The organism is Bacillus sp. BF2-3, assembly GCF_008368795.1.
Classification (GTDB): Bacteria; Bacillota; Bacilli; order Bacillales; family Bacillaceae_G; genus Bacillus_A; species Bacillus_A cereus.
Map to the genome: position 1 here is coordinate 1 of NZ_QOSA01000025.1, position 115,343 is coordinate 115,343.

The window sequence follows — 115,343 nt, forward strand, 5'->3', positions numbered from 1 at the left end:
ATAATTACTCTATATTAGTTCGTTGAATAGTATATAAATTAAGAGAATTCTATCTAGAATTCTCTTAATGGCCTTTATTAATTTTAGCATGTGTTTTAAAGAAGACAGGGAAATGCACATTATATATTACAGTGACGACACGAATAACGAATGTTACTAATAAACAAACATAGAAAGCTAATACGTGCGCCCCCATAGCGTGTGTAATTAGGAAGCTAATTGCTCCTAAGATAGAAGCGATTGCGTAAATCTCTTTTCGGAATACGTAAGGGATATCTTGAGCACAAATGTCACGCAAAATACCGCCTCCAATACCTGTAATGACTCCCATTGAAACAACTAGAAATGAGGCGTCAACATGATGTGACATTGCCGCATTTGCACCAATAGCTGTAAAAACGCCTAAGCCAACAGCATCAGAAAGCATAATAACGACTTGAAGTTTATTGATACGCTCAAAAAACATACAAGTAAATAATGCTGATAATACACTTACGAAAAAGTAAATGGGTTTTACAAATGCGACAGGGGGCAGGTTACCAATCATGATATCACGAATAATACCGCCGCCGAGCGCAGTGGCTACAGCTAAACAAAGGACACCAAATAAATCTAAATCTTTTTTTAAACCAACTAATGTACCAGAAATGGCAGCGGCGATAATGCCAAGAAACGTAAATATATCGATTAATAACATGGCCTTAATCCCTTCCTCTTAAAGATGTTCCAGAGAAAAAATATACACTAAAGTATTGGAAATAACAATTACTTTTCGCTACATGTAGAAAAACGGATAAAATTCATAAAGAAAGCGTTTGAAAATGTTTGGAAAATAACCATAAAGTAATCTGAAAAAGATATGAAAAGATTAATTTTACATTTTTTGATGTTGTTAATTTGGTAAAATATTACAATTAGAGGTGAGATATTTATATTTGTATAAAATGATAAAAAAATATGTATATACTGACAAAAATAAGGGGATGGTTGTTAGATAGATTTTGTAAAAATAGGGGAGTATAGCTAAAGGACGATGATTTTTATTACTTATTAATACTTGTCCTGGCTAGTTTTAGCTGGAAAAATAGTTCTCGATTTGAATATGAGTTATGTTATAATTGCTAGGTGTGTTTGAATGATAAAAAATTATGATTAAAAGATAATGTTAAGATTTTGTATGGAGGTCTTGGAATGTTAGCAAATCAAGCTAGGGTTAGATTTGAGCATTTTTTGCTCTTTTTTATTATTTTACAGCCTGTTTTAGATTTATTAACGTCTCTTAGCATCACTTTATTAAAGTCAAATGCTACCGTTGGAATTTTAGTAAGATTCCTTATTATGGCTGTTGGTGGTATTTACATTTTAATTCAGGCAAAAGAGAAGGAAAATAGAAAGTTTTTAATTTATCTTATATTATTAGCCGGAGTTTTAGGGATAGGGTTTATTAATAACAAACTAGTTAAAAATCCTATTGTACTTGGTGAAGAGGTTAAATTCGTTGCGAAAGCATTATATATATATATCATGCTGGGATCATACATTTTAGCTTTAAAATCATTGAAAAAGACAGTTAATATTAGTGATAAGGTTCGAAATAGTATTGTATATTCTACATTAATCATTAACGCAATTATGGTTATTTCTATTTCAACATCTACTGACTTTGGTAGTTATGAATGGATGAAGGTTGGTTCTCGAGGTTGGTTCTATGCAGGGAATGAACTAGGTTCAATCTTAGCTATTATTTTCCCTATTGTGGTACTATATTCTATTCAAAAAACAAAGAGCTGGAAACACATTTTATATTGGATTCCATCACTTTTAATGATTTATTCGCTAATTCAAGTCGGTACAAAAGTTGGAATGGGCTCAATTGGTGCTACGTTAGGGGCAGCAATCGGAATCATTGTACTACAATTATTATTTGATAGAAAAAATCCGAACAAAAAATCCCTTGCGCTTAATGCAGTAATTGCTATGGTCCTATTAGCTGGTGTAGTTGGGACGTTTAAACAAACACCATTAGCACAAAATATGGGTATTCACAATAATTATTTATCAGAGCAAAATGTGGCACAGCAAGGTCAAAAAGAAAAAGAAATTAAAGAGAAGCTGAAAAAAGAGCAAGAACTTAAAGCAAAAGAAGAAAATCATCATAAAGTTGAAAAGCCAGAAGAAAAGGCGAAGATAGAAGAGGAAGTTAAGAAAGAGCTTGAGAAAGAGCAAAAGAAAGAAAATCAAGAAAATCTTATTTTCAGTGGACGTCAAGTATATGAAGAAAGACATAAGCAGTTCTTTAAAGAAGCGCCAATGTCACAAAAGTTATTAGGAATGGGTTATGCAGGTAACTTTAAATACAATGAACAAAAGCAGCCAGATCCAAAACTAATTGAAATGGACTTCCATGATTGGTTTTATGATTTCGGGATTATTGGCTTTGTATTACTAATGATTCCATTTATTTATTACGGGCTAAGAATTTTACTAGCATTTGCTACGAGATTTAAGGACATATTCAATATAAAATATGGAATGATTTCAGCAAGCTTATTGTTAGCGTTAGGTATTGCTTATATTGCAGGACATATTTTAACAGCACCAGGAGTTGGGATTTACTTTGTAGTGGTGTTAGCTTATCTAATAGTAGACCTAGAAATTGAATGATAAAAATAAAAGCTAACTTTTGTTAGCTTTTATTTTTTAGTACAGTAAAATAAAAATAGATGGAAACGTAGCGAGGATTTAAAGGAGGAAAAAATATGAGAATATTGCATATGAATGCAGGAGCAGAAGATGGGGGAGGGAAAACACATATTATTTCACTTCTCGATCAGTTTCCAACTGGTGAAGTAGAATTAGCAGTATTTGAAGATGGAATTGTTGCGAAGGAAGCAAGGGAGTTAGGGATAAAAGTCCATGTGTTTTCACAAAAATCGCGCTATGATTTATCCATTTTAAAGAATATAAGTGAATTTATTAATAAAGAAAAATTTGATGTAGTTCATACACATGGCCCTAGGGCTAATTTCTATGTTTCTTTAATGAAAAAGAGAATAAAGGCAAAATGGGTAACGACTATTCATAGTGATCCATTTCAAGACTTTACTAAACAGGGCTTAAAAGGTTGGATTTTTACGAAATTAAATTTGAAAGCCTTAAAAAATATAGACTTATTTTTCGTTGTAACAAATAGATTAAAAAAAAGCCTGGCAGCATTAGGTATTTCAAATGAAAAGATGCATGTTATTTATAATGGAATTGAATACGATAAGGAAAAAGCAGAAGGCTATAATAAAAAAGAAATGTTCAATATTGATGAAGATGTATTTACAGCAATCCAAGTAGCACGATTACATCCTGTCAAAGGACATGAAGTTTTATTCGATGCGTTACAACAAACAAAATTAGAGAAAATTAAAGTATTATTAGTTGGCGATGGCCCATTAGAAGAAAATCTAAAGTCATTAGCTACTGAAAAAGGGATTAACGATAAAGTAGAGTTTTTAGGACATCGTCAAGATGTAAAACAATTATTTGCGTCGTCACATGTAAATTTATTAACTTCCCATAGTGAAGGGTTCCCACTAGTTTTATTAGAAGCGGCAAATCAACGCGTACCATCAATTGTGACTAGGGCTGGAGAAATTGAACCATTAATCGTAGATGAAACTTACGGATGGATTGTGCCAACAGGTGATGGAAAGGCATTAGCATTAGCTTTAGAAGAAGTATATGATAAGTGGAAAACTGGAGAGTTAGCAGCAATGGGTAAACATATTTATGAGCATGCTACTATGAACTTCTCACTTCAAAAACTATATGAAGATACAAAGGAAACATATAAGCAATTAATAGCGAAAAACTTGTAATGATAGAGAGGATAGTTAACTATGGCAGTACAAACAGTTGATATTCTAGGCGTTCCTTTTTCTACAATGACAATGGATGAAACGGTCCAATATTTAAAAGAACAACTAGAAGCGGAGCGAACTCATACGTTTCAGGTAGTAACAGCAAACCCTGAAATTGTTATGTGCGCAAAAAAGGATGAAAAGTTCTATCAAACATTATTGAATACAGATTTAATTACACCTGATGGTATTGGGGTTGTAAAGGCAAGCGGGATGCTTGGTACACCTTTAAAAGAACGTGTAGCAGGTTTTGATTTAATGTGTAATTTACTTGCGAAGTTATCAGAAGATAGTAAGCCGTTATCTGTTTTCTTATTAGGTGCAAAGCCGCATGTTGTACAAGCTGCAGCAGATCATTTAACAAAGACATATTCAGCTGTATCCATCGCCGGTATACAAGATGGTTATTTTAAACAAGAAGACGAAGAGAATATTATTTCTCGCATTCAAGAAGCAAAACCAGATTTATTACTTGTTGCACTTGGTTTCCCGAGACAAGAGAACTTTATCCAAAACAATAAGCATCGTTTAGAAACGAAAATGGCTGTTGGAGTGGGTGGAAGTTTAGATGTATGGGCTGGAGAGGTAAAACGTGCACCAAAATGGATTCAAGCGATTCATTTAGAGTGGTTTTATAGATTATGCAGTAATCCAACACGCTGGCGTCGTCAGTTAGTATTAGCGGAATTTTTAAAAGAAGTAATGCGTTCGAAAAAGTAGCGAAATATCGCTGCTTTTTTTATTTGTTCATTTTTAATAAATTGAAACTTTAATCAGTGAGGCATCCCCACTGATTATTAGCTCTCACCAATCGGGATAGACGTTTTACTTTTTGGGAATGATGAAGGAGAATTTTTTACACAAAAGTATTTTACTTATACAATTCACACATGTAAAATGATGTGTAAAGACACCTGTGTGAGGAGGACTTCTAGTGGGCAAGGTAAAAGAAATTTCGAAGCGCAAACTACTTGGTATAGCTGGGCTTGGATGGCTATTTGATGCAATGGATGTTGGAATGCTTTCATTTGTAATGGTAGCCTTGCAAAAGGATTGGGGATTAAGTACGCAAGAAATGGGCTGGATAGGCAGTATTAACTCAATCGGTATGGCAGTAGGAGCGCTTATTTTTGGGATACTATCAGATAAAATAGGGCGGAAATCAGTCTTTATTATTACATTATTGTTATTTTCTATCGGTAGTGGTTTAACTGCATTAACAACAACACTTGCAATGTTTCTCGTTTTACGCTTTTTAATTGGTATGGGGCTTGGCGGAGAGCTTCCAGTTGCCTCTACACTAGTATCAGAGAGTGTTGAAGCGCATGAGCGTGGGAGAATTGTTGTGTTATTAGAAAGTTTTTGGGCAGGTGGATGGCTAATTGCAGCTCTTATCTCGTATTTTGTTATTCCTAAATATGGTTGGGAAGTTGCGATGGTATTGAGTGCAATTCCAGCACTATATGCTTTATATTTAAGATGGAATTTATCGGATTCCCCAAGGTTCCAAAAAGTTGAAAAAAGGCCATCTGTTATTGAAAATATAAAATCAGTTTGGTCTGGGGAATATCGTAAAGCAACAATTATGCTATGGATTCTATGGTTTTGTGTTGTCTTTTCCTATTATGGAATGTTCCTTTGGTTACCGAGTGTAATGGTGCTAAAAGGATTTAGTTTAATAAAAAGTTTCCAATACGTACTTATTATGACGTTAGCTCAACTTCCAGGATATTTCACCGCTGCTTGGTTTATTGAACGTCTCGGTCGTAAATTTGTTTTGGTTACGTATTTAATTGGGACAGCTTGCAGTGCTTATTTGTTTGGGGTTGCGGATTCATTAACAGTATTAATCGTGGCAGGTATGTTACTATCCTTCTTTAACTTAGGTGCTTGGGGAGCATTATACGCCTATACACCTGAGCAGTATCCAACGGTTATTCGTGGTACAGGTGCAGGAATGGCAGCAGCGTTTGGGCGTATTGGTGGTATTCTTGGGCCACTATTAGTGGGATATTTAGTTGCCTCAGAAGCTTCACTATCATTAATATTTACGATTTTTTGTGGATCAATTTTAATTGGTGTATTCGCTGTAATAATACTTGGACAGGAAACGAAGCAACGAGAATTAGTATAAAGTGAAAATTTAAACGTATCCCTGACCGTTTATTATCCTACACTACTCGGATCTTTATAGGCAGTTAGTGCGGGATAAAAGGGGAGAGGAAACCGAAGTGGTTTCCTTTTTTCTGTTTTTTTAGATAAATAATGGTATAGTAAGAAAAAGGGATTATTTCTTATAAAAGCGAATGTATACAACAGGACATATGGACAAAGAATTAGGTGGTTGAAGAAATGAAAATTTTACTGATTATGGAAGAGGCAGAAGAGAGAAGAGAGTTAGCTGAAAATTTCACTGAAAATATGAGAAATGTAGAATGTTTTGAAGCAAAGACAGGAACAGAATCTTTATTTATGATGAAAAAACATATACCAGACTTTGTTTTTTTAAGTTCCAAATTACTAGATGGTACTGGTTTTGAATATGCAAGTTTATTACGAGAAATAAATTGCTATACAAAATTTATTTTTGTAGGTGAAAACATAGAAGAATCTATTACAGCTTTTCGTTTCCAAGCATTTTATTATTTATTGCGACCATTTCGTGAAGAAGATTTACAATTTCTTTTATATAAAATAGGTAAAGAACAAGGTGAGAAAGCAAAGAGTTATTTGCGAAAACTACCGATAGAAAGTCAAGAGGGCATACGATATATTCTTCCAGAAGATATCGTATATGTAAGTAAAAATAAAGAAAATAAAACTGTTTCAATTTACACAACGAATAATCAGTATATTTCAACATATACACTTCAGGAATTAGAAAATAAGCTAAATGCATATGATTTTTTACGTGTACATAAAAGCTATTTAATTAATATGTCATATGTAAAAGAACTGAAACCTTATTATAATGGCACGTATAATTTGTATTTAGATAGGTATGATGAGCAACCGATTCCAGTCAGTCGTAATTATGTAAAACGCCTTCGAAATAACATTGAATTATAGTAGATAATGAGAGTATTTTAACATGATAAACTGAAAATCCTTCATGATAGGGAGGATTCAAGTTAAATATTCAGAAAATTTAGTACAATCTCCACTAAGAAATAGTATTGGGGGAATTGTATGTGAAGACATTGAAATCGATCTTACTTTGGGGCGTTATTACAGCAGTAGGAGCAGGTGCTTTTGGGGTAATAGCTTTATCACAAGGTGAAACCATTAATGCTGTATGGCTCTTAGTAGCTGCCGTATGTGTATATGCAGTTGCTTATCGCTTTTATAGTAGATTTATAGCGAGAAAGGTTTTTAATTTAGATGATAATCGGCAAACACCAGCCCATACATTAAATGATGGGAAAGACTATGTTCCAACAAATAAGTGGGTATTGTTTGGACATCACTTTGCAGCGATTGCTGGAGCGGGACCTTTAGTAGGACCGATTTTAGCGGCACAAATGGGGTATTTACCAGGGACCATTTGGATTATTGTTGGGGTAGTTGTTGCGGGGGCTGTCCAAGATTTTGTTATTTTATTTGCTTCAATGAGACGTAATGGTAAATCGTTAGGAGAAATGATTAAAGATGAGATTGGACCTGTTACAGGACTAATTGCAATGATAGGTATTTTAGGAATTATGATTATTTTATTAGCAGTATTAGCGTTGGTCGTAGTAAAGGCACTAATCGGAAGTCCTTGGGGAATGTTTACGATAGCAGCAACGATTCCTATCGCTATTTTAATGGGAGTTTATATGCGCTATATTAGGCCTGGTCGTGTTGGAGAAGGATCAGTAATCGGTATTATCCTACTTATTTTATCTCTTGTTGGAGGACAGTATGTAGCAGAAAATCCAACACTTGCAAGTATGTTCACATTTAGTGGTGAAACAATTGCTATTATGCTTATTGTATATGGATTTATTGCATCTGCATTACCAGTTTGGATGCTTTTAGCACCACGTGATTATTTAAGTACATTTTTAAAAGTTGGAACAATTGTAGGGTTAGCAATCGGTATCTTAATTGTAGCACCAGATTTACAAATGCCAGCAGTTTCGAAATTTATTGATGGAACTGGTCCTGTGTTCTCTGGAAACCTATTCCCTTTCTTATTTATTACTATTGCTTGTGGTGCAGTGTCTGGATTCCATGCTCTTGTTTCATCAGGTACGACGCCGAAGATGATTGAGCAAGAGGGACACGCACAGCCAATCGGTTATGGAGCAATGTTAATGGAGTCGTTTGTAGCAGCGATGGCGATGATTGCAGCTTGTGTATTAACACCGGGAACGTATTTTGCAATTAATAGTCCCGCAGCACTTATCGGTACAGATGTCTCGCAGGCAGCTCAAGTTATTTCCTCATGGGGATTTGCTATTACACCAAATGAACTAAAAGATCTTGCTGTAAATGTTGGAGAGCAAACGATTTTATCACGTACAGGTGGTGCGCCAACATTAGCGATAGGCATGGCATATATTTTCTCACAAGTAATAGGTGGAACGGCCATGATGGCATTTTGGTATCATTTTGCGATTCTCTTTGAAGCCCTATTTATTTTAACAACGATTGATGCCGGAACGCGTGTCGGCCGATTTATGATTCAAGATATTTTAGGGCATGTATATAAGCCATTTGGGAAAACGGATTCTACATTAGCGAATGTAATCGCTACAACATTATGTGTATTAGGGTGGGGATATTTCTTATACCAAGGGGTAATAGATCCGCTCGGTGGAATTAATACATTATGGCCACTTTTCGGTATTGCAAATCAAATGCTAGCAGGTATTGCATTATTACTTGGAACGACAATTTTGTTCAAAATGGGGAAAAAGGCGTACGTTTGGGTAACACTTATTCCAACTGTGGGATTGCTTATTGTAACAATGACAGCTGGTTATCAAAAGCTATTTCATGAAAATCCTAAAATCGGATTTCTATCTCACGCGAAGGTGTTTCAGGGAGCGTTAGATGAAGGGAAAGTGTTAGCACCAGCTAAAAATGTTACTCAAATGAAGCAAATTATTTTTAATGATTATATCGATGCAGCGCTTTGTGGGATTTTTATGATAGTTGTAATCGCTGTGTTAATTTCAGCACTTCGAATTTGGATACAAGTATTAAGAAATAAGCCAATGCCGTTAAAAGAGGCACCATATATTCCTAGAGATGAAAGTGAGTCGAGGAACTATGCTTAAAAAGCTGTGGCAAGTATGGGGAGAAAGGAAGCGCTTTATTAGTTTGCTCGTTGGGGTACCAAGTTATGAAGTATATGTGGAGCATATGAAAAAGCATCATCCTGAAGAAGAGGTTTTATGTCAAAAGCAATTTTTTGCTGAGGCACAAGAAGCAAGATTTAACGCAAAGGGTGGAAAAATATCACGCTGTTGTTAATGAAAAAGGGCGAGTTTTCGCCCTTTTTATTTTTTGCTGTTTCACGTGGAACAGCAAAAAATAAATAAAAACTTTGGGAATTATAGGGATTTCGTATACAATAAAGTAAGGAAAGGGATAGATAGAAAAGTAAGGAGATCATTTTATGTTAAGGGACTTATTTGTAAATACAACAATTATTCTTTCCTTTATTTTTGTTGGAGGTCAGCTTTTAAGAGATAAGCCGTTAAAAGAGGGATTCTCTTTTGGGCAGAAATGTGTAGTAGGCATTTTTACTGGGATACTAGGTATATTACTAATGTATTTCGGTGTTCGTGTTGGTACCATCCTATTGGATTTACGCTACTTAGCTGTTATTCTAGCTGTTATTATTGGAGGGCCGATAGCGAGTACCATAACAATTATTATGATTTTAGTAACTAGACTGTTGTTTATGGATTATTCATTAGCTTCTCAAGTGGCCTTTTATACAATCATTGCGATAGGAATAGGGAGTATCTTTATTTCGCGTATGAAGCTTTCTTTAGGGGAAAAGTGGGTATGGTTACACGCATATATTTTATCTATTCTAATCCCAGCGTTATATATATGGTTAATTAAAGAGATCCACATAGTGGGATTATATTTAATTTCTAGTATTATTACAGGTTACATAACATTCATAAGTGCAAATTATGTTTTACAATCCAATGAGCTATTTCAAACGATGAAGCAATACGCAACGATAGATGCATTGACAGGTCTAGGAAACGTAAGGCAGTTTGATTTAGAGATGAATCGTCATATTAGTAATAAACACTTGAAAAACGATTCACTTTGTTTACTACTTATAGATATTGACCATTTTAAGCATGTAAATGATACGTATGGGCACCCAGCGGGAGACGAAGTGTTAAAACAAGTAGGGCATATTTTGCGAGAAATGTCAGCATTTCCGGATTTGGTTTTTCGAAAGGGTGGAGAGGAGTTTGCGCTTTTGATACCAAGGAAAGGAATAGCTTATGGAATTCATGTTGGGGAACAAACTCGTATAGCTGTTGAAAAACATTCATTTGAATTGTTAGATGGAACAAAAATAAAAATTACAGTTTCGGTAGGGGTTTCAGAGTATGAAGGGGCATCAGAGCAATTTATTCAAGCGGCGGATGATGCGTTATACTACTCGAAACGAAATGGTAGAAATAAGGTCAGCTCTGCATCTTAAAGATAAGATGACCGGAAGACATAAAGCTTATAAAAAACACTCACAGAGACAATGTATGAACCTTGTGAGTGTTTTTATTTATATATTAGACAAGTTCTTTTGATACAACGAATTTACGATATGCACCATGGTGAGTTGGACCTACGTATTCGTTAATTTTGAATGAGTAACGAATAGCAGCTGTGATGAATTCTTTAGCAGTTTTTACTGCTTCTTTCACAGGTTTTCCTTTTGCAAGTTCTGCTGTAATTGCAGCAGAATATGTGCAACCTGCGCCGTGTGTATTTGTAGTATCAATTTTTTCTGATTCTAAAAGATCGAATGTTTCTCCATCATATAGGACGTCGATTGCAGTTTCCGTACCAAGTTTGCTTCCGCCTTTAATTAGTACGTATTTGGCACCTAAAGCGTGGATTTTCTTCGCTGCTTCTTTCATGTCCTCAAGAGAATTAATTTTCACACCGCTTAATTGGTAAGCTTCAAATAAGTTTGGCGTTACAACTAATGCCTTTGGCACAAGAACGTCACGTAAGCAATCGTTCGTTTCAGGGTGTAATGCTTCATCTGCACCTTTACATACCATAACAGGGTCAACTACTACATTTTTGAAATTGTGCTTTTCGATTGTTTCTGCAACCATTTCAATAATTTCTACTGATCCAAGCATACCTGTTTTTAAAGCGTCTACGCCAACACCTTCAATTGTTGTTTCTAATTGTGGTTTTAATGTAGAAGCTGGGATTGGAAATACGTTATGTGCCCAACTGTTATGTGGATCCATCGTTACGATTGTTGTAAGAGATGTCATTCCGTATACGCCCAGTTCTTGGAATGTTTTTAAATCTGCTTGTATACCAGCACCGCCACTTGTGTCAGAACCAGCGATAGTAAGTGCTTTATTTAATGTCATTATGAAAGCCCCCTCGAGTGATATAATGAAAACTATGTTTTCACCATTATATCAATGTTACGAATAAGTACAAAGTGAAAAGTAGATGATTTATTTTAAGAGCTATTTAAAATCTTGTATGCAGGAGACTGAGTATGTTTCGAGATAATCGTACGAATGAATTAGTTATATTAAAGGAAATTGCAGAAACATTAAATACATCAAATGATACATATCATGTATTGCAAGCTGTCCTCGAGAAATTGCTAAGTGTAACAGGTTTAACGACAGGATGGATTTTTCTTGCGGATGAAAATGGTAAGTATACGAAGTTAATTGATTATCAATTACCAGAGGCACTTACATATGAAAATAAACGCCCGATGTGCGAAGGTGAATGTTGGTGTTTACGAGGTTTTGTAGATGGAAAATTGGAGAGAGCCGTTAATATTATTGAATGTAAAAGAATTAATAATGCAATTGAATATAATTGGGGGGATACGGAGGGCATTCTTCATCATGCTACGGTTCCTTTAAAAGCTGGGGGAGAAAAATTTGGGGTGTTAAATGTTGCAAGTCCGGGTAAAACACATTTTTCAGAAGAAGAATTAGTATTACTCCAATCGGTTGCCTTCCAAATTGGTACGGCTTTAAAGCGAACAAAATTATATGAAAATGAAAAGAGAAGAGCACATTATTATGTGAAATTAGAGCGTTTCATTCAAGATTTAAAAATGATTCATAAGTTTAATGTACTACCTGAAAAGGTGGTAAATCACGTAGGTGAAGTATTTCAATGGAATCAAGTAGCGCTTTTTATTAGGGAGGAAAAAGAATTATCTCTGCGAGCGTCTTACGTTCAGGAAGAGTTACAAGAGGATGTAAAAGAGGCGGCCAAGAAGGCGTTAGAACAAGATGAACCAGTTCTAATAAAACATCAAATAGGACATAATGTACATCTAAATCGAGCTGTTATTGCTACACCAATACATATTCAAAACCATATATTTGGTGTTTTATGTGTTAGTTTGAATAATGGAGAGTTTGATGCTAATACAATAGATGTAATTCAAGCATTATCGAACCATGTTTCGTTAATAATAGAGAATTTGAGGTTAAACGAGCAGCGCCGTGAACTTGTACGAATGGAAGAAAGAAATCGGTTAGCAAGAGATTTACATGATTCTGTTTCGCAAAAATTATTTTCATTAACCTTCATGACAAAAGGCGCCGAGGCAGTTTTAAAAGGTAAAAATGAAAAGGTAGATCAATCTTTGCATGAGATGCGTGAACTTGCGCAAGGAGCTTTGAAAGAAATGAGGACATTAATTTGGCAGCTTCGTCCGGCAGGATTAGAAAAAGGATTATTGCCAGCTCTAAAGCAGTACGGTGAAAATTTGGGACTGAAAATTAGGGAGCAAGTTACGGGTGTTCGTGATTTACCTCGTGTAGTAGAAGAAGCTTTGTGGCGCATAGGCCAAGAAGCACTGAACAATGTAAGTAAGCATGCAGGTGTAAAAGAAGCGACGATTTATTTTACAGTGAATGAGAAAAATGTATCATTAGAAATAGTTGATCAAGGAAAGGGCTTTGTGGAAAAGAATATAAAAGAAAAGAAATCACTAGGTATGACTACGATGCGTGAAAGAGTAGAATTAGTTGGTGGAACAATTAAAATTGTAAGTAGTAATAAACGAACGAGCGTAAAAGTAAATGTACCATTATGATGTGAAAATGAGGGAAGTTTGTGAAAATAAAAGTATTGTTAGTTGATGATCATACAGTCGTTTTAAAAGGATTAGCATTTTTCTTAAGTACACAGGAAGATTTAGAGTTAGTTGGAGAAGCGAATAATGGGAAAGAAGCGTTAGTGAAAGTAGGAGAAACAAATCCCGATGTTATATTAATGGATTTATATATGCCTGAAATGGATGGTGTTGAGGCGACGGCATATATAAAAAAAGAGTATCCAAATGTGAAAGTAATTGTATTAACTAGCTTTTCTGATCAGGCGCATGTGTTACCTGCATTAAGGGCTGGAGCAAGTGGGTATATTTTAAAAGATGTAGAACCAGATCAGCTTGTTGAGGCTATTCGAAGCGCATATAAAGGTAATATTCAATTACATCCGGATATAGCAAATGCTCTTCTCTCTCAAACATTACCTGTAGAAGAAAAGGAAGAAGAATCTTCTATTCAAGTGGATGTGCTAACAGCGAGAGAAAATGAAGTATTGCAGCTATTAGCGAAAGGGATGAGCAATAAGGAAATTGCATCTGTTTTAGTTATTACAGAAAAGACGGTTAAGGCGCATGTAAGTAGTATTTTGAGTAAGTTGAATTTATCTGATCGTACGCAAGCGGCATTATATGCAGTTAAAAATGGAATTGTATAAGACGAAAGTCGTAAGACCAAGTTCGCCTTTAGAAGGTGGACTTTTTTTATGGAAAAATACGTCTATGTGAGGACGAAATTGTCTTTATATAAAGATAAAATATGTTTGTAAGCAACAAAACAACAATTACAAGGGATACCTTTTTTGAAAGCATATAACAACATAAGAGTGAGTACTAGGAGGAATAAATAATGGCAACAGTTTTATTCGTTAAAGCAAATAACCGTCCAGCGGAACAAGCAGTTAGTGTAAAATTATATGAGGCATTTTTAGCAAACTATAAAGAAGCACACCCAAATGATACAGTAGTAGAACTTGATTTATATAAAGAAGAATTACCATACGTAGGCGTAGACATGATCAATGGTACATTCAAGGTAGGTAAAGGATTTGATTTAACAGAAGAAGAAGCAAAAGCAGTAGCAGTTGCTGATAAGTATTTAAATCAATTCCTAGAAGCTGATAAAGTTGTTTTCGGCTTCCCATTATGGAACTTAACGATTCCAGCAGTATTGCACACATATATTGATTATTTAAACCGTGCTGGTAAAACGTTCAAATATACGCCAGAGGGTCCAGTTGGCCTAATTGGAGATAAGAAGATTGCATTATTAAATGCAAGAGGCGGCGTATATTCAGAAGGTCCAGCAGCTGAGGTAGAAATGGCTGTTAAATATGTAGCAAGTATGATGGGCTTCTTCGGCGCAACAAACATGGAAACAGTAATTATTGAAGGACATAACCAATTCCCAGATAAAGCAGAAGAAATCATTGCTACAGGTCTTGAAGAAGCAGCTAAAGTAGCAAGTAAATTTTAATTAAAATTATAATCGTCACTCGAAAAAGCAGCATTAACATGTAAACGTTAATGCTGCTTTTTTTATATTTTTAGTTCATCAGCAAGTTTTTTTAATTGAATTCGATCTCGTATGTAATAGGTTCTTCCGTCTTTTTTTAAGTAATTTTGTTGGCAAAACTGATTTAATACATATAAAAGATGACGGTAGCTGACATTTAAATATTCCGAGGCCTCAGTATGCTTTTCTATATAACAATTATTTTGTTCTGTTAATAAAATAAAAGCAGCTAATCGATTTTCAAAAGGATAACTATAGTTTTTTGCGTAATTTTCAGTGCGAGTAATTGTCTTTTCTCCAATAAATTTGCATAAGTGCTGTAAAAATGTTGCATCTTGTAATAAAAGTTGCTGACAATCTTTAAGAGGAAGTGCCAAACAAACACAATCTTCTAGTACTTCAACGGACTTAGTAATATTTTCTACTCCTATTAATCCTAATTCCCCGATAAAAGATGGTGCTTGAATAAAATTAATTAATGAAACCTTCCCGTTTTTATGACTCATATATATTTTTGCCTTCCCAGAAATTAAGTAATAGAGATAAGGGAGAGTATTTCCTTCGCTACATATCATCTCTTTCGTTTGAAAAGAATGTAGCTCTACATATGGCAAGACATGAAATGAAAATAGGGTATGGAATTGATGGATTTGCATGTATTGATAAATTTCTTCCTCATTTTTGCTGATTTTCATATTTTCACCTCTATTTATAGTATGAGATATCTCCTATTATCTTTACAAGAAGGAATGATACGATTTATGTAAATTTGTTTTTGTAGAAAAGAGAGTGTGATGAGTTTATGAAAAAATATAAAACATTGCTATTTGATGTAGATGATACATTATTAGATTTCCAAAAGGCTGAAAAAGTGGCTTTACGAGTGCTTTTTGAAGAGAAGGGAATCCCTTTAACAGACGAGATAGAGGCTCGTTATAAAAAAATAAATAAAGGTCTTTGGGATGCTTTTGAAAAAGGTGAACTATCACGCAATGAAGTTGTAAATACACGATTCTCTCTGTTGTTTAAAGAGTATGGAGAAGAAGTAAATGGAATATTATTCGAAAATAATTATCGTAACTACTTAGAAGAAGGAAATCAACTCATGCAAGGTGCATTTGAATTTATAAATCAAATTCAAGGGGAGTATGAATTGTATATAGTGACAAATGGTGTTTCTAAGACGCAAGATAAACGTTTGCGCAATGCAGGGTTACATTCATTATTTAAAGATGTCTTTGTTTCGGAAGATACAGGTTTTCAAAAACCGATGAAAGAGTATTTTGATTATGTTTTTGAACGGATTCCTAACTTTGCACCTGAAGAAGGGCTGATTATTGGGGATTCATTAAGCGCTGATATTAAAGGTGGATATGTAGCGGGAATTGATACTTGTTGGTTTAATCCAGAAAGGAAATTAAATGATAGTGGGATTATACCGACATATGAAGTGCATAATTTTGAGGAGTTAGAAGCGTTATTGAAGCAGCATGTGTAATAAAAAAATAGACAGTGGAGCTTTCGTCCCCACTGCCTATTTTTATTAATTTTTATTTTCGTTATGTTTTGGGAGTGGAAAGGCATTCCCGATAGCAGCTGCACCAAGCATGGGCAATAGTAAATTAAGCGGGAAAAACATAAGTAATAGTAATGTTATAGCTATTGGCTTTCGTAACGCATAGCTTGAAATTGCTGTTGTTACGATGGCAACAGATGCTACTGGATCTATAGGAAGAATAGATGCTACAGCGTATCCGATACTTGACCCAGAAAATATAATTGGGAAGATATGTCCACCTCGCCACCCTGTGTTCAAACAAACGGCAGTAATGCACAACTTTAAAATCCCTGAAAGAAGTAGTATCCAAAAAGATAAATGGCTCCATTCAACAACTAATTCTTTTAATTGATGTTCCCCTGAAAATAATGTGTACGGAAGAAAGGTTCCCGCAATTCCTAATAAAATACCACCGATAATTCCGAGTGTCAGCTTGTATTCTCTAAAAGGGTGAATTAACTTTTCTAATGTGAATTCTAACTTGAAATAAAAGAAACCAACTATAGCACCGATACTAGCAAGTGGAAGAAATGCAATCCATTCATTGAAAGAAAGTGTACCTTCTCCGAAATCAACAATAAAGGATCCACGATTATCAAGTTTACTCAGTAGTAAATAAACAGAAAAACCTGCGAAAGTAGTAGCTAAGTATACAATCGCTTTTTTTCCTTTAGAAAAAGCAGCAATTTCTTCCCCCTCATTTTCATTTGGTGCTAAATAACCGAATAATGGTGCGTTAAAAATGACACTTAAAGTAGCGCCAATTCCGATCTCGGTTAGCTCATTCATACCCTTTAAGGCAAATTTAAAGCGATCCCCTACCCATGTGCACAGTCCGCCTATAATTCCAACTAGTGCGGCTTCTGGACCAAGACTAGCACCGAAAATTAAAACAATAATCGCTGTTAAAGTAGCCCGATGGACAAAGCGATATTCGATTCGACCAGTTTTTTTATATTCAGCCATTACTTCAGGCATAAGGCGTGGGTATGTACCAAAATGTTTTTGTGATAGACCAACAAGGACCCCGCCAATTATTGTTACGCAAAGGGTGTAATAAGAGGGAAAAGAGAGAACTTCAGGCAAGTATCCCCAAATAAAGTGGATTCCAATATTTATTGTGACTAAAAATAACCAGACTGTAGCTCCTACTATAGATCCTAGAAGAATGCCATATAGAGCAAGTATGTAATGCATATCTTTTTTATTTGTCATGTTATACCTCCGTTATGTAAATCTTAGTAGGGAAAAAAGTGAAATATACTAGTGAAAAATGGATTGAATATATATAGTATCTTTTTGAGAAGATGGCCTATTCAACATATAGGCTAACTTTTGGGGAATTTGAATTTATAGGTTAAATTACTTATTTAATTTTATAGACTGATTTGAGGTTTTTAAAGGTCTTTTTTGAAATAGACTAGAATATATTTCTTTTGTTGCTTTATATGAAACTGTTAACATTTATTTTAGAACATTCAGAAAAACTGTTTGACATTAGGAAATTATTGCTATAAAATCAACGGTAATTGCATAGTCTTATCAAGAAAAGGTGGAGGGACAGGCCCGATGAAACCTTGGCAACAGCCGTATAACGGAATTGTGCCAAATCCTGCAGGTAGTAATCCTGAGAGATAAGAAAGAGCCTTTAGAGCGTGTTTTCAAACTGCTCCTTTCTTGTTTTCAGGAAAGGGGCAGTTTTTTATTTTGTATAAAAGAAAGGAGAATGAGAGATGGGAGAATCATGGGGAAAAGGAACAATTTGTGTGCAAGGTGGCTATACGCCAAAGAATGGTGAACCACGTGTTTTACCACTTTATCAAAGCACAACGTATAAATACGATACTTCGGATGATTTAGCAGCTCTATTTAACTTAGAGGCAGAAGGATATATTTATACACGTATTGGAAACCCTACTCTAGCAGCATTTGAGCAGAAATTATCAGATTTAGAAGGCGGTGTAGGAGCTGTTGCAACGGCTTCTGGGCAAGCAGCTATTATGCTCGCAGTTTTAAATATTTGTAGTAGTGGAGACCATTTACTTTGCTCTTCAACTGTTTACGGGGGAACGTTTAATTTATTTGGGGTGAGTTTACGTAAGCTTGGCATTGATGTTACGTTCTTTAATCCAAATTTAACGGCAGATGAAATTACGGCGCTTGCTAATGACAAGACGAAACTTATCTATGCAGAATCGTTAGGAAATCCAGCGATGAATGTTTTAAATTTTAAAGAATTTTCAGCTGCCGCTAAAGAATTAGAGGTACCTTTTATCGTTGATAATACATTAGCAACTCCTTATTTATGCCAGGCATTTGAACATGGGGCAAATATTATTGTTCATTCTACGACGAAGTATATCGATGGGCATGCGAGCTCCTTAGGCGGTATTGTAATTGACGGTGGAAACTTTGATTGGACAAATGGAAAGTATCCTGAGCTTGTTGAACCAGATCCAAGTTATCACGGTGTAAGTTACGTTCAAAACTTTGGTGCAGCAGCGTATATTGTGAAAGCACGTGTTCAGCTATTAAGAGATTATGGAAATTGTATGAGCCCATTCAATGCATATATTAGCAATATTGGCTTAGAAACATTGCATTTACGAATGGAGCGTCATAGCGAAAATGCTCTGGCAGTTGCTAAGTGGCTTGCTAATCATGAACGTATTGAATGGGTGAATTATCCGGGATTAGATAGTAATGAAAATTACTCGTTAGCACAACAGTACTTGAAAAAAGGTGCTAGTGGTGTTTTAACTTTCGGTATTAAAGGCGGATTAGAAGCAGCAAAAGAATTTATCGCAAATGTAAAACTAGCAACTCTTGTAACGCACGTAGCTGATGCACGAACTTGCGTTATACATCCCGCTAGTACGACGCATAGACAATTAAATGCTGAAGATCAGCGTTTAGCTGGTGTTACATCTGATTTAATTCGTTTATCGGTTGGTATAGAAGATGTTTCTGATATTATTGCAGATTTGGAAGCAGCTCTAGTTGGAGGCAAAACACATGCCGATCATAATTGATAAAGATTTACCGGCTCGCAAAGTGTTGCAAAAAGAAAATATTTTTGTAATGACGAAGGAGCGGGCAGAAACACAAGATATACGTGCTTTAAAAATTGCTATATTAAATTTAATGCCAACGAAGCAAGACACAGAGGCGCAATTACTTCGCTTAATTGGAAACACACCGTTACAATTAGATGTTCATTTGCTTCATATGGAATCACATCTATCGCGTAATGTAACGCAAGAACATTTAACAAGCTTTTATAAAACGTTTCGTGATATTGAAAATGAAAAGTTTGATGGGCTCATTATTACAGGAGCGCCAGTGGAGACCCTTGCTTTTGAAGAGGTAGATTATTGGGAAGAGCTTAAACATATTATGGAGTATTCAAAAACGAATGTAACATCTACGCTCCATATTTGCTGGGGGGCACAGGCTGGCTTGTACTATCATTATGGTGTTCCAAAGTATCCCCTTAAGGAAAAAATGTTTGGTGTATTTGAACATGAAGTTTGCGAGCAACATGTGAAATTATTACAAGGATTTGATGAATTGTTTTTTGCTCCGCATTCTCGTCATACAGAAGTACGAGAGAATGATATTAGAGAAGTGAAAGAATTAACATTGTTAGCAAACTCTGAAGAAGCAGGTGTTCACCTTGTTATTGGGCCAGAAGGAAGGCAAGTGTTTGCCCTTGGACATAGCGAATATAGTTGTGAGACGTTAAAACAAGAATATGAACGAGATCGTGACAAGGGATTAAATATTGATGTGCCAAAAAACTATTTTAAACATAATAATCCAGATGAAAAGCCGCTTGTTAGGTGGAGGAGTCATGGTAATTTATTGTTTTCTAATTGGTTGAATTATTACGTGTATCAAGAAACCCCTTATATATTGTAAAGAAAGATTGTGTAACACGTGGTAACGTTTTCTTTGTAAAGATTAACCTTTATTTTTCCGAATGTTCAAAATACATTGTTTTTCGGATTTTTTACTCATATAATTTCATCTAAACACAATTTTTGAGGGGTGGACAGTACTATGAAAGAAATTCAAGTTGGGTTATTAGGTCTTGGGACAGTTGGCAGTGGTGTGGTTCGTATTATTACGGATCATCAAGAACGACTCATACACCAAGTAGGTTGTCCAGTGAAGGTAACGAAAGTATTAGTGCAAAACATTGAGAAAGAGAGAGAGGTAGAGGTACCTTCTACTCTATTAACACAAGATGCAAATGAAATTTTAGATAATCCAAATATTGATGTTGTCATTGAAGTGATGGGTGGCATTGATGATGCAAAATCATATATTTTACAAGCTTTAAAAAGCGGAAAGCATGTTGTAACTGCAAATAAAGACTTAATGGCATTACATGGAGCTGAATTATTAGCGACAGCAAAAGATAATAAGGCTGATTTATTCTATGAGGCGAGTGTGGCAGGGGGAATTCCAATTTTACGCAGTATCGTAGAAGGACTTTCTTCAGATCTTATTACGAAAGTAATGGGAATTGTAAATGGAACAACAAATTTTATTTTGACGAAAATGTCAGACGAAGGGAGAGCATATAACGACGTGTTAAAAGAAGCCCAACAACTTGGATTTGCAGAAGCAGATCCAACATCAGATGTAGAAGGTTTAGATGCAGCAAGAAAAATGACGATTTTAGCTACCCTCGGTTTCTCTACAAATGTAGAGCTTGGAGATGTGAAAGTAAAAGGGATTACCTCTATTACAGAGGAAGATATTGAATACAGTAAGAGCTTAGGCTATACAATTAAATTAATCGGTCTTGCAAAACGAGATGGTGAAAAATTGGAGGTTACAGTTGAACCAACTTTACTTCCAAATACACATCCTCTTGCGGCAGTACAAAATGAATATAACGCTGTGTATGTGTACGGTGAAGCAGTTGGAGAAACGATGTTTTATGGACCAGGCGCAGGAAGTTTACCGACAGCGACAGCTGTTGTTTCGGATTTAGTTGCTGTAATGCAAAATATTAGATTAGGGGTAACAGGAAATAGTGCTGTAGTCCCACAATATCAAAAAGTATTAAAAGAGCCAGACGAAATTGTCGTGAAAAAGTTTTTAAGACTGCATGTAAAAGACGAAATTGGTGTATTTGCAAAAATTACTTCATTGTTCTCTGAGCGCGGAGTTAGCTTTGAGAAAATTATTCAAATGCCGCTTGAAGAGAAAGGAAAGGCTGAAATTGTAATTGTAACGCATCGTGCGTCTCTTGCTGATTATGATTATATTCTACATACGTTGCAAGGGTATGAAGAAATAGATTGTTTGAAAGCGAACTATCGAATTGAAGGGGATGCTAAGTAGTATCTCTTACCATAAAACAGAAAGAGCCTATTAAGCAGCTTGCTTAATAGGCTCTTTTCTATTTAAAATCTGCGTACCAACTTGAATAAATGCTTGGATAATCCAGCCTGTTGTAAAGGATAAGATGATTGTTCCAAAATAGATAGGTCCATCTAATAAAAAGCTTAACGTTAAAAATAAAAAGGCTAATGAAATCTCTGTTCTTCTAAACGTCCATTTTTTCTTCTCGGCAACCGTTAAAACGAAAGCTTCTTGAGGCGCTGCACAAAGGTTTGTAGAGACGTAAAGACCAATTCCAGCTCCAACGAATAGATTTCCGCAAATAAGTGTTATATATTTTGGAAGAGAGCGGATAGCGTCCATAATAGTTGTAATGGAACCAATCCAATCAACAAAAAGAGAAATAAGAACCATCGTTACAATTGTACCGATTGTAATTTGTTTTCTATTCCAAAAGAGTACGATAAGTGTAAAGGCAAAGTTAATCATGAAAATCCAAAAACCAATACTTATCCCAAAATTTTGATATAGTGCAATAAAGAAGGAATCATAAGGGCTAAGTCCAAAGGAAGTAATTGTCGTCATCATATTAATACCGATGGCAAGAATGAGTAAACCGCCAATGAAAAATATATATTCTAATTTGAATCGAAGCATAGTTGTATATCCTTTCTAAATGTATTTGCTAGGAAAGGATATATTGTGGAAAGCTTACCAGGTCAAGGAAGAATTTTTGTGAGAAGGGGAAAATGAGATGACAAATATAAGAAAGATTGCTGAACTTGCTGGAGTATCTGTTTCAACTGTTTCACGTGTACTAAATAATCATCCGTACGTAAATGAACAGAAACGAAAAGAAATTTTAGCGATTATAGAAGAATTAAATTACACGCAAAACGTGAATGCAATTCATTTAGTGAAAGGAAAAACGAATGTAATTGGCGTTTTATTGCCACACGTAAATGATCAATATTATAGCGCTATTATCGAGGGGATATCAAAAGAGACAGCAAAGAATAATTATAATATGATGCTTTGCCAGACGAATTATAGTGAAGAAAGAGAACTAGAAATTTTGAATATGTTAAAAATGAAAAAGCTTGATGGGGTTATTATTTGTTCTCGGACAAATAGTAAGGAGAAGCTTGAAGAATATACGAAATTCGGCCCGATTGTTATGTGTGAAGAAATAGATTCGAAGTATATTTCAAGTGTCCATATCGATTACTACAAAGTATTTTCACGTGGGATGAAAAGCTTAATAGATGCCGGTCATACACGTATTGGATATTGTATTGGAAGAAGTAATAGCGTTAATAGCCAAAGACGAAAGAAGGCGTACGAAGATTCGCTTCAACAGAGTATCGTAACACCGTTAGAGACCTGGAAATTTGAGGGATGTTTTACAGTGGAAGATGGACGCAATGTAATTAGAGAATGGGCTCATATGTCAGTAAAACCGACGGCGTTCCTTGTATCTTGTAACCATATTGCAGCGGGGATGGTTACAGAAGCAAAAAAACAAGGAGTTCGTATTCCAGAGGATATTACGATTATCGGGTGTGATGATCAAGAGGTGGCAGATATATTGGGTATAACGACGATTTCGCATTCTAGTAAAAACGTTGGAGTGAAAGCGTTTGAATTATTATATGAAAAGATTAATGAAGAGAAATTAGATGTGAAGCATATAGAGTTATTACCAGAGTTAGTAGATAGAGAAACGACATAATTGAGAAGGTGTGAAAATCGCTTTTCAAAATTTCGTTTGGTATAATTATGGACAATCTATGAGGGCTAAAAGGGGTTTTGATATGAGATCAAAAGTAGTAAAAGTAATTCTACTCATTACAATTGCATCTTTCTGTTTATTTGCATATGGCTTTGTTTCAGGTGTAAATGATGTATTAAATCCGAAAGCTTCAAATTTAATTAAAAAGACCGATGTAGTGGCAAAAGAGAAAAAGAAAACGGGAACGTTACAAATCGTTAGTTTAGGTGATTCATTAACGCGTGGCGTTGGTGATAAAGAAGGAATTGGCTATGTTGGGCGAATGAAAGAGGATTTACAAAAAGATTATAAGCAAAAAATTGCATTAACAAATTTAGCAGTTAGTGGTGCAAAAATGCCCGATTTATTAAAACAAATTGAAAGTAATGGCGCTCAATATTCAATTAAGCAAGCAGATGTAATTGTGTTAACGATTGGTGGAAATGATTTGTTCCCAGGCTGGGAATCACTTGGGAAAATAGATTTAGAGACGTATCGTCCTGACACAGAGACGTTTCAAAATGAAGCAAAGAAAATTATAGAAGAAATTCGTAAATTAAATACAGATAGTCCGATTTTTTGGCTTGGTTTATACAATCCTTTTGAAGATGTAGAAGATTTAAAAGGGTCTTCAAACATTGTTGTGGACTGGAATGCATCTTTAGAGAAATTAGCGCTAAACGATAAAAATGTGTATATTACACCGACATTTGATTTATTCCAAAACCGCGGGAAAGATTTATTATACTCTGATCATTTTCATCCGAACGAAGTAGGTTATACGTATATGGCAGAACGTTTAGTTCAAAATGTTGTAAGTAAATTAAAACTAGAACAAGGAGGGGTAAAATGACGACGATACTTTCTGTAAGAGACTTGAAGAAGGTAATTGGAAAGAAGACTCTTGTAGAGAATATTTCCTTTGATGTAAAGCAAGGAGAAGTGTTCGGGTTCTTAGGACCAAATGGTGCTGGAAAGACGACTACCATTCGAATGTTAGTCGGATTGATTAAGGCGACAGAAGGTACGATTTCTATCGGTGGTTATTCGATTAAGGAAAATTTCAGAGAAGCGATGCGTCAAATTGGGAGTATCGTTGAAAACCCAGAGTTGTATACATATTTAACGGGATGGGAAAATTTAAAGCAATTTGCTCGTATGTTAGGTGATATATCAGATGAACGTATTATTGAAATTGCTGAAATGGTTCATTTAGATGAAAGAATTCATGACAAGGTAAAAACGTACTCACTTGGTATGAAACAACGCCTTGGAATTGCGCAGGCGCTCCTTGGAAATCCGAAATTGCTCATATTAGATGAACCAACGAATGGTTTAGATCCAGCAGGGATTAGAGAACTTAGGGAATTTATACATAAGCTTGTGAAAGAAGAAAATATGAGCGTGTTTATTTCAAGTCACTTGCTAAGTGAAGTGCAAATGATATGCGATCGCGTTGCTATTATTCATAAAGGAAAGATGATAACAGTTGCCAAGGTTGAAGAATTAATTAAAACAGCAAGTGATCGTGTAGAATGGATTGTTACACCGATTTCTAAGGCGAAAGATATGCTAGAAGTGGCCGAAGAAGTAAGGGAAGTGAGTGTAGAAGGCGATCGATTACTATGCCGCATGGATATTGCATCTATAAGTAGTTGGAATAAACACTTTGTCGCAAATGAAATAGATGTACATAGCGTTAAGGAGCTTGTATTTACGCTAGAAGATTTATTTATTGAACTCACAAGGGGTGAGCAGCATGCGTGAATTTGCGAATCTAGTTTTAAATGAATCAGAAAAGATTTACCGCAAGAAACGTATTTTTGTTGTCATGCTTATTTTAGCAATCTTGATACCGCTTTTTGTGTATGCGCAGTATCGTGAAATAGAAACGACACAAAAAAGACTCGGTACAACTGATTGGAAGGTTTCATTGCAACAGCAAATTGTTGATTCTCAGAACCGGTTGAACAATTCTAGGTTGCCAGAAGAATGGCGTGATTGGTTAAAGGTAAGAGTTGAGCAACAACAATATTATTTAGATCATAATATTAATCCGATGGCACCGGGTGCACCGACTTTTGTCAGAGCATTTATTGAACAAGGAATTACATTATTTATTCCGCTTCTCGTAATGATTGTCGCCATTGATATCGTTTCAGGAGAACGAAGTGATGGGACGATGAAGATGTTACTTACGCGGCCGATTCGGCGCTGGAAAATACTCCTTAGTAAATACGTGACGATGTTATTTTTCATTTCGCTCATACTGTTTCTTGTAGGTTTGTTTGCTTACATATTATCAGGGCTTGTATTTGGGTACTCGGGATGGAATTTACCTGTTTTAACAGGATTCGTCATTGATAAGGAAACGTTAAATACGAACTTTGTACATCTTATTCCGCAGTGGCAATACATCTTAATGGCGTATGGACTAGCCTGGTTTGTTGCTATCGTTGTCGGAACTATATCATTTATGGTCTCTGTTTTAATTCGTAATACACCAGCTGGTATGGGCGTTATGCTAGCTGCATTAATTGCAGGCGGTATTTTAAGCTCGTTCGCAACATCTTGGGAAGGCGCCAAATATATTTTTAGTGTGAATTTATCATTAACGGATTATTTATCAGGAAAATTACCTGCATTACAAAGTTTATCGATGGGATTTTCTTTGATGAATTTAACTGTTTGGGCAGTTGTTTCTCTTGTTATTTCGTTCGTAGTATTTACAAGACAGGATATGGTGAATTAATTAGACAGGAAGTGACAGTATGGAAAATGTTTTAAAGAATGATTGGGAGCCACTATTGGCAACAGAATTCGAGAAAGAGTATTATCTTACTCTATCCAGTTTTTTGACAGAAGAATACAGCACGCATGTTGTTTATCCGAAGGTAGAAGATATTTTTAACGCTCTTCAGTATACAAGTTATGAAAATACAAAGGTTGTCATTTTAGGGCAAGATCCATATCATGGACCGAATCAAGCGCATGGTTTAAGCTTTTCTGTGCAACCTGGTGTTAAAACACCACCGTCATTGTTAAATATGTATAAAGAACTTCGAGATGAATATGGTTATGAAATCCCGAATAACGGTTATTTAGTAAAATGGGCGGAACAAGGAGTATTATTACTAAATACCGTATTAACAGTTCGTCAAGGCGAAGCAAATTCTCATAAGGGAAAAGGATGGGAGCACTTCACAGATCGTGTAATTGAACTATTGAACGAACGTGAAAAGCCAGTTATTTTCATATTGTGGGGGCGCCATGCGCAGGCGAAGAAGAAATTAATTACGAATCCGAATCATCATATTATCGAATCTGTACATCCAAGCCCATTATCGGCAAGACGTGGTTTCTTTGGTAGTAAGCCATATTCTAAAATAAATACAATTTTAGCTAATATGGGCGAAAGAGAAATTGATTGGGAAATTCCAAATTTATAAATAGAAAAGGTAGTTAACAGTTGTTAACTACCTTTTTATTATCATTGTTGCTCGTTCTTTAATTTTGCATCTAGTACAAAAGTACCAAATGGGATAACTGATGAAACGAATGCTCCAAGTGCCCATAAAATTGATTTACGGTGTACGATTGTTACTTGAATTACTGCAAAGATGAATAGAATAAATAGAACACCATGAGCCATGCCTGTAATTTTAACAGCTGTTGCAAATCCTGCAAAATATTTCAATGGCATTGCTACAAATAATAGTAATAGGAAAGAAATACCCTCAACTAGTCCAATTGCTCTTAATCGTCCGATTGGTGTAGATAACATAAAGTAGCCTCCTTTAACGTATGCTTGTATATAGTAAATTTGTATTCTTTTTCAAAATAAAATAGTCTATTTTGTTTCATTATATACAAAAAGAAAGTTTACACTACGAGAATAGTGCAAAGTTCAAAATATAGTCACAAAAGCATGAGAATTTAAATAAAAACCTATTTGAAGTATTTGACTTCAAATAGGTTTTGTGAATGAAAATATTAAACAAGTACATCCGTTTTTAAAACGAATTTCTCTACAACTTTTGCAACACCATCGTTCATATTTGTATCTGTTACGTAGTTCGCAATTTCTTTAATATCATCAGGTGCATTGCCCATTGCAACGCCAAGACCAGCAAATTCAATCATTGCTTGGTCGTTATAGCTATCGCCCATTGCGATAACTTCTTCACGCTTAATGCCAAGCTTTTGAATCAGTTTGTTTAAGCTCGTTCCTTTTGTAACACCGGCTTCAGTAAATTCTAAGAAGAATGGTTTCGAACGCATCACGCTTAATTGGCCTTCTAGTTGTTGTTGAAGTTTCTTTTCAACTTCAACAAGGCGTTCAGCTTCTTTATTCATTAATACTTTTACTACAGGCTCTTTAACTGCGGCTTTAAAGTCATCTACTACAACAATTGGCATACCAGTAATATCGCCCTCAATTTCAGTATAAGGATTATTTTCTTCCGTTACGATATCATCGCCCATATAAGTATGAATCCATACATCTTCAGTTTTACTAATTTCAAATAGGTTGTGAACGATTTCAGGAGATAGTGTACTACTAAAGATTTCTTCGTTTGTTTTACAGTTAATAATTTTTGCGCCATTAAAAGATAGAATGAAACTGCCGTATTCTTCTAAGCGAAGTTCTTTGGCTACATTGCGCATACCAAATGTTGGACGTCCAGAAGCAAGTACAACCTTTACCCCTTGCTCTTGTGCAGTCATTAACGCTTCTTTCGTACGAGGTGAAATAGTATGGTCATCACGTAATAAAGTATCATCTAAATCTAAAACAATCATTTTATAAGTCATATAGAAAATTCCTTTCTTTAATTGAAATCAAAATACATGTTCATGAAGATGTTGAGGAATAATAGTAAGACATCAAACCTCTTTGAAAAGAAGTAGATAAATTATTATGAGTTGTTGCTCATAATATTGGTTAATAATCATTGGGGAAGAATAAAACCCCAATGATTAAAGTTTGATTTTATCGTAACAACTCTAAAGGTAGAGTGCAATAATGGAAGTTTTCCAATTTACGATATTTGTTTTGCAGCGGAACGAGAAAATAGTATTTCTAGCAAGATTGCCATTACAGATCCAAGAACGAGACCATTACTTAAAAACGATGCTAGAAATGGTGGAAGTGTGGAATATGCTCCTGCTGGAACAAACATAACTCCGACTCCTGTAAAGATTGAAAGACCGGCTACTTTAAATAATCGTTCTTTATCCTGGACAGTTTCGTATTCTCGAAAGGCGAGACCAATCATGCTTGCGAATACAGGATAAATAGCGGCATAACCAACTGCAACAGGGATTGCTGCAAAGAATGAAGTAATCTTTGGAAATATACTAACGACAATAATAAAGCTTGACCCTAATATAAACGGGAGACGTTTATAAATATTAGTCGTTGCAATAAAACCTGCTGATCCAGAAATAGCGACAGGCCCAATAGCTGAAAATAGGCCGCCTAGCAATTGGTTGATTCCTGTTATAATGCCAGCTTGTTTAAAACGATCTGATGCAGCGTTTTCTTCATATTTAGAGACAACCTTTTGTACAACGCGAATACTTGCTAACATATTTGTTAGAAGTAAGAGTGTAACGAAAATGACCGTAATTACCATGTTCCATTCAACACGAGGCATTCCGAAAACAAATAAGGATGGAAAACGGATTATGTCTGTCACTGGTGTTATTGGATTAGATAATCCGAAACATGCGAATAATATCCAGCCGCATACGATACTGAAAAGAACGGAATATTGTCCAATAATAGGTAGCTTCATGATGAAAAAGGATAGTAAAATAACAATGAGTGAAAGAATAAATACGTTAGGTTGTACTTCTGTATGTTTTCCATCAAGGCCAAACATTCCCTTTAAGAAGGAGCCACTAAGCTGCGTGACAAGAAGAAATAAATACGTTCCAATGACTGTCGGTGTAAAATAGCGAACGAGTTTATCAATAAGTCCAAAAACGCTAAGAATAATACAAATAATACCGCTTAATAAGAAAGCATATTGAAGAACTTTAAGTGTCTCATTGCTTGATCCAAATAATACGACGCCTAAACTCGTATAAAGGGAGAAAATTCCCCACCAAAGGCCAGCAGGACCTTCTTGAATAGGAAGTTTATGCCCAAATATAGCTTGCAAGAGACCAGCAAAGCCTAGAACAAATAATGTTCTTTGTACGAATGCAATGGCTTCAGCGCCATCAAGACCATAACTAGTTGCGACACTAATTGGTACAATAAGGCTTCCAGCTAAAATAAATAGTGCCCATTGTAAGGCGGAAAGAAATGTCTTCATTATATCAACCTCTTTCATAGATTCCGTATCTAGTATATACGTATTTTATTTCCACTGGCAAAGATTGTAGATAGAGAAAAGAGTTGAAACACGGTATGAATGCACGTAAGCAATTATGGATAGCAGTTATATGTATGACTTTTGTTGTAATTCTAGGAACGATAGGATTTATGACGATTGAAGAGATTAGTTTGTTTCAAGCATTTTGGATGACAATGATTACTGTATTGACTGTTGGATACGGAGATGCTGTTCCTGTAACGCAAGCGGGGAAAGTATTTGCGCTTCTTATTATTCCTGTTGGCGTAGGTATTGTTACGTATGCAATTGGGGTAGTGGCAGCTATGATTATTGAAGGGAATTTATTTCATGCAGTACGGAGGAAGAAGATGGATAAACAAATAGCGCAGTTGAAAAATCATATTATAGTATGTGGTTGCGGTAGAGTGGGGCTTCAAGTTGTACATGAATTGCAAGAAAAGAATATTCCATTTGTCGTTGTTGATAAAGATGAAAGTATATTGGAGCAGGAAAAGCTTTTATTTGTACATGGAGATGCAACGGAAGATCAAGTATTACATAATGCCGGAATTTTAAAAGCAGCTGGTTTAGTTGCTATTGTTGCAAATGATGCCGAAAATGTATTTATTACATTAACAGCAAGAGGGTTAAACGATACGATTAAAATTGTGGCGAGATCTGAAAAGCCAGAAACTGAAGAGAAATTAAGGCGTGCCGGTGCAAATAAGGTTATTAATCCATCTAGTATGGCGGGTATTCATATCGCAAAAGGTATTGCAAATCCATTAACCGTTCATTATATTGATACAGTGTTGTATGGAATAGAACAGTCATTTGTCATTGAAGAAATTCTAGTTGGCAAAGATTCAATATTAGTTGGTAAATCGTTACTAGAGAGTAATGTAAGGAATCAGTTTGATGTAACAATATTAGCGATTTCAAGAAATGGGGATATTATACATAATCCAGCAGGGCAGGAAAAATTGAAAGAACGTGATATGATAATAGTATTTGGTTCAGTAGAGAAATTGGGGCAATTCGAGAAAGAATTACAAAGTACGAGGTGAGAAGGAATGCAAATATCTAGCGACAAGATTTTAAATAAAATGGCGAATGAAATTGCGAAGGCAAAAAGTAGTGAAGGACAAAAGTCAAAAGAACATTTATTAGTTGTGCGTGCTTTATGTGACTTATTATTAGATGAACAAGTTGAAACATCTACATATAGAGAACCGCAAATTCCATCGCAAGTAATTGGATCACAACCAGTAACAACTATGCAACCAATTGCACCTGTTTCTGGGGAGCCAGTATATATAAAAGAAAGTGATGCAAACGGTAATTCTTTATTTGATTTTTAGAAGATAAATCGTTTGGCTTATATGCAAAAATTGCTTATGATAAAGGTAAAAAAGGGGAATTAAGATGAAAATTTTCTTTTTACTAGGTTGTATTGCAGCGGGGCTATCTGTTGCATTAGGGGCCTTTGGAGCACACGGTTTAGAAAATAAAATTTCTGCAAAAATGTTAGAAGTGTGGAAAACAGGCGTTACATATCAAATGTTTCATGCAGGTGGACTATTCGTAGTTGCTTTATTGATGAATAAGGTTCAATCATCACTTTTAACTACTGCTGGTTGGCTAATGGTAGCTGGAATTATTATGTTCTCAGGTAGTTTGTATGCATTAAGTACGACAGGTATTAAGTTCTTTGGTCCAATTACACCTCTTGGTGGTGTAGCGTTTATTGTGGCGTGGATCCTAGTAGGGACTGCAGTTGTAAAAGGATTATAAAAAAACAAAAGCTGGCATTTGCCAGCTTTTTTTATGGTCTTGGAGTATAAGTTGCTTGTTGACTAGGTAAATACGTAATTTCTTCTGGAAATTCTACGTAATCTAAGTAGATCATTAGTAGTAAATAGCGTTTTCCTGATTGCGGTTCACTAATAACGATATGGTCACGGCCAGCTGCTTCAATAATACCTGTATAAGATTGTGTGCCAAGGGAACTGCCACGTTCATAGGTCATTACAACCGTAGCTTGCTTACCTTTGTTTAAACGAAGGATATTTTCAATATAGGATTGCTCTAGAGGTAACATGCCTTGAGAAATTGCATATTGAGCTTGCGCAGCTTGAGCTGTTTGTTGTTGCATCGCTTGCTGCTGTTGTTGAGTCATTTGTTGCGGTTGTACATAAGTTCCAGATGGTTGATAAAAACCTGTTCCATAGTATGGATTTTGTTGCTGTGCCATTCAAAAATCCCTCCTCATTTTTATTCCTTAATATACGCTAGGGCAGTCTCCAGCAGATGGCTGGAAGAAGCAGTGCTTTTTAAAGCGACCAGAGTTTTGTTGGTTATACCAAGTTGGTGGACAAGGACCTTCAGGTCTAAAGAACCATAAGGCAAAGTTGGCAGGCCAAAAACGTTGCCCTTGAATGGTCCGTCTCGCTAGGGCAATATCTTGTTCGCGTGCCCGTTGATAAAAATATCCTTTTTGCGTTGCTTCAAAACCGCCGGGGTTTTGATAAACCATTTGACGTAAATTACGAATGCTTTTAAAGTCTAAACAATTTCCGCGGACACGATTTACCCCAACGTTTCCGACCATTAACATTCCTTGTTGCCCTTCTCCTTCGGCTTCAGCACGCATCAGTCTAGCCAACAACTTTACATCTTCTTCGTTATAAGCAATAACGCCCATTATGTGTCACCTCTCTTTTTGTAATACCTTTTGGAAAGAGGTTTATTTCTAGATGAAGTGTGGAACAATTACTAGTTCATACGTATGAGGAAAAGGACTCAGATATGACAACCAAACGAAGTTTTACATTGAGAGTGGAAAATAAAAAAAGCTAGCGTGAGCCAGCTTTTTTATTAAAAAACTCTAGACCATAAGTTTGAGAAGAAATCACCAATAGAGCGCATTGTTAACACAAACCAATTTGCTTTTTCAACTTCCTCTGTCGTTTTTGCAGTAACTTTCATACTTTTACTACCGTCTAAGAAACCATATTTATCAGTTGATTCTAAAGTAATTGAGCCTACTTTGGTATCTTTCTTAATAGGTGCAACTAAATGTCCATCTTCAGAAAGAGATTTATCTAATTCAGTTCCAATTTTATAAGGCTCTTTGCTACCTTTTTTCGCAATTACTGTTATTTCTTTTTCGGGTGCAACAGTTACTTGGTCTTCTTTCCCTTTTACTACAGAGATTGTATTGTTTTTATTAACTTTTAGTTTTTGTTTTTCAAAGTTATTAAATCCATATTCGATTAATTCACGAGATTCCGTGAAACGTTCATCCATTGATTTTGTTTTAATAATAACCGAGATAAGACGTACATCACCACGTTTAGCAGTAATGGTAAATCCGTATCCAGCTGTATCAGAACTTCCGGTTTTTAAACCATCAGTACCTTCATAAGCGAAAGCAGCTCCTGGTAACATCCAATTCCAGTTTTCCATACGAATTGGTTTGGGGTGATTGTCTGGGAAGTTTCTAAATCTTTGTTTTGTATCCTCTAGCATTTCTGGATACTTTGTAATCATTGCTTTTGAAAGCATACCCATATCACGAGCTGACATAGAGTTTTCTGCATTTGGATCAGTACCCTCAGGATGTTTTCCTTTTAAGTCAGCGTTATTTAAGCCAGTAGCGTTTACAAATTTATATTTCTTTAATCCTAGCTTTTTAGCATGTTCATTTGCAAGATTTAAGAAGTTTTTCTCACTTCCTGCAAGAAGTTCTGCTAAAGCAATACTAGATCCATTTGCAGAGAATATAACAATAGAATGATATAATTCTTTTACAGTATATTGACGTCCTTTTTCGAACGGTACATTAGAGAATTCATTATTACGAGAGACTTCATAAGCGTAATCAGAAATATTTACTTTCGTATCCCATGTGATTTTTCCTTCTTTAATTGCTTCTAAAACAGCGTAAACAACAATTAATTTTGACATACTAGCAATAGCTAGCAATTCATCTGGATTTTGCTCGTGAAGTATTTTTCCTGTATCTGCATCAAATAAAAGTGCAGCCGCCGCCTCAATATGTATTTTTTCTTCCGCATGGGATGTTGTTACTCCTAAGGAAGAAATTGACAATACAAGCAATAGTAAAATAGACAAGATTTTTTTCATATAGATTATCACCTTCGCATCGTTATTTAGCATATAGCTCGTATCATTTTAGCATATCTTTACATATAAAAAGGTTACAATTTTACAAGAAATTTGAAAAAATGTTGGTTTTTCTTCAAAAGTGTAGAAAAAAGGAGATTTTTGAGGATAAATATAGAGAAGAATAAAAAAAGGAACGAATTTCGTTCCTTTTCACCATTTATATGTGTAAAAATTTCTCTACTTTTTCGTCTGGTAAAATGTTTCCAACGAAGAATGTTCCAAATTCACCATAACGAGCACTTACTTCATCGAAGCGCATTTCGTATATAAGTTTCTTAAATTGAAGAACATCGTCAGCGAATAATGTTACGCCCCATTCGAAATCGTCGAATCCAACAGATCCTGAAATCACTTGGCGTACTTTACCTGCGTATTGACGACCAATTTTACTATGGCTGTACATCATTTTTTTACGTTCTTCCATAGGAAGCATGTACCAGTTGTCATCACCTTGGCGACGCTTATCCATTGGATAGAAGCAAATATGATTTGCTTTCGGTAATTCAGGATATAAACGAGCTAAAATTTGCGGGTTTTGGTATGGATCCTCATCAGCTGGAAGGTAGTTGCTTAATTCAACAACAGATACGTAAGAATATGCAGGAACCATATATTCAGCTAAAGTTGTTTTATTCAATTCTGTCTCAATTTCATTTAACTCTTCCATTGTTGGACGTAAAATCATAAGCATAATATCAGCTTTTTGGCCAACAACTGTATACATTGCGTGACTACCTTTTTTCGCAGTAGCTACTTCGTTCCATTTTTCAACGACATTTAAAAATTCAGACACTGCTTGTCCGCGTTCGTCGCTAGATAATGTTTTCCATGCAGCCCAATCAATAGAACGTAAATCATGTAAACAATACCAGCCATCTAACGTTGTTGTTGCTTCACTCATTCTATTCACCTCAGTTAATGATAGTTTTACACGTTAACTATAGCATATATAGTTTTAAAATCATCTATATAAAACCTTGGCGCATAAAATTGTCACATTTAAGTGTTTAAGCAAGGTGAATTTAACGGCTGAATTTTATGAAAATATAATCATTTTTATTTTATCTATTTTTTGGGAGCTATAAGTTTAAAATATAGAAGAAAAGCAGTATTCTTAAAGATAGAGTTTTTTTAACATATGTAGGAGGGTTTATTCGTGAGCAACTTATTTACAACAGTAAAAGAAAAAGTTCAAGGAAAAGGCATTTCTATCGTACTTCCTGAAGGAACTGATGAAAGAATTTTAGGCGCTGCAGAGCGTTTAGCAAAAGAAGAGTTAGTAAAACCAATCTTAGTTGGTAATAAGGAAGAAATTAGCGCAAAAGCTGCTAGCATGAATTTAACATTAGCAGGCGTTGATATTTACGACCCAGCTACATACGAAGAAATGGATGCAATGGTAGCATCTTTCGTTGAACGCCGTAAAGGTAAAGCAACTGAAGAAGACGCTCGCAAAATCCTTAAAGACGAAAACTACTTCGGTACAATGCTTGTATACATGGGCAAAGCACACGGTTTAGTAAGTGGTGCAGCTCACTCTACAGCTGATACAGTTCGTCCAGCACTTCAAATTATTAAAACAAAACCAGGCGTTACAAAAACTTCTGGCGTATTCATCATGGTACGTGAAGAAGAGAAATATGTATTCGCTGATTGCGCAATTAACATTGCACCAAACAGCCAAGATTTAGCTGAAATCGGTATCGAAAGTGCGAAAACAGCTGAGTTATTCGGCATTGATCCACGCGTTGCTATGTTAAGCTTCTCTACAAAAGGTTCTGCGAAATCTCCAGAAACAGAAAAAGTTGTAGAAGCAACTCGCATTGCAAAAGAAATGGCTCCTGAGTTAACTTTAGATGGAGAATTCCAATTCGATGCTGCATTCGTACCATCTGTAGCTGAGAAAAAAGCTCCAGGTTCTACAATTAAAGGTGATGCTAACGTATTCGTATTCCCAAGCTTAGAAGCTGGTAATATTGGCTACAAAATCGCTCAACGTTTAGGTAACTTCGAAGCAGTAGGACCAATCTTACAAGGCTTAAACATGCCTGTAAATGATCTGTCTCGTGGATGTAACGAAGAAGAAGTGTACAAGTTAGCTTTAATTACAGCAGCTCAAGCACTTTAATTCTATAATGAATTGAAATAAAGACCGTCGCTATAATAGCGACGGTCTTTATTTTTCTAAGCCAAGTGCTTTATTATTACGATCAATAATACGTTGTAAATTCGTCTCATATAAAGGAATCTCATCTATTGTTAATTGAGATGGTGTTAACTTTGGAGCGAATTGCTGCAATGTTTTTAAAAGACGCATCATTAAATCTTGTACTGTAATGGTTTCGCCAAGTAATTCTGAGAGTGAGGCCATCGTACTTGGTACAATTTCAGGGTACGTAAAGCGTGTTTCTTCTCCTTGAATTGCTAGGTTGTAGAAATCACGAACGAGTGCGGCACGCTCAGAGCCACTTCCGGTAGCACAGAGATAAATTTGGACAGCGACCCCCCCGCGAATACGACGTTGTGAAATACCAGCGAATTTTTGATCGCGAATACTTAAGTCATAACTACCAGGACAGTAAGAGCCAACAATTTCTTTTGCCTCGATAGTAACGTCGTAATCCTTTAACATCTCCTTAATCAAATGCCACATTGTATCGTATCCAAGATCAATATCGATACCTTTTTCTGTTTCTTGGAATAAAAGTGATACGTTTAAAACACCTTCATCAAGCACGACTGCAAGCCCGCCAGAATTACGAACAATAACATTGAAGTTGTGTTGTTTTAAAAAAGAAATACCTTCTTCTAAATGCGGAAGGCGTGAATCTTGAATGCCAAGGACAATTGTATTGTGATGAACCCAAGAACGCATTGTTGCGGCTGACTTGCCATTTCCAATGCTTGTGCATAATGTGTCATCCATTGCGAATGACTGAAGTGCATGGAATGTTGGTCCCAAACTAGACTGATCTACAATGCGCCACTCTGGCTGAGATAAAATGGAACGGGAATTGCTCATATAACTAACCCCTTATCTTTAAAATGACAATCTCTATTATAGCAAAAAATGAAGAATGGAGTTTTCTCACATATAAAGGGGGAGCTTAAAGGTGAAATAATAAAAAGGATGCATTGCATGCATCCTTCTTATTCTGCAATTTTTTCTAAATTACCGTTTCGGTCCATTCGGAAAGATGTTTGAGAACGTTCTTCGTCATCCATGACTGCCAATTTACGAGCACGGTTCATAATGTTCATAAGTGTTTCGTAATCTTCTTGTACAGTATGAGATTGCTTTTCTAATTTTTCTAGTTTCTTTTCTAGTTCCTCATTCCGAAGGATTTGTGCTTTAATTTCTTGTTTCAATCTCGTATTCTCGTTTTCAAGAGCTGTCACTTTTATATTTGAAGATCCGACTGTTTGTAAAAAATAAATAACATCTTGCATTGTCATAGAGCTTCTTGCAGCAGGAGCAGTAGATTCTTGATATGGAATAGCTTCTTTATATTGTACGATTGATTCTTCTTGTACTAATTCTTCATAATCAGTTATCGAATCTGAAGCTGGTGGTGTATAAAGTAAACGTTTTTTCGCTTGTTCACCGCTTGCAGCACGCATTTTATCTTTACGATGTTTTTTTGCTAGTTGAAGAGCTTGTTCATAGCTATAGCGAACAACAGCATTCCAGCGGAAACCACAAGCAGCAGATGTACGATTTAACTGATCCCCTACTTCCTCAAATGCATTTAATTGCGTACTTCCTTCTCTAACATGACGAAGTACCGTTTCAGCAAGTAATAAATCATCCTCATCTGTCCAAGCATCTTGTCTTACTTTCATAGATTCAACTCCCTTTCTTTTTATGAACTTCCTATTTTTATAATGGGCAAAAAAATAAACTTTTATACAAAGCTTTTAAAAATATGGTAGATTTCGATGAAAGGTAAAAATTTTCCCATGAATGGTGAGCGCTTCTGTAGGAGAGCATATAAATATGTATCATTATGTAGAGAATAGGCTTTGTAGGGAAACTTGCAACGAGCTTCAAAGAGCGGTAAAATACCATTTAGTGTTTATTTTTAAATGTACTTGAGAAAAGTTTAAAATAGAGGAAGTGTTATGTAATGGGAAACGAGTTTCGCGTGTGCGATGACTGTCAGGCAACGAACATTAAAACGTTAGTTCCGAAGTTAAAAAAAGTAGATTCATGTGCAACGATTGAAGTTGGATGTCAGTCTTACTGTGGTCCTGGTCGTAAAAAATCATTCGCATTTGTAAATAACCGTCCAGTTGCGGCTCCAACAGAAGATGAGTTAATCGTGAAAATTGAAGCGAAGTTAAATAAGTAAGAAAAAGAAGAGTGAAAAGATTACTCTTCTTTTTTTATGCCCATAAGAGGAATGATTTATTCTGCGAAAGTACTCTTGTGTGGACGAACATTTTCTAAAGGATGAACATAACTTTTGTATTAAAATACCAATTTGTATAAATTTATATTTCAAAATAATGGTTGACAGTCTTTTAAAGCGATAGGTAGAATAGAAGTGTCTGATTCTGATAATCATTATCAGGGAAATAACAATTCACCTAATTTTTTTATTACTATTTGAGAATAAATTTCATTTCAATAAATATATGTTGTTGGTTAGGATGGTTGAGGGATGGAAGCGAGCGCAAGCAGTATAGAACAGCAAGAAGAGAATGTTAAAGAGATTAAGAGCAGACCGCTCATCGCTTCTATTATTTTAGTAGCGGGTACAATTTTGTTAGCTTTAAGCATGGCAGTTTCTATTTCTTTTGGGGCTGCAGATATTAGTTTAAAGACTGTATGGCAAGCTGTATTTCAGTTTGATGGATCTATTACACATCATAACGTAATTCAAGAGCTTCGCATGCCTAGAGCAATAGGGGGCGTAGTTGCAGGTGCCTTTTTAGCGGTATCAGGAGCAATTATGCAAGGTATGACGCGAAATCCACTTGCTTCACCATCGTTAATGGGGATTACAGATGGAGCTGTATTTGGAATTGCAATTATGTATGCATTTTTCCCTAATTCACCTTATTTAATGTTTGTTATCGCATCTTTTATTGGAGCTGCGTTTGGTGCAAGCATTGTATATGGAATTGGATCTTCTTCACCAGGTGGATTAACACCTGTGAAATTAGCTTTAGCAGGTGCAGCTATTAGTGCTTTATTAGGGGCAATTTCATCTGGAATCGCATTGTATTTCAATCTTGCCCAAGAGGTGAGTATGTGGAATGCAGGCGGAGTCGCTGGAGTGAAATGGCAAAGTATTAATATGTTAGTGCCAATTGGCCTTATTTGTCTTTTTATCGCAATTATGATGTCGAGATATATTACAATTTTGAGCTTCGGTGAAGAAATTGCGATTGGACTTGGTCAAAATACGACATTGATTAAATTTATCGGAACAGTACTTGTTCTTGTTTTAACGGGTTCCGCAGTTTCCATGGCAGGATCAGTTGGATTTGTTGGTCTTGTAATTCCGCATATGACTCGTTTCCTCGTAGGCTCGGACTATAGATGGGTTATTCCATGTTCTGCGGTCTTAGGTGGGCTGTTAATTGAATGTGCAGATATGTTATCTCGCGTTATTAACCCGCCATTTGAAACGCCAATTGGAGCAATTACAGCGCTAATTGGGGTTCCATTCTTCCTCTACTTAGCACGTAATGAAGGGAGAGGAAAGATGTGAGGACGAGTGTCTTAACAAAAAAGAACATTTCTATATTAACGATTTTAGTAGGACTAATCGTTTCTATATTTCTTATTAGTTTAAATACAGGAACTTTTAAAATCCCGCCAATGGACGTATTAAAGTCATTGGTTGGACTAGGGGCTGAAGATCAGTCTGTTATTTTATTTGAATTCCGTATGCCGCGTATGGTAATTGCTATACTAGTCGGATCTGCTTTAGCTATGTCAGGCGCGATTTTGCAAGGTTTATCACGAAATCCTCTTGCTGATCCAGGTATTATAGGTATTAATGCTGGAGCGGGATTAACAGTTGTTATATTCGTCTACTTCTTCTTCGGGAAAGTAGGGACTGGTACATTTTTATCTGTATTCATTCTCCCATTCTTCGCACTAGTTGGAGCGATATTAGCAGCGGTAATTATTTATTTACTAGCATGGAAAGACGGCGTTTCATCGACTCGATTAATACTAGTCGGTATTGCCGTTGCAGCTGGATTTGGAGCTGTTAGTTTAATTTTCTCTATGAAGATGACATCTAACGATTTTCGTTTTGCTACGATTTGGCTGGCGGGAAGTCTATGGGGTACAGATTGGAAATTCGTATTAAGTGTACTTCCATGGATGGTTATTTTCTTACCGCTTGCTATAAGTAAAGCACACATATTAAATGTAATGAACCTAGGCGATTCTACAGCAGTTGGCCTTGGTGTAAACGTAGAAAAAGAAAGACGTAAATTATTATTTATTGCAGTTTGTTTAGCAGGGGCATCTGTTGCTGTTGCCGGCGGAATTGGCTTTATCGGTTTAATGGCCCCGCATTTAGCAAGGCGCCTTGTTGGTGGTAAACATCAAATTATGTTGCCCACAGCTGCGCTAATAGGAACGTTTTTACTTTTATTCGCAGACGTAATTTCAAGAAGTGTACTAACAACTTCAGAAATACCAGTCGGTCTTGTTATTTCTGTAATTGGTGCACCGTATTTTATTTATTTACTTATGAGGACAAAATAAAGGGAGGCTTTTCGTATGGCAACTTTAGCGGTGGATGCGGTATCGGTTGGCTATAATGAAGGTTTAATTATTGATGGATTAACAGTTGAAATTCCGGAAGGGAAAATTACAACAATTATTGGACCAAATGGTTGTGGGAAGTCCACATTATTAAAAACGGCGTCTCGTATTTTGAAGGCAAAGCAAGGTACTGTTTATCTTGACGGAAAAGCAATTGAGAAACAGCCAACGAAAGAAATTGCAAAGAAAATGGCGATTTTACCACAAACTGCAGAAGTGCCAACGGGTCTTACTGTATTTGAGCTTGTGTCATATGGAAGATTCCCTCATCAAAAAGGGTATGGCACGTTGAAAGAAGAGGATTATCGCTACATTAACTGGGCACTTGAAGTGACAGGAATGAAAGAATTTGCGAATCGTCCAGCAGAAGCGCTATCAGGCGGTCAACGTCAACGTGTTTGGATTGCAATGGCTCTTGCACAAGGAACAGAATTACTTGTATTGGATGAACCAACGACGTACTTAGATATGGCTCATCAATTAGAAGTATTAAACTTATTGAAAAAGTTAAATGAAGAAGAAGGTAGAACGATTGTTATGGTTATCCATGACTTAAATCACGCTTCTCGTTTCTCCGATCATATGATTGCATTAAAAGCAGGTAAGTTAATGAAACAAGGAACGCCAGATGAAGTTATGACAAGTGAAACACTTCGTAACGTATTTGAGATTGAAGCTCAAATCGTTCCATGTCCAGTAAACTGTAAGCCAATTTGTTTAACATATGATTTAGCGATGATTAGTAATCAATTGCGTAAAAAAGCATAAGTAGAACCCCCTCGTGAAGAGGGGGACTTCTAATGGACGTTGAGCTTCTTATATAAGAATGGGAAGTTGAACGCCCGTTAGAATGGGTTATTAACAACAATTAATAAATATATATTAATTAATTGTTATCTTTGTTTCTTATAGTTCGTTGTAACTTATAAGATAAATACAGCTAGAAGGAGTGGGAACATGAAGAATTTTAAAATGGCACTATTAGCAATGGTACTAGTTGTGACTTCTGTACTATTTGCAGCTTGTTCTAACAAAGAAGAAGAAAAGAAAGCAGATGCAAAGACTGAAGAGCGCACTGTAAAACATGCAAAAGGGGAAATTAAAATTCCTGCAAACCCAAAGAAAATTGCTGACCTTAGTGGTTCAACAGAAGAATTATTAATTTTCGGTATGAAACCGGTTATTACTGCTAATACATCTCAAGAAAAAATTGATGCACATATTGAAAAGAAACTAAAAGACGTTAAACCAGTTGGTTCTGCTTGGGGCGATAAAATTAACATCGAAGCAGTAGCTGCTGCAAAACCAGATTTAATTCTTGTAAATAATCGTCAAGAAAAGATTTATGATCAATTATCTAAAATTGCACCAACAGTTATGTTAAACACTCCATTAGATCAATGGCGTCCAAAATTTGAAGAAGTAGGTCAAATCTTCGGTAAAGAAAAAGAAACAAAAGAATGGTTCAAAAAGTATGATGAAAAAGCAAGCAAATTACATGACAAAATCGTCGCTAAAACTGGTGAAGCAACATTTATGAAAATGGCTGCATATCCAAATGCTTTCCGCGTATACGGTGACTACGGTTACGGTAGCGTAATCTTTAATGACTTAAAACTACCAGCAGTTAAAGGTACACCAACTGATAAACCACTAGTACAAGTACAAAAAGAAGCTTTAATCGATTACAACCCAGATTACTTATTCGTATTTACAACTGGTGACGGTTCTCAGCGCTTGAAAGAATTCCAAGAAGAATCAATTTGGAAAAACATGAACGCTGTTAAAAACAACCACGTATTCACAATTAAAAATGAAGACTTAAACAAAGGTTACTTCCCATTAGGGAAAGATATGATCTTAGACGAAGTTGCTGAATTCGTTTTAGGTAAATAATGTATAAAGGAAATCACTTTTACTTCGGTAAAGGTGATTTTTTCTTTTTATAAAGGGAATTAATACAGTCTTTCATTTCTTTCTGTTTCTCATTTCGTTTATAATATAAAGTAAGAATGTAGTAAAGAAAGGGGGATGTCGGAAAGTGGTATATTTAAACGACAAACTCAGCGAAACAAAAGTGTTTAAAGACCCAGTACATAAATATGTGCACGTGCGTGATCGTGTTATTTGGGATTTAATCGGAACGAAAGAATTTCAACGCTTGCGCCGTATTAAGCAGCTTGGAACGACATTTTTTACATTTCACGGTGCAGAGCATAGTCGCTTTACTCATTCGTTAGGTGTATACGAAATTATTCGTCGTATGATTGATGATGTGTTTGATGGCAGACCAAATTGGAATGCTGAAGATAGATTGTTATGTTTATGTGCGGCATTACTTCATGATGTCGGTCACGGCCCATTTTCTCACTCGTTTGAAAAAGTATTTTCATTAGATCATGAGAAATTTACGCAAAAGATTATTGTTGGCAATACGGAGATTAATGGTGTATTAAGTCGTGTTGATAAGGAGTTTCCACAAAAGGTAGCAGATGTAATTGCAAAAACGTCTACTAATAAATTAGCAATTAGTATGATTTCGAGCCAAATTGATGCGGATCGTATGGATTATTTATTAAGAGATGCTTATTTTACAGGCGTAAAGTACGGAAACTTCGATATGGAACGTATACTGCGTGTAATGCGCCCGTATGGGGATCAAGTAGTCATTAAAAATAGTGGTATGCATGCTGTTGAGCATTACATTATGAGTCGTTATCAAATGTATTGGCAAGTATATTTCCACCCAGTAACGCGAAGTGCAGAAGTTATTTTAACGAAGATTTTACACCGTGCGAAATCACTGCACGAGAAGTATTATACATTCAAAAATCATCCTGTTCATTTCTATTCTTTATTTGAAGAAGAAGTAACAGTAGAGGATTATTTAAAGTTAGACGAGAACGTTATGTATTACTACTTCCAAGTATGGCAGGAAGAAGAAGATACAATTTTAAGCGATTTATGCCGCCGTTTTATGAATCGAAATCTATTTAAATATGTAGAGTTTACAGATAAACACGGTTTAGATAATTGGATGGAATTAAGTAGTTTATTTAAAAAGATTGGACTTGATCCGGAGTATTATTTAGTAGTTGATTCAACATCAGACTTACCGTATGACTTTTATCGTGCAGGAGAAGAAGAAGAGCGTCTACCAATCCTACTTCTTATGCCAAACGGAGAGCTTAGAGAGCTTTCACGTGAGTCGGATATTGTTGAGGCGATTACAGGTAAGAAAAGAACGGATCAAAAGCTATTCTATCCACATGATTTAATCTATGAAGATGGAAGAAAAGGAAAATATAAAGAGAGAATTATTGAGTTGTTAGAAGGAAAGAAATAAGAAGCAGCTAATGGCTGCTTCTTATGAAAAAACTTGAAATTATTTGTCGCTTAAGCGTTTTCCGCCAACTGCATAATGGTTTTTAGACATTTCTTCGATGAAAACAACGATGTTTTCTTCAGGAGCACCAGTTGTTTCGCTTACTGCTGCTGTTACTTTCTCAGCAAGAGCTTTCTTTTGTTCTTCTGTGCGTCCTTCTAGCATTTTCACTGTTACGTATGGCATGTACAATCGCTCCTTTTATGTAAGTTACACTCTTATTATAGCGGATTATGGGGAAGAACAATCGAAAAAACAAATAATTTCTTTTTTTGACATATGGAAGAGGAGATGAAGTATGGATCAGTTATTTAGATATCCATTGCACGAAATTCCGTTAGTAGCAATGGCAATTATTATTGCACTATCCGTTCATGAATTTGCACATGCATATGTTGCATATAAATTTGGGGACGATACAGCAAAGAGACAAGGGCGTTTAACGTTATCACCGATGGCCCATTTAGACCCTATCGGTTTGATTGCAGTATTAATTCTTGGATTCGGTTGGGCAAGACCAGTTCCTGTTAATCCATATAACTTTAAAAGACCGCGTCTGGCAGGTATATTAGTGTCAATTGCAGGGCCGATTAGTAACTTAATTTTAAGTGCAATTGGTTTAATTATTTGGTATAGCTTATTAAAATTTGGTGTATTATACTCAATTCCATCTGCAGTGGCAGATACGTTAGCTCAATTTTTCCAGATTTTTATTATGCTGAATATCGTTTTACTTGTATTTAACTTATTACCGATCCCGCCACTTGATGGATATCGAGTTGTGGAAGATTTAGCGCCAGCAAATATTCGCGCGAAAATGACACAGTATGAAAAATACGGGGCAATTGCGTTATTAATTCTCGTTATTACACCGCTTAGTAATTACACAATTCAACCTATTTTCCAGGTAGTTATTCCGCATGTATTTGTATTTTTAGACAGCATCATTGCGCCTATTTTTGGCCTTTTATAATTTTTAAGTGAGGAGGATTTTACATATGACAGAGAAAAAGAAAAAAATCGGTTTTAATATCGTGAAAAATGATTCAACAGATGGACATGGTGGATTTGGTGTTGGAGCATTAAGCTTAGAAAACATTTCACCTGTATTTGTTGATGTACTAGAGAAGACTGCATTCGTTGATATCGGTGCGATGCATGCGCGTAGTACAGTAGAAAAAGGTATTAAGTTTTTAACAAATAAAGATGAAGTTCCAAATGGAAAACCATTTTGGCTTGTTTGGGTAACAATTGAAAGAACTGCGACAGGTGCGTATTACGCAGGTGTAACAGCTTGTGAAATGACAGTTGACCGTGAGATTCGCCGCGGATATAAATCACTTCCAGAACACGTAAATAAAATGGATAAATCATTGAAGCGTCACATTATGGTTGACCATATGGATGAATCATCTAAAAAGGTACTTGGTACGTTCTTGAAAGAACATAATGAAGCGATTTGGAACGAATCTAGTGAAGAATTGCGCCGTGCATTATTAAGTGAATAAAAAATAGCTGACGGATGCCCGTCAGCTATTTTTTTACCAAGGAAGATATTTTTTCCACCAACTTGTTTTTTTCTTTTCTTCAGTTGTTTTTTCAAATTCTTCTTTATCATCGACGTGATCCATACAATATTCAGTCGGTTCGGTACCTTTAGCGAAATACATTTTCACAGAAATAGGACAATTTTTTGTAGCAATTTTACCGTTCTCTGGATTGATATTAACCGCTACGACGTCACTTGGTTGTTTAAATTCTTTTTTAGGCTGTCCATCTAAGCCCTTCTCCATCGTATCAGTCCATATTTTCTTCGCATACCCCTGTTCTGCTACGTTTGAAATAGATTTAGGTTGATCATATCCGACCCATACACCTGTTACGATTTGCGGAGTAAATCCGATCATCCAACTATCCGTTTCAGTAGAACCAGATTTGCCGGCATATGTTCTTGATAATTTTGATAACATCGATTGGCCAGTTACAGCAGCATAACTGCTTAGTTTCTTATTAAACATACCAGTCATCATTTCTTCCATTACAAACGCTTTGCTCTTGTCGAGAACTTGTTTACTCTCTAAATGAGCATCGTATAATATATTTCCTTCATGATCCATAATGCGGCGAATGAAAGTAGGTTTTACTTCTTTTCCACCGTTTGCGAACATGCTATAAGCGTTAACCATTTCAATTGGTTTTACTGGTGATGTACCGAGAGCTAGAGAAGGCACATCTTTTAATGCACTTTTAATTCCAAATTGTTTCGCTGTTTTTGCTAGCGTGTCATCTCCTAAAAACAAATTCGTTTTCACAGCATAAATGTTATCAGAGACTGCGAGAGCTTGTGCCATCGTTACGAAATCATCTGCATAATAATCTTTATAGTTCTTCGGTTTATACTTTGAAACGCCGTCACCTAGGGTGAATACAGTATATTCGCTTTTTAAGCGCGTAGCAGGCGTGAATCCTCGTTCTAATGCCGCATAATATAGAAATGGCTTAAATGTAGAACCAGGCTGACGAACGGCTTGTGTAGCCCTGTTAAATTGACTCATATTATAATCAGTTCCACCAACAAGAGCAGCCACTTCACCTGTCGTTGGATTCATAGAGACGAGAGCAGTTTGTATGTTTGTTGTGTCAGGTATATGATCTTTTACAGCTTGTTCTGCTACAGCTTGTAGTTTAGGGTCTAGCGTTGTATAAATTCGTAAGCCACCTCGTTGTAAAGCTTGTTCGTCTAATCCAACATCACGAAGAAGCGAAGCTTGTACAGCATCTTGGAAATATGGTGCGACCTCTGCTACTTTTTTCGTATCTAATGAGGCAAAAGTTAGTGTCTCTTTCTTCGCTAAGGTTGCTTGTTGCTTCGTAATATATCCTTGCTTCACCATTTCATCTAATATGAGAGCTTGTCGTCCTTTAGCGCGATCCTCTTTCAAAAAGGGAGAATAGACACTTGGCCCTTTCGGGATACCTGCCAGCATACTAGCTTCTGCTAATGTTAACTCTTTTGCCGTTTTATCGAAATATAGACGGGACGCAGCTTCGATGCCATAAGCGCCATGTCCGTAATAAATTGTATTTAAATATCCTTCTAAAATATGATTTTTATTATAGTTTACTTCAAGGCGGATAGTGTACATTGCCTCTAATAATTTTCGTTTCCACGTTTTATCATGATCTAAATACAGATTACGCGCGTATTGTTGTGTAATTGTACTAGCTCCTTGTACCTTTGCCATCGCTTTTAAATCAGCAACAATTGCACCTGCAATCCGTTTCACATCGAAGCCGTGATGTTTATAAAATCTTTGATCTTCAATAGAAAGGGTCGCTTCTTTTACATAAGGTGAAATTTCATTAAGAGAGACATTGTAACGTTTTTGAATTTCGTTACTTTGTCCAATAACAGTATCATCGTTTGCGTAAAAGACGCTTGTTTGCGGGACCGCAACAGGAGGAGGTCCCATAATTTTTGCAACTATAATAATAACAAAAAAAGAAAAAACGAAGAAAAGGACGCACGAAAACATTGCGGTGAAGAAAAGACGTTTATATTTTTTAAGTTTTGGATTCATAGTTTGATCCATCTTTTTTCAGCCCCTCATTAATACAAGCGTTATTGTATTAGTATTGAGGGTTTTCGTTTATTTTAAACAATGAAATTTCGAAAATAAAAAGCTCCTTCCATTAAGAAAGGAGCTCAAAGGCACGTGCTGGCCAATCGGTAATGATGACATCTACACCATAATCAATCATAGTTTGTAAATCTTTGTATTCGTTAATTGTATATGGACGGAAAACATATCCTTGCTCTTGTGCTAACTGCACAAATTCTTTCGTTAATAACTGGAAGTTTGGATGTAATCCACTTGCTTCTCTATGTTTTGCTTCGGAAATTGGATCAGTAAGTGGTGTATCATATAAAATTGCTCTTGGGATTTCAGGAGCAATTTCTGCTAATAATGAAACAGAGTCATGGTTAAATGATGAAAATACAATTTGATTAGAAAGATGATATTCACGCACAAGTGCAACAGCTTTTTCCTCAATATTTGGGTAATGAATAACATCTGTCTTTAATTCAATATTTAGTTGTAAGTTCGTTGTGGAAAGCCAAATGAAAACCTCACGCAACGTTGGGATTTTTGCTTCATGGAAAGAAGGGTCTTTATAGCTACCAGCGTCCAATAATTGTAGTTCCTCTACCGTTTTTTCAGAAACAAGTCCAACGCCATTTGTTGTACGATCGACGGTTTCATCGTGAATTACGACAAGTTCACCATCTTTTGATAAGTGGACATCGAGTTCAATTCCGTGAGCACCAATGCGTTCTGCTTCTTGGAAGGCAATCATCGTATTTTCGGGATGTGTTCCTTTTACTCCGCGGTGAGCGAAAATAAGTGGTTTACTCATGTGAAATTCTCCTTATTATCTCTTTTCTTTTATTATGAAACTGCTTTAGGGAAAATACAATTGAATATGACAAACATTTACAAAAGTCTAACAGTTGCAGAAAAGTTAACGTTAACGTAAAATGTAATAATCAAGTGAAGGGAGGAATAAACATGTATAAAATTGATGAAGTAACAAAGCAAGTCGGTTTAACAAAACGTACACTTCGTTATTATGAGGAAATTGGTTTAATTCATCCCCCAGAACGTAGTGAGGGAAATATCCGTCTGTATACGGATGAGGATATTGCCAGAATTAAAAGAATTGTAGAATCGAAAGAAGTGCTAGGAATCACACTTCAAGAAATGCAGCATTTCTTATCACTAAAAGAAAGAATGGAGCAAAGAAGAAATAGCGAAAATCCTCGTGATCGTGAAGTGATTCAAGAAATTAAAGATATGCTTGAAAAACAAGTGCAAACGTTAGACGAAAAAATGGAGCAAATGCAACGTGTAAAGGCAGAACTAGAAGATAGTTTACATCGTGCAGTAACATTTTTAGAGAGCACAAAAGGAGAGTAATCAAAATGGAGAGCAAACAAAAACTAGGGAGATTGATTACAGTGGTGGCTACCTTCCTTGCCTTTTCGGGTATAGGAGTAGTCGACCCAATTTTGCCGATTATTGCAGAGAAAATTGGTGCATCGCATTGGCAAGTTGAAATGTTATTTACCGCTTATATTTTAACGATGGCAATTATGATGTTACCAGCTGGTATATTTGCATCGAGATTTGGTGATAAACGGATGATGACAATCGGTCTTGCGATTGTGACTGTATTTGCGTTTATATGTGGTATGTCACAAACGATTGCTCAATTATCTCTTTTCCGCGCTGGATGGGGATTAGGGAATGCGATGTTCTTCGCGACGGCGATGACTTTATTGATTGCATTAAGTAAAGAAGTTCATGAAGCAGTAGGATTATACGAAGCAGCTATCGGCTTAGGTATGGCTGGCGGACCGTTATTAGGCGGGATATTAGGTGGTCATTCTTGGCGTTATCCGTTTTTCGCGACGAGTATTTTAATTTTCTTAGCATTTATTTTAGTATTCTTTTTTGTAAAAGAACCAGAACGAAAAGTGAAGCGTAAGGCTGCTGGCGTAGGGGAATTACTTAACCTGGTGAAGTATAAACCATTTATGCAAGGTGCCATTTCAGGGATGCTATACTACTACGGATTTTTTGTCGTGTTAGCATATTCACCACTTATTATGCATTTATCAGCTATTCAATTAGGCTTTGTATTTTGCGGATGGGGACTCGCGTTAGCTTACGGTTCTGCAATTTTAGCACATAAGCTAGAAGGGAAATATGAACCAAAAACATTATTGAAGGGTAGTTTACTCGTATTTGCGATTTTCTTAATTGCACTATTCTTTGTGAAAATTATGTGGTTACAAATTACTCTTATCGTTTTATCAGGATTGGCGTCTGGCTTAAACAATGCATTATACACAAGTTATGTAATGGATATTTCACCTTATGAAAGATCTGTTACGTCAGGTGTTTATAACTTTGTTCGTTGGTTAGGTGGTGCGATTGCTCCGATTTTATCAGGAATTATCGGTCATACTGTTTCACCACAAAGTCCGTTTTTAGTAGGTGGAATTGTGGTGTTAGTTGGTTGTATTATGATCCTAATTCCAATTCGTAAACCAGTAGAAATAGAGACAAAAGCCCTTTCTTAAGAAAGGGTTTTCTTTCCTTTTACGGTGCAAACCCTTTCCGCACATATGTTAGAACCCTCTGACTAAAATATATTTTCGGTATTTTTGTACTTTTAACTATACATTTTGGATGTTTTGTTTTATTTTTGTTAGGGGACATTAATGATGTCCCTATTATAAATTTGCATTGAAAGGCGTGATTGTACGATGGAACTATGGTTCACTGAAAAACAAACAAAACATTTTGGGATTACGGCGCGTATTAACCGCACATTACATACGGAGCAAACAGAATTCCAAAAACTTGATATGGTTGAAACGGAAGAGTTCGGAAACATGCTTATTTTAGATGGCATGGTTATGACAACAGAAAAGGACGAGTTCGTTTATCACGAAATGGTAGCGCACGTACCTTTATTTACACATCCAAACCCTGAAAACGTATTAGTTGTTGGTGGCGGTGATGGTGGTGTTATTCGTGAAGTGTTAAAACACCCAAGTGTAAAGAAAGCAACTCTTGTTGAAATCGATGGAAAAGTAATTGAGTACTCTAAACAATACTTACCATCAATTGCAGGCGCATTAGATAATGAGCGTGTAGAAGTAAAAGTAGGAGACGGTTTCCTACATATCGCAGAAAGCGAAAATGAATACGATGTAATTATGGTAGATTCTACTGAGCCAGTAGGACCAGCAGTAAACCTATTTACAAAAGGCTTCTACGCTGGAATTTCAAAAGCGTTAAAAGAAGATGGTATTTTCGTTGCACAAACGGACAACCCTTGGTTCACACCAGAGTTAATTACAACTGTGTTTAAAGACGTAAAAGAGATCTTCCCAATCACTCGTTTATACACAGCAAACATTCCAACTTACCCAAGTGGTCTTTGGACGTTCACAATTGGATCTAAAAAACATGATCCATTAGAAGTAAGTGAAGAGCGTTTCCACGAAATCGAAACGAAATACTACACAAAAGAATTACACAATGCAGCATTCGCATTACCGAAATTTGTTGGCGATTTAATTAAGTAAGAGAATTGTATCAAACAAATAAAGTGTAAGTAGCTCATTTAAGGTGTTTGTCCAGAAGACTTGAACATGCTAGCTACTTACACTTCTGTAGAGAAAATCGTCTTCTTGTTGTTAAAAAGAAGACCCGGTAAATCGAGAAAGAGGAGCAATTCGCTCCAAATTTGAGAAATAGTGAAAGGTTGGGATACCTTAAGTTCCACATAAGGAGGAAAAGAATATGCGTTTTGATGAAGCTTATTCAGGTAAAGTATTTATTAAAAGTCATCCAAGTTTTGAAGAGTCAAAGGTAGTTATTTATGGGATGCCTATGGATTGGACAGTAAGTTACCGTCCGGGATCTCGTTTTGGCCCTGCACGTATTCGTGAAGTATCAATCGGTCTTGAAGAATATAGCCCGTATTTAGATCGTGAACTAGAAGAGGTAAAATATTTTGATGCGGGTGATATCCCATTACCATTCGGAAACGCACAACGCAGCTTAGACATGATTGAAGAGTATGTATCAAAACTTTTAGATGCCGATAAGTTTCCACTAGGTCTCGGCGGTGAGCACCTAGTGTCTTGGCCAATTTTTAAGGCAATGGCAAAAAAATATCCGGATTTAGCAATCATCCACATGGATGCTCATACTGATTTACGTGAATCGTATGAAGGGGAGCCTTTATCCCACTCTACACCAATTCGTAAAGTGTGTGATTTAATTGGTCCGGAAAACGTATATTCTTTCGGAATTCGTTCTGGAATGAAGGAAGAATTTGAATGGGCGAAAGAAGTAGGTATGAACTTATACAAATTTGACGTATTAGAACCGTTAAAAGAAGTATTACCGAAACTTGCTGGCCGCCCAGTCTATGTCACAATCGACATTGATGTATTAGACCCAGCTCACGCTCCAGGAACAGGAACGTTAGAAGCTGGCGGTATCACATCTAAAGAATTATTAGATTCCATCGTAGCAATTGCAAATTCAAATATAAATGTAGTTGGAGCAGACTTGGTAGAAGTAGCTCCAGTCTACGACCATAGTGATCAAACACCAGTCGCAGCAAGCAAATTCGTGCGGGAAATGCTGCTCGGTTGGGTGAAATAAAAGTGAAGCCGACTGTTTAGGCCCGGTGGCTAAGGTTCTTTCCTGCAAAAGGCGTTTTTTGCCTCGAAGGAAGAAGCGAAGCCACCGATCATTCTAGCCACTGCAGCTAGATAAAATAAAAGCCCTCTATATGATTAGAGGGCTCTTATTTTTTCGTTATGTGTCGGTAAGTCGATATATTAAAAAAACCGCCGATATAATTTCATTTACTGTTACGCAACACAAAAAAGAGCTATTCCTAAACGATGGGAATAGCTCTTTTTCTTATGCAACCTTCTCTTCCGAAGTAACTCCGCGAATTTCATCAGCAGAGCGGATCGGATATTTACGGAACACAATAGATCCGATGTATCCGACAATAGTGGTAACGATCCCACATAATATAGCAGCAATTGTTACTTTTACAACGTCATTAAATCCGAATAAGACAAGAAGTCCTGGGATTGGTGATGCTGTTCCTGGTGCATTATTAACGAGCTGGAACAGAGAGGTAATAATACCAGCAAGTGCACCGCCAACGAAGTTTGTCGCATAAATTGGAATCGGATTTGCTGAAACAACATCGGCTTGTGTTAAAGGCTCGATTGCTACAGCAATTGTATCTTTCTTTGAACAAATTTTTAAGCGTTTAAAGAAAATAAAGTTCATTGGGGCTGAAGCTGCTACAGCCAGACTACCAATTGCCATTGGTAAACCTGTTAATCCAAGCATTGCAGTTAGTGCCATAGAACTCAGTGGAGAGGTAGAAATAACTGTTATTAATCCACCAAGCATAATACCCATAATGATAGGACTTTCTGTAGTTGCAACTGAAATCATAGAACCGATTTTACCAAGTGTGGCGTTAACGAGCGGATCCATAAGCATTGCCATTCCGCGTGAGATTGGTGCAGCGATAAATAGGATTGCTAAAAATTCCACACCAGCTGGTAATTTCTTTTCGAGAAATTTCACGACGAAGGCACAAACGTATCCAGCGAAAAATCCTGGTAAAATACCAAATCCACTAGTAGCGATACCAATTAAAACAGCATATACGGGGGAAACACCGATTGCTAATGCGACTAAAATCGCTGCTGCGACACCGCTCATACTACCGGAAGCTTCTCCTACTGATTGTAAAAAGTCATTATGAAACATTTCTCCACCTATATAACGGTGAAATGCTTCAATAAGAAAACTTGCAATTGCTGCATTAGCTAAAGCGCCCATCGCCTTCATTCCGTAAGGCGCACGGTAACTGAAAAGTGTAAATAGACAAAGTACAACAAGTAATAGTGCTAAACCTTGCAAGATAGCCATTTGAAAACTGTCTCCTTTGATTTTTGTAATAAAAATTCGTATCATTCAATAATAATATAAAAGTGTATGAAACGGAAAAATTTTTTCTTGGGAACTGGTTGTAAGAAAAAATCCCTTACAATAATGTAAGGAAAGTGTAAGACTTTTAGATAGAGTATAGTATGCTCTTTTCCGTATAATACAAGTATAGATATAATACTAGCGAGAAAGAAGTGCAAACAGGAGGTTCATGTATGAAATTGGTAATTAAAGTTTTAGCTGTATTCGCCATTATTCTAGGTGGAACAGCGTATTATTTGAACACAAAAACAGAAGGTGTACATGCTTTTGTAGACAACTTCTTTTCAAATAAAGAAATACAAGATTATTATGCGGTTATAGATAAAGGTGAGAAAAAAGACGGAGAATACTTGTATACTTTTAAAGGGTATACAGAAGATGGAAAGTTACAGGTTATTAAAAGAATGATGAACCGTGAATTGCATACGGGGGCGTTTATAAAAATTTATGCAAAAGGTATGCAAGGAAAAGGATGGGCTGAAATCCCGAAAGAATCCATTCCGCAAAAAGCGTTGAAAAAAATAGAAAAACCATAAAAGGAGCGACTCATTCGCTCCTTTTTTAGTACGTTAAAATAGTGATAGATGTCTTCTCTTTGTGAGAAATAATTTTTGCATGTCCACCAATTGGAAAAGTGAAAATCGGGGTTGTATGCCCGAAACTTGCGTTTGCAATGATAGGGATATGTGCAAGTTCAGGTTTTGAACCAATCATTTCTTGAATGTCTTCTATCGTACATTCTGCACCTTTTTGCATCTTTCCTATAACGATTCCCTTTATGTATTCAAAACCTTGCTGCTGCATAAGGGAATGTAAATAACGATCAAAAGTTTTAAGAGTAGATGTTCCAGTTAAACTATCTTCTTCAATAAATAAAATTTTCTCCTTTAAATTTGGCATATATGGTGTACCTTGCAGTAAGTTAAATGTGCTCATATTGCCACCGATAATATCTCCCGTAGCTTCTCCTTCTTGAATTGAAACATATCCTTCATTTTTAATAAATTCTCGATTTTCCTGATCTATATACCAAGAATCATCGCTCCATGTTTCAGATGGAAGGACTTCAATAGGCTCATTAGAAGTTAAGCACTTTAAAAAGTAATCGGTTGTATACCCGAGCCCTTTCTCCATTCCAAACGAAGAGAAATGGGGTCCTGAATATGTAACAAGCCCTGTTTTTGCGTAAATTGCATTATTTAAGGCAGTAATATCAGAATAACCACAGAAAAATTTCGGGTTTTCACGAATTAAATCATAATCGAGATGTTTCAATAAACCATTTGAGTTGTATCCGCCAAGTGTAGTCAAAATAGCTTTTACATTAGAGTCTCGAAATGCTTCATGGAGGTCTTGAATGCGGGAAGAAATAGAGGAGGAAGCAAATCGATCTATCTCATCAGCATATTTTGAGAATGTAACTTGAAAGCCCATGTCAGTTAATCTTTTTATAGCAAGTTTTCTATTTTCATTTGAAACAATACTTAAACTACACGATGGTGAAATCACTCGTATTTCAGCACCCTTTTTTAACTTTGTTGGTATCACTACATTCACCTCTTTAATTGAAAGAATATTTAGATTTAAAAAATATTTTATCATATGAAATAAAGTAGAAGTGAATTATTTTTTGAAATGGAGTTTTCCTGATTTTTCAGCAGACAGACAGAGTCTTTTTTTGATATGATAGGAAAAGTGATTTATTATAAGTAGTATTTAATATCTATAACATTTGAAAGGTGTGCAAGACGTGGAGAAACAACTTGCAGGCTTGCCGGTACACGTTCATTTCGTAACAGAAATCCGTGAAGGGGCGAGGAAGGAAACCGTTGCTTTTGAAGCAAATGGTCAATACTATGTAAAAGGTCAAGGTACATATGTAACATTCCAGGAGCCGAACGAACAAGGCGAAGTGAAAACAATTATTAAAATTCAAGATGAACAAGTTCTCATTATGCGTTCAGGTGCTGTTTCTATGCGTCAGACGCATGTGAAAGGTGAATGGACAACTGGTACGTATACGAGTGAACTTGGTACGTTTGCATTGCAAACAAAGACTGATAACGTTCTTTTTAAATGGTCGGATGAAAAGAAAAAAGGACAACTCTTCTTAACGTACGCATTGCTTCTAAGTGAACAAGAAGCTGGCAGATATACTATTACAATTAATTTGAAGGAGGCAAAATAATGAATTCCTTAGAACAGGTAAAAGGATTGATTAAAGAAGAAATTCAGGCTGCTGTATTAAAGGCAGAATTAGCGACAGAAGAACAAATTCCAAACGTTGTATTAGAATCTCCAAAAGATAAAACAAATGGTGACTTCTCTACAAATATGGCAATGCAACTTGCACGCGTTGCGAAAAAAGCACCTCGTATGATTGCAGAAGAACTAGTTGCAAACTTCGATAAAGCAAAAGCTTCTATTGAAAAAATCGAAATCGCTGGTCCTGGTTTTATTAACTTCTATATGGATAATAGCTACTTAACAGATTTAATTCCAACAATCGTAAACGCTGGTGAAGCTTACGGTGAAACGAATACTGGTAAAGGTGAAAAAGTACAAGTTGAGTTCGTATCTGCGAATCCAACAGGTGACCTTCACTTAGGACATGCACGCGGTGCGGCAGTAGGTGACACTTTATGTAACCTATTAGCAAAAGCAGGATACGATGTATCTCGTGAGTACTACATTAATGACGCTGGTAACCAAATTCATAACTTAGCTCTTTCTGTTGAAGCTCGTTACATGCAAGCTTTAGGCTTAGAAAAAGAAATGCCAGAAGACGGATACCATGGTGCGGATATCATTGGAATTGGTAAACGTTTAGCAGAAGAATTCGGTGATCGTTATGCGAAAGCTGATGAAAAAGAAAGCTATGAATTCTACCGTGAGTACGGTTTAAAATATGAATTAGCAAAACTTCAAAAAGACTTAGAAAGCTTCCGCGTTAAATTTGATGTATGGTTCTCAGAAACATCATTATACAAAAACGGGAAAATTGATCAAGCACTTGCTGTATTAAAAGAGCGCGACGAGATCTTTGAAGAAGACGGTGCAACTTGGTTCCGTTCAATGACTTACGGTGACGATAAAAACCGTGTATTAATTAAAAATGACGGTTCTTACACATACTTAACGCCAGATATCGCGTATCATCGTGATAAATTAGAGCGTGGTTTCGATAAGTTAATTAACATTTGGGGTGCTGACCATCACGGTTATATTCCACGTATGAAAGCTGCTATTCAAGCACTTGGTTACGATAAAGACACGCTTGAAGTAGAAATCATCCAAATGGTACAACTATACCAAAATGGTGAAAAAATGAAGATGAGTAAGCGTACGGGTAAAGCAGTTACACTTCGTGAGCTTATGGAAGAAGTAGGCGTGGACGCAATGCGTTACTTCTTCGCAATGCGTAGCGGTGACTCTCATTTAGACTTCGATATGGACTTAGCTGTATCAAAATCTAATGAAAACCCAGTATACTATGCACAATACGCTCACGCTCGCGTATGCAGCATCCTTCGCCAAGGTGAAGAATTAGGATTAGCTACAGGCGGAGACGTTAACTACAAACTTGTTACTTCTGAAAAAGAAGTAGAGTTACTGAAAAAACTTGGTGAATTCCCAGCGGTAGTTGCGGATGCAGCACAAAAACGTCTACCACACCGTATTACAAACTATGCATTTGAATTAGCAGCAACATTACACAGCTTCTACAATGCAGAAAAAGTATTAAACCAAGATAATTTAGAATTAAGTAAAGCTCGTTACGATTTAATGAAAGCAGTACGCACTACACTTCAAAATGCATTAGCAATCGTAGGAGTATCTGCACCAGAAAAAATGTAATAAAGAAAAGCGGAAGCGGCTCGTTTAGAATAGGAGGGGGATGGAGCTCCTGACAGAGAGGCGTACTTTGCCTCGGAGGAAGGCGCGAAGCCACCGAGTATTCTAGCCGCTGGAGCTGGACAATAAAGAAAAGCGGAGCCGACTGTTTAGTCCCGAAGGCTAAGGTTCTTTCCCACAGAAGATGCATTTTATCTTCTAGTGGGGAAGGTTCTTAGACAGAAGGGGCTAGGAGGCAGAGCTGGACATAAAGAAAAGCGGAAGCGGACTTTCGTTTTTAAATAAAAGGCAATCACACGATGTTGTGATTGCCTTTTTATGTGGAGATAATAAAAAATAAAATTTTATCAAACAAAAAGGGAATTTGCGTCGTCTTATATAAATGATAGGAGGCTTATGATGGAAGAAAAGGTAGAAGAATTAATTGATATATATAAGAAGCAAATATATTCCTTATGCTATAAGTTAGCAAAGACGAAAGAAGACGCGGAAGATATTTTTCAAGAGACATGGATAAAAGTTTTTTCATCGCGGCACCAACTTTCTTACGTGGAGAATTATAAAAAATGGATTACTACAATTTGTGTTCGTACGTTTTATGATTTTTATCGTAAGAAAAAAAGGTGGAAAGATCGAATATTGGATTTGTTTCATAAAGAGGATGGTGGAGAAATAGATTTCGCAGATGATGTGAATATATCAGAAGAATTTATTCAAAAAGTGGAAGCGGAAATGATACGGGAAGTTATACAGCTATTGAATGAAAAATATAAAACCGTGCTCGTACTCTACTATTATGAACAATACTCTTATAAAGAAATGAGCGAAATATTAAATATACCGATTGGTACGGTAAAGTATCGGCTTAATTATGGGAAAAAGAAAATGCGAGAACATTTGGAGGAGTCCGTTCATGAAGGAAGATAAATTTGAACAGAAAATAAAGAGCAGTTTAGCAGAAGAGATAACTCCAAGCGAAGAGCTAATAAATAACACGAAGCAGGGCGTGCGAAAGGCTCAGAAGTTAGAGAGGAAATGGATGATTTGTATTCATACCATTTGGATTGTTTTGCTAACAATTGTTATAGAACAATTTGTCACTCATTTGGATTATAAAATTCCTATGTTAATAGCCATTGTGATTATGATGCATGTATACATTCCGATATATGTTGTAATACAGTCATTTTTAAAGAAGGAGTATAAATTACATGAATGAGTTCGCTAATCCGTTTGTACTATTTGAAGTAGCTGGAGTGACGATGTTTTTAGCTTTTATAGCACTTTTAATATGTGTTGCATCATGGGTATATACAGATGCTAAAGCACATCAAATGAGTAAAGGATGGAGTGTCTTAGCGGTTATATTTCCATTTTTTATCGGTTTTTTGTTATATATGGTAAGAAGAAGTAAAAAGAAAGTTGAAGGAGAATATAAGATGAACTTTGTTAAAAAACAGAAAGTAACATTAGTTGCGATATTGGCAAGTACAATGTTTGTATTACTTAGTGGTTTTGCTTTTGCACAAACGTTAAATGACGCGTGGAAAGCAGGAGATATATATTTAGAAAATGAGAAGCAAGGGGAGACAAGTTACGAGGCGAAATTCTCATCATGGGATATTGCCGGTAAAGATATTGAACTTCAGTATGAGAAGGACACAGAAGTGACATTTTCTTATGAGACAGATGCAAAACGAGGGAACTTATGCTTTAGCGTGTATGAAAGACGAGGAGAAGGTATAAAAGAGTTAAAGGAAATCTGTGAATCGAAAAAAGGTAGTTTTACAGTTACTTTAAAAGCAAATGAAGAGTATGTATTGAATATAAGTGGATTAAAAGTGAAAGATGGATTCGTAAAAGTGAATTGGCAAGAGAAATAAAAGGGGCCCTATAAAGGACCTCTTTTTTATTGAATAGTATAAGTAACAGAAAAACTAACAGGACTATAGTAAACGTAAGGTGCATGAAATTGAACATACATATTTCCATCTGTTTTTGCAGTGAAAATTCGGCCGTAACCATCAGAATAACGTCCAATTAGGTTATGATTTGAGTCATAAACACTGTAACTAGGAGTTTTGCTGTTAGGATGAATTGTTAGTTCTTGTCCTTTTTGAAGGAAAATAGGTTCTTGTTCAGAACTACCTCCAGTTTGCAAAGAATAAAATTTTGTAAAGCTTTGTTCTTGAGCGGCAGCAGCGACTTTTGTTTCAGGAATAAACGCAGTAGCTCCAGTAATTCCTGCTAAAGTTAATGCACCTGCTAAAATCATTTTTTTCATAATAGAAAAAGCCTCCTTATTAGTTGTAATCGGTGTTGTTACAGTTAATATTGTATACGATAATGGGTAGGATAAAATATGCTTTTATGCATATATATTTTTTCTCAATAAAAGACCACTGATAAAATCAGTGATCTTTTAAATGATTAAGCAGCTTTCTGTTCAGTTTGAGGAACAGGTTTTTGAAGCGAGTTATAAACTCCTGTTCCGATAACGTCTAATGCTATTCTCATTCGTTCAGGTGAAATGTTTTCTAATACGTTATCTTGAGGTGTATGGTATACCTTCTCAATATGATAGATTAATGGATTCCAACTATCGACACCCATCCAAATGAATAGAGCAGCAGGAATACCAGCTTCAGCAAATGGAACATGATCACTAGAACCGAATTTACCTTGTAGGACGAGGTCATTATTTAGTTGTTTACCTGCTTGCAAGGCAGCATCTGTTACAAAGTTTGTAGAGCCATCAGGTGTCATAGCGTATAAATTCTTTGCTTTATCATAATTTGTTGCAACCATGTCGGCGTTAAAGACACCTAAAATACGGTCGCGTTCTTTCTGGGATAGACTATTCACGTAATAATCCGAACCAAGTAATCCAGTTTCTTCAGAACCAAAGGTAATAAAGCGAATTTCTTTATCAGTTTCTACATTTTGAAAAGCACGAGCTAGTTCTAATACTAATCCAGTTCCAGAAGCATTATCATTTGCGCCAGGTGCTCCGACAACACTATCATAGTGCGAGCTTACAACGACTGCTTTCTCATTACCTGTACTCTTTTTTGGTTTCTTTTTGGCGATAACATTTAGAGATGTTAATTTAGATTCATGTCTCGCTTTTAGGGAAAGAATTGTTGTCCCTTTTTTAGCGATTTCTTCTTTAAATGCATTTCCTTGCGCATAAGCAAGACCAAAGACAGGGATAGACTGCTTTTTCGTTAGGCGGGGATTGAAGGTTTGTCCATAATTTCCGCGTCCGCCAATTAAACTGTATAAAAGAACACCTTTTGCACCTTTGCTAACAGCATTTTCAACTTGCTTATTATAGTCTGTAACTGTCGTTCCTCTTTCAAATAAAACAATTTTACCGTTTACTTCATTTGGAATATCTTCTAATTTTGTCCCACCTTGAACAAAGATAAGGGGAGCTGTAACAGCTTCTGTAGAAATGAGTGCATTAGGAGCAGCACCAGCTTGCCAATTACGTTTTGTTGATAGTGGTGATTCAATGAATCCAACGTATTGATCGGGCACCTGAAATGGTTGATATTCTACGTCATAGCCCATTGATTTAAGCTGCATACCAATGTAACGAGAAGCCCATTCTTCGGATTTTGTTCCACCGGGGCGAGGACCAATTGTTTCAGATAAGAAACGAACATGTTCAATCGCGCGGTTTGGATCAATCTGTTTTGTAATAGATGGAGTTTGTGTAACCTCTGACGTGGAATCCGCTTTTGCTTGCCCAATTGGAGCTAAGCTAACAGCGAGTGATACAGCAAGCAAAGAGCTTACTATTTTTTGTTTCAATGATTTTCTCATTTTTTCCTCTCCTATTCTTCTATTCTCTGTGACTGACAAAAGAAGACGGATAATGACTTTATTTTACCTTCGAGTCTTTTGTTTTTCAATATTCTGACATTGAGAAATAAAAACAATATATGCATATTTGCATATTTTTGAGGAAGATATGTATGCTATCATTTTAAACGAAGGTTCGCTTTCTACTCTGAAAGCTCCTACATTGCATGAATCTAGTGTACCCAAACTTTAGATTATGTAGAGAAATGGAACCACTGTAGGGTTTCATTTCTCATGTTTGAATCAGTTGATGGTAATTATGTTTCCGCATTTCATAATTATTATCAGTGATATATGTAAGGCATCCATATGAAAATAAGAGGCTGTTCAAAGGTTTTCCGTACTTTTGGGCAGCCTCACCCCGTTAAAAGGACGATACTTTATGTATCGTCCTTTTTGTATAAAAAAACATCCAATCAATTGAGAGATTGATTGGATGTGAAAAAATTATTAATAATTTTTTTTGCGTTTTGTAGCCAAAATACTTAATAATCCAGCTAGTAGAAGAAGGATACCTACTGTTTGTGTAGGGTCTTCTTTATGACCTGTATTTGGAAGGTGTTTATCCGTATTTCGATCATCTTGCTGTTTGTTATCTGTTTTATTCGATGTTTCTTCGGAAGTTCCGTTTTCGTGTTTCTCAGATGTTTCATTGCCTTTGTTTTCTTCTTTATTTGGAGGAGTAACTGGCTTGTCATCTCCACCTGACGAAGATTCAATCTTTTTATTTGAAACTGTAATTTGTAGTGGTGTAGCTTGGGCTTTATCAATTGTAAAGTTTATTGGTGATGCATCTAATTGATAGCCTTTAGGAGCCTGTGTTTCTACTAATTGATAATTACCAGGTTTCAAATCATTTACGATTACTTTTCCGTGTTGGTCTGTTTTTAAACCTTCTCGGATGATTTTTCCATCTTGGTCTAAAATATTGAAAATGGCACCTTCAAGTGTTCCATGGTGATCAATATCAACTTTAGTTAACTCAATTGAACCTGTTGTTAAACTATTTAAAGCTGTAACAGAGGTAATCTGAGATTGTCCTTTCGTAATTGTGAAAGGAATTGGTTTAATGTTTAAATCATAGCCAGTTGGAGCTTTCGTTTCAATGAACTGATAATCTCCCGGACGTAAATCAGAAACAGAAATCTTCCCATCTTTATCAGTAGTTAAATCAGAACGAACATCCTTGCCGTCCATATCTACAATTTTAAAGATTGCTCCTTCAAGAGTAGTACCATCGATGTCATCAACTTTAGTTAATTCAACTGCGCCTTTAGTTAAGCTGTTAGTAGCAGTAACAGAGGCGATTTTTTCTTGTCCTTTTTTAACTGTGAACTTAATAGGTGTTTTGTTTAAGTCATAGTGTTCAGGAGCTTTCGTTTCGATAAACTCATAGTCTCCTGGCGGTAATTCATCCACAACTAAACGGCCGTTTTTATCAGTAGTTAAATCGGTACGAACATCGTGTCCATCCTTATTAACAATTTTAAATACTGCACCTTCAAGTGTTGTGTTTTGCTTGGCATCATCAACTTTAATTAACTCAACACTACCTTCCGTTAAGCTATTAATAGCTGTAACGAAGACATGCTTTGTTTGACTTCTTTCGATTGTGAACTTAATTGGTTCTTCATTTAAGTCGTAATGTTTAGGAGCTTTTGTTTCAATAAATTGATAGTCTCCTGGTTGTAAGTCTTTAGCGATGATTTTTCCGTCTTTATTGGTAACTAAATTCGTACGAATGTCGTTACCGTTCAGATCAGTAATTTTAAATACCGCACCTTCTAGCATTTCTTTCTTATCTATAGAGTCAACTTTCTTTAATTCCACGCCACCTTTTGTTAGGCCATTCTTAGCAGTAACAGAAGCGTGAGTTAGTTGACTTCTTTCGATAGTGAAGCTAATAGGTGTTTTATTTAAATCGTAATCTTTCGGAGCTTTCGTTTCAATGAATTGATAGTCTCCTGGGCGTAAGTTCGTAGCAGTAATCTTACCATCTTTATCAGTAGTTAAATCAGTGCGAACAATTTTACCTTTCGCATCGATGATGTTAAACACTGCATCAGAAAGTTTTGTATCTGGATTTATATCATCCACTTTTACTAATTCTACAGCACCCTCAGTTAAGCTATTTGTAGCAGTAACTTGGAGCTTTTCTTTTTGGCTTTTCTTAATTGTAAACTTAATAGGTGTACTATCTAATTTATAGTGTTCAGGAGCTTTCGTTTCAACAAACTGATAGTCCCCAGGACGTAAATCAGAAACAGAAATTTTTCCGTGTACATCTGTTGTAAGCTCAGTACGAATGTCTTTACCATTCAGATCAGTAATTTTAAATACCGCATCTTTAAGAGCAGTACCATCTACATCATCCACTTTAGAAAGTTCCACAGCGCCTTTCGTTAAGCTATTTGTAGCTGTAACGGAGATAGCATCAGCTTGGCTCTTTGTAATTGTGAATGGAATTGGCTCTTTGTTTAAATCGTAGTGTTTCGGAGCCGTTGTCTCGATGAATTGATAATCACCAGGACGTAGGTCAGAAACGCTAATTTTACCTTGTTGATTCGTAACAAGATTTTTGCGAATTACAGTACCATTCATATCCACAATTTTAAATACTGCGCCTTCAAGAGTAGTGCCATCGACGTCATCCACTTTAGAAAGTTCCACGCCGCCTTTTGTTAAACTATTTTTCATAGTAACGGTAGCAATATCTTTTTGGCTTTTTTCAATTGTAAATATAATTGGTTTTTTGTCTAAATCATAGTGTTCAGGAGCCGTTATTTCAACGAATTGGTACGTACCAGGACGTAAGTTTTCGATAACGATTTTACCTTCACTGTTTGTTTTTAAATCTGTTTTAAGTACTTTGCCATCTGGATCTAGTAAATTAAATACCGCATCGGCAAGTTTTGTTTGAGTGTTTAAATCATCAACTTTAAGTAATTCGATACTACCTTGTTTTAAGCTATTTGTAGCAGTTAAAGAAATAGCTTTCTTCTGTCCTTTTTCAATAGTGAATTTGATTGGTGTTTCATCTAAAACGTAATGCTTCGGAGCTTTCGTTTCGATAAATTGGTAATCACCAGGACGTAGGTCGTTAATTTCGATTATTCCTTGTTCATTTGTAACAAGGTCTTTATGAACTACATCACCATTCATATTAACAATTTTAAATACTGCATCTTTAAGAACAGTGCCATCAACATCATCAACTTTAGCAAGTTTAACTGCACCCTTTGTTAAAGCATTTGTAGCAGTGACATGAAGAGTTTCAGTTTGGCTCTTTTTAATTGTAAATACGATAGGTTTTTTATCTAAATCGTAATGTTCAGGAGCAATTGTTTCAACGAATTTATACGTACCAGGACGTAGGTTTTCAACAACAATTTTACCTTCATCATTTGTTTTTAAGCCTTCTTTAACTAGCTCTCCGTCTGCATCTAATAAATTAAATACGGTGTTAGCAAGTTTTGTATTTATATCAATATCGTCAATCTTTGTTAGTTCAACGCTACCGTTTTTCAAAGCATTTTTGCCTGTAACATTGATCTCTTTCGTTTGACTTCTTTCAATTGTAAATGGAATCGTTGTTTCATCTAATACATAGTGCTCAGGAGCTTTTGTTTCAATGAACTGATAGTCTCCAGGGCGTAAATCAGAAACAGAAATTTTACCGTTTTTATCTGTAACAAGATTCGTATGAACTTCCTTACCATTCATATCAACAATCTTAAAGATTGCACCTTCGAGCATCGTACGATCGATGTCGTCAATTTTTGTTAATGTTACTGCACCTTTCTTTAAACTGTTAGTAGCAGTAACAGTAATATTCTCTTTTTGACTTTTTTCGATAGTGAATGGAATAGGGTCTTTGCTTAAGGTATAGTCTTTTGGAGCTTTTACTTCAATAAATTGATAGTCTCCAGGACGTAAATCAGAAGCAGAAATTTTACCGTTTTTATCAGTCGTTAAACCTTTGCGAATTACCTTTTTAGTATCATGAGCGTCAACGATTATAAATTCTGCACCTTCAAGAATAGTGCCATCAACATCATCAACTTTTGTTAAAGTGACGCCACCTGTAAGTAAACTGTTTTTTACAGTAACAGGGATAGGAAGATCTTCCTTACTACCTTTTTTAATTGTGAACTTAATAGGTGTTTTGTCTAATTTATAATGTTCAGGGGCTTTTGTTTCGATAAATTGATAATCCCCTGGTGCTAAATCAGGAATAACTAATACTCCGTAATCATCTGTTGTTAAATCTTTCATAATTTCTTTGCCAGTTGCATCTTGCAATGTGAATACAGCGCCGGCAAGAGCTTTACTACTTTCCACATCATCTTCTTTAATAAGTTTAACTTTTCCTTTCGTTAAACTATTTTTAAATGTAAGTGGAAGGAGTTTTTGTTGTCCTTTTTCGATTGTAAATTCAATTGGTTCTACATTTACATCGTAATAAGTTGGAGCCTTTGTTTCGATAAGCTTATAGTTACCAGGACGTAAGTCATCTACAACTAGCATTCCTTTACTATTCGTAACAAGGTCCGTACGAACATCTTCATTAGTATCTCTATTAACGATTTTAAATACTGCACCTTCAAGTGTTTCTTTTTCATCTGCAGCATTCACTTTTGTTAACTCAATACCGCCTTTTGTTAAGCTGTTTTTAGCGGTAACAGTAGCCTGAGTTGTTTGACTTTCTGTAATCGTAAATTTAATTGGTTTTTTATTTTTGTCGTAATACTTCGGTGCTGTTACTTCGATAAATTTATAATCACCAGGGCGTAAGCCAGTAGCGATAGCTTTACCATCCGCACCAGTTTTTACATTTTCGCGAATAACTTTCTTTTCATCATTTGCATCAACAATTTTAAATACAGCACCTTCAAGAGCTGTACCATCGATATCATCAACTTTTGTTAATTCAACATCTCCTGGTTTTAAAGCATTTTCAGCTTTCACAAGTAGAGTTTCTTTCTGACTTCTATCGATTGTAAATTCAATAGGTTCTGCTCGTAAAACGTAATGTTCAGGAGCAGCTATTTCAATAAATTTATACGTACCAGGACGTAGGTTACTAACTTTAACTTTACCGTGTTTATCAGTAGTTAAGTTAGTGTGAGGGGAAACGTCATTATTATTTGTATCGACAAGTTTGAATACAGCACCTTCTAGTGGTTTTTTCTCACCAAACTCATCAACTTTTAATAATTCAACCTCGCCCGTTTTTAAGCTGTTATTTGCCGTAACAGTAGCAAGAGCTTGTTGGCTTTTATCAATTGTAAACTCGATAGGGTTTGTACTTAACGTATAATCCTTAGGAGCTTCTGTTTCGATAAATTTATAAGCACCAGGCTCTAAATCTTTAACGGTAACTTTTCCATCTGAACCTGTTTTTATATTTTCACGAATTACTTGTTTCTCGTCATTCGCATCGACAATTTTAAATACAGCACCTTCAAGGGCAGTGCCATCGACATCATCGACTTTCGTTAAAGTGACACCACCTTTAATGAGGTGATTTGTCGCTGTAACAGTAAGTGCTTTCTTTTGACTTTTTATAATTGTAAACTCAATTGGTTTTTTATCTATGTCGTAATCTTTAGGTGCTTTTTCTTCGACAAATTGATAGTCTCCAGGGCGTAAATCTTTTGCTTCGATTTGTCCTTGATCATTTGTCGTTAATTTTTCATATCCACGAATTACTTTGTTATATCGATCGCGTACACTGAACTCCGCACCTGCTAAAGTTTTTCCATCTTTATCGAATTTTGTTAAAATGGCCGATCCTGGAATCAAACTGTTTGTTGCAGTTCGGTTTATTACTGTTGTTTGATCTTCTTTGATTGTGAATTGTATAGGTGTACTGTCTAATTTATAATGCTCAGGAGCAGTTGTTTCTTGTAAGTAGTAAGTTCCTGGTTTTAAATTATCTACAGTAATTTGTCCTTGATTATTTGTTGTTAATTTTTCGTGTTCTGAAATTATTTTTTTGTCTTTATCAAGTAGTGTGAAAACGGCACCTTGCAGTGTGACGTTTTTATTCAGGTCATCAGACTTTGTTAAAACTACTTTACCGACAAACTTCTTATTTGCAAGTTTATATGTTGTAGTCTCTTGTGTACCAAGTTCAACAATTTTCCCTTGTTTTAAATCCCAGCTAATTACATAGCCTTCAGGAGCCTTTGTTTCTTTTAATAAATATTTATCGCGTTTTAAATTATTAAATTTAGCGATACCGTCTTTGTCTGTTGTAATTTTACGTATAACAGTTTTACCTGTACGATCGTATAAAGTAAATTCTGCCCCAGCTAATAGTGCGTTCTTATTGTCGTTATCTACCTTTATAATTTCAAGGTTTCCACGGCCTTTAGTAGCAGATCCTCCGCCTGAACCAGAAGACATTCTCACTTCAATCGTTTCAGTAGTTTCTGTGTTTTTAACTGTCAACTTATTGCCTGTGATTTTCGCTTTATTACTTACTTTTTCTTTATCGTCTGCATTAATAAGTGAGCGATATTCTAAAATATAAGCTCGATCAATTTTTTTCAAGAAGGCAATTTCGAAATGTTGCTTTCCGGTATTATTGTCTGTTGTTATTTTGAGTTTATAGTCTGTTCCTTCTTTTAATTCGTTTACTGTATCTTTTGTTAAATTTCCATATGGATCAACAGTTGTAGGATATAAGTGGAATGAATCTTCCACAATTACCTGATTTTCGGTTGGATCATCTGTTACAACGGCATCTGCAATGGTTGATTGGCTTTCGTTAATTGCGATACTCCAATTAATATAGTTGTCGTCTTGCACAGCTTTTTTAGTAACGAAGCTGCCACCTTTATTTACTTGAGTGTCACCTGTAAGGGTGTTTACGATTTTAGAGCCATCTTTTAAATCTGCCTCGTTTTTGTAGGTGCCTTGGATAAGTTCACCATCAAGGCTGGTTTTAAAGATAATATAGTAAGGTGAATTAATTGATTGTTTGAAATGAACCTTTAGGGTGTTTTTATTTTTCTCTGTAGGTTCTTCAAGTTCATATTTCTCAGTTGGTACAGCATTACCAGGTTGTGCATTATCAGGATTTCCATTTAGAATCATATCGCGCACTTCAATGGATCCAGGCACTAATTTTTGTTTATCTTGTATTACGTCTATAACATAAGGATCTTTAATCTCAACATTATTATAGTTAAAGCCTATTATCCAAGTAATTTCCTTCGTTTGGGCGTTATAAGAACCGTATTTATAACCATTTGCCTTTGTGAAAGTATCAGGATCGAAATTAGCTTCAACTTTATTTGATTGTGGATTAGAATCCGTATCTATCCAAGAAAGGTTACCTGTATTTTTAAATGAAGTTTTACCACTTTCTAGCTTTGTATAATCAAAGTCTGTCGTATATTTTACGACTAATGTCTTTGTCATATTAGACTGATACGTACCTATAAGAGTAATTTTGAAGCCTTTATCTGTTACATCTAAAACATAGTCAGTCCCAGCTTGAAGGGTATAATTTCCGTCTTTAATTTCTAGTTTCTTATCTTTTAATTGTAATCCACCATGATCAAAGGTGTCCGTAATAATCGCGTTGCTTAATGGGTAGTTGTTATTATTTACTATAATTGTCCAAGTTGTTGTTTTGTCTTTATAATTTGTTTCAGCTTTATTATTAGATTTAATAATATTTTGCTGCTTGAAGCTAGCTTCATTTTCTTTACTTGAATCATTATCAGCTGTAACTTTATTTTTTACTTTTCCATCTTCTATAACTTTATTAGTTGGCTTGGTTTTATAGGTAATCACATAAGCACTATTAATATCATCATTAAACTGTAAATCGAATCCATTCTTCTTGTTATTTACAGTGTAATTATTAACAGCGTCTCCTGTTACAAGCGTTCCTTTTTCATTATATGAAGCGTTTTTTACAACAATAGAATTTGCATCTAGTTCGTGTGTATCGTCAAAAATATCTTTTAAAATCGCATCAGCTTTTTTGATCTCTCTTTGATCACCATTGTAAGTAATTGTCCACTCAATTGTTTGCGTCTTTGGATCATATTTACTTGTTTTATTTAAGTGTGTACCACGAGAAACCGTTACAGTAGAACTTGCGTTTTGTTGCTTTTGATTATCACTCGTTATCGTAACGTTATTTCGGAAACTTTTAATATTTTCATCAGTAATTTTTGTGGCATATTCGATTTGATATGCTTTATTGATAGAATCTTTGAAAGCAATCTCCAATTTTGAGCCATCTGATGAAATAATATTGTAATCTGTTGGCTCAGCTTCTGCACCACGCGTTACATTCCCATTAACATCAACTTCTAAATAATAAACTTTAATAGAATCTTTATTTAAGCTTGTACCTTGTGGAATGTTATCTTTAAAAACAGCGTTTTTAAGGGGGTCTTTCGTTTTGTTCATCTCTACTTTCCAATTAATTTCATTTGTATTAATTGGTCTATCAGGTAAACCCTTTTTATTCGTAGCTGTTTGTACATTAGGCTTAAAGTCAACTGTAATAGAAACATCCTTATCTTTAATCGGGAAAGGAATTTCTTGTGTTGTTGTACCTTTAATTTCAGCTTTATTAAATTCTGTCTTTAATTGTAGGTTACCAGCAACATCTGGATGCTCTTCAACATAATCGTTGAATGTCATCGTGACTTTTCCATCTTTTGTAACAGTAAAATTACCAATTTGATGGTTTTCACTATCATATAAAGGACTGTTAATTGTATTGTAAATCTTAAAATGTTTAGGAAGATCAAAAATATAGTAATCTCCATTTTTCACATTCATTGATTTTAAAAGTTCCCATGTAAACTCAATATTGGCAGGGGAATCTGTACTTGGACGGTTATCCTCTGTAAATGGTTTTCCGTCTTTATCCGTCAACTTTACACTGGTTAAAATGTTTGTTGTTATTTGCTTTGGACCTGAATTTGTATTCTCAGCAGGGTCGCTTGCTAGCTTTTGTTCTGGATTGTCAGTAGCAATTTTAGCTGCTGGGTTTCGTTCCGGATTATCAGTGGCAGTTTTAGCTGCTGGGTTTTGTTCCGGATTATCAGTGGCAGTTTTAGCTGCTGGGTTTTGTTCCGGATTATCGGTAACAGTTTTAGTTGTTGGGTTTTGTTCCGGATTATCAGTAACAGTTTTAGTTGTTGGGTTTTGTTCCGGATTATCAGTAACAGGTTTAGTTGCTGGATCTTGCTCCGGATTGTCAGTAACAGGTTTAGCTACTGGATCTTGCGCTTGTTTATTAGTATCCTGTTTGGTGCTATCTTCTTTAGAGTTTTCTACTTGAACAGGAACTGATATAGGCTGAACCATTGTTCCTAAAGGAAAAGCGATTTGAACTGATTTTTCTCCAGTTTTTAAAGTTGAGTTAAACACGGTATCAACTTTAATTTTTCCTTTAGCGTCTTTCAAATTTTCTACTTGATTATTAAATATTAATTTTAATTTATTATCTTTAGCTGTTATAAAATATTGACCAATATTTTTTTGATCTGTTACTAAATCTCCTTGCAAATCTTTAGATACTTTTAATGCAAGTGGTATTTGAACTACTGCTGTATCATTTGCGTGTGCAGCTTGTTGATCCTTTATTGACCAAGCGTATTCTACTTGAATGATTGATCCTATCTTTATTAAATTGTTAGGATTTTTTGCTTCGTCAATAATATGATTCGTTGCATCTTTCATTTCAACAGTGTCAAATAAGGAATCTCCTGTTAAGGTTTCCGCTTTTACTTGATTGTATGGAAAACTAGCAAGTTGCGAAAATAGTAGGAATACAATTAAACATACATTGAAAAGTTTTTTCATTTTTCCTCCTCTGAACATTCATTTGTCCATTGGGGACTTATTCCACATGAACAAATGGAATATTAAAAGTATTTGTTATAAGCTATTTATTTTTGCTATCCCTCCGTTTCTATACGCGTTCTCAGACAAACAGGATTATGTTCAAAGTAAAATTGTTTAACGTAAAACAAAATGTATATTTACACAGTTCTATGGAAATATACACAATTCGACAAAAAATGTCGAAAAAAATACTGATATAAAGAATGATATCAGACCTTTATATGTGAGATAGTTTTCATGTATATCTAGTAAAAAAGAATGGTTATAAAGGTAAGTTTTACGATACATACTAACCAATGTAGTGTATCCCTTTGTGAAGGCTTATTTTTGCCTTAAAGTTATGTGGAGATAAAAAGCTAGATAGGGTTGGTTTTGGTCAGAATGAAGACAATACGTACTTTGAAAATAGTCATTTATTTTGTCTAAAGAGAGTTGTGCGATTAGTGGACCGAAGTTGAAAGATGATAGTTTCTTACATTGTTAGAGGAATATAAGAATTACAGAATATTCGACTAACACGTTACTACGGTCATTTTTGAGACTGTTTAAACAATAAGAAAGAAGGTGTTTTTAGTTACAATATCTTTTTAGTAAAGATAAGCTTAAGTAACCTCCGCTAAAGATTATATACTTAAATGATAAAGAGTTCAACAGTAGTTCACATATTTTCCCAAAAATAAAAACGGCTGTTTTATGTGGAATAAATCTACAAAACAGCCGTTTTTGGTATTAGATTTCTGTTAAAATTATTGGTTCGCCGCGCGTTACGACAACCGTATGTTCACATTGTGCAACAAGACTTTTATCAGGTGTAACGAATGTCCAGCCGTCGTCACCACGTTCAATAATATGATCAGCTTTCATAGAGATGAACGGTTCTACAGCGATAACAAGACCGTCTTTTAGAAGCGCATTATCCATTGGATCATAGTAACTTAAAATGTGATTTGGTGCTTCATGTAAGCTAAGACCAATGCCGTGACCAGTTAAGTTTTGAATAACATTGTATCCACTTTTATGTGCGAAGTTTGAAACAGCACGACCAATTTGATTTTGTTTTGAGCCAGCTCTAACCTTTTTCATTGCTGCCCAAAATGCATCAACCGCTGCTTGGCAAAGTTTTTCTTTTGCTTCGTCTTCTCCAAGAACAAATGAGATACCTGTATCTGCATAATAGCCATCAAGTGCAGCAGATACATCGACGTTTACTAAGTCGCCTTCTTTTAATACGCGATCTCCTGGAATACCATGAGCAACTTCCTCATTTACACTAATGCAAGTTACACCTGGGAAATCATATTCTTTTTCAGGTGCAGAAATAGCACCATGCTCATCTAATACTTTTTTACCGATCAAATCAAGCTCTTTCGTTGTCATACCTGGCTTCGCTTGTTTTTTCATTTCTTCACGTGCAAGCGCAACGATGCGGCCGATTTTTCGTAAGCCTTCTAACTCTTGTTCATTACGAATAATCATGAAAACCACTGTCCTTCCTCGAATATATATCTTATCCGATTGTATCATGTTTATTTTCGTCCTGCTACTCGCTTGCGGTATGCGGGTTGATTCCTCTCATAAAGAATACATGACAATTGTCATATCGATGTCATGACGCATCATACTGTTTCCTAAGTTTTCCAAGTAATACAATGTAAATATAAGAAACAGCGGGGGTGGAGAGATGGAAAAGATTATTGAAGTAAATGGTGTTTCTAAAACATTTAAACATAAAAACGCAGTAAATAATGTTTCATTTCATGTAAATAAAGGGGAAATAGTAGCGTTACTTGGTCCGAATGGTGCGGGGAAAACAACGACGATGTCGATGATGCTTGGATTAAAGGACCCGACAGAAGGTAAGGTCTTTATATTTGGAAAGAGTCCAAAGCATAGAGATGTTCGTAATAGCCTCGGTGCGATGCTGCAAGAAGTAAGTGTCATTGATAGTATTACGGTGGAAGAGGCAATTGAGTTATTCCGTAGTTATTATACGAATCCTATAGCGAAAGAAACGTTACTGCAGTTATCAAATTTAGAATCAGAGCGAAAGCAAAGATGTGAGAAGTTATCAGGTGGGCAAAAAAGAAGGTTGAATTTTGCGCTTGCACTTGCGGGAAATCCAGATTTGTTATTTTTAGATGAGCCGACAGTCGGAATGGATATTACGTCTCGAAGAATGTTTTGGGAAACGATTCGAAAGTTAGCAAGTGAAGGGAAAACAATTATTTTAACGACGCATTATTTAGAAGAAGCAGATGCTTTAGCAAATCGTATCTTATTATTTGCGAGCGGAAAGATTATCGTAGATGGTACACCAGACGAAATGAAAGCGACGATTTCGCGAAAAACAATCACATTTTACTCGAAGGAAAGCATTCCTACAAAATTACTAAAGGAATTACCAAATGTAACAGAAGTAAAGTCAAGCGAAGGACGCTTCATTTTAACAACGGAGGATACGGATGCAACTTTAAAAGCCATTTATCAAAAGAGTTTACCTGTAACAGATGTTTCAGTTGAACGTGGAAGTCTTGATGAAGCATTCGAACAGTTTGTCGCAAATCAGAAGGAGGAAATCGCATGAGAGCATTATGGATGCAATGCAAAATAGAAATTTTACGTACATTCCGCAATAAATTATTTATCTTTTTCTCATTATTAATGCCTGTTATGTTTTACTACATTTTTACAAATGTTGTTCAAGTACCACAAAACGGAGATGCGTGGAAAGCACATTATTTAATTTCGATGGCAACTTTCAGTATTGTAGGGACTGCACTCTTTAGTTTCGGTGTGAGACTTTCTCAGGAAAGAGGGCAAGGATGGACACATCTTCTAAAAATTACACCGCTTCCAGAGGGAGCATATTTAACAGCAAAAATTATCGCTCAAACAGTAGTAAATGCTTTTTCAATATTAGTTATCTTTATTGCAGGGATACTAATTAATCATGTTGAGTTAACGGTAGGGCAATGGATTGGTGCGGGATTATGGTTATTGTTAGGGGTAACACCATTTTTAGCGTTAGGAACAGTAATAGGTTCCATTAAGAAGGCGGACGCAGCTGCTGGCTTAGCAAATATTTTAAATATGAGTTTAGCTATAGTTGGCGGGTTATGGATGCCGATTGAAGTATTCCCCAAAATATTAAGAACGATTGGTGAATGGACACCGACATACCATTTCGGAAGTGGTGCGTGGGATATTGTAGCTGGAAAATCAATTGGATGGGAAAATATCGCGGTATTAGGAGGTTATTTCCTTATATTTGTTGTAGTATCAATATATATAAGAAAAAGACAGGAAGCGGTATAAATGATAGAGAAGAAGAGGATTGAGATTTTTCCGAAACATATGGGATTCTTCCCGTATATGTGGTTTGTTTATCTATTATTTCCAATTTATCACTTAGCGCAGGCATCAGGATGGAAGCTTGTAATAGGAAGCGGTATGTTGATAATTTTTATCGTCACATACCGTCAGCTTTATTTTGTTCAGAGGACGTTTGTTTTTTGGGCGTGTATTCAAATGGTACTCATCTTTTTATTTGCTTTATTTTATAATCCTTTTATGATATTTTTTGGCTTTTTCACAGCAAGTGCGATGGGATTTGCGCCAAATAAGAAAGTATTTCGAGTGCTGTTATGTTCGTTAGTTATCATGCTTGGAGCATTTTTATTTGTAAATATGAATCAACTAACAACTACAAGTTTAGTAAATATCGTTCCAATGTTTATTTTAATGCTTCTTACGCCATTTGGTATGCGCAATTTTAATCAGAAAAAGATGTTAAGAAATCAATTGGATCAGGCGAACGAGCAAATTAAAGACTTAGTAAAACGTGAAGAACGGCAGCGGATTGCAAGAGATCTTCATGACACATTAGGGCATACGTTATCTCTTATTACTTTGAAAAGCCAGCTTGTAGAGAAGTTAATTGTGAAAAATCCAGAGCGTGCAAGTGCGGAAGCGAAGGAAATTACACAAACGTCTCGTACAGCCTTAAAACAGCTGAGAGAATTAATTTCTGATATGCGTATGATTACGGTAGAAGAAGAGCTAGAGCAAATAAAAGCGATCTTACAAGCAGCTAATATTGAATTAGAAGTGAGGCAAGAAGCAAGATCGAGCTCGTTATCACCAATTGAACAAAATATTGTCGGGATGTGTTTACGTGAGGCCGTTACAAATGTTGTAAAACATAGTAAGGCAACGCGGTGCGCAGTTTCTGTATTAGAATCACAAGGTGAACTGATTTTGAAAGTAGAAGATAACGGAATCGGTTTAACAGATCAAAATCATGATGGAAATGGTATTCGCGGCATGAAAGAACGAATTGCTCTTATTGATGGATTTGTTGAACTAGGTACAATCAATCCAGGGACGTTATTAACGGTAAAAGTTCCAGTTGTTATTAGAACAGGAAAAGATGAGGTGAGGGCATGATTCGAATTATTATTGCAGAAGACCAGCGGATGCTTCGTGGTGCATTAGGGGCCCTGCTTGATCTAGAAGATGATATCGAAGTAATTGGGCAAGCTGCGAACGGGGAAGAGGCGTTAGAATTAATTGAATCGTTAAAGCCAGATGTAAGTATTATGGATATTGAAATGCCGATTCAAAGTGGATTGGATGTCGCTGAGACTTTAAAGAAAGAAAAATCATCATGCAAAGTAATGATTTTAACAACATTTGCACGGCCGGGATATTTTGAAAGAGCAATGAAAGCTGGTGTGCACGGCTATTTATTAAAGGATAGCCCAAGTGAAGATTTAGCGGCAGCAATTCGTAATGTAATGAAGGGGAAACGAGAGGTCTCCCAAGATTTAATGTTTGGCTTATGGCAGGAGCAAAATCCGTTGTCAGATCGCGAAAAGGAAGTACTGTTACTTGCGAAAGAAGGAAAGACGGCAAACGAAATTGCGAAGGCACTTTATCTTTCGCCGGGTACAGTACGTAATTATATTTCTGAAGTATTAGCGAAGCTTGATGCGAAAAATAGAATTGAGGCAATTACAATTGCGGAAGAAAAGGGTTGGATATAAAAAGAAGGTTACCTATGAGAGGTAACCTTCTTTTTATAATTATTGTACTTCTATTACTTGATTTACTTTTTGTAACGGTTTGTAACCGTGTGCTTCAAATGCCTTTGCAAATTCATTTGATACGGCAGTGCCATATAAATCTTTTGCAGCTTGTACGATATGAGATTGAAGTGATTCAAAGTCTTCAGCGGAAGTTGCATAATTTTGCAATGCACGCATAACAACTTTACTTACTTTTTCATTTCCTTGTTTTTGAACAGCAACACCGTTATATGTTTTACCTTCAGCTAATTGATATAATACGTGACTGATAATACCAGAATTCACGTGTGATTCTTGATTATTACCATCGTTATAGAAATCTTGTAAATTTGTATATAGTTTATGACCGCCGTCACCAATTTCCCTTGGGATATCACGAATTGTTAGGCCACCTAATGTATCGCCCATAATCCAGTTTCCTTTATCTTTCTTTACGTAATATTCGATTTGTGTACCCCAGAAATCCGCTAATCCCTCGTTTAGTGCAGATGTTTCAGCGCTTGGATATCTCACGACTTTATTTTTCGTCGTGCCACTGAATACAGCATGTCCAAATTCATGAGCTGTTACATCAAGAGCGGATGTTAGTTTTCCGTCTAAACCATCACCAAATACCATTTGGTTCCAAGCGGGATGCCAAAATGCATTTACATAGTCTTCTTTTACACCATCACTAACTTCAGTAGAATCAAAACCGTGTACACTAGCAACAACTTTTGAATCTTTATTGTCGTAACTTTTTAGATTATGTTCTTTCTTAAAGTAATCGTAAATATCACTCATGTTCTTCATAGCGCCCGCGGCTTCTTTATCTGCAAAATTAGGAGTACTACTTGAAATTAGTGTCCCTGGATAACCAGCTTGACTATATCCTCCAAGGGAATCGGCGTAGTTTGCATTATAAATATAAATACCATTTCCGCGTGATAAATCCGCTAAATAAAATTTTCCATCAGTTCCTTTGGCAATTTTGAAAGAGATGTTTTCTTGAAGTGCATTTTTCCCAGTTCCTTGCTCACTTGCAGGGGATAATCTAGGTGATGTTACTTGATTTATAGTCTTATTCTCTTTGTTTTTAATGAACTTTTCTTGGAAAAGTACTTCTCCAGTTTTTAAATCAACGATAGCATTGCCGTTTATAATTTGTTCATTGTTTTCATAAGTAAATGTAATAACAGTTGCGAATGTATAATAGCCATCTTTTTTCTTATAAACAACGGTTTCGCTAGAGAATTCTGTCTCAACTGCATCACTTGGAATTTGAACTATATCGCGTAATTTAGATTTTACTTCATTTTTCGACAAAAAATTTGTTATAGTAAGATTAGGTTGTTGATTTAAATTTTGAACAACTTTACCACTAACAGTTGTGATTACTCCATTTTTATCTACTTTTACAATGAGATCTTGGCCATATATTTTATAGTTTTTATATGTTTGTGCAAGGCGAACTTCGGTTTGATTTTCTTTGGTTTCTTTATTTGTAGGTTGGAAATCTACATTTTTTTCAGTAGTGACTTGTTCTTGTTGAGCTTTCGCCCCATTTACCTCACCTTTTAAATACTTTTTAGCAATATTTTCTTTCGTATCATTTTGAGGTTGTGTTAATTTCCCGATTGTTAAACCAGGCTGAGCAATTTCAACTTTGACTGCACTTTTGTCTAATTCTTGAGCATGAATAGCTTCTGTTGATAAAGGGCAAAGAAGACCGAATGTAACGAAAGCACTAGCAAGTTTTCTATAATTCATCTATAACACTCCTAATCTATTATTGTATGTGAGATGAATTGTATGAAAAATTTGCCGAATTTTATATATATTATGCATTATTTCATATCAAAAATTGTCGAATTCACATTATTGTAGTGGTATGACAACTCAAAAAATTAGATTGTTCTAATGGGATGGTGAGTAAGTATGCACGCAGAAAAATTAGGAAGTGAAATTAAGAAAATTAGGGTGATGAGAGGATTAACACAGAAACAGTTATCCGATAATATATGTCATCAATCGGAAGTGAGTAGAATTGAATCGGGTGCGGTATACCCAAGTATGGATATATTGCAAGGTATCGCAGCAAAATTACAAGTTCCTATTATTCATTTTTATGAGGTACTCATTTATTCCGATATTGAAAGAAAAAAACAGTTTAAAGATCAAATCATTATGCTTTGTAAGCAAAAGAAATATAAAGAAATTTATAATAAAGTATGGAATGAGCTGAAAAAGGAAGAATATCATCCTGAATTCCAGCAATTTCTTCAATGGCAATATCATGTAGCAGCTTACATATTAAAGAAAATCGATTACGAATATTGTATTTTAGAATTAAAAAAATTGTTAAATCAACAGTTAGCTGGAATAGACGTATACCAAAATCTTTATATAGAAAATGCGATTGCAAATATTTATGCTGAAAATAGCTATTTTAAGAAGAGTATTGAGTTATTTGAAGATATATTAAAACAATTAGAGGTATTGCATGATAATGAAGAATTTGAAGTGAAGGTAAGATATAATCATGCGAAAGCATTATATTTAGATAATCAATATGAAGAGTCACTTTATCAAGTAAATAAAGCGATTGAAATATCATGCCGAATTAATAGTATGGCATTAATTGGACAGCTATATTATCAAAAAGGTGAATGCCTAGGGAAGTTGGAGTACGATGGGGCAGAGGTTGAAGATGCATATAAAAAGGCAAGTTTCTTTTTTGATATATTAGAAATGCATGCATATAAAGAAGCGCTCGTAAATAAGATCAGCAGATAAATATCCTAAAAAATGGGTATGCATAATTGCATATAATAGATATAAATTTTCATGATATATTAAAATAAAAAATGTGGGTGATGGAATATGAAGAAATTACTTATTGGTAGTTTATTAACGTTAGCGATGGCATGGGGTATTTCATTAGGCGATACGGCATTAGAGAAAAGCCATATAATTTCTCATAACGATCAAGAGGTACAATTAGCTAAAGATTTACCTTTTGAATATTAAAAAACAACCGTCTTACTTAGGCGGTTGTTTTTTTATGGAGTAACATCCAAACGTCTTTACTAGAAACAGGTTTGCTAATAAAGAATCCTTGAATGTGATCACAATTTTGTTTATGTAAAAATTCCCATTCTTCTTCCGTTTCTACACCTTCTGCAATCACTTCTAAATTTAGTTGTTTTGATAGTGTAATAATGGAAGAGACAATTGCTTCTTCTAAAGGGCTAGTTGTAATTCCACAAATAAACTCTCGAGCGATTTTTAATGTGTTGATTGGATATTTTGTTAAATAAGCTAAAGAACTATAACCAGTTCCAAAGTCGTCGATTGAAATTTGAATACCGAGATTTTGAAGTTGTTCTAGTTTTGCAACTACAGATTGATTTTGATTAATTGCGATGCTTTCCGTAATTTCAATATCTAGTGCTTCTGGTTTCAGTTCTGTTTCTTCCAATACCTTTGAAATAGTTGGGATTAAATCTGCATGGTTAAATTGAACAACAGATAAATTTACACCAACTTTTAAATGAGAGAAACCTTGATTATGCCATCTTTTTGCCTCTAAACAAGCAGTACGTAAAATCCAATTGCCAAGTTCAATAATAAAACCAGTTTCCTCTGCTAGAGGGATAAATTGGGCAGGAGATACGATACCGAGTTTTGGATGCTTCCAACGTATTAATGCTTCAAAACCGATAATTTGTTTTGTTTTTGTGCTTACTTGTGGCTGGTATTCAAGGAAAAATTCATTTTGTTGTAATGCTTTTGAAAGTTCACCTTCTAAGAATTGAATTTCATTTTGAGAGATACTCATTTCTTTTGAGAAGAAAACAAATCTGTTTTTTCCATTTGCTTTCGCACGATACATAGCCATATCAGCATTTTTCATTAACTCATTTACATCAGTTCCATAATCAGGGTACATCGCAATTCCGATACTTGGTGTAATAGAAAGTTCTTCGCCTTGAATGAAGAATGGTTTGTTTAAAATAGTTAAAATCTGTTCAGCTATAAAAATTGCACTTTTTTCTGAGTACATTTCTGGTAATAGAATTGTAAACTCATCTCCACCTTGGCGAGCGACGATATCTTTTGAACGCAAGCAACCGCGTAATCTTTTTGCTACTTCAATTAATAATAAATCTCCAACGTCATGGCCAAGTCTATCGTTAATTTTTTTAAATCGATCTAAATCAAGGAATATGACGGCGACATCATTTGCGTTAGTTTGGGCTGTATTTAAAATGGCTTTTAAATCTTTTTCGAACTTTCGACGATTTGGTAATCCAGTAAGTGCATCGTGAAAGGCTAAATGTTCTACTTGTTTTTGTTTTTCATATAAGGTGGTAATATCACGTGCTATCCCAAACATTCCGACCACTTCTTTGTTTATAAAAGTAGGGATAAGTGTAATATGGAGATAATAATAATAGCCTTCTTGTTCTTTTGTACGAACTTCTAACGTTTGTGGCCTACCTTCCTTTGTAATTTGTAAAGCCTTCTTTAGTAGTTCGTGGTCTTTTGAATCAATGAAGTGTACCAGAGAATAGCTTGCCACTTCGCAATAATAGGCAGTAAATAAGCTTTCGCACGCCTTATTAGATTGTTGAAAAATGCCATTCATATTTAAAGAGAAAACGGCATCGGGATGGTCCTCGAATAAAGATTTATAACGTTGTTCACTTTTTGATAATGCAAATGCACCTTCTTCAACTTCGTCCTCTAGTTGTGTAGTCAACTGTTCATATGTATGAATTAGTGCTTGATTATCTTTCCACATGTAAAGTTGCCGCAAGAATAATAAAATAAGTGATAATACGAGACCGATTAACATGAATTTATCATCCCAAGGTTGAATGATAATAAAAGAAAAAGTAATAATTATACTAAAATAAGGTAGTATAAAACGTACATAATCGAATCGATAATATTTTGTTTTCGTTTCATGCTGCATTGGTTTATCTAAAATATATAGTATGGAAGAAAGTCCAATTAATAAGATAGAAGCAGTGTGTATTAAATAATTAATTTCAGCAGAAGTTTTCATCCCAAAATTCAATTGAAACAGATGAATATAACCGTATACGAGTATAATAGTGAAACCGATAATTAATGCAATTCTACTAGAAGAATATTGTTCTCTTCTATATAGGCTAATAACGGCGTAAATTACTAATGATTGTGCAATGAAATACCCAATTAAAATCCAAGTATCCTTTGTTAACATGCGGAAGCTTGAAAGGTCTAAGATAAAAGTTAAGGTGAAATAAATGTTCATAATAATAATAAAGATGCTATCGAATGAAAATTGAGAAAGCCCCTTAATAGAATAATTTTTTATAAACTTTATAGCAAATCCAACAAAGAGCAAAATATATTGTATGATAAAAAAAGGTAATGCTTTATATGAAAATATAGATTGATCATGTATAGAAAGTGAACTAAGAAATAGGGTTATCTCCATAACTAACCCACATAGGCAAGTACATAGTAATAAAATCCAAAATAGTTTATCACTTCGTTTCATTCTCTTAATAGCTTTATATAAACAGTGACAAGAAAAAAGTGCAGCGAAACAGAATAAGAAAAGAATTCCAATCTCCTTTATATGCGACTCATTTGGAATAAAGAGTATCCAAAGAGCAAATATAGATATGTATATTATGACAAATTGTACATATTTTTTTTGATTAATCATATTATGACTCCGTTTCAATAAAGTTGAATCTCGAGGGAATGCTAATTTAAATAATAGCATATAAAATAGGATGTTTTTTACTATAAAAATTACTTTTTTGAAAAAATGGTGCAAAGTTACAATTTACCACTGTAACATTGCACCACCTATTCTTTTAATTCCTCTTATAGCAGAAAGTTCATCTATTAATTGGAATAATGCTAAGTCTTTTTGTTTACTTTCAATCATAATATCGAAATTATGATTGTGTTTTTTTGCAATGTGTAAGAAAGGCTTAATAAACTCTAAATCGATATATTCAGCATGAGCCCTAAATTCTTTTTCCGATCTCGGGGAGGAAATGTGAACTTTAGGAGAAATATTTGTATGTGACCAAGTTTCAAAAATTGCAGGAAGCAACTCTTCTAGTGGTTCCTCGCAAAGATTGGCCATATGATGATGATAATCAAATACAAATGGAATATTTTCTTTTTGGCAAATTGATAAAGTTTCAGCGGTTGTATAGGTTTTATCATCATTTTCAAGAGTCATTTGTTTTTTTATATGTGTAGGAAGTTTTTTTATGTTTTCATGGAAGCGATCAATTGCCTTTTCTTTATTTCCATAGGCTCCACCTACATGAATATTAATGTAAGAAGAATCTGCAATGCCTATAGCATCCAATATTTTATAATGATAAGTCATATCCGTAATAGCGTTAGTAGTAATATGTGGCTTGTCGCTTGTAAATAGCGTAAATTGATTTGGATGAAAACTTATTCGTAAATTGTGTTCTTTAATTAAAGCCCCTATTTTACGCCAAAGTGGTGTGAATACCCCAATATAGTCAAACTCGACTTCGGGATGTGTTGCAAGTGGGACGATGGAAGACGATAGGCGATATAGTGGGATTTCATGCGCTATATTGTAATGAAGGATACGTATTGTGTGCTCTAAATTTTGCCTTATAACATGGTACAGTTTGTCTTCTCGCTCTTGCTTGCTGAGTTTCTTAAAGCTTGTAAACGTCATTGTTTTGGCAGGAGAACAGTCCCAGAGTGCCATTGCATGTGAGACATATCCAAACCGTATAAGCATATGAGATACACCTCTTTTATTCATTGTCTTTCCTATAAAAAGAAAGCAAACATTGTTCCAATCCATTCCTTTCCTCTATCGATAAGAGAAGGCGGGTTTACATCGCTATAGGAAAGTACAGATGCATTCTCTAGATCTTCATGGAATTTCTTTTTTACTGTTTGAATGAAATGTTTATTATATAACAGGCAGTTTATTTCATGGTTAATATATAAACTTCTCATATCAAAGTTTGCTGTTCCGATATCGCAAATATCATCGTCTACTATAATAATTTTGGCGTGAAAAAAACCTTGTTGAAATGCATAAATATTGCAACCAGCCTGTATTAATTTTCGGCAGTACGGAAATTTGGCTTCTCGAACAAGAGGGTGATCAGCTTTTTCTGGAACAAGAATTGTGATTTGAACCCCTCTTTCTTTTGCTTTTAATAAGGCATTCATAATTTTTTTTCCAGGAATGAAATATGGTGTACCGATACAGATTTCTTTTTTTGCCGCGTTAATTAAATGTAAAAAAGTATGCTGTAAATAAGCCCCATCAGTCGGAATAAATTGATGCAGGATGGTACCTGGGTTTTGTTTTGGAAAATAAAGAGAAGCATCTAATAAATTTTGTTTCGTATCATCAAACCAGTCATGCAAAAATTGCTTTTGTAAATCTTGAACCCCTTCTCCTGTAAGACGTAAATGGTAGTCTCGCCATAATCCTAAATATTCATTATGCCCTAGATACTCTTCACCGATATTAAATCCCCCGATATAGCCGGTTTTCCCATCAATCACTGTAATTTTCCTATGATTTCGTTGATTGGCAGAAAAGAAAGGCAGAGGAAATTTTACCTTATGACAAAATGAAAAAGATACACCATGTTTTTGCAGGGAGCGAATAGCTTCGTTTGATAAAGAATGGCTGCCAAATCGATCAAGTAAAAGTCGTACTTCAATTCCTTCCTGAGCCTTATCAATCAGCAATTTTAAAAATTCACGACTGATTTTATCGTTTTTTACAATGAAGAATAAAATATGAATGTGATGCTGTGCTTGTTTTATATCAGTAAATAAAGCGTCATACAAATCTTTCCCGTATGTATAAAGGTGAAAATCACTTTGACGTAAAGGGAAAGTGCGAGAGCTTACTCGTTTTAAATGAAGAAGTCTCCCGTATGAAAGGTCAATTGTAATCCAAAGAGCAACGGATATTAACAAAAGAGATAAGTAGAGCATTAGTGAATTCCCTCCTTCGCATTCTTTTCACCTTCAGTGTGTTACAAATGATACGGGTAGCACGGCTGTTATTATAAATTTCTTTAGAGGATAGATCTTGTACTGTTTAAAGTTTCACTTTATCCCGCTTTAACGGGCAGTAAGCCTTTCGACTCAAAAACTGTTGAATAAGTAGAAGTTAGCTTGAAAATCAACTGCCCGTAAAAGCCCGATTGGTTCAACTAATAATTAGAGGGGGATGAACCACCCCTGCTGATTAAAGTTTCACTTTATAGTTTCACCGAAATAAACAGCTTTATGAAAAAATGTGTTGTTCTATAACAAAAAACTGTTGACTGAATGCTCACTCATTATATAATGGGGATAGGGGATATAATTCAGAAAATTATATATTTTTGAAGATTCAAAAAAGAAAGAGGGCTTACAAAGAGAGGGGTAGCATAAAAATGAATAGCTTACTGATCATTAATTGGCTGGCTGCCATTGCTGTTATTGCTTATGCAGGATATTTGTTTGTATATCTTATACGGACGAGAATGGCCTACATACAATTAGGAAAAAAAATTGAATTTGACCGTCGTTTTAAAGAGCGTTGGGATCTCCTTAAGGTCAATGTTTTCGGTCAAAAAAAGCTGCTGAAAGATAAGAAAAGCGGCATCATTCACGTTATGTTCTTTTACGGATTTATTCTTGTCCAATTTGGAGCAATTGACTTCGTTTGGAAAGGACTCGCACCAGGATCACATCTTCCACTTGGACCACTATACCCTGCATTTACATTCTTCCAGGAAATTGTCACACTTGTTATTTTAATTGCAGTATTTTGGGCTTTTCATAGACGTTATGTAGAAAAGCTTGTTCGTTTAAAACGTAACTTCAAATCAGGTCTTGTTCTTATCTTTATCGGTGGCTTAATGATTTCTGTGCTACTTGGTAACGGTATGGGACTTATATGGCATGGCGAGGAGCTTTCATGGAGTGAACCAATTGCTTCTGCAATCGCTTACGTTTTTAGCGGGATAAATGAAACCGTAGCCATTTCAGTGTTCTATTTTTCTTGGTGGGTGCATTTACTAATTTTGTTAACGTTTTTAGTGTATGTTCCACAATCAAAACATGCGCATTTAATTGCAGGACCAGCTAATGTATTCTTCGGTCGTCTTTCAAACCCAGGGAAGCTTGAAAAGATTGATTTTGAAGATGAAACGCAAGAAACATTTGGTGTTGGTAAAATTGAAGACTTTAGACAAAATCAACTTATTGACTTATACGCTTGTGTAGAGTGTGGCCGTTGTACAAATATGTGTCCGGCAACAGGAACAGGAAAAATGTTATCGCCGATGGACTTAATTTTAAAACTTCGCGATCATTTAACTGATAAAGGAGCTGCGGTAACATCAAAAGCACCGTGGGTTCCAGTAGTTGCCTTCAATAATACACAAGGAAATCAGTTAGCGATGATGGCAGCTGGAAAAGGACAACAAGAATCAGCGTCTACAACGCTCGCTTACGATCCGAGTTTAATCGGAGATGTTATTACAGAAGAAGAGATTTGGGCATGTACAACGTGTCGTAACTGTGAAGATCAATGCCCAGTTATGAATGAGCATGTTGACAAAATTATTGATTTACGTCGATATCTCGTTTTAACAGAAGGAAAAATGGACGCGGAAGCACAACGCGCGATGACAAATATCGAGCGTCAAGGGAATCCGTGGGGTCTGAACCGTAAAGAGCGTGAAACATGGCGCCAAGGTGATGACGAAGTAACAGTTCCAACTGTAAAAGAAAAATCAAAAGCTGGGGAGGAATTCGAGTATTTATTCTGGGTTGGTTCAATGGGATCATACGACAATCGTAGTCAGAAGATTGCGATATCGTTTGCGAAGTTAATGAACGAAGCAGGTATTTCATTCGCAATTCTCGGTAATAAAGAAAAGAATTCCGGAGATACACCACGCCGCCTCGGAAATGAATTTGTATTCCAAGAGATGGCGACAAAGAATATCGAAGAATTTGAAAAGGCAGGAGTGAAGAAAATCGTTACGATTGATCCTCATGCTTATAACACATTTAAAAATGAGTATCCGGACTTTGGCTTGCAAGCAGAAGTCTATCATCATACAGAATTGTTAGCTCAGTGGGTGAAAGAAGGGCGCTTAAAGCCTGTTCACGCTATTGAAGAAACAGTTACGTACCATGATTCCTGTTATTTAGGAAGATACAACGAAGTGTACGAAGCGCCACGTGACATTTTGAAAGCGATTCCTGGAGTGAATCTTGTAGAAATGGCACGTAACCGTGAAACTGGAATGTGCTGTGGCGCAGGTGGTGGCTTAATGTGGATGGAAGAAACAACAGGTTCTCGTATTAACGTTGCTCGTACAGAACAAGCATTAGCTGTACAGCCATCCATTATCGGTACAGGTTGTCCATATTGCTTAACGATGATCAGTGATGGAACGAAAGCGAAAGAGGTAGAAGAGAAAGTTCAAACTCTTGATGTGACAGAGATTTTAGAACGATCTGTTATCGGACAGAAAAAAGAAGCAATGTAGTTTGTAAGAATGTATACAACTTTAGAAAGAGGTGCAATGATTGCACCTCTTCTCAACGTAGGGATACCGAGCGAGCGCTCAGTGTTAAAAAATGAAATGGGGGAAAGAAACATGAGTAAAACAGTTATTTTAAGTGCCGCAAGAACACCAGTTGGAAAATTTGGAGGATCTTTAAAGGATGTAAAAGCGACGGAACTTGGAGGAATTGCAATTAAAGCAGCACTTGAAAGAGCAAATGTTGCGGCTAGTGATGTTGAAGAAGTTATATTTGGAACGGTTATTCAAGGTGGGCAGGGACAAATTCCATCGCGCCAAGCTGCGAGGGCTGCTGGAATCCCTTGGGAAGTGCAGACGGAAACAGTGAATAAAGTTTGTGCATCAGGGCTTCGTGCGGTTACGTTAGCGGATCAGATTATTCGTACTGGCGATCAATCACTGATTGTAGCTGGCGGTATGGAGTCGATGAGTAACAGTCCTTACATTTTACGTGGAGCAAGATGGGGATACAGAATGGGCAACAACGAAGTTATTGATTTAAACGTTGCTGACGGTTTAACATGCGCATTTTCAGGTACACACATGGGCGTTTATGGCGGAGAAGTTGCAAAGGAAGATGGAATTTCTCGTGAAGCGCAAGATGAATGGGCATATCGTAGCCATCAGCGTGCGGTTTCAGCGCATAAAGAAGGGCGTTTTGAAGAGGAAATCGTGCCAGTAACGATTCCGCAAAGAAAAGGCGATCCTATTGTCGTTGCAAAGGATGAGGCGCCACGTGAAGATACAACGATTGAAAAGTTAGCAAAGTTAAAACCTGTATTTGATAAGACAGCGACGGTGACAGCTGGTAATGCGCCGGGACTAAACGATGGTGGTGCCGCACTTGTATTAATGAGCGAAGACAGAGCGAAGCAAGAAGGAAGAAAGCCATTAGCGACAATTTTGGCGCATACAGCAATTGCAGTGGAATCTAAAGATTTCCCAAGAACTCCAGGTTATGCAATTAACGCATTGCTTGAAAAAACAGGAAAGACAATTGAAGACATTGATTTATTCGAGATTAATGAAGCCTTTGCAGCGGTAGCAATTGCAAGTACAGAAATCGCAGGAATTGATCCGGAAAAATTGAATGTAAATGGCGGCGCGGTAGCGATGGGACATCCAATTGGAGCAAGCGGAGCGCGCATTATCGTTACACTAATCCATGCACTTAAGCAGCGCGGCGGCGGAATTGGAATTGCTTCGATTTGTAGCGGTGGCGGTCAAGGGGACGCAGTGATGATTGAAGTTCACTAATTAAAGTTCGAGGGTATAAAATTTATTAACAATTAAGGGGGAAGAAAAAATGGGTGTACAAAACATTGTTGTAATTGGTGCAGGGCAAATGGGATCAGGAATTGCACAAGTATGTGCAATGGCAGGATATGACGTGAAGGTACAAGATTTAAAGCAAGAGCAATTAGATAGAGGATTGGCTATCATTACGAAAAACTTAGCACGGCAAGTAGAAAAAGGACGTATGAAGGAAGAAGAGAAGGAAGCCACATTAAATCGTCTTACAGTAACGCTTGATTTAGATTGTGTGAAAGAAGCGGATCTTATTATTGAAGCCGCTGTTGAGAAAATGGATATTAAAAAGAAAATCTTTGCGAATCTAGATGAAATTGCTCCAGAACACGCAATTTTAGCAACGAATACGTCATCTCTGCCAATTACAGAAATTGCAGCGGTAACGAAGCGTCCGGAAAAAGTAATCGGTATGCACTTTATGAATCCAGTTCCAGTTATGAAGCTTGTTGAGATTATTCGTGGTTTGGCTACCGATGATGCGGTATATGAAGCAATTGAAGATATTACGAAAAAAATTGGGAAAGTACCAGTTGAAGTGAATGATTTCCCAGGTTTTGTATCAAATCGTATTTTGCTACCGATGATTAACGAAGCAATTTATACGTTATATGAAGGTGTAGCGACGAAAGAAGCAATTGATGAAGTCATGAAGCTTGGTATGAACCATCCGATGGGGCCTTTGACACTCGCCGATTTTATCGGTTTAGATACGTGTTTATACATTATGGAAGTGTTGCATGAAGGATTAGGAGATAGTAAATATCGCCCATGTCCGTTATTACGTAAGTATGTGAATGCAGGATGGTTAGGGCGTAAAACAGGTCGTGGATTCTACGTTTACGAATAAATGCCCCCTTTGTTACAACATAGTGGTCTTACCAAATTATTTAAAGGATATATAGCAAATGGAGGCGGAATATATGAACTTTCGTTTTAATGAAGAGCAGCAAATGATGAGGAAAATGGTTCGGGATTTTGCACAGAAGGAAATAGCTCCCTTTGTTCCTAGTATGGAACAAGGGGTGTTCCCGAAAGAGATTTTGCAAAAGATGGGTGAGCTTGGATTAATGGGTATTCCAGCGCCTGCAAAATACGGTGGGGCAGAAATGGACTTTATATCTTACATTCTAGCAATTGAGGAAATCTCAAAGGTAAGTGCAACAGTTGGTGTAATTTTAGCTGTACATACGTCAGTTGGAATGAATCCGATTTTATATTTCGGAACAGAAGAACAGAAGAAAAAATATGTTTCTAAACTTGCAACTGGGGAATATTTAGGTGCATTTGCTTTAACAGAGCCAAATGCAGGATCAGATGCAGGGAGTTTGAAATCAAGAGCTGTGAAAAAAGGTGATCATTATATTATTAATGGATCGAAAGTGTTTATTACAAATGGTGGTGAAGCAAGTACATACATTGTATTCGCTTCTACAAATCCAGAGGCAGGAAAAAGTGGTATTTCTGCATTTATAGTAGAGAAAGATACACCTGGTTTAATCATTGGAAAAGATGAACATAAGATGGGACTTCTCGGTTCTCGTACAGTACAACTTACTTTTGAAGATATGAAAGTGCCAGCTGAGAATTTACTTGGGGAAGAAGGACAAGGATTTAAGGTGGCAATGGCGAATTTAGATGTTGGGCGAATTGGAATCGGTGCGCAGGCGTTAGGAATTGCTGAAGCGGCGCTTGGCTGTGCAATTGATTATGCAAAAGAAAGAGAGCAATTCGGGAAGCCAATTGCGGCGCAGCAAGGGATTGGCTTCAAGCTTGCAGATATGGCAACAAGTGTCGAAGCAGCAAGGTTACTCGTATATAGAGCGGCATCTCTTAGGGCACAGGGCTTACCATGCGGTAAAGAAGCATCTATTGCGAAATTATTTGCTTCTAAGACAGCGGTTGAAGTCGCGATTGAGGCGGTGCAAGTGTTTGGTGGTTACGGTTATACGAAAGACTATCCAGTAGAACGATTTTTCCGTGATGCGAAAATCACGCAAATATATGAAGGAACAAGTGAAATACAGAAACTTGTTATTAGCCGTGCTTTATAAAAGGGCGAGGGGGAGACGGAGATGCATTTTAAACTATCAGAAGAACATGAAATGATAAGAAAAATGGTTCGAGATTTTGCTAAAAATGAAGTGGCACCAACAGCAGCTGAGCGTGATGAGGAAGAGCGATTTGATCGAGAATTATTTGATCAAATGGCAGAGCTTGGTTTAACCGGTATTCCGTGGCCTGAAGAGTACGGTGGAATTGGAAGCGATTACTTAGCGTACGTAATCGCTATTGAAGAATTATCCCGCGTTTGTGCTTCAACAGGCGTAACACTGTCCGCGCATACTTCACTTGCAGGATGGCCAATTTTTAAATTTGGGACGGAAGAGCAAAAGCAAAAGTTTTTACGACCGATGGCTGAAGGAAAGAAAATTGGTGCATACGGCTTAACGGAGCCAGGATCTGGATCGGATGCTGGTGGAATGAAGACAATCGCAAAGAGAGATGGAGACCATTATATTTTAAATGGATCAAAAATTTTCATTACAAATGGCGGTATTGCTGATATTTACGTTGTTTTTGCGCTAACTGATCCTGAATCAAAGCAGCGCGGTACGAGTGCATTTATTGTAGAAAGTGATACACCGGGATTTTCAGTTGGGAAGAAGGAGAGCAAGCTAGGGATTCGCTCTTCACCAACGACTGAAATTATGTTTGAAGATTGCCGTATTCCTGTAGAGAATCTACTTGGAGAAGAGGGGCAAGGGTTTAAAGTTGCGATGCAAACATTAGATGGAGGTCGTAACGGTATTGCGGCGCAAGCTGTTGGTATTGCACAAGGGGCTTTAGATGCTTCTGTAGAATATGCAAGGGAGCGCCATCAATTTGGAAAACCAATTGCGGCGCAGCAAGGGATTGGCTTTAAACTTGCGGATATGGCAACAGATGTAGAAGCGGCACGCCTTTTAACATATCAAGCGGCTTGGCTTGAATCAGAAGGGCTTCCGTATGGAAAAGAGTCAGCGATGTCAAAAGTATTTGCAGGAGATACAGCGATGAGGGTGACGACTGAAGCGGTGCAAGTATTTGGTGGTTACGGTTATACGAAAGATTATCCAGTAGAGCGTTATATGCGAGATGCAAAAATTACACAAATATATGAAGGAACACAAGAGATTCAGAGGCTTGTAATTTCTCGTATGTTAACGAAGTAGGAACGAAAGCGTAGGTATTTTCCTACGCTTTTTCCTTCCAAAAAATAATAGAGAGAGGTGAAGGGAATGGTTAAACATAATGTACATGCATCGGTGAAAGATGAAAAATTAGTTGCGTTAAGACGTGAGCAAATGATTAAAGGTGCGGTGCAACTGTTTAAACAAAAAGGATTTCCGCGTACAACAACGAGAGAAATTGCAAAAGCGGCTGGATTTAGTATAGGGACACTTTATGAGTATATTCGTACAAAAGATGATGTTTTGTATTTAGTTTGTGATAGTATTTATGAACATGTAAAAGAAAGATTAGAGGAAGTAGTTTGTACAGAAAAAGGGAGTGTAGAAAGTTTAAAGATAGCAATAACGAATTATTTTAAAGTGATGGATGAATTACAGGAAGAAGTATTGATAATGTATCAAGAGGTACGCTTTTTACCGAAAGAATCACTTCCGTATGTATTAGAAAAGGAGTTTCAAATGGTAGGAATGTTCGAGAATATTTTAGAACAGTGTACGGAAAATGGAACATTTACATTAAATAAAAAAGAAATACAGCTTCTTGCCCATAATATTTTTATACAAGGACAGATGTGGGGATTTAGACGCTGGGCGCTGCAAAAACTGTATACGCTCGAAGAATATACAGAAATGCAAATTAGGTATGTATTGCAAGGGGCCCATATGCTTCCGAAATAAGGAACAGACAAATTATAATTTTACTACCCTATAAAAGTTTCCCGTTTTTTTTGTAGCATATTTGTGCGACTTTTGTTTATAATGAATAGTATGGATTTTTTTAAGCAGGCCGTTATATATAAGGTTATATTTGATGAAAGGAAGTGCCGCATAAGTGGATTTTAAGCAATATTCACCAGAAGAGCTAAAAGAATGTTCAATGATTGAAGTTGTACATAGCGTTTTAGGGGATAAAAAACAAGCAACGACATTCAACGAGTTGGTTCAAGAAATCGCTCAAGTGCTGGGACTATCTCAAGAGCAAGTTAATGCGAAAATCGCACAATTTTATACAGACTTAAACATTGATGGACGTTTCATTAATTTAGGAGAAAATCGTTGGGGGCTACGCAGCTGGTACCCATACGAGCAAATTGATGAAGAAATCTTGCCTCAACCAAAACCGAAGAAGAAACGTAAAGTTGAAGAAGACGGTTTTGACGACTACATTGAAGAAGATGAAGATGACTTCGACGATGCAGACGTAAGTGAAGACGAAGATGATGATGTAGAAGATTTGGACAAGGTTCTTGAAGAAGAAGACGGAGATGACGACGATCTTGATGATTTAGACGAAGATGACGACGACTTCGCTGAAGAAGAACTTGAGTATGACGAAACTGAAGAAGAAGAAGAGGAAGAACTGTAGTTCTTGACTTTTCATTATCGTCCATGTAGAATCATTTTTGGGCTCTTTAAAAAAGGACGATAATACTTTTAAAGTGTAAATATAAAAGAAAATTGCTCCCTACTTATTACTTTTTGTGATGAGGGGAGCAATTTTCTTTTTTGTTTTTTGTTTAGAAAATAAAAAGAGTCTAACAATAAGATGGATACAGTGTTATCTACATACGTTGCGCTTTGCAACGGTGATTATATAACAGCAAAATAGAAGGGAGCTTTTTCATGACTAAGTATATTTTTGTAACAGGCGGTGTAGTATCGTCTTTAGGAAAAGGTATTACAGCAGCATCTCTTGGAAGACTTTTAAAAAATCGTGGTTTAAACGTAACGATTCAAAAGTTTGATCCATACATTAACGTAGACCCAGGGACTATGAGCCCATATCAACACGGTGAGGTATTCGTAACAGATGATGGCGCAGAAACTGACTTAGACCTTGGTCACTATGAGCGTTTCATCGACATTAACTTAAACAAATACAGCAACGTAACAACAGGTAAAATTTACTCTTCAGTTCTTCAAAAAGAGCGTCGCGGTGAATATTTAGGAGGAACCGTTCAAGTTATTCCTCACATTACTAACGAAATTAAAGAACGCGTATATCGTTCTGGTCGTGAAACAAATGCGGATGTTGTTATTACAGAAATCGGTGGAACTGTTGGTGACATCGAGTCTCTACCATTCTTAGAAGCAATCCGTCAAATTAAGAGCGACATCGGTCGTGACAATGTAATGTACATTCACTGTACGTTAATCCCGTACTTAAAAGCAGCGGGTGAAATGAAGACAAAACCAACACAACATAGTGTTAAAGAACTTCGTAGCTTAGGTATTCAACCAAACATTATCGTTGTTCGTACAGAAATGCCTGTTTCTCAAGATATGAAAGACAAGCTTGCATTATTCTGTGACATCGATACAAAAGCGGTTATCGAAGCTCGCGATGCAGATACTTTATATGCGGTCCCATTATCTCTTCAAGAACAAAACATGGACCAAATCGTTTGTGACCACTTAAAATTAGACAATCCAGCTGCAGATATGACAGAGTGGACTGCTCTAGTTAACAAAGTGCGTAATCTTTCTAAGAAAACAAAAATCGCTCTTGTTGGTAAATATGTAGAACTTCAAGATGCTTATATTTCTGTTGTAGAAGCACTTCGTCATGCTGGTTACTCATTCGACACAGATGTAGAAGTAAAATGGGTAAATGCTGAGCACGTAACAGCAGAAAACGTAAAAGAATTAGTTGGCGATACAGATGGTATCCTTGTACCAGGTGGCTTCGGTGATCGTGGTGTAGAAGGTAAAATCGTTGCGATTCAATATGCTCGTGAAAACAAAGTTCCATTCTTAGGAATTTGCTTAGGTATGCAACTTGCATCAATCGAATTTGCACGTAATGTATTAGGTTTAGAAGGTGCTAACTCTTCTGAAATCAACCCTGACACACCATATGCAATCATCGACTTATTACCAGAACAAAAAGATGTAGAGGACCTAGGTGGTACACTTCGTCTTGGTCTATACCCATGTAAGCTTGCTGAAGAAACAAATGCTTACAATGCTTATAATGAGCCGGTTGTATATGAACGTCATCGTCATCGTTATGAGTTCAACAACCAGTTCCGTCCGGATATGGAAAAAGAAGGATTTGTATTCTCTGGTACAAGCCCAGACGGTCGTCTAGTTGAAATCATTGAATTAAAAGATCATCCTTGGTTCGTGGCAGCACAGTTCCACCCAGAACTTGTTTCTCGTCCAAACCGTCCACAACCATTGTTCCATGACTTCGTAAGAGCTTCTATTACGAATAAAGAGAGCAAGTAATAAAAAAAGCGCCTGAAATAAGGCGCTTTTTTTAATATTCATTTAACATTTCATCGATTGTGAATTTGATCCCGTGATAAGCAAATAAGGCTACTATTAAACTTGGGAATCCGTAGCGATTACCTTCATCGTCTGGAATAAGACCTTGTAACAGTTTTGTATCAATATGTACGTCTGTATATCGTTCGAGTGATTCCGTACCTTCTTGAAGAGCAGAAATGCCGACAATAGAGTGTCCCTCTTCTTGTAGTTTTTTTGCAATTTCTACAACCGCTTCATCTGTTGAAAAACGGCTAATAAGAAGTACACGATCCGCAGAGGTTACTTCTGCTTCTTTACCATTTTCAAATAAGCGTTTTGCTTGCTTCATTGGTTCAGCACCGAATAGTGCCTCGGCAACAACGCCCTCCATTTCATTTGTACCATGTAAATAAATGAAACCATCGCCAACTAATGCTTGAGCAAGTAAACGAGCGCTATCTTCTATATTCATTTCTTCTTTTTGAGAAACTCTGGAGAAATAACCACTTAATTGAGTTGAAAAAATTTTTAACATAATGTTACTCCCTTCGTACGTGTTTGCCGGCTTTCATTATAATTTATTTTTTTAGAAAGGTGAAATCGTAGGGTAGCATAACAAAATAGGAAACGGTAAAATAAGAAAGAATAGGAAGGAATTTGCCAAAGAATAGCGAAATTAAATCGTTAAGATATAAGAAGCTTTAAATCTTGTACTTACACAGAAAGGTTGGGAATTATGGAAGGTAAAATTTTAATCGTTGATGATCAATATGGGATTCGTGTGTTATTACATGAAGTGTTCCAAAAAGAAGGTTATCAGACATTCCAAGCAGCGAATGGATTTCAAGCTTTAGATATCGTGAAAAAAGATAATCCAGATTTAGTAGTGTTAGATATGAAAATTCCAGGCATGGATGGTATAGAGATTTTAAAGCATGTAAAAGAAATTGATGAGAGTATTAAAGTAATTTTAATGACTGCTTATGGAGAGCTTGATATGATCCAAGAAGCAAAAGATTTAGGAGCTTTAATGCATTTTGCTAAACCATTTGATATTGATGAAATTCGTCAAGCTGTGAGAAATGAGCTCGCTGTAGAGGCATAAAAATGAATTTTTTATAAAAAATATGGAAAAAAGCGTTTACATGGACTATTGTGCAGGTGAATACGGTTGAGTTTTTGAGTACAAGTTGTTATCCTATTGAGTGTAGAAAAAAGTCCGGTATGTAGATATACATATTTTACCTTATTCTGGTCATACTACCAGCGATAAGAACTTATCGGATACAAAAAACGTTTTTTAGGAGGATTCACCATGCCTTTAGTTTCTATGAAAGAAATGCTAAACAAAGCACTAGAAGGAAAATACGCAGTTGGTCAATTCAACATGAACAACTTAGAGTGGACTCAAGCTATCTTAGCTGCTGCGGAAGAAGAAAAATCTCCTGTAATCCTAGGTGTATCTGAGGGTGCAGCTCGTCATATGACTGGTTTCAAAACAGTTGTAGCTATGGTTAAAGCTTTAATCGAAGAAATGAACATCACTGTTCCTGTAGCGATTCACCTTGACCATGGTTCAAGCTTCGAAAAATGTAAAGAAGCAATCGATGCAGGTTTCACATCTGTAATGATCGACGCTTCTCACCACCCATTCGAAGAAAACGTTGAAACTACTAAACAAGTAGTAGAATACGCACACGCTCGTAACGTATCTGTTGAAGCTGAGCTTGGAACAGTTGGCGGACAAGAAGACGACGTAATCGCTGAAGGCGTAATTTACGCTGACCCAGCAGAGTGTAAGCACCTTGTTGAAGCAACAGGTATCGATTGCCTAGCTCCAGCTTTAGGTTCTGTACACGGTCCTTACAAAGGTGAGCCTAACTTAGGATTCGCTGAAATGGAACAAGTTCGTGACTTCACTGGCGTACCTTTAGTATTACATGGTGGTACTGGTATCCCAACTGCTGATATCGAAAAAGCTATCTCTTTAGGTACTTCAAAAATCAACGTAAACACTGAGAACCAAATCGAGTTTACAAAAGCTGTTCGTGAAGTATTAAATAAAGACCAAGAAGTTTACGATCCTCGTAAATTTATCGGACCTGGCCGCGACGCTATCAAAGCAACTGTTATTGGTAAAATTCGCGAATTCGGTTCTAACGGTAAAGCGTAAGAATAAAATTCCGTTTTGGAAACCGTCTAGTCTTTTAGACGGTTTCCTTTCGTTGTATAATGAAAGCGTGAACAAGTCTAAAGATTTTATCATTTTTGGTTTTTAAATAGAAAATAATGTGCATAGTCCTATTAATAAATGTGATAACGTATCTAAATTGATAAAGTAAATTCGATGAATAGTTGATCTTTATCTATTCGTGCTACAGGAGAAATGAAGATAATGGTTTCCTATTTATTGAGTTTTGGGATGGAAAGAGTAATTGAGATTCTTAAGGGGAGCTTTCTATAAAAAGATAGAAAGTAAATACATTCACAAGAAGGGAGCTCAATATGGAAAAATTGCTAATTGAAGGCGGAAGAGCTTTAAATGGAACAATTCGAGTAAGTGGTGCAAAGAACAGTGCCGTTGCATTAATTCCAGCGACAATTTTAGCAGATACTCCAGTAACTATTGGTGGTGTCCCTAATATTTCGGACGTGAAAATGTTAGGAGACTTACTAGAGGAAATTGGAGGGAAAGTAACTTATGGACAGGAGGAAGAGATGGTAGTCGATCCTTCTAACATGGTTGCAATGCCTTTGCCAAATGGAAAAGTGAAAAAATTGCGCGCTTCTTATTATTTAATGGGTGCAATGCTTGGCCGTTTTAAAAAAGCTGTTATTGGGCTTCCGGGTGGATGTCATTTAGGACCGAGGCCGATTGATCAGCATATTAAAGGGTTTGAAGCGCTAGGTGCACATGTTACGAATGAACAAGGTGCCATCTATTTAAGAGCAGATGAGCTACGCGGGGCACGTATTTATTTAGATGTTGTTAGTGTAGGAGCTACGATTAATATTATGCTAGCAGCTGTACGAGCGAAAGGTAGAACTGTTATTGAAAATGCAGCGAAAGAGCCTGAGATCATTGATGTAGCTACATTGTTAACAAGCATGGGAGCACGTATTAAAGGTGCTGGTACTGACGTAATCCGAATAGATGGTGTTGACTCTTTACATGGTTGTCACCATACTATCATCCCAGATCGTATTGAAGCTGGTACGTATATGATTCTAGGAGCTGCATCAGGAGGAGAAGTAACGGTTGATAACGTTATTCCTCAGCATTTAGAATCAGTTACTGCAAAGCTAAGAGAAGCTGGTGTTCAAGTTGAAACGAACGATGATCAAATTACGGTGAACGGTAATAGAAAGTTAAAAGTAGTTGATATCAAAACGCTTGTATATCCAGGTTTTCCAACGGATTTACAACAGCCGTTTACGACGCTTTTAACAAAGGCACACGGGACGGGAGTTGTAACAGATACAATTTACGGTGCCCGTTTCAAACACATTGATGAATTACGTCGTATGAATGCTCAAATTAAAGTAGAGGGTCGTTCGGCAATTGTAACTGGTCCTGTGTTACTGCAAGGTGCAAAAGTGAAGGCGAGTGATTTACGAGCAGGAGCGGCACTTGTTATTGCAGGGTTAATGGCAGATGGAATTACAGAAGTAACAGGACTTGAGCATATTGATCGAGGTTATGAGAATATAGTGGACAAGCTTAAAGGGCTTGGTGCAAACATTTGGCGAGAACAAATGACAAAGCAAGAAATTGAAGAAATGAAGAACGCATAAGTGATACTTCCGCAAGGGGGAAGCGAAGCATCACTACTTGCGGAAGTACACTTTATAGAAAAACACGGTTCACAAAATACGGCAGAAATATAAAGGCTTAAAGGAGAGGGATTATCGTGGAAAGAAGTTTATCTATGGAGTTAGTACGTGTAACAGAGGCTGCAGCTTTATCATCAGCGCGTTGGATGGGGCGCGGGAAAAAGGATGAGGCAGACGGTGCAGCAACATCAGCTATGCGTGATGTATTTGATACAATTCCGATGAAAGGTACAGTTGTAATTGGTGAAGGTGAGATGGATGAAGCACCAATGCTATATATCGGAGAGAAATTAGGTACAGGATATGGACCACGTGTAGACGTTGCGGTTGATCCTTTAGAAGGGACAAACATCGTAGCAGCTGGTGGCTGGAATGCTCTTGCTGTCATTGCAATTGCAGACCACGGTAATTTGTTACATGCCCCTGACATGTACATGGATAAAATCGCGGTTGGCCCAGAAGCAGTTGGGGCGGTCGACATTGATGCGCCTATTATTGATAACTTACGTGCAGTTGCGAAAGCGAAAAATAAAGATATTGAAGATGTTGTAGCGACAGTTTTAAATCGTCCACGTCATCAAGAAATTATTGAAGAAATTCGTAAAGCTGGTGCGCGCATTAAATTGATTAATGATGGAGATGTAGCTGGAGCGATTAATACAGCGTTTGATCGTACAGGTGTAGATATTTTATTTGGATCTGGTGGAGCACCTGAAGGTGTATTAGCAGCAGTTGCTTTAAAATGTTTAGGTGGAGAAATTCACGGAAAACTATTGCCACAAAACGAAGCTGAATTAGCACGTTGTAAAAAAATGGGCATAGAAGACATTAATCGTATCCTTCGCATGGAGGACTTAGTAAAAGGTGACGATGCAATCTTTGCAGCAACAGGCGTAACAGATGGAGAACTATTACGCGGTGTTCAATTTAAAGGTAGCGTAGGAACAACGCAATCCCTTGTTATGCGCGCAAAATCAGGCACAGTTCGCTTCGTAGATGGTCGTCATAGCTTAAATAAAAAACCAAACTTGGTTATTAAATAAAAAGCGTAAGCAGCTCCTTCAGAAAGGTTAAAATGGTCGATCTTTCTAACTATCGGAGCTGGAACTAAATTAAATAAGAAGCGAAGACAAATTTTCTTGTCTTCGCTTCTTGTATTTGTGTTCCAACGTATTGATTAAAACTAGATAAAAGGGTTACAATAGTGAATATTACCCTACTTGAACTTATTGCCTTTCATTATTAATTATTTGCCTTCCGTATTTTTTCCCTTTACCCATGAAAAAAGAGAATAACGTTAAAGTGTGGTGTCTGAATGAATTTGTCAATTGCAGCATTAGAAAACATGAAATTAAAAGAGTTATACGAGCTTGCGAAAGAATTTAAGATTTCGTATTATAGCAAGTTAACGAAAAAAGAGCTGATTTTTTCTATTTTGAAAGCTCGAGCAGAAAAAGAAGGTTTCTTTTTCATGGAAGGCGTATTAGAAATTATTCAATCAGAAGGATTTGGATTCCTACGTCCTATCAACTATTCTCCAAGCTCAGAAGATATTTATATCTCAGCTTCGCAAATTCGTCGTTTCGATTTACGTAATGGAGATAAGGTTTCTGGTAAAGTACGACCTCCGAAAGAAAATGAACGCTATTTTGGGTTATTACAAGTTGAAGCTGTAAACGGAGATGATCCAGATTCAGCAAAAGAGCGTGTGCATTTCCCTGCATTAACACCATTATACCCAGATCGCCAAATGAAATTGGAAACGGAACCGAAAAAGTTACCGACACGCATCATGGATTTAATCGCACCAGTTGGATTTGGACAACGTGGTTTAATTGTTGCGCCTCCAAAGGCTGGTAAAACAAGTCTATTAAAAGAAATCGCGCACAGTGTTACAACAAATCATCCGGAAGCAGAACTAATTGTACTTTTAATTGATGAGCGTCCAGAGGAAGTAACAGACATTGAACGTTCTGTTAAAGGAGATGTTGTAAGTTCTACTTTTGATGAAGTACCAGAAAATCATATTAAAGTAGCGGAGCTTGTGTTAGAACGTGCGATGCGTCTTGTAGAGCACAAGAAAGATGTTATCATTTTAATGGATAGTATTACCCGTTTAGCTCGAGCTTACAACCTCGTTATTCCACCAAGTGGTAGAACATTATCAGGTGGTATCGATCCAGCTGCCTTCCATAGACCGAAGCGTTTCTTTGGAGCTGCACGTAATATTGAAGAAGGCGGTAGCTTAACAATTTTAGCAACAGCCCTTGTTGATACAGGATCACGTATGGACGATGTTATTTACGAGGAATTTAAAGGAACTGGAAATATGGAACTTCACTTAGATCGTTCATTAGCTGAACGTCGTATCTTCCCAGCGATTGATATTCGTCGTTCTGGTACACGTAAAGAAGATCTATTAATTCCAAAAGAACATTTAGACAAGTTATGGGGCATTCGTAAGACAATGCGTGATACACCAGACTTTGTTGAAAGTTTCTTACGTAAGCTTCGTCAAACGAAGACAAATGAAGAGTTTTTACAAAACATTGTTGCAGACTCGAAAAGGTATGTAACAACTAAGTAAAGGGAAAAAATCAAGACTCGCTTATTTTATAGTAAGCGAGTTTTTTATGCTGTTTAGGTGATATTAAAGAGAGAAATAAGTGAAAGAACCTGAGTTAGTCAGAGCTGGATGAGCTCCCTCCAGCGGCTAGAATGGTCGATGGCTTCGCGTCTTCCTACAAGGTAAAAAGCACCTCTACGTCAGAAGCTCCATCCCCCTCCCATTCTGAACGAGCCGCTTCTGCTTTTAAATTGTATCTAGTTCCGACGGCTAGCTCTTCGTGTCTAAGAACCTCCCGCACTAAAGGTAAAAAGCACCTTTTGTGCGAGAGAACCTTAGCCGGTCAGAGCTAAACGAGCCGTCTACACTTTTAATTTCAAAAGACAAAAACAGGTAGTTGCAAAATGAAGTTAGCCTTGTTATAATTTCATCATATGTGTTTCATCAATATAGTTGTGTATGCAGCTGAAGATGAAAAACTCTGTTTCGAAAATGATTCAGGGCGGAAGGAGATGAAAAGAATGAAAGCAGGAATTCACCCAGATTACAAGAAAGTTGTATTCATGGACACAAACACAGGCTTCAAATTCTTAAGCGGATCTACTAAAGGATCTAACGAAACTGTTGAGTGGGAAGATGGTAACACTTATCCATTACTAAAAGTTGAGATCAGTTCTGATTCTCACCCATTCTACACTGGACGTCAGAAGTTTGCTACTGCAGACGGACGCGTTGACCGCTTCAATAAGAAATACGGTCTTAAGTAATAAAAACATAAAACAGGCAAGTGTATGTATTCGCTTGTCTGTTTTTTTTGCGAAAATATTATACCTTTACCCTACTTTTAACTGAAAAGTAGATGAAAGGAGAGCTTCATGTACTTAATAAATCAAAATGGCTGGATTGAAGTGATTTGCGGTAGTATGTTTTCTGGCAAGTCAGAAGAGCTAATCCGCCGTGTGCGCCGTACGCAATTTGCAAAACAACATGCAATTGTATTTAAACCATGTATTGATAATCGATATAGTGAAGAAGATGTTGTATCACATAACGGATTAAAGGTAAAAGCAGTTCCTGTTTCAGCTTCAAAGGATATATTTGAACATATTACAGAAGAGCTGGATGTTATTGCAATCGATGAGGTGCAATTTTTTGATGGGGACATTGTGGAAGTGGTGCAAGTATTGGCAAATCGTGGCTATCGTGTCATTGTAGCTGGTTTAGACCAAGATTTCCGTGGTCTACCATTTGGACAAGTTCCTCAGCTGATGGCGATTGCTGAACATGTGACAAAACTACAAGCAGTATGTTCTGTATGTGGATCTCCAGCAAGTCGTACACAACGATTAATTGATGGAGAACCAGCGGCATTTGATGATCCAATTATTTTAGTTGGAGCTGCAGAATCGTATGAACCACGTTGTCGTCATTGTCATGCAGTACCTGCAAACAAAGATAAGTAAAACTCGCTGCGCAAGGCGGGTTTTTTTCAAAATAGAGAGTGTGAGTGGTGTGATCCGCTTACGCTTTTAAATATATCTAGTTCCGGTGGCTAGCTCTTCGCATCTAAGAACCTTCCGCCCGAAAGGTAAAAAGCACCTTTAGGTCGAAAGAACCTTAGTTGGTCAGAGCTGAAAGAGCCACTGCCACTTTTAAATATATTATCTAGCTCCAGCGGCTAGAATCTCCGGCCATTTCGCTCTCTCGCTCGAAGCAAAAAGCGCTTCAAGGTCGAGAGCTCCAATGGCCTGCAATTCTGAGCGAGCCGCTTGCGCTTTTAAATATAATTTGCGTTTTTTTGAGTAAGTACCATATACTATTTGTATTAGATACTAGGATGTAGAGGTGAATGATGTGTTAGATCGTTTGCAAGCTGTAGAAAATCGTTATGAGAAGTTAAATGAATTGTTAAGTGATCCAGCGATTATTAGTGATTCAAATAAGCTTCGTGAATATTCAAAGGAACAGTCTGATATACAGGAAACGGTAGAGGTGTATCGTGAGTATAAGGATGTTCGTGAGCAATTAAAAGATGCGAAAGCAATGTTAGAAGATAAGTTAGACGCAGAAATGCGTGAAATGGTAAAAGAAGAAGTTTCTGAGTTAGAATCACAAGATAAAACATTATCAGAGCGTCTGAAAATTTTACTTGTTCCAAAAGACCCTAATGATGATAAGAACGTTATCGTTGAGGTTCGTGGAGCTGCTGGTGGAGACGAGGCAGCTTTATTTGCTGGTGACTTATACCGTATGTATAGCCGTTACGCTGAGGTACAGGGCTGGAAAACGGAGATTATTGAGGCTAGCTATACAGAGTTAGGTGGATATAAAGAGATTATCTTTATGATTAATGGTAAAGGTGCTTTCGCGAAGCTGAAATTCGAGAATGGTGCTCACCGTGTACAACGTGTTCCTGAAACGGAATCTGGTGGACGTATTCATACATCTACAGCAACTGTAGCTGTATTACCAGAGGCAGAAGAAGTAGAAATTGATATTCATGAGAAAGATGTTCGTGTTGATACATTCGCTTCTAGTGGACCTGGTGGACAGAGCGTTAATACAACGATGTCAGCGGTGCGTTTAACGCATTTACCGACTGGTGTAGTTGTATCTTGTCAGGATGAGAAATCACAGATCAAGAATAAAGAAAAAGCGATGAAAGTATTACGCGCACGTGTTTATGATAAGTTTAGACAAGAAGCGCAAGCTGAGTATGATCAAAACCGTAAACAAGCTGTTGGTACGGGAGATCGTTCAGAGCGTATTCGTACGTATAACTTCCCGCAAAACCGTGTTACAGACCATCGAATCGGTTTAACGATTCAAAAGCTAGATCAAATCTTACAAGGTAAGTTAGATGATTTCATCAATGCCTTAGTGATGGAAGATCAGGCTCAAAAGATGGAGGCAGCTGAGTAATGCGTGTCTATGAAGCCCTGAAATGGGCTTCTTCTTTTTTACAGGAAAATGGACGAGATGAAAATGCGGGAGAAATTGTCCTTTGTCATGTATTAAAGGTGAACAGAACAGGATTACTTATGAATATGCGTGAAGAAATAACTGAGGAACAAGAGAAAAGCTTTACGGAGTTTATCCATAAGCATGTAGAAGGTATTCCTATTCAATATATGATTGGTTATGAAATGTTTTATGGACGGTCTTTCTTTGTGAATGAAGAAGTATTAATACCAAGGCCGGAAACAGAAGAGCTTATAGTGGGAGTATTAGAAAGAATCGAGCGCCATTTTGGTGATGAGAAACTACATGTAGCAGATATAGGTACAGGTAGTGGAGCGATTTCTATTACGCTTGCTTTAGAAAATAAAAATCTTCATGTGTATACAGTAGATATTGCACAAGAGTCGATTGAAGTTGCAAAAGAAAATGCAAAAGCTTTAGGTGCAGAAGTAACGTTCTATCACGGTGATTTATTGTCACCATTTCATAAAACGGGTCAAAAGCTAGATGTTGTTGTTTCAAATCCTCCATATATACCGGAAGAGGATTGGCGTGGTCTTTCTCCTGTTGTGAAAGAGCATGAGCCGAAGAGAGCACTTGTTGGTGGTGAAGACGGATTAGATTTCTATCGCCGTTTTATGGAAGAATTGCCGAATGTGTTGCAGAAGAAAGCGATTGTGGCGTTTGAAATTGGAGTAGGACAAGGTGAGGATGTAAAAAGATTGTTACAACAAGCTTTTCCACATGCTCATGTTGAAGTTGTTTTCGATATTAACGGAAAAGATCGTATGGTATTTGCAGAGATGGAGTAAGGTTCACACCTTACTCTATTTTTTTGTGGAAAAATTCATATAGATTTTGAATTTAATAGTTTAGAAAGATGAAAGTCTGTCCACACTGTTTGTAGAAGGGACGGTGGAGGAAATGAAAAAACAAGTTATTGCTTATCTTCTTATACTATTAATTGGTGCACAGTTACTTGTGCAGTTTGGATATATGAAAGCTGATGCGAAAGGGCCTTCAGTTATTCCGAAAGAGGCCGTTCGATTACGAATTTTAGCAAATAGTGATTCAGATAAAGACCAGGCATTAAAGCGTAAAGTGCGTGATGAAGTAAAAGCACAAATTGATGGATGGGTAGCGGATTTAACTTCATTTGAAGAGGCGCGCAAAGTAATTCAAAGTCATATTCCAGAAATCGAGAAAACGGTGGAAAATACGTTAAAAAGAGAAGGAAGTAAAGAATCATTTCAAGTGAAATTTAGTAAGAATGTAAAGTTTCCTACAAAGGTATATGGGAATTTTATTTATCCGGCAGGGGAATATGAAGCAGTCTTAATTACAATTGGGGAAGGTGAAGGGGCAAACTGGTGGTGTGTATTATTTCCACCGATGTGTTTCTTAGATTTTTCAAGTGGTACAGCTGTAAGGAAAGAAGAACATGTTGTGAAGGCTGAATCTCCTGAAGAGGAGCAAGTAAAACAAATAGATAATGAAGAAGTAGTAAATTTAGAAGAGAAAAAAGAGGATGAGGTAAAAGAAACGAAAGTTGTAAAGCGGGAAGCAGTAAAAAAAGTAACAGCTTCTGAAAAGAAAGTAGTGAAAAATGAAACAAAAGTCGAAGAGCAGCCTGTAAGTAAAGAAGAAACGAAAAATGTGGAAAAAGTGGAGAAATCTGTGGAGAAAAAACAAGAAAAGCAAAATGAGTATGTAAAAGTAGAAGAGGAAGAAGAAAAGCCAGAAGTTAAATTGTTTATTGTAGAAGCTTTTACATCTTTATTCTCTAAATAGTACTATTAATAAATCCCTCCTCATATATAAAAATGAGGAGGGATTTATTATGAAGAAAGTGTATTTTGCTACGAAAGCAGATGTGGAAAGATTACATTCTTTTTTCGGACAAGCTAATAAAAAAGATGATAAAATAAATGAGTTGTACGCACAATTTATGATTTTGGAAGAGGCGGAAGAAATACGAGCTGTAATTGGTTATGAACAAAGTGGGGAAGATGTACTTATTCGTTCTTGTTTATTCACACCTCATGTGGATAAACAGACTTTCTTATATTTTTTTGAAATGTTTTTGCAGTATATGAAAGAAAAAAGTGTTCAACAATTGTACTTACTAACAAATCATCCACAATCTGTACCGATCTTTCAGTTCTTTGACTTTTTTACTATAGAAAAGGATGAGGTTCCAGAGGGAATTCAACAGCTAGAACATTTTTGTAAAAATATAAAAGAGCAGAATGCAATAATACTAAATTGTCAGCTATTCACAAAGTTATCCACGGATTAATTAGGTTTATCCACATTTTGTGGATAAACCTTGTTTGTCTTTTGGATAAATCTCATAGTAAACTAAAAATAGACAAGTATTTAAGGCTAGAAAAGGACGTGGAAAAAAATGCATACAAATATGTGGGTTGTGGATAATGTTGTGGAAAGAAAAAAATATTATCCACAGTTACAAGAAGCAGCAAAATTATTAAGAGAAAATGAGGCGGTTGCTTTCCCTACGGAAACAGTATATGGGTTAGGGGCAAACGCGATGGATGATGAAGCAATCGCGAAAATTTTCGAAGCGAAAGGAAGACCGAGTGATAATCCACTCATTGTCCACATAGGTACAAAATCTCAGTTAGATGGGATTGTGAAAGAAATTCCACCAGTTGCAGAAAAGTTAATGGCACATTTTTGGCCAGGACCATTAACAATTATTTTGCCGAGAAAAGAAGGAATTTCAGAGAAGGTGACGGCAGGACTTAATACGGTTGGAGTAAGAATGCCTGATCATCCAATTGCACTTGCTCTTATTGAAGAGGCGAATGTACCTGTTGCGGCACCAAGTGCGAATCGTTCAGGGCGTCCAAGTCCAACATTAGCTTCTCACGTATATGAAGATTTGAATGGGAAGATTGCAGGTATTGTTGATGGTGGTGCAACTGGAGTAGGCGTTGAATCAACTGTAATTGATTGTACAAGCACGGTTCCAACAATATTACGTCCAGGTGGGATTACGAAAGAACAATTAGAAGCGGTGATAGGTACTGTTTCTTTAGATCCAGCTTTAAAGGATGAGAAGGAAAAACCGAAATCGCCTGGAATGAAATACACACATTATGCGCCGAAAGCACCACTTAGTATTGTCGAGGGCTCACGTGAGTTTATTCAGCATCTTGTGGATGAGAAAAAGAAAGAAGGATTTAAAGTAGGCGTATTAACGACAGAAGAGTATCAGCATGTATATAGTGCAGATGTTATATTATCTTGTGGTGTTAGAAGTGACTTAGCTAGCGTTGCGACTAAATTATATGATGTACTTAGAACATTTGATGCAAGTGAAGTGGATGTTATTTTTAGTGAGTCATTCCCTAATGAAGGAATAGGGAATGCAATTATGAATCGTTTAACAAAAGCGGCAGGACATCATATTATTATTGAATGATAAGATAAGATTAGCAAACAGAATATTTCTCCTTGGATAAGCATATTGTGAAGTAGCACGTCCAAGGAGGGGCATGAATGACGTTTGAACAGCTAATACCTTTAATAATTATGGCATTCGCCTTAGGGATGGATGCGTTCTCGGTGAGTCTTGGTATGGGGATGATGCCCCTAAAGTTAAGACAAATCCTGTATATTGGTATGACGATAGGGATATTTCATATTATTATGCCGTTTATAGGAATGGTACTAGGTCGTTTTTTATCAGAGAAATATGGAGATATCGCACATTTTGCGGGTGCTATTTTATTAATCGGACTAGGGTTTTATATCGTATATTCGACCATTTTACAAAATGAAGAGACTAGAACTGCCCCTATTGGAATTAGTTTATTCGTATTTGCATTTGGCGTCAGTATAGATAGTTTCTCAGTAGGGCTTAGTCTTGGTATTTATGGGGCACAGACAATTATTACGATTTTACTTTTTGGATTTGTTAGCATGTTATTAGCGTGGATTGGTTTATTAATTGGGAGACATGCGAAAGATATGCTCGGTACATACGGTGAGATAGTAGGTGGTATCATTTTGGTTGGGTTTGGATTATATATCCTTTTTCCTATATAATTTTATGTAGGAGGGAATTATGAACAAGCTATTGGAATGGTATGTTAAATTTTTAACCTTCTTTCCTCGATGGCTAAGAAGACTTATAATTTGGGGTATTATTTTGCAAATTTCGATGTTAGGTTGGATTAAGTTAATTCGTGAATGGTGAGATAGTTCCTTTCTGTGAATATTTTGTTTGTACTATATTTATTACGCTAAAAATTACAGATATAGAAAGGATGAGATGAATGACGAGATTGAAGCAAGTTTTTGGTATTATTATTAGTTTTTTTGTTTTTTGGTTTAGTATGCTCGGTGTACAAATGTTTGCTGAGTTTTTAGATATTGAGTCATTGAAATTTGTTGCGGGAAAGACTGAGGCGGCGCGTGCCTTTTACTCTCCGTACCCGTTTTTAATTGTTTTTCTTATTACATTGCTTTCCCTATACTTCTTCGTAATTAAGCTAGGGAAGCCGAAAAAAGAGAAAATGCCTACTTTAGAGGAAAAGAAGGAAGAATTACAATGATAAAATCCCCTGCTAAAAAGCAGGGGATTTTATATTTGAGTGATGGGAGGAATCTAGCTGCCTCCGCTTTTAGATGTTATCCAGCTTCAGCGGCTAGAATCTCCGGTCATTTCGCTCTCTCGCATGAAGCAAAAAGCGCTTCAAGGTCGAGAGCTTGAAGTGCCCTGCGATTCTGAGCGAGCCGCTTCCACTTTTAGATATTATCCAGCTTCAGCGGCTAGAATGGTCGGTGGCTTCGCGTCTTCCTGTGAGGCAAAAAGCGCCTCTACGTCAGAAGCTCCATCCTCCTCCCATTCTGAACGAGCCGCTTCCGCTTTTAGATTGGCCTAACTAATTCAAATTGTTCTCCTAATTTTGCATAGTTGTGTCCTGCTAGGCGGCTTATTGGTTTGAGTCCTTCGGCGTGAATGCGCCCTTTTTCATATAGATGTTCGGCAACGTGGAAACGAACGACGCGTCCAATTAGTAGATCACAAGCTGGTGAGTCTTCCGTTCCGCCAAGTGGAATTGCACGTTCTAATACGCATTCCATTCGAATATTTGCTTCTTTTACACCTGGAACAGAGATGACTTCACTTTCGATTGGTGTTAGTTTTGCTAGTTCAATTTCACTTTCATTTGGCGGGAGGTTAGCTGCTGTTTCGTTAATTGCTGCTACATATGATTCGTCAGAAATATGTACGACAAATTCTCCTTTTTCAATTGCGTTTCGGGAAGTGTCCTTTCTTTCTCCTGCTTTTCGTTGTACAGATACTGAGATAAGTGGTGGATTAGCAGCGACAATATTGAAATAACTATATGGTGCTCCGTTTAGTACACCTTCTTTTGTTACAGAAGTAACGAATGCGACAGGGCGAGGGATGATACTTCCAGTAAGTAATTTGTAATTATCTTTTTCAGTTTGTTCATTTGGATTAATGGATAACATGCTTGTAATCCCCTTTCTAAATATGAATACTTATTGTTTGTTTACAAGATAACGATGAGAAAATCCTGCTGGAAATAATATTTTGTTTCATAAAAAGAACTTACTTCAATTGTAATGAAGTAAGTTCTTTTTCGAGAATCTCAAATTTGAGATAAAAATTAAAGTAAAACGTATGCGCCAGGTCCGATTAAAGCTACACCAACAGCGACAGCGATTAACATTAAGTTATATTCATATCCGTTTTGTGTTACCCAGTAACCATTTTTTCCGTGAACAGTGAAGATAGCCATTAACATTGTTCCAACGATAAATAATGAACCAACTACAATGAAAATACCTGATGCAAATAAGAAACCACCTAGTAATTCAGTTGCGCCAGCCATAAATGCCATAAATACACCAGGACGTAAACCGATTGACTCCATCCAGCCACCTGTTCCTTTTAAACCGTAACCGCCGAACCAACCAAATAATTTTTGAGCGCCATGACCCATGAATGTAATTCCTATAATAAGACGAATAATAAGTAGACCGAAATCCATCATTTTTAAAAAACCTCCCAAAAGTTATTAACTTACCTTACGTAAGTAATGATAAAATAGTTGCTTACTTTAGTCAAGTGGATTTTGAAAAAAGTTTGAATTAAATTTTACAAATTAACAACAAAAAATAAAATGTAGTAAAGACCTCTAGACAAGTTAGGCAAAAAAAGAGAAAATATAAATAGAAGTTAACTTCTAATTGTTATTCAGACAATCAGAATTGACTGGAATTTTGTGAAGCGCTACAATAAGAGTCTATTAGTAATGACATAATTTATTTCGAAAGCGTTTTTACAGTATAATATTCGAAGTATGAAGTCTTACATGTATCCCGAGTTTTACTAGGGATTGCCCTATAAACTTTTAGGTAAATTATAAGGAGGACTATCCTATGTTTAAAAAATTATTCGGTCTTGGTTCAAAAACAAATGAAGAAACAATCGTAGCTCCATTAACTGGAGCAGTGAAAAATATTGAAGAAGTACCAGATCCAGTATTTGCTGGTCGTATGATGGGTGACGGTGTTGCAATTGATCCTACTGAAGGTGTAGTTGTATCTCCAGTTGATGGTGAAATCGTACAATTATTCCACACAAAACATGCTATCGGAATTAAAGCGAAAAACGGTACAGAAATTTTAATCCACGTTGGATTAGAAACTGTAAAAATGGAAGGTGAAGGTTTCGAAGCTCACGTTTCTGAAGGCCAAGCTGTGAAAGCTGGAGATAAATTAATCTCATTCGACTTAGAATTAATCCGTGAAAAAGCGAAAAGCACAATTACTCCAATTGTTATTACAAACACAGATGCAGCTGAGTCTATTAAGACAACTGTAGGCGTAGCAGCTACAAAAGGTTCAACAGAAGTAATGAAAGTTACAATGAAATAATTGCAATATAAGAGGAATCCGTTTCGTATGAAATGGATTCCTTATTTTTGTTGCGTGTTCAGTATGTATGTTAAAATACTCTAGGCACTTGGAAATAGGGTTTCACATATATGTGGATAAGGCGCATTTTTCTTAGAAAAAATATAAGAGAAATGCGCCTTTTGTATATTCACATTTCTTTTGTTCTATTCTAATGTAAGTTATGATGAATGATAAGAAATCGAATATAGGGGTGGGTTTGAATGAAACGAGTGTTATTTGTTTGTACTGGCAATACATGTCGTAGTCCAATGGCTGAGGCGTTGCTTCGTCATCACGGAGGAGATAAGTTTGAAGTGCAATCTGCTGGTGTTTTCGCCTATCCTGGGAGCGATGCATCGGTACATGCGAAGGAAGCTTTAGCTGAAAAAGGAATTTCAATTGATCATGCGGCGCAGCAAGTAAATGAAACTTTGCTTGATTGGGCTGATATTGTCGTAACGATGACAGAAAACCATAAGCAAATTGTACTTGGGCATTATCCGAGCGTTGAAAAGAAATTAAATACGTTATATGGATTAGCTGAAGGTATAGGCAAGGACATTTCAGATCCATTTGGAGGCTCGCTTTCTATTTATAAAGAAACGTTAGATGAGATGGAAAAACTTGTACAAACTTTACTGAAAAAACATTCAGTAGGTTGATGTTTCGTGTATAATACGATATTGGAGATCACTTCTTCCTATATGAGGTAGCGAGTGTGAAATGAAGATAATTGATTGAAACTTTGGAGGGGTAAAAATGAAAGTAGTAATAGCATCTGATCACGGCGGTATGAATATCCGCAAAGAACTTGTAAGTTTATTAGAAGAGTTAAATATTGAATATATTGATTTAGGTTGTGAATGTGAAGCTGGTTCTGTTGATTACCCTGACTTTGCGTTTCCAGCAGCTGAAATGGTAGCGAATGGTGAAGTAGATCGTGGTATTTTAGTTTGTGGGACAGGCATTGGTATGTCAATCGCAGCAAACAAAGTAAATGGTATCCGTTGTGCGTTAGTTCATGATACTTTCAGCGCGAAAGCGACGAGAGAGCATAATGACACTAACATGCTAGCAATGGGCGAGCGTGTAATTGGTGCTGGTCTAGCACGTGATATCGCGAAAATTTGGTTAACAACTGATTATGAAGGTGGTCGTCACGAAAACCGCGTAGGAAAAATTAAAACATACGAAACAAAGTAATAGATTCTAACTATCAGTAGTGTGAAATATAATTTGGTGAACCAACCTGTGAAAGGAAGAGGCGTAATGACAGAAATCGTAAAGGTAAGAGAACAGCTACAAATGTCGCTTTCTGATTTCCAAGAACAAGCTTCATTACAAAGCGGTCAAGTTTTTGTAGTGGGTTGTAGCACGAGCGAAGTGCTAGGCGAAAGAATTGGAACATCAGGAACGATGGAAGTAGCAGAGGCGATTTTCTCTGAGTTAAAACAATTTCAAGAGCAAACAGGTATTGAATTAGCGTTTCAATGTTGTGAGCATTTAAACCGTGCTTTAGTGGTTGAGAGAGAAGTAGCGATAAAATATCAATTTGAAATTGTAACAGTTACGCCTGTTAGATCAGCAGGTGGTGCATTGGGGACATATGCGTATCACAATTTGAAAGATCCGGTAGTAGTTGAGTTTATTAAAGCTGATGCAGGAATGGATATTGGTGATACATTTATCGGTATGCATTTAAAGCATGTAGCTGTTCCGGTTCGTACAAGTGTGAAGGAAATTGGAAGTGCGCATGTAACGATGGCCAAAACACGTGGAAAACTAATTGGTGGAGCACGTGCTGTCTATGCGGCAGTGGAAGAGACTACCACTTGCCGTTAAATATGAGAAATTAGGAAGTCATATAGTACCTGTTTATCATAAGATAAAAGGTATGTTGTCTGACTTTATAATAGAAGAAAGAAAAGACCGATTTTCGGTCTTTTTTTTCTTTTATGATATAGAAAGTCATGTTAGAATGTAGTTGAAAACATGAAGGTTCGAAAGAATTACAACCTGAATTTTCGTTTTTTCTGAATAAATAAGAAAAAACTGTTGGGAATCGATGTAATTCGTTCAGAAAAGGGGGATTTTGGTGGATCATTTAAAACGTCAAGATGAAAAGGTATTTGCTGCAATTGAGGCAGAACTAGGAAGACAGCGTTCAAAGATTGAGTTAATTGCTTCGGAAAACTTCGTAAGTGAAGCAGTAATGGAGGCACAAGGTTCTGTTTTAACGAATAAGTATGCTGAAGGATATCCTGGAAAACGTTACTATGGTGGCTGTGAACACGTAGACGTAGTAGAAGATATCGCACGTGATCGCGTGAAAGAAATTTTCGGCGCAGAGCACGTAAATGTTCAACCACACTCTGGTGCACAAGCGAACATGGCAGTATACTTCACGATTTTAGAGCAAGGCGATACAGTACTTGGTATGAACTTATCTCATGGTGGTCACTTAACACACGGAAGCCCTGTTAACTTCAGTGGAGTACAATATAATTTCGTAGAATATGGCGTGGATGCTGACTCTCACCGTATTAATTACGATGATGTATTAGCAAAAGCGAAAGAACATAAACCAAAATTAATCGTTGCAGGTGCAAGTGCATACCCTCGTGTTATCGATTTCAAGCGATTCCGTGAGATTGCAGATGAAGTGGGCGCTTATTTAATGGTTGATATGGCACATATCGCAGGTTTAGTAGCTGCTGGTTTACATCCAAATCCAGTACCACATGCACATTTCGTTACAACGACAACACATAAAACGTTACGTGGTCCGCGTGGTGGTATGATTTTATGTGAAGAGCAATTTGCAAAACAAATTGATAAATCAATCTTCCCTGGTATTCAAGGTGGTCCACTTATGCACGTAATCGCTGCAAAAGCTGTTGCATTTGGTGAAGCACTTCAAGATGATTTCAAAACATATGCACAAAATATCATTAACAATGCGAACCGCTTAGCTGAAGGTCTTCAAAAAGAAGGACTTACACTTGTTTCTGGCGGAACAGACAATCACTTAATCTTGATTGATGTTCGTAACTTAGAAATCACAGGTAAAGTAGCAGAGCACGTATTAGATGAAGTTGGTATTACAGTGAACAAAAATACAATTCCATTTGAAACAGCAAGCCCATTTGTAACAAGTGGTGTACGTATCGGTACAGCAGCTGTAACATCTCGTGGTTTTGGTTTAGAAGAAATGGATGAAATTGCGTCACTTATTGCTTATACATTAAAAAATCATGAAAATGAAGCTGCATTAGAAGAAGCACGTAAGCGTGTAGAAGCGTTAACTAGCAAATTCCCAATGTATCCAAATCTATAATAGATTGAAGAAGACTGCCGAGACTTAATTGTTTTGTCGGTCTTTTTTTTGGACATATATTATTTTTAAAGTATGTATACAAATGATGAATAAATTTTGGCGATATAATGAAGGATACAGCTCCCATAATTGGTAAAGATACTAGATAGATTCATTGTAAAATCATGATTTTGCCAAATTTGCCCTTGAATATTAGTAGCGTTTTCTTTACAATCGTAAATAGTGTAAAAAAGCGTGCAAACGCATGAATATCATCTAAAGGAGAGATTCACATGGGAAAACTGTATGTATTTGATCACCCGTTAATTCAACATAAGATTACATATATTCGCGATAAGAATACAGGTACGAAAGATTTTCGTGAATTAGTGGACGAAGTAGCAAGCTTAATGGCTTTCGAAATTACTCGCGACCTTCCACTTAAGGACATTGAAATTGAAACACCTGTAAGCAAAGCGACAACAAAAGTGATCGCTGGTAAAAAACTTGGTTTAATTCCGATTTTACGTGCAGGTTTAGGAATGGTTGATGGAATTCTGAAATTAATTCCAGCAGCAAAAGTAGGACACGTTGGTTTATACCGTGACCCTAAAACATTGCAACCGGTAGAATACTATGTGAAACTTCCAACGGATGTAGAAGAGCGTGACTTTATCGTACTAGATCCGATGCTAGCAACAGGTGGTTCTGCGGCTGAAGCAATTAACTCTCTGAAAAAGCGCGGTGCGAAACAAATTAAATTAATGTGTATCGTTGCAGCTCCAGAAGGGGTAAAAGTAGTACAAGAAGAACATCCTGATGTTGATATTTATGTAGCAGCATTAGATGAGAAATTAAATGACCACGGATATGTAG

107 protein-coding genes and 1 riboswitch (1 of these 108 running past the window's edge) are annotated in these 115,343 nt (G+C 36.3%); of the genes, 77 read left to right on the forward strand and 30 right to left on the reverse strand.

Annotated features, from left to right (window positions below):
- Positions 1–64 precede the first annotated feature (64 nt).
- Positions 65–697, reverse strand: coding sequence for a trimeric intracellular cation channel family protein (locus DN401_RS19370; RefSeq protein WP_000924371.1), 633 nt, complete (start codon positions 695–697; stop codon positions 65–67).
- Positions 698–1,191: 494 nt separating this feature from the next.
- Here DN401_RS19370 and DN401_RS19375 point away from each other — a divergent pair, with 494 nt between their 5' ends.
- The 8 genes from DN401_RS19375 to DN401_RS19415 all read left to right on the forward strand — a co-directional run bounded on the left by DN401_RS19375 (position 1,192) and on the right by DN401_RS19415 (position 10,578).
- The gene (locus DN401_RS19375; protein ID WP_000880755.1) at positions 1,192–2,664 is read left to right on the forward strand and encodes an O-antigen ligase family protein; all 1,473 of its coding nucleotides are present in this window, start codon (positions 1,192–1,194) and stop codon (positions 2,662–2,664) included.
- A 95-nt stretch (positions 2,665–2,759) separates the two neighbouring features.
- Complete coding sequence (locus DN401_RS19380) at positions 2,760–3,869, forward strand: glycosyltransferase family 4 protein (protein ID WP_149287905.1); 1,110 nt, start codon at positions 2,760–2,762, stop codon at positions 3,867–3,869.
- Positions 3,870–3,890: 21 nt separating this feature from the next.
- Positions 3,891–4,631 (forward strand): WecB/TagA/CpsF family glycosyltransferase, encoded by a 741-nt coding sequence (locus DN401_RS19385; RefSeq protein ID WP_000290746.1) that lies wholly within the window; start codon positions 3,891–3,893, stop codon positions 4,629–4,631.
- 214 nt (positions 4,632–4,845) lie between these two features.
- The gene (locus DN401_RS19395) at positions 4,846–6,045 is read left to right on the forward strand and encodes an MFS transporter (protein ID WP_000521081.1); all 1,200 of its coding nucleotides are present in this window, start codon (positions 4,846–4,848) and stop codon (positions 6,043–6,045) included.
- Between the two features lie 218 nt (positions 6,046–6,263).
- On the forward strand, positions 6,264–6,980 hold the full coding sequence (locus DN401_RS19400) for a LytR/AlgR family response regulator transcription factor (RefSeq protein ID WP_000698256.1): 717 nt from the start codon (positions 6,264–6,266) through the stop codon (positions 6,978–6,980).
- Positions 6,981–7,102: 122 nt separating this feature from the next.
- Positions 7,103–9,178 (forward strand): carbon starvation protein CstA, encoded by a 2,076-nt coding sequence (cstA, locus tag DN401_RS19405; RefSeq protein ID WP_000854312.1) that lies wholly within the window; start codon positions 7,103–7,105, stop codon positions 9,176–9,178.
- Positions 9,171–9,374 carry a YbdD/YjiX family protein gene (locus DN401_RS19410; protein WP_000914503.1) on the forward strand — a complete coding sequence of 68 codons (204 nt, stop codon included), beginning with the start codon at positions 9,171–9,173 and terminating at the stop codon, positions 9,372–9,374. Before cstA ends, DN401_RS19410 begins: the two co-directional genes overlap by 8 nt.
- Positions 9,375–9,519: 145 nt before the next feature.
- Positions 9,520–10,578: a GGDEF domain-containing protein gene (locus DN401_RS19415; protein WP_000942917.1), complete on the forward strand. Its 1,059-nt coding sequence runs from the start codon at positions 9,520–9,522 to the stop codon at positions 10,576–10,578.
- A gap of 85 nt (positions 10,579–10,663) precedes the next feature.
- Here the strand turns inward: DN401_RS19415 and pdxK are convergent, their stop codons facing one another.
- The gene (gene pdxK, locus DN401_RS19420) at positions 10,664–11,488 is read right to left on the reverse strand and encodes a pyridoxine/pyridoxal/pyridoxamine kinase (RefSeq protein ID WP_000174266.1); all 825 of its coding nucleotides are present in this window, start codon (positions 11,486–11,488) and stop codon (positions 10,664–10,666) included.
- Between the two features lie 134 nt (positions 11,489–11,622).
- Between pdxK and DN401_RS19425 the strand changes: the two genes are divergently transcribed.
- The 3 genes from DN401_RS19425 to DN401_RS19435 all read left to right on the forward strand — a co-directional run bounded on the left by DN401_RS19425 (position 11,623) and on the right by DN401_RS19435 (position 14,680).
- Positions 11,623–13,194 carry a GAF domain-containing sensor histidine kinase gene (locus DN401_RS19425; protein ID WP_000488138.1) on the forward strand — a complete coding sequence of 524 codons (1,572 nt, stop codon included), beginning with the start codon at positions 11,623–11,625 and terminating at the stop codon, positions 13,192–13,194.
- 20 nt (positions 13,195–13,214) lie between these two features.
- Positions 13,215–13,862 (forward strand): response regulator, encoded by a 648-nt coding sequence (locus tag DN401_RS19430; RefSeq protein ID WP_000695801.1) that lies wholly within the window; start codon positions 13,215–13,217, stop codon positions 13,860–13,862.
- A gap of 191 nt (positions 13,863–14,053) precedes the next feature.
- A complete protein-coding gene (locus DN401_RS19435) occupies positions 14,054–14,680 on the forward strand; it encodes an FMN-dependent NADH-azoreductase (RefSeq protein ID WP_000246734.1) in 627 nt (208 codons plus the stop codon).
- A gap of 62 nt (positions 14,681–14,742) precedes the next feature.
- On the opposite strand, the gene DN401_RS19440 is transcribed toward DN401_RS19435, so the two are convergent.
- Complete coding sequence (locus DN401_RS19440; RefSeq protein ID WP_000703310.1) at positions 14,743–15,414, reverse strand: transcriptional regulator YeiL; 672 nt, start codon at positions 15,412–15,414, stop codon at positions 14,743–14,745.
- A gap of 107 nt (positions 15,415–15,521) precedes the next feature.
- Here DN401_RS19440 and DN401_RS19445 point away from each other — a divergent pair, with 107 nt between their 5' ends.
- Positions 15,522–16,217: a YjjG family noncanonical pyrimidine nucleotidase gene (locus DN401_RS19445; protein WP_000760196.1), complete on the forward strand. Its 696-nt coding sequence runs from the start codon at positions 15,522–15,524 to the stop codon at positions 16,215–16,217.
- A gap of 45 nt (positions 16,218–16,262) precedes the next feature.
- Here DN401_RS19445 and DN401_RS19450 read toward each other — a convergent pair whose 3' ends face one another.
- Positions 16,263–17,492: a chloride channel protein gene (locus DN401_RS19450; protein ID WP_000182456.1), complete on the reverse strand. Its 1,230-nt coding sequence runs from the start codon at positions 17,490–17,492 to the stop codon at positions 16,263–16,265.
- Between the two features lie 321 nt (positions 17,493–17,813).
- Positions 17,814–17,918, forward strand: a riboswitch (SAM riboswitch).
- Between the two features lie 92 nt (positions 17,919–18,010).
- Between DN401_RS19450 and DN401_RS19455 the strand changes: the two genes are divergently transcribed.
- The 3 genes from DN401_RS19455 (at position 18,011) to DN401_RS19465 (ending at position 21,635) form a co-directional block, all read left to right on the forward strand.
- Complete coding sequence (locus tag DN401_RS19455; protein WP_000504780.1) at positions 18,011–19,309, forward strand: bifunctional O-acetylhomoserine aminocarboxypropyltransferase/cysteine synthase; 1,299 nt, start codon at positions 18,011–18,013, stop codon at positions 19,307–19,309.
- Positions 19,293–20,198, forward strand: a complete 906-nt coding sequence (gene metA / locus DN401_RS19460) for a homoserine O-acetyltransferase MetA (protein WP_001121536.1) — start codon at positions 19,293–19,295, stop codon at positions 20,196–20,198. Before DN401_RS19455 ends, metA begins: the two co-directional genes overlap by 17 nt.
- A gap of 141 nt (positions 20,199–20,339) precedes the next feature.
- Complete coding sequence (locus DN401_RS19465) at positions 20,340–21,635, forward strand: homoserine dehydrogenase (RefSeq protein WP_000659109.1); 1,296 nt, start codon at positions 20,340–20,342, stop codon at positions 21,633–21,635.
- A gap of 30 nt (positions 21,636–21,665) precedes the next feature.
- Here DN401_RS19465 and DN401_RS19470 read toward each other — a convergent pair whose 3' ends face one another.
- Complete coding sequence (locus DN401_RS19470; protein WP_000943416.1) at positions 21,666–22,292, reverse strand: YczE/YyaS/YitT family protein; 627 nt, start codon at positions 22,290–22,292, stop codon at positions 21,666–21,668.
- Between the two features lie 97 nt (positions 22,293–22,389).
- Here DN401_RS19470 and DN401_RS19475 point away from each other — a divergent pair, with 97 nt between their 5' ends.
- The 5 genes from DN401_RS19475 to DN401_RS19495 are packed head-to-tail and all read left to right on the forward strand — an operon-like array spanning position 22,390 to position 26,855.
- Positions 22,390–23,367 carry a LacI family DNA-binding transcriptional regulator gene (locus DN401_RS19475; RefSeq protein ID WP_000181976.1) on the forward strand — a complete coding sequence of 326 codons (978 nt, stop codon included), beginning with the start codon at positions 22,390–22,392 and terminating at the stop codon, positions 23,365–23,367.
- Positions 23,368–23,377: 10 nt separating this feature from the next.
- Positions 23,378–24,259 carry an SGNH/GDSL hydrolase family protein gene (locus DN401_RS19480; protein ID WP_002022849.1) on the forward strand — a complete coding sequence of 294 codons (882 nt, stop codon included), beginning with the start codon at positions 23,378–23,380 and terminating at the stop codon, positions 24,257–24,259.
- Complete coding sequence (locus DN401_RS19485) at positions 24,256–25,173, forward strand: ABC transporter ATP-binding protein (protein ID WP_000207722.1); 918 nt, start codon at positions 24,256–24,258, stop codon at positions 25,171–25,173. Before DN401_RS19480 ends, DN401_RS19485 begins: the two co-directional genes overlap by 4 nt.
- Entirely contained in the window at positions 25,166–26,158 is a 993-nt protein-coding gene (locus DN401_RS19490) for an ABC transporter permease subunit (RefSeq protein ID WP_001206501.1), read from the forward strand. Before DN401_RS19485 ends, DN401_RS19490 begins: the two co-directional genes overlap by 8 nt.
- 19 nt (positions 26,159–26,177) lie before the next feature.
- Entirely contained in the window at positions 26,178–26,855 is a 678-nt protein-coding gene (locus tag DN401_RS19495) for a uracil-DNA glycosylase (RefSeq protein ID WP_000432527.1), read from the forward strand.
- Between the two features lie 41 nt (positions 26,856–26,896).
- Here DN401_RS19495 and DN401_RS19500 read toward each other — a convergent pair whose 3' ends face one another.
- From DN401_RS19500 to DN401_RS19510, 3 genes are all read right to left on the reverse strand, one after another.
- Positions 26,897–27,190, reverse strand: coding sequence for a DUF3817 domain-containing protein (locus DN401_RS19500; protein ID WP_000953396.1), 294 nt, complete (start codon positions 27,188–27,190; stop codon positions 26,897–26,899).
- Between the two features lie 209 nt (positions 27,191–27,399).
- Complete coding sequence (locus DN401_RS19505) at positions 27,400–28,221, reverse strand: Cof-type HAD-IIB family hydrolase (protein WP_000221387.1); 822 nt, start codon at positions 28,219–28,221, stop codon at positions 27,400–27,402.
- 227 nt (positions 28,222–28,448) lie between these two features.
- The gene (locus DN401_RS19510; protein ID WP_000847042.1) at positions 28,449–29,732 is read right to left on the reverse strand and encodes a purine/pyrimidine permease; all 1,284 of its coding nucleotides are present in this window, start codon (positions 29,730–29,732) and stop codon (positions 28,449–28,451) included.
- 95 nt (positions 29,733–29,827) lie between these two features.
- On the opposite strand from DN401_RS19510, the gene DN401_RS19515 reads away from it, so the two are divergent.
- From DN401_RS19515 to DN401_RS19525, 3 genes are all read left to right on the forward strand, one after another.
- A complete protein-coding gene (locus DN401_RS19515) occupies positions 29,828–30,820 on the forward strand; it encodes a potassium channel family protein (protein ID WP_000993980.1) in 993 nt (330 codons plus the stop codon).
- A 6-nt stretch (positions 30,821–30,826) separates the two neighbouring features.
- Complete coding sequence (locus DN401_RS19520; protein ID WP_001167352.1) at positions 30,827–31,114, forward strand: YwdI family protein; 288 nt, start codon at positions 30,827–30,829, stop codon at positions 31,112–31,114.
- A gap of 64 nt (positions 31,115–31,178) precedes the next feature.
- Positions 31,179–31,547 carry a DUF423 domain-containing protein gene (locus DN401_RS19525; RefSeq protein WP_000688318.1) on the forward strand — a complete coding sequence of 123 codons (369 nt, stop codon included), beginning with the start codon at positions 31,179–31,181 and terminating at the stop codon, positions 31,545–31,547.
- Between the two features lie 31 nt (positions 31,548–31,578).
- On the opposite strand, the gene gerQ is transcribed toward DN401_RS19525, so the two are convergent.
- The 4 genes from gerQ to hemQ form a co-directional block, all read right to left on the reverse strand.
- Positions 31,579–32,007 carry a spore coat protein GerQ gene (gene gerQ, locus DN401_RS19530; protein ID WP_000068652.1) on the reverse strand — a complete coding sequence of 143 codons (429 nt, stop codon included), beginning with the start codon at positions 32,005–32,007 and terminating at the stop codon, positions 31,579–31,581.
- A gap of 27 nt (positions 32,008–32,034) precedes the next feature.
- The gene (gene cwlJ / locus DN401_RS19535) at positions 32,035–32,457 is read right to left on the reverse strand and encodes a cell wall hydrolase CwlJ (RefSeq protein WP_000538168.1); all 423 of its coding nucleotides are present in this window, start codon (positions 32,455–32,457) and stop codon (positions 32,035–32,037) included.
- A gap of 173 nt (positions 32,458–32,630) precedes the next feature.
- Positions 32,631–33,902 (reverse strand): serine hydrolase, encoded by a 1,272-nt coding sequence (locus DN401_RS19540; protein ID WP_000722871.1) that lies wholly within the window; start codon positions 33,900–33,902, stop codon positions 32,631–32,633.
- 199 nt (positions 33,903–34,101) lie between these two features.
- Positions 34,102–34,845, reverse strand: a complete 744-nt coding sequence (gene hemQ / locus DN401_RS19545) for a hydrogen peroxide-dependent heme synthase (RefSeq protein WP_001287595.1) — start codon at positions 34,843–34,845, stop codon at positions 34,102–34,104.
- Positions 34,846–35,100: 255 nt separating this feature from the next.
- Here hemQ and pta point away from each other — a divergent pair, with 255 nt between their 5' ends.
- Complete coding sequence (pta, locus tag DN401_RS19550) at positions 35,101–36,072, forward strand: phosphate acetyltransferase (RefSeq protein ID WP_000067215.1); 972 nt, start codon at positions 35,101–35,103, stop codon at positions 36,070–36,072.
- A gap of 48 nt (positions 36,073–36,120) precedes the next feature.
- On the opposite strand, the gene lipL is transcribed toward pta, so the two are convergent.
- Positions 36,121–36,966, reverse strand: coding sequence for an octanoyl-[GcvH]:protein N-octanoyltransferase (lipL, locus tag DN401_RS19555; protein WP_000071943.1), 846 nt, complete (start codon positions 36,964–36,966; stop codon positions 36,121–36,123).
- A gap of 128 nt (positions 36,967–37,094) precedes the next feature.
- Positions 37,095–37,787 carry an RsfA family transcriptional regulator gene (locus DN401_RS19560; protein ID WP_000868358.1) on the reverse strand — a complete coding sequence of 231 codons (693 nt, stop codon included), beginning with the start codon at positions 37,785–37,787 and terminating at the stop codon, positions 37,095–37,097.
- A gap of 284 nt (positions 37,788–38,071) precedes the next feature.
- Between DN401_RS19560 and DN401_RS19565 the strand changes: the two genes are divergently transcribed.
- From DN401_RS19565 to DN401_RS19590, 6 genes are all read left to right on the forward strand, one after another.
- On the forward strand, positions 38,072–38,296 hold the full coding sequence (locus DN401_RS19565) for a YuzB family protein (protein WP_000526071.1): 225 nt from the start codon (positions 38,072–38,074) through the stop codon (positions 38,294–38,296).
- Positions 38,297–38,608: 312 nt separating this feature from the next.
- Positions 38,609–39,664, forward strand: coding sequence for a FecCD family ABC transporter permease (locus tag DN401_RS19570; RefSeq protein WP_000388293.1), 1,056 nt, complete (start codon positions 38,609–38,611; stop codon positions 39,662–39,664).
- Complete coding sequence (locus DN401_RS19575; protein WP_001260757.1) at positions 39,661–40,677, forward strand: FecCD family ABC transporter permease; 1,017 nt, start codon at positions 39,661–39,663, stop codon at positions 40,675–40,677. The genes DN401_RS19570 and DN401_RS19575 overlap by 4 nt, the downstream gene beginning before the upstream one ends.
- 15 nt (positions 40,678–40,692) lie before the next feature.
- Entirely contained in the window at positions 40,693–41,505 is an 813-nt protein-coding gene (locus DN401_RS19580; RefSeq protein WP_000212070.1) for an ABC transporter ATP-binding protein, read from the forward strand.
- Positions 41,506–41,694: 189 nt separating this feature from the next.
- Positions 41,695–42,633: an ABC transporter substrate-binding protein gene (locus DN401_RS19585; RefSeq protein ID WP_000787724.1), complete on the forward strand. Its 939-nt coding sequence runs from the start codon at positions 41,695–41,697 to the stop codon at positions 42,631–42,633.
- Between the two features lie 145 nt (positions 42,634–42,778).
- A complete protein-coding gene (locus tag DN401_RS19590) occupies positions 42,779–44,083 on the forward strand; it encodes an HD domain-containing protein (RefSeq protein ID WP_000262743.1) in 1,305 nt (434 codons plus the stop codon).
- A gap of 39 nt (positions 44,084–44,122) precedes the next feature.
- Here DN401_RS19590 and DN401_RS19595 read toward each other — a convergent pair whose 3' ends face one another.
- Positions 44,123–44,308: a 2-hydroxymuconate tautomerase gene (locus tag DN401_RS19595; protein WP_001147171.1), complete on the reverse strand. Its 186-nt coding sequence runs from the start codon at positions 44,306–44,308 to the stop codon at positions 44,123–44,125.
- Between the two features lie 112 nt (positions 44,309–44,420).
- On the opposite strand from DN401_RS19595, the gene DN401_RS19600 reads away from it, so the two are divergent.
- Together DN401_RS19600 and DN401_RS19605 are read left to right on the forward strand one after the other, a co-directional pair.
- Entirely contained in the window at positions 44,421–45,095 is a 675-nt protein-coding gene (locus DN401_RS19600; protein ID WP_000372445.1) for a site-2 protease family protein, read from the forward strand.
- Positions 45,096–45,120: 25 nt separating this feature from the next.
- Positions 45,121–45,630 carry a YwhD family protein gene (locus DN401_RS19605; RefSeq protein WP_000136678.1) on the forward strand — a complete coding sequence of 170 codons (510 nt, stop codon included), beginning with the start codon at positions 45,121–45,123 and terminating at the stop codon, positions 45,628–45,630.
- Between the two features lie 33 nt (positions 45,631–45,663).
- Here DN401_RS19605 and DN401_RS19610 read toward each other — a convergent pair whose 3' ends face one another.
- A complete protein-coding gene (locus DN401_RS19610; RefSeq protein ID WP_000372958.1) occupies positions 45,664–47,715 on the reverse strand; it encodes a transglycosylase domain-containing protein in 2,052 nt (683 codons plus the stop codon).
- A 100-nt stretch (positions 47,716–47,815) separates the two neighbouring features.
- Positions 47,816–48,541, reverse strand: a complete 726-nt coding sequence (locus DN401_RS19615) for a glycerophosphodiester phosphodiesterase (RefSeq protein ID WP_000042779.1) — start codon at positions 48,539–48,541, stop codon at positions 47,816–47,818.
- Positions 48,542–48,693: 152 nt separating this feature from the next.
- Here DN401_RS19615 and DN401_RS19620 point away from each other — a divergent pair, with 152 nt between their 5' ends.
- From DN401_RS19620 to speB, 4 genes are all read left to right on the forward strand, one after another.
- Positions 48,694–49,101: a MerR family transcriptional regulator gene (locus DN401_RS19620; RefSeq protein ID WP_000276573.1), complete on the forward strand. Its 408-nt coding sequence runs from the start codon at positions 48,694–48,696 to the stop codon at positions 49,099–49,101.
- A gap of 5 nt (positions 49,102–49,106) precedes the next feature.
- Complete coding sequence (locus tag DN401_RS19625) at positions 49,107–50,270, forward strand: MFS transporter (protein ID WP_000444228.1); 1,164 nt, start codon at positions 49,107–49,109, stop codon at positions 50,268–50,270.
- Positions 50,271–50,456: 186 nt separating this feature from the next.
- Positions 50,457–51,284 (forward strand): polyamine aminopropyltransferase, encoded by an 828-nt coding sequence (gene speE, locus DN401_RS19630; protein WP_000424696.1) that lies wholly within the window; start codon positions 50,457–50,459, stop codon positions 51,282–51,284.
- Positions 51,285–51,501: 217 nt separating this feature from the next.
- Positions 51,502–52,374 carry an agmatinase gene (speB, locus tag DN401_RS19635; RefSeq protein ID WP_001209831.1) on the forward strand — a complete coding sequence of 291 codons (873 nt, stop codon included), beginning with the start codon at positions 51,502–51,504 and terminating at the stop codon, positions 52,372–52,374.
- Positions 52,375–52,638: 264 nt separating this feature from the next.
- Here speB and DN401_RS19640 read toward each other — a convergent pair whose 3' ends face one another.
- Complete coding sequence (locus DN401_RS19640; protein WP_000996319.1) at positions 52,639–53,676, reverse strand: PTS sugar transporter subunit IIC; 1,038 nt, start codon at positions 53,674–53,676, stop codon at positions 52,639–52,641.
- A gap of 233 nt (positions 53,677–53,909) precedes the next feature.
- Here DN401_RS19640 and DN401_RS19645 point away from each other — a divergent pair, with 233 nt between their 5' ends.
- On the forward strand, positions 53,910–54,272 hold the full coding sequence (locus DN401_RS19645; RefSeq protein WP_000779922.1) for a YxeA family protein: 363 nt from the start codon (positions 53,910–53,912) through the stop codon (positions 54,270–54,272).
- Positions 54,273–54,297: 25 nt separating this feature from the next.
- Here the strand turns inward: DN401_RS19645 and DN401_RS19650 are convergent, their stop codons facing one another.
- Entirely contained in the window at positions 54,298–55,284 is a 987-nt protein-coding gene (locus DN401_RS19650; RefSeq protein WP_000613226.1) for a S66 family peptidase, read from the reverse strand.
- Positions 55,285–55,486: 202 nt separating this feature from the next.
- Here DN401_RS19650 and DN401_RS19655 point away from each other — a divergent pair, with 202 nt between their 5' ends.
- From DN401_RS19655 to DN401_RS19675, 5 genes are all read left to right on the forward strand, one after another.
- Positions 55,487–55,924 carry a YwiB family protein gene (locus tag DN401_RS19655; RefSeq protein ID WP_000414867.1) on the forward strand — a complete coding sequence of 146 codons (438 nt, stop codon included), beginning with the start codon at positions 55,487–55,489 and terminating at the stop codon, positions 55,922–55,924.
- Positions 55,924–57,594 (forward strand): arginine--tRNA ligase, encoded by a 1,671-nt coding sequence (gene argS / locus DN401_RS19660; RefSeq protein WP_001086453.1) that lies wholly within the window; start codon positions 55,924–55,926, stop codon positions 57,592–57,594. The genes DN401_RS19655 and argS overlap by 1 nt, the downstream gene beginning before the upstream one ends.
- A 396-nt stretch (positions 57,595–57,990) precedes the next feature.
- Entirely contained in the window at positions 57,991–58,518 is a 528-nt protein-coding gene (locus DN401_RS19665; protein ID WP_002204870.1) for an RNA polymerase sigma factor, read from the forward strand.
- The gene (locus DN401_RS19670) at positions 58,505–58,810 is read left to right on the forward strand and encodes an ECF-type sigma factor negative effector (protein WP_000656684.1); all 306 of its coding nucleotides are present in this window, start codon (positions 58,505–58,507) and stop codon (positions 58,808–58,810) included. Before DN401_RS19665 ends, DN401_RS19670 begins: the two co-directional genes overlap by 14 nt.
- On the forward strand, positions 58,803–59,474 hold the full coding sequence (locus DN401_RS19675; RefSeq protein WP_001001598.1) for an ECF-type sigma factor negative effector: 672 nt from the start codon (positions 58,803–58,805) through the stop codon (positions 59,472–59,474). Before DN401_RS19670 ends, DN401_RS19675 begins: the two co-directional genes overlap by 8 nt.
- Positions 59,475–59,500: 26 nt before the next feature.
- Here DN401_RS19675 and DN401_RS19680 read toward each other — a convergent pair whose 3' ends face one another.
- The 4 genes from DN401_RS19680 to map form a co-directional block, all read right to left on the reverse strand.
- Positions 59,501–59,875, reverse strand: coding sequence for a hypothetical protein (locus DN401_RS19680; RefSeq protein ID WP_000738221.1), 375 nt, complete (start codon positions 59,873–59,875; stop codon positions 59,501–59,503).
- 146 nt (positions 59,876–60,021) lie between these two features.
- A complete protein-coding gene (locus DN401_RS19685) occupies positions 60,022–61,422 on the reverse strand; it encodes a M28 family metallopeptidase (RefSeq protein ID WP_001232216.1) in 1,401 nt (466 codons plus the stop codon).
- A 489-nt stretch (positions 61,423–61,911) separates the two neighbouring features.
- Positions 61,912–71,304 (reverse strand): SpaA isopeptide-forming pilin-related protein, encoded by a 9,393-nt coding sequence (locus DN401_RS19690; protein ID WP_149287906.1) that lies wholly within the window; start codon positions 71,302–71,304, stop codon positions 61,912–61,914.
- Positions 71,305–72,075: 771 nt separating this feature from the next.
- A complete protein-coding gene (map, locus tag DN401_RS19695; protein ID WP_149287907.1) occupies positions 72,076–72,870 on the reverse strand; it encodes a type I methionyl aminopeptidase in 795 nt (264 codons plus the stop codon).
- A 157-nt stretch (positions 72,871–73,027) separates the two neighbouring features.
- On the opposite strand from map, the gene DN401_RS19700 reads away from it, so the two are divergent.
- From DN401_RS19700 to DN401_RS19715, 4 genes are read left to right on the forward strand one after another with little or no spacing between them, the layout of a single operon-like run.
- Positions 73,028–73,930 (forward strand): ABC transporter ATP-binding protein, encoded by a 903-nt coding sequence (locus DN401_RS19700; protein ID WP_000411128.1) that lies wholly within the window; start codon positions 73,028–73,030, stop codon positions 73,928–73,930.
- A complete protein-coding gene (locus DN401_RS19705) occupies positions 73,927–74,661 on the forward strand; it encodes an ABC transporter permease (RefSeq protein WP_001202431.1) in 735 nt (244 codons plus the stop codon). Before DN401_RS19700 ends, DN401_RS19705 begins: the two co-directional genes overlap by 4 nt.
- Positions 74,662–75,792, forward strand: coding sequence for a sensor histidine kinase (locus DN401_RS19710; protein ID WP_000570607.1), 1,131 nt, complete (start codon positions 74,662–74,664; stop codon positions 75,790–75,792).
- Positions 75,789–76,391 (forward strand): response regulator transcription factor, encoded by a 603-nt coding sequence (locus DN401_RS19715; protein WP_000619237.1) that lies wholly within the window; start codon positions 75,789–75,791, stop codon positions 76,389–76,391. The genes DN401_RS19710 and DN401_RS19715 overlap by 4 nt, the downstream gene beginning before the upstream one ends.
- Before the next feature lie 39 nt (positions 76,392–76,430).
- On the opposite strand, the gene DN401_RS19720 is transcribed toward DN401_RS19715, so the two are convergent.
- A complete protein-coding gene (locus DN401_RS19720; RefSeq protein ID WP_136363714.1) occupies positions 76,431–78,182 on the reverse strand; it encodes a M4 family metallopeptidase in 1,752 nt (583 codons plus the stop codon).
- 168 nt (positions 78,183–78,350) lie between these two features.
- Here DN401_RS19720 and plcR point away from each other — a divergent pair, with 168 nt between their 5' ends.
- Together plcR and DN401_RS19730 are read left to right on the forward strand one after the other, a co-directional pair.
- Positions 78,351–79,208 carry a transcriptional regulator PlcR gene (gene plcR / locus DN401_RS19725; protein ID WP_000542909.1) on the forward strand — a complete coding sequence of 286 codons (858 nt, stop codon included), beginning with the start codon at positions 78,351–78,353 and terminating at the stop codon, positions 79,206–79,208.
- Between the two features lie 87 nt (positions 79,209–79,295).
- Positions 79,296–79,442 carry a quorum-sensing peptide PapR gene (locus DN401_RS19730; protein WP_000734730.1) on the forward strand — a complete coding sequence of 49 codons (147 nt, stop codon included), beginning with the start codon at positions 79,296–79,298 and terminating at the stop codon, positions 79,440–79,442.
- A 16-nt stretch (positions 79,443–79,458) separates the two neighbouring features.
- Here the strand turns inward: DN401_RS19730 and DN401_RS19735 are convergent, their stop codons facing one another.
- From DN401_RS19735 to cls, 3 genes are all read right to left on the reverse strand, one after another.
- Complete coding sequence (locus DN401_RS19735; protein ID WP_149287908.1) at positions 79,459–82,137, reverse strand: DUF4084 domain-containing protein; 2,679 nt, start codon at positions 82,135–82,137, stop codon at positions 79,459–79,461.
- Between the two features lie 123 nt (positions 82,138–82,260).
- A complete protein-coding gene (gene uvsE / locus DN401_RS19740; protein ID WP_002183013.1) occupies positions 82,261–83,214 on the reverse strand; it encodes a UV DNA damage repair endonuclease UvsE in 954 nt (317 codons plus the stop codon).
- 32 nt (positions 83,215–83,246) lie between these two features.
- Entirely contained in the window at positions 83,247–84,440 is a 1,194-nt protein-coding gene (cls, locus tag DN401_RS19745; protein WP_000966420.1) for a cardiolipin synthase, read from the reverse strand.
- A 446-nt stretch (positions 84,441–84,886) separates the two neighbouring features.
- Between cls and DN401_RS19750 the strand changes: the two genes are divergently transcribed.
- From DN401_RS19750 to pyrG, 8 genes are all read left to right on the forward strand, one after another.
- Entirely contained in the window at positions 84,887–86,998 is a 2,112-nt protein-coding gene (locus DN401_RS19750; protein WP_001086776.1) for a (Fe-S)-binding protein, read from the forward strand.
- Between the two features lie 9 nt (positions 86,999–87,007).
- Positions 87,008–88,291: an acetyl-CoA C-acetyltransferase gene (locus DN401_RS19755; protein ID WP_002026635.1), complete on the forward strand. Its 1,284-nt coding sequence runs from the start codon at positions 87,008–87,010 to the stop codon at positions 88,289–88,291.
- Positions 88,292–88,340: 49 nt separating this feature from the next.
- Positions 88,341–89,192 (forward strand): 3-hydroxybutyryl-CoA dehydrogenase, encoded by an 852-nt coding sequence (locus tag DN401_RS19760; protein WP_000538874.1) that lies wholly within the window; start codon positions 88,341–88,343, stop codon positions 89,190–89,192.
- A gap of 73 nt (positions 89,193–89,265) precedes the next feature.
- Positions 89,266–90,396, forward strand: coding sequence for an acyl-CoA dehydrogenase (locus DN401_RS19765; RefSeq protein WP_001011179.1), 1,131 nt, complete (start codon positions 89,266–89,268; stop codon positions 90,394–90,396).
- 21 nt (positions 90,397–90,417) lie between these two features.
- A complete protein-coding gene (gene acdA / locus DN401_RS19770; RefSeq protein ID WP_000545544.1) occupies positions 90,418–91,557 on the forward strand; it encodes an acyl-CoA dehydrogenase AcdA in 1,140 nt (379 codons plus the stop codon).
- A gap of 66 nt (positions 91,558–91,623) precedes the next feature.
- Entirely contained in the window at positions 91,624–92,253 is a 630-nt protein-coding gene (locus DN401_RS19775; RefSeq protein WP_000238605.1) for a TetR/AcrR family transcriptional regulator, read from the forward strand.
- A 154-nt stretch (positions 92,254–92,407) separates the two neighbouring features.
- Complete coding sequence (gene rpoE, locus DN401_RS19780; protein WP_000346279.1) at positions 92,408–92,941, forward strand: DNA-directed RNA polymerase subunit delta; 534 nt, start codon at positions 92,408–92,410, stop codon at positions 92,939–92,941.
- 257 nt (positions 92,942–93,198) lie between these two features.
- On the forward strand, positions 93,199–94,806 hold the full coding sequence (gene pyrG, locus DN401_RS19785) for a CTP synthase (protein WP_000170460.1): 1,608 nt from the start codon (positions 93,199–93,201) through the stop codon (positions 94,804–94,806).
- Between the two features lie 31 nt (positions 94,807–94,837).
- Here pyrG and DN401_RS19790 read toward each other — a convergent pair whose 3' ends face one another.
- Positions 94,838–95,362, reverse strand: coding sequence for a DUF2529 domain-containing protein (locus DN401_RS19790; RefSeq protein WP_000912403.1), 525 nt, complete (start codon positions 95,360–95,362; stop codon positions 94,838–94,840).
- 201 nt (positions 95,363–95,563) lie between these two features.
- Between DN401_RS19790 and spo0F the strand changes: the two genes are divergently transcribed.
- The 15 genes from spo0F to DN401_RS19860 all read left to right on the forward strand — a co-directional run bounded on the left by spo0F (position 95,564) and on the right by DN401_RS19860 (position 108,771).
- Complete coding sequence (gene spo0F, locus DN401_RS19795; RefSeq protein WP_000398594.1) at positions 95,564–95,932, forward strand: sporulation initiation phosphotransferase Spo0F; 369 nt, start codon at positions 95,564–95,566, stop codon at positions 95,930–95,932.
- Between the two features lie 210 nt (positions 95,933–96,142).
- Positions 96,143–97,000, forward strand: a complete 858-nt coding sequence (locus tag DN401_RS19800; protein WP_001131855.1) for a class II fructose-bisphosphate aldolase — start codon at positions 96,143–96,145, stop codon at positions 96,998–97,000.
- A gap of 332 nt (positions 97,001–97,332) precedes the next feature.
- Positions 97,333–98,622 (forward strand): UDP-N-acetylglucosamine 1-carboxyvinyltransferase, encoded by a 1,290-nt coding sequence (murA, locus tag DN401_RS19805; RefSeq protein ID WP_000413254.1) that lies wholly within the window; start codon positions 97,333–97,335, stop codon positions 98,620–98,622.
- 116 nt (positions 98,623–98,738) lie between these two features.
- Complete coding sequence (gene glpX, locus DN401_RS19810; protein WP_000442340.1) at positions 98,739–99,704, forward strand: class II fructose-bisphosphatase; 966 nt, start codon at positions 98,739–98,741, stop codon at positions 99,702–99,704.
- 272 nt (positions 99,705–99,976) lie between these two features.
- The gene (gene rho / locus DN401_RS19815; protein ID WP_001053903.1) at positions 99,977–101,248 is read left to right on the forward strand and encodes a transcription termination factor Rho; all 1,272 of its coding nucleotides are present in this window, start codon (positions 99,977–99,979) and stop codon (positions 101,246–101,248) included.
- A 500-nt stretch (positions 101,249–101,748) separates the two neighbouring features.
- Positions 101,749–101,994, forward strand: a complete 246-nt coding sequence (locus tag DN401_RS19820; RefSeq protein ID WP_000643433.1) for a type B 50S ribosomal protein L31 — start codon at positions 101,749–101,751, stop codon at positions 101,992–101,994.
- Between the two features lie 108 nt (positions 101,995–102,102).
- The gene (locus DN401_RS19825; protein ID WP_000280858.1) at positions 102,103–102,690 is read left to right on the forward strand and encodes a thymidine kinase; all 588 of its coding nucleotides are present in this window, start codon (positions 102,103–102,105) and stop codon (positions 102,688–102,690) included.
- A gap of 391 nt (positions 102,691–103,081) precedes the next feature.
- Positions 103,082–104,149 carry a peptide chain release factor 1 gene (gene prfA, locus DN401_RS19830; protein WP_000887064.1) on the forward strand — a complete coding sequence of 356 codons (1,068 nt, stop codon included), beginning with the start codon at positions 103,082–103,084 and terminating at the stop codon, positions 104,147–104,149.
- A complete protein-coding gene (gene prmC / locus DN401_RS19835) occupies positions 104,149–105,000 on the forward strand; it encodes a peptide chain release factor N(5)-glutamine methyltransferase (protein ID WP_001267065.1) in 852 nt (283 codons plus the stop codon). Before prfA ends, prmC begins: the two co-directional genes overlap by 1 nt.
- Before the next feature lie 112 nt (positions 105,001–105,112).
- Complete coding sequence (gene spoIIR / locus DN401_RS19840) at positions 105,113–105,979, forward strand: stage II sporulation protein R (protein WP_002184088.1); 867 nt, start codon at positions 105,113–105,115, stop codon at positions 105,977–105,979.
- A gap of 49 nt (positions 105,980–106,028) precedes the next feature.
- Complete coding sequence (locus DN401_RS19845; protein WP_000758437.1) at positions 106,029–106,487, forward strand: GNAT family N-acetyltransferase; 459 nt, start codon at positions 106,029–106,031, stop codon at positions 106,485–106,487.
- Between the two features lie 108 nt (positions 106,488–106,595).
- Positions 106,596–107,636, forward strand: coding sequence for an L-threonylcarbamoyladenylate synthase (locus DN401_RS19850; RefSeq protein ID WP_000557353.1), 1,041 nt, complete (start codon positions 106,596–106,598; stop codon positions 107,634–107,636).
- A 77-nt stretch (positions 107,637–107,713) separates the two neighbouring features.
- Positions 107,714–108,262 (forward strand): manganese efflux pump MntP, encoded by a 549-nt coding sequence (locus tag DN401_RS19855; protein ID WP_000142475.1) that lies wholly within the window; start codon positions 107,714–107,716, stop codon positions 108,260–108,262.
- 19 nt (positions 108,263–108,281) lie between these two features.
- Entirely contained in the window at positions 108,282–108,413 is a 132-nt protein-coding gene (locus DN401_RS30260) for a hypothetical protein (protein ID WP_001037634.1), read from the forward strand.
- Between the two features lie 79 nt (positions 108,414–108,492).
- Positions 108,493–108,771, forward strand: coding sequence for a DUF3935 domain-containing protein (locus DN401_RS19860; RefSeq protein ID WP_000197472.1), 279 nt, complete (start codon positions 108,493–108,495; stop codon positions 108,769–108,771).
- Between the two features lie 316 nt (positions 108,772–109,087).
- On the opposite strand, the gene DN401_RS19865 is transcribed toward DN401_RS19860, so the two are convergent.
- Together DN401_RS19865 and DN401_RS19870 are read right to left on the reverse strand one after the other, a co-directional pair.
- The gene (locus tag DN401_RS19865) at positions 109,088–109,699 is read right to left on the reverse strand and encodes a flavin reductase family protein (RefSeq protein WP_000949054.1); all 612 of its coding nucleotides are present in this window, start codon (positions 109,697–109,699) and stop codon (positions 109,088–109,090) included.
- A 158-nt stretch (positions 109,700–109,857) separates the two neighbouring features.
- Entirely contained in the window at positions 109,858–110,244 is a 387-nt protein-coding gene (locus tag DN401_RS19870; protein WP_000968616.1) for a DoxX family protein, read from the reverse strand.
- A gap of 388 nt (positions 110,245–110,632) precedes the next feature.
- Here DN401_RS19870 and DN401_RS19875 point away from each other — a divergent pair, with 388 nt between their 5' ends.
- The 6 genes from DN401_RS19875 to upp form a co-directional block, all read left to right on the forward strand.
- Positions 110,633–111,130: a PTS sugar transporter subunit IIA gene (locus DN401_RS19875; RefSeq protein ID WP_000473665.1), complete on the forward strand. Its 498-nt coding sequence runs from the start codon at positions 110,633–110,635 to the stop codon at positions 111,128–111,130.
- A gap of 242 nt (positions 111,131–111,372) precedes the next feature.
- A complete protein-coding gene (locus DN401_RS19880) occupies positions 111,373–111,813 on the forward strand; it encodes a low molecular weight protein arginine phosphatase (protein ID WP_000832371.1) in 441 nt (146 codons plus the stop codon).
- 97 nt (positions 111,814–111,910) lie between these two features.
- On the forward strand, positions 111,911–112,354 hold the full coding sequence (gene rpiB / locus DN401_RS19885; protein WP_000869542.1) for a ribose 5-phosphate isomerase B: 444 nt from the start codon (positions 111,911–111,913) through the stop codon (positions 112,352–112,354).
- Between the two features lie 66 nt (positions 112,355–112,420).
- Positions 112,421–112,993 (forward strand): TIGR01440 family protein, encoded by a 573-nt coding sequence (locus DN401_RS19890; protein ID WP_000136386.1) that lies wholly within the window; start codon positions 112,421–112,423, stop codon positions 112,991–112,993.
- Positions 112,994–113,246: 253 nt separating this feature from the next.
- On the forward strand, positions 113,247–114,488 hold the full coding sequence (glyA, locus tag DN401_RS19895; protein ID WP_000349805.1) for a serine hydroxymethyltransferase: 1,242 nt from the start codon (positions 113,247–113,249) through the stop codon (positions 114,486–114,488).
- A 272-nt stretch (positions 114,489–114,760) separates the two neighbouring features.
- Positions 114,761–115,343, forward strand: partial view of a uracil phosphoribosyltransferase gene (gene upp, locus DN401_RS19900; RefSeq protein ID WP_000517539.1) — the 5' portion only. Its footprint extends 47 nt past the window's final position; 583 of the gene's 630 nt are visible here — the first part of the coding sequence; its start codon is at positions 114,761–114,763; the stop codon falls past the right edge of the window.

What these genes read in the sequence shown, in the direction of transcription:
- DN401_RS19370 (WP_000924371.1), bottom strand. Translation starts at nt 697, where the DNA reads ATGTTATTAATCGATATATTTACGTTTCTTGGCATTATCGCCGCTGCC.
- DN401_RS19375 (WP_000880755.1), top strand. Translation starts at nt 1,192, where the DNA reads ATGTTAGCAAATCAAGCTAGGGTTAGATTTGAGCATTTTTTGCTCTTT.
- DN401_RS19380 (WP_149287905.1), top strand. Translation starts at nt 2,760, where the DNA reads ATGAGAATATTGCATATGAATGCAGGAGCAGAAGATGGGGGAGGGAAA.
- DN401_RS19385 (WP_000290746.1), top strand. Translation starts at nt 3,891, where the DNA reads ATGGCAGTACAAACAGTTGATATTCTAGGCGTTCCTTTTTCTACAATG.
- DN401_RS19400 (WP_000698256.1), top strand. Translation starts at nt 6,264, where the DNA reads ATGAAAATTTTACTGATTATGGAAGAGGCAGAAGAGAGAAGAGAGTTA.
- DN401_RS19410 (WP_000914503.1), top strand. Translation starts at nt 9,171, where the DNA reads ATGCTTAAAAAGCTGTGGCAAGTATGGGGAGAAAGGAAGCGCTTTATT.
- DN401_RS19415 (WP_000942917.1), top strand. Translation starts at nt 9,520, where the DNA reads ATGTTAAGGGACTTATTTGTAAATACAACAATTATTCTTTCCTTTATT.
- pdxK (WP_000174266.1), bottom strand. Translation starts at nt 11,488, where the DNA reads ATGACATTAAATAAAGCACTTACTATCGCTGGTTCTGACACAAGTGGC.
- DN401_RS19425 (WP_000488138.1), top strand. Translation starts at nt 11,623, where the DNA reads ATGTTTCGAGATAATCGTACGAATGAATTAGTTATATTAAAGGAAATT.
- DN401_RS19435 (WP_000246734.1), top strand. Translation starts at nt 14,054, where the DNA reads ATGGCAACAGTTTTATTCGTTAAAGCAAATAACCGTCCAGCGGAACAA.
- DN401_RS19440 (WP_000703310.1), bottom strand. Translation starts at nt 15,414, where the DNA reads ATGAAAATCAGCAAAAATGAGGAAGAAATTTATCAATACATGCAAATC.
- DN401_RS19445 (WP_000760196.1), top strand. Translation starts at nt 15,522, where the DNA reads ATGAAAAAATATAAAACATTGCTATTTGATGTAGATGATACATTATTA.
- DN401_RS19450 (WP_000182456.1), bottom strand. Translation starts at nt 17,492, where the DNA reads ATGACAAATAAAAAAGATATGCATTACATACTTGCTCTATATGGCATT.
- DN401_RS19455 (WP_000504780.1), top strand. Translation starts at nt 18,011, where the DNA reads ATGGGAGAATCATGGGGAAAAGGAACAATTTGTGTGCAAGGTGGCTAT.
- metA (WP_001121536.1), top strand. Translation starts at nt 19,293, where the DNA reads ATGCCGATCATAATTGATAAAGATTTACCGGCTCGCAAAGTGTTGCAA.
- DN401_RS19465 (WP_000659109.1), top strand. Translation starts at nt 20,340, where the DNA reads ATGAAAGAAATTCAAGTTGGGTTATTAGGTCTTGGGACAGTTGGCAGT.
- DN401_RS19470 (WP_000943416.1), bottom strand. Translation starts at nt 22,292, where the DNA reads ATGCTTCGATTCAAATTAGAATATATATTTTTCATTGGCGGTTTACTC.
- DN401_RS19475 (WP_000181976.1), top strand. Translation starts at nt 22,390, where the DNA reads ATGACAAATATAAGAAAGATTGCTGAACTTGCTGGAGTATCTGTTTCA.
- DN401_RS19485 (WP_000207722.1), top strand. Translation starts at nt 24,256, where the DNA reads ATGACGACGATACTTTCTGTAAGAGACTTGAAGAAGGTAATTGGAAAG.
- DN401_RS19490 (WP_001206501.1), top strand. Translation starts at nt 25,166, where the DNA reads ATGCGTGAATTTGCGAATCTAGTTTTAAATGAATCAGAAAAGATTTAC.
- DN401_RS19495 (WP_000432527.1), top strand. Translation starts at nt 26,178, where the DNA reads ATGGAAAATGTTTTAAAGAATGATTGGGAGCCACTATTGGCAACAGAA.
- DN401_RS19500 (WP_000953396.1), bottom strand. Translation starts at nt 27,190, where the DNA reads ATGTTATCTACACCAATCGGACGATTAAGAGCAATTGGACTAGTTGAG.
- DN401_RS19505 (WP_000221387.1), bottom strand. Translation starts at nt 28,221, where the DNA reads ATGACTTATAAAATGATTGTTTTAGATTTAGATGATACTTTATTACGT.
- DN401_RS19510 (WP_000847042.1), bottom strand. Translation starts at nt 29,732, where the DNA reads ATGAAGACATTTCTTTCCGCCTTACAATGGGCACTATTTATTTTAGCT.
- DN401_RS19515 (WP_000993980.1), top strand. Translation starts at nt 29,828, where the DNA reads ATGAATGCACGTAAGCAATTATGGATAGCAGTTATATGTATGACTTTT.
- DN401_RS19520 (WP_001167352.1), top strand. Translation starts at nt 30,827, where the DNA reads ATGCAAATATCTAGCGACAAGATTTTAAATAAAATGGCGAATGAAATT.
- DN401_RS19525 (WP_000688318.1), top strand. Translation starts at nt 31,179, where the DNA reads ATGAAAATTTTCTTTTTACTAGGTTGTATTGCAGCGGGGCTATCTGTT.
- gerQ (WP_000068652.1), bottom strand. Translation starts at nt 32,007, where the DNA reads ATGGCACAGCAACAAAATCCATACTATGGAACAGGTTTTTATCAACCA.
- cwlJ (WP_000538168.1), bottom strand. Translation starts at nt 32,457, where the DNA reads ATGGGCGTTATTGCTTATAACGAAGAAGATGTAAAGTTGTTGGCTAGA.
- DN401_RS19540 (WP_000722871.1), bottom strand. Translation starts at nt 33,902, where the DNA reads ATGAAAAAAATCTTGTCTATTTTACTATTGCTTGTATTGTCAATTTCT.
- hemQ (WP_001287595.1), bottom strand. Translation starts at nt 34,845, where the DNA reads ATGAGTGAAGCAACAACAACGTTAGATGGCTGGTATTGTTTACATGAT.
- lipL (WP_000071943.1), bottom strand. Translation starts at nt 36,966, where the DNA reads ATGAGCAATTCCCGTTCCATTTTATCTCAGCCAGAGTGGCGCATTGTA.
- DN401_RS19560 (WP_000868358.1), bottom strand. Translation starts at nt 37,787, where the DNA reads ATGAAAGTAAGACAAGATGCTTGGACAGATGAGGATGATTTATTACTT.
- DN401_RS19565 (WP_000526071.1), top strand. Translation starts at nt 38,072, where the DNA reads ATGGGAAACGAGTTTCGCGTGTGCGATGACTGTCAGGCAACGAACATT.
- DN401_RS19570 (WP_000388293.1), top strand. Translation starts at nt 38,609, where the DNA reads ATGGAAGCGAGCGCAAGCAGTATAGAACAGCAAGAAGAGAATGTTAAA.
- DN401_RS19580 (WP_000212070.1), top strand. Translation starts at nt 40,693, where the DNA reads ATGGCAACTTTAGCGGTGGATGCGGTATCGGTTGGCTATAATGAAGGT.
- DN401_RS19585 (WP_000787724.1), top strand. Translation starts at nt 41,695, where the DNA reads ATGAAGAATTTTAAAATGGCACTATTAGCAATGGTACTAGTTGTGACT.
- DN401_RS19595 (WP_001147171.1), bottom strand. Translation starts at nt 44,308, where the DNA reads ATGCCATACGTAACAGTGAAAATGCTAGAAGGACGCACAGAAGAACAA.
- DN401_RS19600 (WP_000372445.1), top strand. Translation starts at nt 44,421, where the DNA reads ATGGATCAGTTATTTAGATATCCATTGCACGAAATTCCGTTAGTAGCA.
- DN401_RS19605 (WP_000136678.1), top strand. Translation starts at nt 45,121, where the DNA reads ATGACAGAGAAAAAGAAAAAAATCGGTTTTAATATCGTGAAAAATGAT.
- DN401_RS19610 (WP_000372958.1), bottom strand. Translation starts at nt 47,715, where the DNA reads ATGGATCAAACTATGAATCCAAAACTTAAAAAATATAAACGTCTTTTC.
- DN401_RS19615 (WP_000042779.1), bottom strand. Translation starts at nt 48,541, where the DNA reads ATGAGTAAACCACTTATTTTCGCTCACCGCGGAGTAAAAGGAACACAT.
- DN401_RS19620 (WP_000276573.1), top strand. Translation starts at nt 48,694, where the DNA reads ATGTATAAAATTGATGAAGTAACAAAGCAAGTCGGTTTAACAAAACGT.
- DN401_RS19625 (WP_000444228.1), top strand. Translation starts at nt 49,107, where the DNA reads ATGGAGAGCAAACAAAAACTAGGGAGATTGATTACAGTGGTGGCTACC.
- speE (WP_000424696.1), top strand. Translation starts at nt 50,457, where the DNA reads ATGGAACTATGGTTCACTGAAAAACAAACAAAACATTTTGGGATTACG.
- speB (WP_001209831.1), top strand. Translation starts at nt 51,502, where the DNA reads ATGCGTTTTGATGAAGCTTATTCAGGTAAAGTATTTATTAAAAGTCAT.
- DN401_RS19640 (WP_000996319.1), bottom strand. Translation starts at nt 53,676, where the DNA reads ATGGCTATCTTGCAAGGTTTAGCACTATTACTTGTTGTACTTTGTCTA.
- DN401_RS19645 (WP_000779922.1), top strand. Translation starts at nt 53,910, where the DNA reads ATGAAATTGGTAATTAAAGTTTTAGCTGTATTCGCCATTATTCTAGGT.
- argS (WP_001086453.1), top strand. Translation starts at nt 55,924, where the DNA reads ATGAATTCCTTAGAACAGGTAAAAGGATTGATTAAAGAAGAAATTCAG.
- DN401_RS19665 (WP_002204870.1), top strand. Translation starts at nt 57,991, where the DNA reads ATGGAAGAAAAGGTAGAAGAATTAATTGATATATATAAGAAGCAAATA.
- DN401_RS19670 (WP_000656684.1), top strand. Translation starts at nt 58,505, where the DNA reads ATGAAGGAAGATAAATTTGAACAGAAAATAAAGAGCAGTTTAGCAGAA.
- DN401_RS19675 (WP_001001598.1), top strand. Translation starts at nt 58,803, where the DNA reads ATGAATGAGTTCGCTAATCCGTTTGTACTATTTGAAGTAGCTGGAGTG.
- DN401_RS19680 (WP_000738221.1), bottom strand. Translation starts at nt 59,875, where the DNA reads ATGAAAAAAATGATTTTAGCAGGTGCATTAACTTTAGCAGGAATTACT.
- DN401_RS19685 (WP_001232216.1), bottom strand. Translation starts at nt 61,422, where the DNA reads ATGAGAAAATCATTGAAACAAAAAATAGTAAGCTCTTTGCTTGCTGTA.
- DN401_RS19690 (WP_149287906.1), bottom strand. Translation starts at nt 71,304, where the DNA reads ATGAAAAAACTTTTCAATGTATGTTTAATTGTATTCCTACTATTTTCG.
- map (WP_149287907.1), bottom strand. Translation starts at nt 72,870, where the DNA reads ATGATACAATCGGATAAGATATATATTCGAGGAAGGACAGTGGTTTTC.
- DN401_RS19700 (WP_000411128.1), top strand. Translation starts at nt 73,028, where the DNA reads ATGGAAAAGATTATTGAAGTAAATGGTGTTTCTAAAACATTTAAACAT.
- DN401_RS19705 (WP_001202431.1), top strand. Translation starts at nt 73,927, where the DNA reads ATGAGAGCATTATGGATGCAATGCAAAATAGAAATTTTACGTACATTC.
- DN401_RS19710 (WP_000570607.1), top strand. Translation starts at nt 74,662, where the DNA reads ATGATAGAGAAGAAGAGGATTGAGATTTTTCCGAAACATATGGGATTC.
- DN401_RS19715 (WP_000619237.1), top strand. Translation starts at nt 75,789, where the DNA reads ATGATTCGAATTATTATTGCAGAAGACCAGCGGATGCTTCGTGGTGCA.
- DN401_RS19720 (WP_136363714.1), bottom strand. Translation starts at nt 78,182, where the DNA reads ATGAATTATAGAAAACTTGCTAGTGCTTTCGTTACATTCGGTCTTCTT.
- plcR (WP_000542909.1), top strand. Translation starts at nt 78,351, where the DNA reads ATGCACGCAGAAAAATTAGGAAGTGAAATTAAGAAAATTAGGGTGATG.
- DN401_RS19730 (WP_000734730.1), top strand. Translation starts at nt 79,296, where the DNA reads ATGAAGAAATTACTTATTGGTAGTTTATTAACGTTAGCGATGGCATGG.
- DN401_RS19735 (WP_149287908.1), bottom strand. Translation starts at nt 82,137, where the DNA reads ATGATTAATCAAAAAAAATATGTACAATTTGTCATAATATACATATCT.
- uvsE (WP_002183013.1), bottom strand. Translation starts at nt 83,214, where the DNA reads ATGCTTATACGGTTTGGATATGTCTCACATGCAATGGCACTCTGGGAC.
- cls (WP_000966420.1), bottom strand. Translation starts at nt 84,440, where the DNA reads ATGCTCTACTTATCTCTTTTGTTAATATCCGTTGCTCTTTGGATTACA.
- DN401_RS19750 (WP_001086776.1), top strand. Translation starts at nt 84,887, where the DNA reads ATGAATAGCTTACTGATCATTAATTGGCTGGCTGCCATTGCTGTTATT.
- DN401_RS19755 (WP_002026635.1), top strand. Translation starts at nt 87,008, where the DNA reads ATGTATACAACTTTAGAAAGAGGTGCAATGATTGCACCTCTTCTCAAC.
- DN401_RS19760 (WP_000538874.1), top strand. Translation starts at nt 88,341, where the DNA reads ATGGGTGTACAAAACATTGTTGTAATTGGTGCAGGGCAAATGGGATCA.
- DN401_RS19765 (WP_001011179.1), top strand. Translation starts at nt 89,266, where the DNA reads ATGAACTTTCGTTTTAATGAAGAGCAGCAAATGATGAGGAAAATGGTT.
- acdA (WP_000545544.1), top strand. Translation starts at nt 90,418, where the DNA reads ATGCATTTTAAACTATCAGAAGAACATGAAATGATAAGAAAAATGGTT.
- DN401_RS19775 (WP_000238605.1), top strand. Translation starts at nt 91,624, where the DNA reads ATGGTTAAACATAATGTACATGCATCGGTGAAAGATGAAAAATTAGTT.
- pyrG (WP_000170460.1), top strand. Translation starts at nt 93,199, where the DNA reads ATGACTAAGTATATTTTTGTAACAGGCGGTGTAGTATCGTCTTTAGGA.
- DN401_RS19790 (WP_000912403.1), bottom strand. Translation starts at nt 95,362, where the DNA reads ATGTTAAAAATTTTTTCAACTCAATTAAGTGGTTATTTCTCCAGAGTT.
- spo0F (WP_000398594.1), top strand. Translation starts at nt 95,564, where the DNA reads ATGGAAGGTAAAATTTTAATCGTTGATGATCAATATGGGATTCGTGTG.
- DN401_RS19800 (WP_001131855.1), top strand. Translation starts at nt 96,143, where the DNA reads ATGCCTTTAGTTTCTATGAAAGAAATGCTAAACAAAGCACTAGAAGGA.
- murA (WP_000413254.1), top strand. Translation starts at nt 97,333, where the DNA reads ATGGAAAAATTGCTAATTGAAGGCGGAAGAGCTTTAAATGGAACAATT.
- rho (WP_001053903.1), top strand. Translation starts at nt 99,977, where the DNA reads ATGAATTTGTCAATTGCAGCATTAGAAAACATGAAATTAAAAGAGTTA.
- DN401_RS19820 (WP_000643433.1), top strand. Translation starts at nt 101,749, where the DNA reads ATGAAAGCAGGAATTCACCCAGATTACAAGAAAGTTGTATTCATGGAC.
- DN401_RS19825 (WP_000280858.1), top strand. Translation starts at nt 102,103, where the DNA reads ATGTACTTAATAAATCAAAATGGCTGGATTGAAGTGATTTGCGGTAGT.
- prmC (WP_001267065.1), top strand. Translation starts at nt 104,149, where the DNA reads ATGCGTGTCTATGAAGCCCTGAAATGGGCTTCTTCTTTTTTACAGGAA.
- spoIIR (WP_002184088.1), top strand. Translation starts at nt 105,113, where the DNA reads ATGAAAAAACAAGTTATTGCTTATCTTCTTATACTATTAATTGGTGCA.
- DN401_RS19845 (WP_000758437.1), top strand. Translation starts at nt 106,029, where the DNA reads ATGAAGAAAGTGTATTTTGCTACGAAAGCAGATGTGGAAAGATTACAT.
- DN401_RS19850 (WP_000557353.1), top strand. Translation starts at nt 106,596, where the DNA reads ATGCATACAAATATGTGGGTTGTGGATAATGTTGTGGAAAGAAAAAAA.
- DN401_RS19855 (WP_000142475.1), top strand. Translation starts at nt 107,714, where the DNA reads ATGACGTTTGAACAGCTAATACCTTTAATAATTATGGCATTCGCCTTA.
- DN401_RS30260 (WP_001037634.1), top strand. Translation starts at nt 108,282, where the DNA reads ATGAACAAGCTATTGGAATGGTATGTTAAATTTTTAACCTTCTTTCCT.
- DN401_RS19860 (WP_000197472.1), top strand. Translation starts at nt 108,493, where the DNA reads ATGACGAGATTGAAGCAAGTTTTTGGTATTATTATTAGTTTTTTTGTT.
- DN401_RS19865 (WP_000949054.1), bottom strand. Translation starts at nt 109,699, where the DNA reads ATGTTATCCATTAATCCAAATGAACAAACTGAAAAAGATAATTACAAA.
- DN401_RS19870 (WP_000968616.1), bottom strand. Translation starts at nt 110,244, where the DNA reads ATGATGGATTTCGGTCTACTTATTATTCGTCTTATTATAGGAATTACA.
- DN401_RS19875 (WP_000473665.1), top strand. Translation starts at nt 110,633, where the DNA reads ATGTTTAAAAAATTATTCGGTCTTGGTTCAAAAACAAATGAAGAAACA.
- DN401_RS19880 (WP_000832371.1), top strand. Translation starts at nt 111,373, where the DNA reads ATGAAACGAGTGTTATTTGTTTGTACTGGCAATACATGTCGTAGTCCA.
- rpiB (WP_000869542.1), top strand. Translation starts at nt 111,911, where the DNA reads ATGAAAGTAGTAATAGCATCTGATCACGGCGGTATGAATATCCGCAAA.
- DN401_RS19890 (WP_000136386.1), top strand. Translation starts at nt 112,421, where the DNA reads ATGACAGAAATCGTAAAGGTAAGAGAACAGCTACAAATGTCGCTTTCT.